Origin of the sequence: Acinetobacter sp. MF4642 (assembly GCF_002018925.1) — a bacterium.
GTDB classification, from domain to species: domain Bacteria; phylum Pseudomonadota; class Gammaproteobacteria; order Pseudomonadales; family Moraxellaceae; genus Acinetobacter; species Acinetobacter johnsonii.
Map to the genome: position 1 here is coordinate 1 of NZ_MVON01000011.1, position 90,358 is coordinate 90,358.

At 41.5% G+C, this 90,358-nt stretch carries 76 protein-coding genes, 7 tRNA genes and 2 pseudogenes; 44 read left to right on the plus strand and 41 right to left on the minus strand.

Features of this window, described 5'->3' with window-relative positions:
* Positions 1–111 (plus strand): annotated as a pseudogene (locus MF4642_RS07950) (IS5/IS1182 family transposase); the annotation flags it as partial.
* 62 nt (positions 112–173) lie between these two features.
* On the opposite strand, the gene MF4642_RS07955 reads toward MF4642_RS07950, so the two are convergent.
* Complete coding sequence (locus MF4642_RS07955; protein ID WP_005400687.1) at positions 174–1,010, minus strand: pyruvate, water dikinase regulatory protein; 837 nt, start codon at positions 1,008–1,010, stop codon at positions 174–176.
* A gap of 156 nt (positions 1,011–1,166) precedes the next feature.
* Here MF4642_RS07955 and ppsA point away from each other — a divergent pair, with 156 nt between their 5' ends.
* The 14 genes from ppsA to alr all read left to right on the plus strand — a co-directional run bounded on the left by ppsA (position 1,167) and on the right by alr (position 16,906).
* On the plus strand, positions 1,167–3,545 hold the full coding sequence (ppsA, locus tag MF4642_RS07960) for a phosphoenolpyruvate synthase (protein ID WP_004982030.1): 2,379 nt from the start codon (positions 1,167–1,169) through the stop codon (positions 3,543–3,545).
* 343 nt (positions 3,546–3,888) lie between these two features.
* Positions 3,889–4,656 (plus strand): RDD family protein, encoded by a 768-nt coding sequence (locus MF4642_RS07965; RefSeq protein ID WP_078425874.1) that lies wholly within the window; start codon positions 3,889–3,891, stop codon positions 4,654–4,656.
* A 300-nt stretch (positions 4,657–4,956) separates the two neighbouring features.
* A complete protein-coding gene (gene cyoA, locus MF4642_RS07970; protein WP_078425875.1) occupies positions 4,957–6,030 on the plus strand; it encodes a ubiquinol oxidase subunit II in 1,074 nt (357 codons plus the stop codon).
* 3 nt (positions 6,031–6,033) lie between these two features.
* Positions 6,034–8,022, plus strand: coding sequence for a cytochrome o ubiquinol oxidase subunit I (cyoB, locus tag MF4642_RS07975; protein ID WP_004982033.1), 1,989 nt, complete (start codon positions 6,034–6,036; stop codon positions 8,020–8,022).
* A gap of 4 nt (positions 8,023–8,026) precedes the next feature.
* Positions 8,027–8,647 carry a cytochrome o ubiquinol oxidase subunit III gene (gene cyoC, locus MF4642_RS07980; protein ID WP_004696446.1) on the plus strand — a complete coding sequence of 207 codons (621 nt, stop codon included), beginning with the start codon at positions 8,027–8,029 and terminating at the stop codon, positions 8,645–8,647.
* Positions 8,644–8,973 (plus strand): cytochrome o ubiquinol oxidase subunit IV, encoded by a 330-nt coding sequence (locus MF4642_RS07985; protein ID WP_026056475.1) that lies wholly within the window; start codon positions 8,644–8,646, stop codon positions 8,971–8,973. The genes cyoC and MF4642_RS07985 overlap by 4 nt, the downstream gene beginning before the upstream one ends.
* Positions 8,974–8,983: 10 nt before the next feature.
* The gene (gene cyoE / locus MF4642_RS07990) at positions 8,984–9,862 is read left to right on the plus strand and encodes a heme o synthase (RefSeq protein WP_004982036.1); all 879 of its coding nucleotides are present in this window, start codon (positions 8,984–8,986) and stop codon (positions 9,860–9,862) included.
* A gap of 105 nt (positions 9,863–9,967) precedes the next feature.
* On the plus strand, positions 9,968–12,082 hold the full coding sequence (locus MF4642_RS07995) for a hypothetical protein (protein WP_078425876.1): 2,115 nt from the start codon (positions 9,968–9,970) through the stop codon (positions 12,080–12,082).
* Between the two features lie 6 nt (positions 12,083–12,088).
* Positions 12,089–12,844 carry a DUF3142 domain-containing protein gene (locus tag MF4642_RS08000; protein ID WP_004696437.1) on the plus strand — a complete coding sequence of 252 codons (756 nt, stop codon included), beginning with the start codon at positions 12,089–12,091 and terminating at the stop codon, positions 12,842–12,844.
* A 144-nt stretch (positions 12,845–12,988) separates the two neighbouring features.
* On the plus strand, positions 12,989–13,375 hold the full coding sequence (gene rpsF, locus MF4642_RS08005) for a 30S ribosomal protein S6 (RefSeq protein ID WP_004696436.1): 387 nt from the start codon (positions 12,989–12,991) through the stop codon (positions 13,373–13,375).
* A gap of 11 nt (positions 13,376–13,386) precedes the next feature.
* Positions 13,387–13,614, plus strand: coding sequence for a 30S ribosomal protein S18 (gene rpsR, locus MF4642_RS08010; RefSeq protein WP_004278792.1), 228 nt, complete (start codon positions 13,387–13,389; stop codon positions 13,612–13,614).
* 9 nt (positions 13,615–13,623) lie between these two features.
* Complete coding sequence (gene rplI / locus MF4642_RS08015) at positions 13,624–14,070, plus strand: 50S ribosomal protein L9 (protein ID WP_004696433.1); 447 nt, start codon at positions 13,624–13,626, stop codon at positions 14,068–14,070.
* Between the two features lie 272 nt (positions 14,071–14,342).
* Entirely contained in the window at positions 14,343–15,788 is a 1,446-nt protein-coding gene (gene dnaB / locus MF4642_RS08020) for a replicative DNA helicase (RefSeq protein WP_004696432.1), read from the plus strand.
* A 47-nt stretch (positions 15,789–15,835) separates the two neighbouring features.
* Positions 15,836–16,906, plus strand: coding sequence for an alanine racemase (alr, locus tag MF4642_RS08025; protein ID WP_078425877.1), 1,071 nt, complete (start codon positions 15,836–15,838; stop codon positions 16,904–16,906).
* 32 nt (positions 16,907–16,938) lie between these two features.
* On the opposite strand, the gene MF4642_RS08030 is transcribed toward alr, so the two are convergent.
* The 5 genes from MF4642_RS08030 to MF4642_RS08050 are packed head-to-tail and all read right to left on the minus strand — an operon-like array spanning position 16,939 to position 21,125.
* Entirely contained in the window at positions 16,939–17,364 is a 426-nt protein-coding gene (locus tag MF4642_RS08030; RefSeq protein ID WP_078425878.1) for a BLUF domain-containing protein, read from the minus strand.
* 47 nt (positions 17,365–17,411) lie between these two features.
* Positions 17,412–18,146, minus strand: coding sequence for a proteasome-type protease (locus tag MF4642_RS08035; RefSeq protein ID WP_004696423.1), 735 nt, complete (start codon positions 18,144–18,146; stop codon positions 17,412–17,414).
* Between the two features lie 24 nt (positions 18,147–18,170).
* Complete coding sequence (locus MF4642_RS08040; RefSeq protein WP_078425879.1) at positions 18,171–18,950, minus strand: transglutaminase family protein; 780 nt, start codon at positions 18,948–18,950, stop codon at positions 18,171–18,173.
* The gene (locus tag MF4642_RS08045) at positions 18,947–19,549 is read right to left on the minus strand and encodes an alpha-E domain-containing protein (RefSeq protein WP_004982053.1); all 603 of its coding nucleotides are present in this window, start codon (positions 19,547–19,549) and stop codon (positions 18,947–18,949) included. The genes MF4642_RS08040 and MF4642_RS08045 overlap by 4 nt, the downstream gene beginning before the upstream one ends.
* A gap of 25 nt (positions 19,550–19,574) precedes the next feature.
* Positions 19,575–21,125 (minus strand): circularly permuted type 2 ATP-grasp protein, encoded by a 1,551-nt coding sequence (locus MF4642_RS08050; protein WP_078425880.1) that lies wholly within the window; start codon positions 21,123–21,125, stop codon positions 19,575–19,577.
* Between the two features lie 239 nt (positions 21,126–21,364).
* Between MF4642_RS08050 and MF4642_RS08055 the strand changes: the two genes are divergently transcribed.
* The gene (locus tag MF4642_RS08055) at positions 21,365–22,366 is read left to right on the plus strand and encodes a helix-turn-helix transcriptional regulator (protein WP_078425881.1); all 1,002 of its coding nucleotides are present in this window, start codon (positions 21,365–21,367) and stop codon (positions 22,364–22,366) included.
* A gap of 453 nt (positions 22,367–22,819) precedes the next feature.
* On the opposite strand, the gene MF4642_RS08060 is transcribed toward MF4642_RS08055, so the two are convergent.
* Together MF4642_RS08060 and mnmG are read right to left on the minus strand one after the other, a co-directional pair.
* Complete coding sequence (locus tag MF4642_RS08060; protein WP_078425882.1) at positions 22,820–24,613, minus strand: tetratricopeptide repeat protein; 1,794 nt, start codon at positions 24,611–24,613, stop codon at positions 22,820–22,822.
* A gap of 94 nt (positions 24,614–24,707) precedes the next feature.
* The gene (gene mnmG, locus MF4642_RS08065) at positions 24,708–26,588 is read right to left on the minus strand and encodes a tRNA uridine-5-carboxymethylaminomethyl(34) synthesis enzyme MnmG (RefSeq protein ID WP_078425883.1); all 1,881 of its coding nucleotides are present in this window, start codon (positions 26,586–26,588) and stop codon (positions 24,708–24,710) included.
* Between the two features lie 252 nt (positions 26,589–26,840).
* Between mnmG and MF4642_RS08070 the strand changes: the two genes are divergently transcribed.
* The 8 genes from MF4642_RS08070 to purD all read left to right on the plus strand — a co-directional run bounded on the left by MF4642_RS08070 (position 26,841) and on the right by purD (position 34,805).
* Positions 26,841–27,191 carry a hypothetical protein gene (locus tag MF4642_RS08070; RefSeq protein ID WP_004696401.1) on the plus strand — a complete coding sequence of 117 codons (351 nt, stop codon included), beginning with the start codon at positions 26,841–26,843 and terminating at the stop codon, positions 27,189–27,191.
* A gap of 138 nt (positions 27,192–27,329) precedes the next feature.
* The gene (locus MF4642_RS08075) at positions 27,330–28,217 is read left to right on the plus strand and encodes a bile acid:sodium symporter family protein (RefSeq protein ID WP_078425884.1); all 888 of its coding nucleotides are present in this window, start codon (positions 27,330–27,332) and stop codon (positions 28,215–28,217) included.
* A 44-nt stretch (positions 28,218–28,261) separates the two neighbouring features.
* A complete protein-coding gene (locus MF4642_RS08080; RefSeq protein WP_078425885.1) occupies positions 28,262–29,143 on the plus strand; it encodes a bile acid:sodium symporter family protein in 882 nt (293 codons plus the stop codon).
* A gap of 114 nt (positions 29,144–29,257) precedes the next feature.
* Positions 29,258–30,160 (plus strand): 50S ribosomal protein L11 methyltransferase, encoded by a 903-nt coding sequence (gene prmA / locus MF4642_RS08085; protein WP_004696394.1) that lies wholly within the window; start codon positions 29,258–29,260, stop codon positions 30,158–30,160.
* 18 nt (positions 30,161–30,178) lie between these two features.
* Positions 30,179–31,078 carry a DUF3426 domain-containing protein gene (locus MF4642_RS08090; protein ID WP_078425886.1) on the plus strand — a complete coding sequence of 300 codons (900 nt, stop codon included), beginning with the start codon at positions 30,179–30,181 and terminating at the stop codon, positions 31,076–31,078.
* Positions 31,079–31,458: 380 nt separating this feature from the next.
* Positions 31,459–31,728 (plus strand): DNA-binding transcriptional regulator Fis, encoded by a 270-nt coding sequence (gene fis / locus MF4642_RS08095; protein ID WP_001086304.1) that lies wholly within the window; start codon positions 31,459–31,461, stop codon positions 31,726–31,728.
* A 90-nt stretch (positions 31,729–31,818) separates the two neighbouring features.
* Positions 31,819–33,393, plus strand: a complete 1,575-nt coding sequence (purH, locus tag MF4642_RS08100; RefSeq protein ID WP_078425887.1) for a bifunctional phosphoribosylaminoimidazolecarboxamide formyltransferase/IMP cyclohydrolase — start codon at positions 31,819–31,821, stop codon at positions 33,391–33,393.
* 128 nt (positions 33,394–33,521) lie between these two features.
* Positions 33,522–34,805, plus strand: a complete 1,284-nt coding sequence (gene purD / locus MF4642_RS08105; protein ID WP_078425914.1) for a phosphoribosylamine--glycine ligase — start codon at positions 33,522–33,524, stop codon at positions 34,803–34,805.
* A 40-nt stretch (positions 34,806–34,845) separates the two neighbouring features.
* Here the strand turns inward: purD and MF4642_RS08110 are convergent, their stop codons facing one another.
* A complete protein-coding gene (locus MF4642_RS08110; RefSeq protein WP_078425888.1) occupies positions 34,846–35,934 on the minus strand; it encodes an AraC family transcriptional regulator in 1,089 nt (362 codons plus the stop codon).
* 204 nt (positions 35,935–36,138) lie between these two features.
* Here MF4642_RS08110 and MF4642_RS08115 point away from each other — a divergent pair.
* From MF4642_RS08115 to MF4642_RS08180, 14 genes and pseudogenes are all read left to right on the plus strand, one after another.
* Positions 36,139–37,029 (plus strand): annotated as a pseudogene (locus MF4642_RS08115) (3-hydroxyacyl-CoA dehydrogenase).
* 703 nt (positions 37,030–37,732) lie between these two features.
* Complete coding sequence (locus tag MF4642_RS08120; protein WP_078425889.1) at positions 37,733–38,605, plus strand: MetQ/NlpA family ABC transporter substrate-binding protein; 873 nt, start codon at positions 37,733–37,735, stop codon at positions 38,603–38,605.
* A gap of 73 nt (positions 38,606–38,678) precedes the next feature.
* Positions 38,679–39,704: a methionine ABC transporter ATP-binding protein gene (locus MF4642_RS08125; protein ID WP_078389205.1), complete on the plus strand. Its 1,026-nt coding sequence runs from the start codon at positions 38,679–38,681 to the stop codon at positions 39,702–39,704.
* Complete coding sequence (locus MF4642_RS08130; protein WP_078425890.1) at positions 39,701–40,396, plus strand: methionine ABC transporter permease; 696 nt, start codon at positions 39,701–39,703, stop codon at positions 40,394–40,396. Before MF4642_RS08125 ends, MF4642_RS08130 begins: the two co-directional genes overlap by 4 nt.
* A gap of 86 nt (positions 40,397–40,482) precedes the next feature.
* Entirely contained in the window at positions 40,483–40,983 is a 501-nt protein-coding gene (locus MF4642_RS08135; RefSeq protein ID WP_227518529.1) for a hypothetical protein, read from the plus strand.
* Between the two features lie 313 nt (positions 40,984–41,296).
* On the plus strand, positions 41,297–44,866 hold the full coding sequence (dnaE, locus tag MF4642_RS08140; RefSeq protein WP_078425891.1) for a DNA polymerase III subunit alpha: 3,570 nt from the start codon (positions 41,297–41,299) through the stop codon (positions 44,864–44,866).
* Positions 44,867–44,899: 33 nt separating this feature from the next.
* Positions 44,900–45,748: an RNA methyltransferase gene (locus MF4642_RS08145; protein ID WP_005400658.1), complete on the plus strand. Its 849-nt coding sequence runs from the start codon at positions 44,900–44,902 to the stop codon at positions 45,746–45,748.
* A complete protein-coding gene (gene cysE, locus MF4642_RS08150; protein ID WP_078425892.1) occupies positions 45,741–46,550 on the plus strand; it encodes a serine O-acetyltransferase in 810 nt (269 codons plus the stop codon). The genes MF4642_RS08145 and cysE overlap by 8 nt, the downstream gene beginning before the upstream one ends.
* 123 nt (positions 46,551–46,673) lie before the next feature.
* The gene (locus MF4642_RS08155) at positions 46,674–47,576 is read left to right on the plus strand and encodes an ABUW_2363 family tetratricopeptide repeat lipoprotein (protein ID WP_078425893.1); all 903 of its coding nucleotides are present in this window, start codon (positions 46,674–46,676) and stop codon (positions 47,574–47,576) included.
* A gap of 132 nt (positions 47,577–47,708) precedes the next feature.
* Positions 47,709–49,715 carry an esterase/lipase family protein gene (locus MF4642_RS08160; protein ID WP_078425894.1) on the plus strand — a complete coding sequence of 669 codons (2,007 nt, stop codon included), beginning with the start codon at positions 47,709–47,711 and terminating at the stop codon, positions 49,713–49,715.
* A 252-nt stretch (positions 49,716–49,967) separates the two neighbouring features.
* Positions 49,968–52,601 carry a DNA mismatch repair protein MutS gene (gene mutS, locus MF4642_RS08165; protein WP_078425895.1) on the plus strand — a complete coding sequence of 878 codons (2,634 nt, stop codon included), beginning with the start codon at positions 49,968–49,970 and terminating at the stop codon, positions 52,599–52,601.
* A gap of 497 nt (positions 52,602–53,098) precedes the next feature.
* Entirely contained in the window at positions 53,099–53,422 is a 324-nt protein-coding gene (fdxA, locus tag MF4642_RS08170) for a ferredoxin FdxA (protein WP_004696359.1), read from the plus strand.
* A 132-nt stretch (positions 53,423–53,554) separates the two neighbouring features.
* Positions 53,555–54,274, plus strand: a complete 720-nt coding sequence (locus tag MF4642_RS08175) for a D-Ala-D-Ala carboxypeptidase family metallohydrolase (RefSeq protein WP_005400653.1) — start codon at positions 53,555–53,557, stop codon at positions 54,272–54,274.
* A 133-nt stretch (positions 54,275–54,407) separates the two neighbouring features.
* On the plus strand, positions 54,408–55,073 hold the full coding sequence (locus MF4642_RS08180; RefSeq protein WP_078425896.1) for an O-methyltransferase: 666 nt from the start codon (positions 54,408–54,410) through the stop codon (positions 55,071–55,073).
* 141 nt (positions 55,074–55,214) lie between these two features.
* Here MF4642_RS08180 and MF4642_RS08185 read toward each other — a convergent pair whose 3' ends face one another.
* From MF4642_RS08185 to MF4642_RS08295, 23 genes are all read right to left on the minus strand, one after another.
* Entirely contained in the window at positions 55,215–56,057 is an 843-nt protein-coding gene (locus tag MF4642_RS08185; RefSeq protein WP_004696353.1) for a universal stress protein, read from the minus strand.
* 128 nt (positions 56,058–56,185) lie between these two features.
* On the minus strand, positions 56,186–56,797 hold the full coding sequence (locus tag MF4642_RS08190) for an acyltransferase (protein WP_062033549.1): 612 nt from the start codon (positions 56,795–56,797) through the stop codon (positions 56,186–56,188).
* Entirely contained in the window at positions 56,790–57,386 is a 597-nt protein-coding gene (locus MF4642_RS08195) for an IMPACT family protein (protein WP_078389212.1), read from the minus strand. Before MF4642_RS08195 ends, MF4642_RS08190 begins: the two co-directional genes overlap by 8 nt.
* 262 nt (positions 57,387–57,648) lie before the next feature.
* Positions 57,649–58,395 (minus strand): LPS export ABC transporter ATP-binding protein, encoded by a 747-nt coding sequence (lptB, locus tag MF4642_RS08200; protein ID WP_004696348.1) that lies wholly within the window; start codon positions 58,393–58,395, stop codon positions 57,649–57,651.
* The gene (gene lptA, locus MF4642_RS08205) at positions 58,395–58,961 is read right to left on the minus strand and encodes a lipopolysaccharide transport periplasmic protein LptA (protein ID WP_078389213.1); all 567 of its coding nucleotides are present in this window, start codon (positions 58,959–58,961) and stop codon (positions 58,395–58,397) included. Before lptA ends, lptB begins: the two co-directional genes overlap by 1 nt.
* On the minus strand, positions 58,951–59,493 hold the full coding sequence (gene lptC, locus MF4642_RS08210; protein WP_078389214.1) for an LPS export ABC transporter periplasmic protein LptC: 543 nt from the start codon (positions 59,491–59,493) through the stop codon (positions 58,951–58,953). Before lptC ends, lptA begins: the two co-directional genes overlap by 11 nt.
* A gap of 34 nt (positions 59,494–59,527) precedes the next feature.
* Positions 59,528–60,067, minus strand: a complete 540-nt coding sequence (locus tag MF4642_RS08215; RefSeq protein ID WP_004982122.1) for a KdsC family phosphatase — start codon at positions 60,065–60,067, stop codon at positions 59,528–59,530.
* A gap of 2 nt (positions 60,068–60,069) precedes the next feature.
* Positions 60,070–61,047 carry a KpsF/GutQ family sugar-phosphate isomerase gene (locus MF4642_RS08220; RefSeq protein ID WP_078425897.1) on the minus strand — a complete coding sequence of 326 codons (978 nt, stop codon included), beginning with the start codon at positions 61,045–61,047 and terminating at the stop codon, positions 60,070–60,072.
* A 270-nt stretch (positions 61,048–61,317) separates the two neighbouring features.
* Positions 61,318–62,061, minus strand: coding sequence for an adenosylcobinamide-GDP ribazoletransferase (locus MF4642_RS08225; protein WP_078425898.1), 744 nt, complete (start codon positions 62,059–62,061; stop codon positions 61,318–61,320).
* On the minus strand, positions 62,061–62,663 hold the full coding sequence (locus MF4642_RS08230; RefSeq protein WP_004982129.1) for a histidine phosphatase family protein: 603 nt from the start codon (positions 62,661–62,663) through the stop codon (positions 62,061–62,063). Before MF4642_RS08230 ends, MF4642_RS08225 begins: the two co-directional genes overlap by 1 nt.
* A 2-nt stretch (positions 62,664–62,665) precedes the next feature.
* Entirely contained in the window at positions 62,666–63,718 is a 1,053-nt protein-coding gene (cobT, locus tag MF4642_RS08235) for a nicotinate-nucleotide--dimethylbenzimidazole phosphoribosyltransferase (protein ID WP_078425899.1), read from the minus strand.
* Positions 63,715–64,233 (minus strand): bifunctional adenosylcobinamide kinase/adenosylcobinamide-phosphate guanylyltransferase, encoded by a 519-nt coding sequence (gene cobU / locus MF4642_RS08240; protein ID WP_058869905.1) that lies wholly within the window; start codon positions 64,231–64,233, stop codon positions 63,715–63,717. The genes cobT and cobU overlap by 4 nt, the downstream gene beginning before the upstream one ends.
* On the minus strand, positions 64,224–64,871 hold the full coding sequence (locus MF4642_RS08245; protein WP_078425900.1) for a 2'-5' RNA ligase family protein: 648 nt from the start codon (positions 64,869–64,871) through the stop codon (positions 64,224–64,226). Before MF4642_RS08245 ends, cobU begins: the two co-directional genes overlap by 10 nt.
* Before the next feature lie 146 nt (positions 64,872–65,017).
* Positions 65,018–65,093: transfer RNA gene (locus tag MF4642_RS08250), tRNA-Gly, on the minus strand.
* 64 nt (positions 65,094–65,157) lie between these two features.
* Positions 65,158–66,579, minus strand: coding sequence for a cysteine--tRNA ligase (gene cysS, locus MF4642_RS08255; RefSeq protein WP_078425901.1), 1,422 nt, complete (start codon positions 66,577–66,579; stop codon positions 65,158–65,160).
* 189 nt (positions 66,580–66,768) lie between these two features.
* A complete protein-coding gene (locus tag MF4642_RS08260) occupies positions 66,769–67,266 on the minus strand; it encodes a molybdenum cofactor biosynthesis protein MoaE (protein ID WP_078425902.1) in 498 nt (165 codons plus the stop codon).
* A 1-nt stretch (position 67,267) separates the two neighbouring features.
* The gene (locus MF4642_RS08265; protein ID WP_078425903.1) at positions 67,268–67,534 is read right to left on the minus strand and encodes a MoaD/ThiS family protein; all 267 of its coding nucleotides are present in this window, start codon (positions 67,532–67,534) and stop codon (positions 67,268–67,270) included.
* A 1-nt stretch (position 67,535) separates the two neighbouring features.
* Positions 67,536–68,564 carry a GTP 3',8-cyclase MoaA gene (gene moaA / locus MF4642_RS08270; protein ID WP_078425904.1) on the minus strand — a complete coding sequence of 343 codons (1,029 nt, stop codon included), beginning with the start codon at positions 68,562–68,564 and terminating at the stop codon, positions 67,536–67,538.
* Between the two features lie 344 nt (positions 68,565–68,908).
* Positions 68,909–69,535, minus strand: a complete 627-nt coding sequence (locus tag MF4642_RS08275; RefSeq protein WP_078425905.1) for a molybdenum cofactor guanylyltransferase — start codon at positions 69,533–69,535, stop codon at positions 68,909–68,911.
* On the minus strand, positions 69,532–72,324 hold the full coding sequence (locus MF4642_RS08280) for a nitrate reductase (RefSeq protein WP_078425906.1): 2,793 nt from the start codon (positions 72,322–72,324) through the stop codon (positions 69,532–69,534). Before MF4642_RS08280 ends, MF4642_RS08275 begins: the two co-directional genes overlap by 4 nt.
* 290 nt (positions 72,325–72,614) lie before the next feature.
* Positions 72,615–74,225: a nitrite reductase small subunit NirD gene (gene nirD / locus MF4642_RS08285; RefSeq protein ID WP_078425907.1), complete on the minus strand. Its 1,611-nt coding sequence runs from the start codon at positions 74,223–74,225 to the stop codon at positions 72,615–72,617.
* A 95-nt stretch (positions 74,226–74,320) separates the two neighbouring features.
* Positions 74,321–76,867, minus strand: coding sequence for a nitrite reductase large subunit NirB (gene nirB / locus MF4642_RS08290; RefSeq protein ID WP_078425908.1), 2,547 nt, complete (start codon positions 76,865–76,867; stop codon positions 74,321–74,323).
* 65 nt (positions 76,868–76,932) lie between these two features.
* Entirely contained in the window at positions 76,933–78,282 is a 1,350-nt protein-coding gene (locus MF4642_RS08295; RefSeq protein WP_058869915.1) for an MFS transporter, read from the minus strand.
* Between the two features lie 583 nt (positions 78,283–78,865).
* On the opposite strand from MF4642_RS08295, the gene MF4642_RS08300 reads away from it, so the two are divergent.
* From MF4642_RS08300 to MF4642_RS08310, 3 genes are all read left to right on the plus strand, one after another.
* Positions 78,866–79,453 carry an ANTAR domain-containing response regulator gene (locus MF4642_RS08300; protein WP_004982170.1) on the plus strand — a complete coding sequence of 196 codons (588 nt, stop codon included), beginning with the start codon at positions 78,866–78,868 and terminating at the stop codon, positions 79,451–79,453.
* Positions 79,454–79,456: 3 nt separating this feature from the next.
* On the plus strand, positions 79,457–80,452 hold the full coding sequence (locus tag MF4642_RS08305) for an ABC transporter substrate-binding protein (RefSeq protein WP_078425909.1): 996 nt from the start codon (positions 79,457–79,459) through the stop codon (positions 80,450–80,452).
* 270 nt (positions 80,453–80,722) lie between these two features.
* On the plus strand, positions 80,723–81,001 hold the full coding sequence (locus MF4642_RS08310; RefSeq protein ID WP_004696307.1) for a hypothetical protein: 279 nt from the start codon (positions 80,723–80,725) through the stop codon (positions 80,999–81,001).
* 23 nt (positions 81,002–81,024) lie between these two features.
* Here MF4642_RS08310 and MF4642_RS08315 read toward each other — a convergent pair whose 3' ends face one another.
* The 3 genes from MF4642_RS08315 to hrpA are packed head-to-tail and all read right to left on the minus strand — an operon-like array spanning position 81,025 to position 86,865.
* Positions 81,025–81,798, minus strand: coding sequence for a 1-acyl-sn-glycerol-3-phosphate acyltransferase (locus MF4642_RS08315; protein WP_078425910.1), 774 nt, complete (start codon positions 81,796–81,798; stop codon positions 81,025–81,027).
* A gap of 6 nt (positions 81,799–81,804) precedes the next feature.
* The gene (locus MF4642_RS08320; protein WP_078425911.1) at positions 81,805–82,917 is read right to left on the minus strand and encodes a beta-ketoacyl-ACP synthase III; all 1,113 of its coding nucleotides are present in this window, start codon (positions 82,915–82,917) and stop codon (positions 81,805–81,807) included.
* 30 nt (positions 82,918–82,947) lie between these two features.
* A complete protein-coding gene (gene hrpA / locus MF4642_RS08325) occupies positions 82,948–86,865 on the minus strand; it encodes an ATP-dependent RNA helicase HrpA (RefSeq protein ID WP_078425912.1) in 3,918 nt (1,305 codons plus the stop codon).
* A 344-nt stretch (positions 86,866–87,209) separates the two neighbouring features.
* Here hrpA and ahpC point away from each other — a divergent pair, with 344 nt between their 5' ends.
* The 3 genes from ahpC to MF4642_RS08340 all read left to right on the plus strand — a co-directional run bounded on the left by ahpC (position 87,210) and on the right by MF4642_RS08340 (position 89,401).
* Positions 87,210–87,773, plus strand: a complete 564-nt coding sequence (gene ahpC / locus MF4642_RS08330; protein WP_004982189.1) for an alkyl hydroperoxide reductase subunit C — start codon at positions 87,210–87,212, stop codon at positions 87,771–87,773.
* A 204-nt stretch (positions 87,774–87,977) separates the two neighbouring features.
* Positions 87,978–88,709 (plus strand): hydroxyacylglutathione hydrolase, encoded by a 732-nt coding sequence (gene gloB / locus MF4642_RS08335; RefSeq protein WP_078425913.1) that lies wholly within the window; start codon positions 87,978–87,980, stop codon positions 88,707–88,709.
* Positions 88,710–89,197: 488 nt separating this feature from the next.
* A complete protein-coding gene (locus MF4642_RS08340; RefSeq protein ID WP_004696295.1) occupies positions 89,198–89,401 on the plus strand; it encodes a hypothetical protein in 204 nt (67 codons plus the stop codon).
* Positions 89,402–89,531: 130 nt separating this feature from the next.
* Here MF4642_RS08340 and MF4642_RS08345 read toward each other — a convergent pair.
* The 6 genes from MF4642_RS08345 to MF4642_RS08370 all read right to left on the minus strand — a co-directional run bounded on the left by MF4642_RS08345 (position 89,532) and on the right by MF4642_RS08370 (position 90,344).
* Positions 89,532–89,616 (minus strand) — tRNA-Leu (locus MF4642_RS08345).
* A gap of 33 nt (positions 89,617–89,649) precedes the next feature.
* Positions 89,650–89,723: transfer RNA gene (locus MF4642_RS08350), tRNA-Trp, on the minus strand.
* A gap of 35 nt (positions 89,724–89,758) precedes the next feature.
* Positions 89,759–89,843 (minus strand) — tRNA-Leu (locus MF4642_RS08355).
* 189 nt (positions 89,844–90,032) lie between these two features.
* Positions 90,033–90,117: transfer RNA gene (locus MF4642_RS08360), tRNA-Leu, on the minus strand.
* 33 nt (positions 90,118–90,150) lie between these two features.
* A tRNA-Trp gene (locus tag MF4642_RS08365) sits at positions 90,151–90,224 on the minus strand.
* A gap of 35 nt (positions 90,225–90,259) precedes the next feature.
* A tRNA-Leu gene (locus tag MF4642_RS08370) sits at positions 90,260–90,344 on the minus strand.
* Between the last annotated feature and the right edge of the window lie 14 nt (positions 90,345–90,358).

Genomic DNA, 90,358 nt, shown 5'->3' on the forward strand with positions numbered 1-90,358 from the left:
CTGAAAACCTTCAAAATTCTTGCTGAGCGTTATCGAAATAGAGGTAAAAGGCTTGGTTTGAGATTCAATTTAATCGCTGGAATCTACAACTTGGAGCTGAGTAAAAAATGATTTATGAAAGACATCTATTATAAAGCATCATCAATATGACGCTTTATAATGTAATGACAATATCAACCAATGCGACGTTTTAAACCCGTCATTTGGAGTACACGAGTTGAAATTTCTTCAATCGACATTTCCGAGACATTTAAGTATTTAATCCCTTCAGAGATATAAATCCCTTCAATTGCGCGAAGCTCCATTTGGCACTGGCTGAAGCTTGCATAACGGCTATTGGCTTTACGTTCAGAGCGAATAGCAACAAGACGTTCAGCATCAATCATCAAACCAAAAAGCTTCTGTTTATGCGCGCGAAGTACCGCAGGTAAACGGTTGTCATCCAAGTCTTCTTCAGTTAAAGGATAGTTTGCAACACGAATACCAAACTGTAATGACAAATAAATTGATGTCGGGGTTTTACCCGAACGTGACACCCCAATCAGAATCAGATCGGCCTTGTCATAGTGGCGTGTACGTGCACCGTCATCGTTATCTAAAGCAAAATGCACCGCATCAATACGTGCTTTATAAGACTCCGAATCAGTCACCGCATGGGTCTGTCCGACTAAAGTTGTAGGCGGTGTTCCCAGCTCCTCAGACAATTTACTAATAAGCCCTTCAAATACATCAAGATTTATAGCATTTGCAGTATTAATAATGTCACGCACGTACGGGTCAACTAAAGTGTCAAAAACCAGTGGCTTTTGTCCGTCTTGTTGTGCCCTTAAATTGATCTCAGCAACCACATTTGTAGCAGCTTCTTCAGAGCTAATATAAGGAATAATATGAATGTCAAAGTCAACATTTGGAAACTGCGCCAATAGCGAGTGCCCAAGGGTTTCAGCGGTAATTGCAGTACCATCAGATACAAAAAAAACACTCCGCTTAAATTGTTTACTTCCTGACATTAAAATTCTCCTCAAAAATTTGTCTTAGTGCTATATAATCTTTATAGTAAACCGATCTTACATGACTGTCGCTTAGTAAAATCAAAAAGCTAAGTAGATTTGTTATAATCTGATGCCAAGATAGTGATTAAATACTGCAAAAGTGGAGTAACAACTTTGGAAGCGCGCGTAATTGGTCTAGAAAAATTAGGGAAACACGACGTTGAACTTGTAGGTGGGAAAAACTCATCTTTAGGTGAAATGATCAGCCACCTATCAAATGCAGGTGTATCTGTACCAGGTGGCTTTGCTACTACAGCTCAAGCATATCGTGAATTTCTCGAGCAAAGTGGCCTAAACGCTAAAATCAATGCAGAGTTAAAAGTCCTCAATGTTGATGATGTAAATGCTCTTGCTGAAACAGGCGCGAAAATTCGCCAATGGATTGTAGATACTCCACTTACGGCAGAACTCGAACAAGAAGTTCGTAAAGCATTTGCAGAGCTTTCAAACGGCAACCCAGACATCGCGGTTGCCGTTCGTTCTTCTGCGACAGCAGAAGATTTACCAGATGCTTCTTTTGCAGGCCAACAAGAAACCTTCTTAAACATTCGCGGTATCGACAACGTATTGATCGCGATCAAAGAAGTATTTGCATCACTGTATAACGACCGTGCAATTTCTTACCGCGTACACCAAAACTTTGCGCATGATGTTGTGGCTTTATCTGCTGGTATTCAGCGTATGGTTCGCTCTGAAACTGGTGCAGCAGGTGTAATGTTTACACTCGACACTGAATCAGGTTTCCGTGACGTAGTTTTCATCACTGCATCTTATGGTTTGGGTGAAATGGTTGTTCAAGGTGCTGTAAACCCTGACGAATTCTACCTTTCTAAACCTCTTTTAAATGCAGGCAAGCACGCTGTACTCCGTCGTAATCTGGGTTCTAAACACCAAAAAATGATTTATGGCGAAGAAGCTTCTGCAGGTAAATCAGTTGTTGTGGTTGATGTTGAAAAACAAGAGCGTCAACAATTCGCATTAAACGACCACGAACTACAAGAACTTGCAAAACAAGCGCTGATCATTGAAAACCATTATGGTTCTCCAATGGACATCGAGTGGGCAAAAGATGGTGATGACGGTCAAATTTATATCGTTCAAGCGCGCCCTGAAACTGTGAAGAGCCGTGAAAACGTCGGCACCATGGAACGCTACCTTTTGAAACAAAAAGGCACTGTAATTTGTGAAGGTCGTTCAATCGGTCAACGTATCGGTTCTGGTAAAGTCCGTATTGTTACGTCTATTAAAGAAATGGACAAAGTACAAGACGGTGACGTGCTTGTATCTGACATGACTGACCCAGACTGGGAACCAGTAATGAAACGTGCGGCTGCAATTGTCACTAACCGTGGTGGTCGTACTTGTCACGCAGCGATTATTGCGCGTGAATTGGGTGTTCCAGCAATCGTTGGTTGTGGTAATGCAACTGAAGTTCTAGTAGACGGCCAAGAAGTAACTGTTTCATGTGCAGAAGGTGATACAGGTTTCATCTACGAAGGTTCTTTAGATTTCGAGATTCAAACCAATTCAATCGAATCTATGCCAGAGCTTCCGTTCAAAGTGATGATGAACGTCGGCAACCCTGACCGCGCATTTGACTTTGCACAAATTCCAAATGAAGGGATTGGCCTTGCACGTCTTGAGTTCATCATTAACCGTATGATCGGTGTTCACCCTAAAGCATTGTTGAACATTGACAGCTTGCCACGTGAAACACGTGCTGCGGTGATGGCGCGTACAGCGGGTTATGCATCGCCAATCGAATTCTATGTTGAAAAACTGGTTGAAGGTATTTCTACCCTTGCTGCAGCATTTGCAGACAAACCTGTCATCGTTCGTATGTCTGACTTTAAGTCAAATGAATACGCAAACTTGATCGGTGGTAAGTTATACGAGCCTGAAGAAGAAAACCCAATGTTGGGCTTCCGTGGTGCAAGCCGTTATGTGTCTGACAACTTCCGTGACTGCTTCGAATTAGAATGCCGCGCGTTGAAAAAAGCACGTGACGAAATGGGCTTAACCAATATTCAAATCATGATTCCTTTCGTACGTACTGTACATGAAGCGAAACGTGTAATTGAATTATTGGCGTTAAATGGTTTGAAACGTGGTGAAAATGGTCTGAAAGTGATCATGATGTGTGAGTTACCAACAAACGCATTATTAGCTGAACAGTTCCTTGAACACTTCGATGGCTTCTCTATCGGTTCAAACGACTTAACCCAGTTAACGCTTGGTCTAGACCGTGACTCCGGAATTGTTTCTCACTTATTTGATGAACGTGATCCAGCCGTAAAAGCACTTCTTTCTATGGCAATTCATGCATGCCGTAAAGCAGGCAAATACGTCGGTATCTGTGGTCAAGGCCCATCAGATCACCCAGATCTTGCGCAATGGCTTATGGAACAAGGTATCGAATCTGTATCACTTAACCCTGACTCAGTATTAGACACTTGGTTCTTCCTTGCTGAAGAAAAAGTTCAAAAAGCTTAACTTTTTGATCCGATAAAAAAGACCCTTTCAAGGGTCTTTTTTTATATCTACTCTTTTAACGTATCCGTAATAAAACAAGCGTATTGATGCAAAAATTTAGACTAAGTTTGATACTCATGCATCAACATCTTGATTGAGAAAAGATTGCATTGCGATAAAGCTAGAAGAAGCAGCATAATCCTTGTTACACTGTCCTGCATTTTGTGTAGTTTTGGTTAATTTCAGCTTGAAATTCTCTAGACTATCCGCATGTTTTACCATAGATTTTTTATTTGTTTTTAATCTGAAAACAAATACATTTATTATTTGAATATCCCAACTTATATTTTGAGATTAAGTTTATATGCAGATTTACTTGGCACGAAATAATCAACAAGCCGGTCCATATACTTTAGAGCAGTTGAATCAGATGCTCGCAAGCCAACAAGTTTTATTGACAGATTTAGTTTGGCATCAGGGTATGCCTGAATGGAAAGCTTTAGGTGAACTCACCCAAGGAAAACTGGCGTATGAACCTGTAGGTTATCAACCTCAGCCCCCTATTCCTGAGCCAATGCATACGCCACATCAATTTTCACAGCCAAACCGCACAGCGGCGAAAGTTGCTCAACCTGAACTGGCATCAATAGGCACACGCGTCTTAGCCAAAGTCATTGATTTACTTCTTTGGCTCCCTGCCGCTGCGATTCCCTCGTTCTTTTTACAAGCAGACAAATTTGGTGAACTCACTGAAATTCAGCAAAAAATGCAAGCTGCTACCACAGCAACTCAGGCCAGTGAGCTGCAAGCACAACTGTTCAGTTTAATTCCTACTGAAGCATGGACCACCATGGGCATTTACCTGCTGATTATGCTCGGTATTCAGGCCTTTTTCTTAGCAAAAAATGGTCAAAGTATTGGTAAAAAAATCACCAAAATTAAAATTGTAGACTTTGAAACCAACGAAAAAGTCAGCCTTTTACGTGTATTCACATTACGCAGTGTTGTCTTTATTGTACTCAATATGCTGTTCATGCCGTTTATTACCATCGCCGATCACGTCTTTGGTTTAACTGCAAAGCGTCAAACTTTGCACGATAAGCTGGCGAAAACTAAGGTCATTAAGCAGTAATTTGACCATATTTAAGCTGAGGTTTGGCTCACCTCAGTTTTCTGCAGTTTATTGATATTCAAAATAAATCCCTAAATAAATTATAAAATTCCGAGTGAAAAAATCGGTTTTTATAACAGTTATTTAAAGCACCTTTACGTATAGCTTAGTTTGTCGATATAAGGCATAATGCCCTACAACGTAGCGGTGTCTTATGATTGAGAAGTGTTTTAGACTTAAAAAGAAACTTTTCAACCATGCGACACTTTAATCGCTATCCCAATTTTATTAGGGAATGGGACTCTTCACCGAGGTTGTAAAATGAGACAAACGATTTTAGCTGTATTGTCTTTATCTGCGATCGCCGCGCTCTTAACTGGGTGTGGTGGTGATATGGTACTTCTAAACTCAAAAGGTCCAGTTGCACAAGGTCAATCTGACTTAATGATGACTGCGATCTATTTAATGCTATTGGTGGTTATTCCATCAGTCGTAATGGCATTATGGTTTGGTTGGAAATATCGCGCGTCGAATAAAGATGCAGACTATAAACCTACATGGGCACACTCTACTGCAATTGAAATTGTAGTTTGGGGTATTCCTGTCATTATTATTGGTATTCTGGCTTGGTTAACTTGGTGGGGTTCGCACAAGTATGACCCTTACCGCCCGATCGAATCTGATAAAGCACCTGTAAATATTCAAGTCATTGCAGAACAGTTTAAATGGATCTTCATTTACCCTGATCTTAACATTGCGACGGTTAACGAAATTCGTTTCCCTGAAAAAACTCCAGTTGCACTTAAAATTACCTCTAACTTCACGATGAACTCGTTCTTCATCCCTGCGTTAGGCGGTCAAATTTATGCAATGGCAGGCATGCAAACGCACTTGAATTTGTTAGCAGATGGAACTAGCCCAGCTGAAGGCTACCGCGGTTTCTCTTCAAACTATTCAGGCTACGGCTTCTCGCAAATGCGCTTCCGTGCTCACTCTGTAACTGACGCTCAATTCGCTGAATGGGTTGCTGCAGTTAAAGCAGGTAACGGTACAAGCATTAATCCTAAAGCTGTACAAAAAACAATTTTAGATCAAGCTGAATTTGAGTCTTTACGTGACGGTAACCGTGGTAAACACCAAATTGAAGTTTTGATTTCAAAAGCAAAAACTCCTGAAGAGAAGGCTGCTGCTGAGGCAATGAAGCCTTATCCAACTAAGCCACACCCTGTGACTTACTACTCTTCTGTAGAGGAAGGCTTGTTTAAGTCAGTCATCAGCAAATATATGAGCAACTATCACGGTGCTGATCACTCAGCGACTGCGGGTGCTCACGGGGCTGCTTCATCTGAAGCACATGCCGCTGTTGAACCTGCTTCATCAGTTGTAGGGGAATAAGACATGAGCTTCTTAGGTAAGTTAGGTCCGGACGTTATTCCGCACGATCCAATTGTACTGGTCACAGTTGCAATGATGATCTTAGGTGGTATCGCAGTTGTTGCTGGTATTACCTACTTTAAAAAATGGGGCTACTTGTGGAACGAATGGTTCACATCAGTCGACCATAAAAAAATTGGTATCATGTATCTTTTCGTATCGATCATCATGCTTTTGCGTGGTTTCGCCGATGCGATTATGATGCGTCTTCAACTGTTCCTTGCAAAAGGTGGCGGTGAAGGTTATTTACACCCAGAACACTACGATCAGATCTTCACCGCACACGGTGTAATCATGATCTTCTTCGTAGCAATGGGTCTAGTTGTTGGCTTAATGAACATCTCTGTACCACTTCAAATTGGTGCACGTGACGTTGCCTTCCCATTATTAAACTCTCTAAGCTTCTGGCTATTTGCTGGTGCTGCAGGCTTAATGATGGCATCTCTTGCAATTGGTGAATTCGCTGCAACAGGTTGGATGGCTTATCCTCCTCTTTCAGGTATCGAATACTCTCCAGGCGTGGGTGTGGACTACTATATCTGGGCACTTCAGATTTCAGGTTTAGGTACGCTATTAACGGGTGTTAACTTCTTCGTTACCATCATTAAAATGCGCGCGCCTGGTATGTCACTTATGGACATGCCGATCTTTACTTGGACATCTTTGTGTACAGCTGTATTGATCATTGCGTCATTCCCAGTGTTAACAGCAACAATTGCAATGTTAACGCTTGACCGTTACTTCGGTTTCCACTTCTTTACAAATGACATGGGTGGTAGCCCAATGTTGTATGTAAACTTGATTTGGACATGGGGTCACCCAGAAGTTTACATCTTAGTATTACCAGCATTTGGTATTTACTCTGAAGTTGTTTCAACGTTCTCTCGTAAAACGTTGTTCGGTTACAAATCAATGGTGTATGCAACAATTGCGATCACAGTACTTGCGTTCGTAGTATGGCTTCACCACTTCTTCACCATGGGTGCTGGTGCGAACGTGAATGCGTTCTTCGGTATCATGACCATGGTTATTGCGATTCCTACTGGTGTGAAAATCTTCTCTTGGTTATTCACAATGTATAAGGGTCGTATCACCTTCACTACTCCTATGTTATGGACGCTTGGCTTCCTTGTAACATTCGGTATTGGCGGTTTAACTGGTGTATTAATGGCGGTTCCACCTGCGGACTTCCTTGTACACAACTCATTGTTCTTGATTGCTCACTTCCATAACGTAATTATCGGTGGTGTGGTGTTTGGTATGTTTGCCGGCATCATTTTCTACTGGCCGAAAATGTTTGGTTGGAAGCTCAATGAAGCATGGGGCAAAGCTGCGTTCTGGTTCTGGTTCTTCGGTTTCTACTTTGCATTCATGCCACTTTATATCCTTGGTTTCATGGGTATGACTCGTCGTTTGAATACATATGACAACCCTGAATGGGATCCGTACATTGCTATTGCATTCTTCGGTTCTGTGTTAGTCGCGATTGGTATTGCATGTTTCGTTATGCAGATTGTTGTTGGTTACTTACAACGCAACGACAACCTCGACCTTACAGGCGATCCATGGGATGGTCGTACACTTGAATGGGCGACTTCGTCTCCTGCTCCGTTCTACAACTTTGCTCATCTTCCAACAATCAATGGTATTGATACGTTCTGGAATGACAAAGAGAATGGCGTAGCATATGCGAAACCTACTTCATACGAAGACATTCATATGCCAACGAATCGTGCTGCTGGTGTTGTGATTGCCATGTTCATTACTGTTATGGGCTTTGGTTTAATCTGGCATATCTGGTGGTTAGTTGTTGTGATGTTCATCGCTGCTATTATCAGCTTCATCGCGTCTTCGTTTACGAAGAAAGTGGACTACTATGTTCCTGCTGCTGAAGTTGAGCGTATTGAAAATGAACGTTACGCGATTCTTGAAAAACATTTGAAGAAGGACTAAGACAATGGCTGACGTACTTCATCACGAAAACCACGGACACGATGAGCATCATCACCACGATGATACCGACATCACCGTCTTTGGTTTTTGGACTTATTTGATGAGTGACTTGATTCTATTCGGTACACTCTTCATTGCATTCGCTGTTTTAAGTAGCCATGTGCCTATGGGCACACCAAGTGCAAAAGAATTATTCGGTGAGTCTTTAGGTTTCGTTTTAACTGAAACTTTCGCTCTCTTGATCTCTTCTGTAACTTTTGGTTTTGCGGTTCTTGCTGCATACAAAAAGAACGTCAACCAAGTTTTAACTTGGTTAGCGATCACTTGGTTATTCGGTGCTTCATTCATCGGCATGGAACTATATGAGTTTAATCACTTAGTTCATGCTGGCCACGGTCCAAGCGTAAGTGCGTTTTTATCGTCGTTCTTTACTTTAGTAGGTACGCACGGTATTCACGTAACTTCAGGTTTGGTATGGATGATCATTTTGATGATTCAGATCAAGAAAAATGGTTTGACTCTTCCAAACACTCGTCGTCTTGCTTGCCTAAGCTTGTTCTGGCACTTCCTTGACATCGTTTGGATCTGTGTATTCAGCGTAGTTTACTTGATGGGAGTTCTATAATGAGTCACGATCATAACTCAGCTGGTGCTTCACACGGTAACACCAAGCAATACACGATCGGCTTTATCCTTTCAGTTATCCTGACCGTAATTCCATTCGGTATGGTAATGGCTGGTGGTTTTGGTCGCGGTATTGTTATGGCAGTTATCGCAATTACAGCGGTTGCTCAGGTTCTAGTTCAATTAGTTTACTTCTTGCACATGAACTCATCTTCAGAGCAACGTTGGAACGTGATTGCATTTATCTATACAGTACTTTGTATTGCTGTACTTCTAGTCGGCTCTGTATGGATTATGAACTACTTACACTACAACATGATGATCTAAACTGATCGTCATGTTGAAAAAGTATTTATTCCTGACTAAACCAGGAATTCTCTTTGGTAACTTCGTTACCACTCTGGGCGGCTTCTTTTTAGCCGCTCAGGGGTCTGTAGATTTCCTCCTCCTTCTCATCACTCTACTTGGTACAACACTGGTTGTTGCTTCTGGCTGTGTCGTCAATAACGTCATTGATCAAGATATTGATCAAAAGATGGAACGGACGATGAACCGTGCATTAGTTAAAAAAACCATCAGTCCTTCCGTTGCTTTGGCATTTTCTGCTGCGCTTGGAATATTAGGTTTCGCCCTACTCTGGTTCTTTGTTAATGCTTATGCCTTTGGCTTTGCTGTACTTGGTTTTGTGGTTTATGTGATTTTTTATAGTCTATGGAGCAAACGCACATCCATTCACCAAACCGTGATTGGAAGTATTTCTGGGGCTAGTCCACCAGTGATCGGCTATACAGCTGTAACCAATGAATTTGATGTTGCCGCATTGTTGCTTTTCTTAGCATATGCACTTTGGCAAATGCCTCATTCATGGGGAATTGCGGTATACCGCTTTGACGACTATAAAAATGCAGGCATTCCAATTTTACCTGTAGCACGTTCAATTTTCCGCACGAAAGTTGAAAGCTTGATTTATGTCTTGCTGTTTGCTGCGGTGTTAAATGGTTTGTATTGTTTTGGCTATACCAATATGTTTTTTCTTATCACCTTTAACGCACTCTGTGCTTATTGGGTATATTTATCAATCATTGGTTTTAAAGCTGAAAATGATCAGGTTTGGGCAAAACGCTATTTCTTATATTCAGTGATTTTAATTACTGCATTAAGTTTTAGTTTTAGTTTTAGCTATGTCTCACCTGCTCCACATTTGCCGCTGTTTTAAAAAAGATAGAGTTCTCTCTATCTTTTTTATTTCAACTTATTCAATATTTAAGTCTAGTCTTTAAGTTGTTACCATAGCAGACACAACAATAACTCATGCTCTGCAATGAAAATGCCATCACAATTTTTTAAAAAATCTATTTTTATTAGTCTATTCCCTATCACTCTTACTTATAGCACGCACAGTTTTTCTGGTTTCGATGTTTATTGCTACCCATCGACCAACATTCAAACCAATGCCTATACAGCCTGTGACAATTTGCCTGCGCTCACGCCCGCCAATGACAATCAAACCAATATGCTTTTACTTCTGAGCGACATGGGTTTGGCCAAATTGAATTTTAATCAGCCAAATAGTCCACTTTGGGAAACTGAATATAGCAATGTACCATTTGCGGCTAAAACATTGTTTCAAAGCGTAACCAATAAACGACCGAATGCCCGATTAAAACCAAGCAATGTAAAGACACCCTACCAAGAACATTGCAGTAGTCTAGACAATGGTGCGGATCAATTTACCCAGCAGGTGAAAGCCGACAAAAATCTCAGCAAAGTGGAAAAAGATTTACTGATTCAAGGAAGACAGAATATCTCGGCCTGTGACCGTGATCTTGCCCTCATCCAAGTCAATCCGAACTGGTCTATACAAGCACGTCAGTATGCGTCTTATTTAAATGCAACCATTGCCTTTTACAACAGTAACTTTTCCACAGCTACTAAAATTTATTCAGTATTAACTACGGTTGATCAGTCTTGGATCAAAGAAACATCGCAATATATGTTGATTCGTAGCAGCCTCAATGAAAGCTATCAGTCGGGTGTCGGTAAATATGGCGACTTAAAAATCGATGAAGTAGATCAGACTTTACTCAAAAACACCTATGAGCATATCACTACCTACTTCAAACGCTTTCCTGAGGGAAAATATGCAGCAAGTGCACGCGGTTTACTACGTCGTTGTTATTGGCTGAGCGGAAATACCGAACTCCTGACCAGCGAACTCGCATGGCAAATCAATCATCCCGATTCCAAATACTATAATTTAGAGCTCGATAATCTAGTCTTTGAAATAGATCGCCATGTTTTTCAAAGCCGCTCATTCAATCCAAAAAATCTAAAAGATCCATTCTTTCTGACCATTTCAGATTTAATGCAAATGCGTCAGGCAACATCAGCAGAAGATAAAGTCTTAAGCTGGTCTGAACTCAACAACCAAAAAACACTATTTAAGAGTCAGCCAGAACTGTTCCAATACCTACAAGCCAATCACTTATTCTTTGTGCAGAACAAACCAGCCGAAGCTTTAAAATATTTGCCAGAACATTCCTCTACTTCAATTAATAGTTACCTTCAACTCAGTCAAATCTTGTTAAAAGGTCGTATTCTAGAGAAACTCGGACAAACTCAAAATGCGCAGCAATACTGGGAAGGTTGGATGAGTCAATCAAAATCCATTGAACAGCGTGGCTTATTTGAACTGATGCTATATCCACATTATACCCAACAGCAAAATGCCAGCGCCTTTATCGGTTCAGATGCTAAAATCAAACAAGCTTCATTGCAAAAAAGCTTTATTGAAAATGAAGCTAATGAAAAAAGCTTAATGCAAATTGTACAGAGCAAAGCATCAAATACAGATCAAAAAAATTTAGCTTTATATAAAACTTTGCAAAAATCATTGGTGCATCAGAACTTTAAACTGTTTAATCAAGCCTTTGTACTGCTACCACAAGATGTCGCGAAGTATAAATATGACTCAGAAACATATAAAAATTATAAAAACCAACCGCCTTTCAGTGATTTCATTTGGGTAGGAACAAAAATCACGCCACAGATTCAATGCCCCGATTTATTCAGCCTGACTCAAAAACTTGAAAATTCATCTCAAGATTTAAAGCTCCGACTTTGTTTGGGCGAATATGCACGCTCGACTCAAGGCTACAACATAAGCTATGTCACCGCTTTAGAAAAAGAAACTTCCAGCTTCCAAGGTGCAATTTTTGCCCGTGGTCAAGTGTATAAGGACATCATCAAATCCAGTTCTGTACCTGATTTAAAAGCGTATGCGCTTTATCGCTCAATCATGTGTTATTCACCAAGCGGGATGAATGACTGTCAGGATGCAGAAGTTGAAAAATCCACCCGTAAACAATGGTTCGACCACATTAAACGTGACTACCCAAGTACTTCTTGGGCACAATCTTTAAAGTATTACTGGTAAGACTATATGTTGAAGCAGATTTTTTCCGTTGTTATGACGTTGATCTGTATGCTGAGTATCATGGCTTGTCAGCCGAGTCAGCCAGCTTCAACATTTGGTTCGGTAAATACCGAAGACTATGATGCATTTTGGATTTGGGGCAATATTTCATCTGCCCCTTACCTAAAAGTGGCTAAAGAACTTTATATTTTACAAGGTGAAATCCGTTTAGACTCCCAAACACATCACTCTAAGCTTATACCGCAAGGCGTAAGCGTCTTAAAAATTCCTCAGCAAAAGGTGTGGCTAGTTTTTCGTAATTATCATTTAGACTGGCAGGGCCAAGAACTTACACAAATTTTAAAACGCGTTCAGCAATGGGAAAATGCAGGGAATCATATTCAAGGCATACAAATTGATTTCGATGCCAAAACCAAACACATTCACCAATATGCGCTATTCTTAAGTCAATTAAGAAAACAATTGCCGCAGCACTATCAACTCAGTATCACGGGTTTAATGGACTGGACCAATGTGACAAATCAGGAGACTTTAAACCTCCTGAATAACACCATCGACGAGTTGGTCATTCAAACTTATCAAAGTTCAACCACCATACCCAACTATGCAGCTTATCTAAAAAAAGTTTCAGCACTAAAACTGCCTTATAAAATTGGCATTGTTCAATATGGTGAGTGGCATAGACCGCCCAAGCTTGAAAATGATCCGAACTTTAAAGGCTATGTCGTCTTCCTTTTACGCTCAAAACCTCAAAATAATTAGGGCTTTTTAAGAGAAGTTCTTGAATTTGGCGAGCAAAGTCTCTAAAATTCCCCCTTCGCATCTAATGCGACACAACCTAGGTTGTGACTCCTTGCTTCTAACAACTTTTTTGTTAGGGGCTGTTTAAACCGTAAGGAGCTGACAATGCGTCATTACGAAATCGTACTTTTAGTACACCCTGATCAAAGCGATCAAGTCGTTGGTATGGTAGAACGCTACCTAACTCACATCAAAGAAGCTGAAGGTCAAATTCACCGTCTTGAAGACTGGGGCCGTCGTCAATTGGCTTACCCAATCAACAAGATCCACAAAGCTCACTACATTCTTATGAATGTTGAGTGTGGTCAAACTACTCTTGATGAGTTAGAAGAATTGTTCCGTTACAACGATGCAATTATTCGTAGCCTTATCATCCGTCGTGAGAACGCTATCACTGAAGAGTCACTATTGGCTAAGAGTGCTGAAGAAAAACGTGCGCGTAAAGCTCAACGTGAAGAAGCACAACAAGCTCAAGACTCTGCTGAAGCATAAGGAGAACATCAATGGCACGTTTTTACCGTCGTCGCAAGTTCTGCCGCTTTACAGCTGAGAACGTTACGTACATCGACTACAAAGATATCGACACTTTAAAACAGTACATCACTGAAAACGGCAAGATTGTTCCTAGCCGTATTACAGGTACTAAAGCTCGTTACCAACGTCAATTAGCGCTTGCTATTAAACAAGCTCGCTACTTGTCTTTGATCCCTTACACTGACAATCATAAGTGAGGTTGAGCTGTGGATATTATCTTATTACAACGCATTAAAAACCTTGGTAAATTAGGCGATAAAGTTTCAGTTAAAGCTGGTTACGGCCGCAACTACCTTATCCCTCAAGGTCAAGCAGTAGCTGCTACTGAAGCTAACACTGCTGCTTTTGAAGCTCGTCGCGCTGAACTTGAGAAAGCTGAAGCTGATGTTTTAGCTGCTGCTCAAGCACGTGCTAGCCAATTAGACGAAGTTAACATCGTAATCACTGCGAAAGCTGGTGACGAAGGTAAACTATTCGGTTCTATCGGTACTCGTGATATCGCTGACGCGTTAACAAATGCTGGTCTTGAAGTTGACCGTGCAGAAGTTCGTTTACCGAACGGTGCACTTCGTCACACTGGCGAATTCAACATCGCAATCCAATTGCACCATGATGTTGTTGCTGAAGTTCTCGTTACTATCGTATCTGAGTAATTTCTTGCAAAAAAAAGAGCATGCTTTTGCATGCTCTTTTTTTATCTCTATGAAAAAGTAGTTTCTTCGCTCAGCTTAAAACTTCATCAGCCTGCCCCTCAAAATGCCAAATTTGAATATTATGGGTTTTATCCATAAGCCTTGAATTCAGCACACAGCAGCTGCATTTTTTGATAAAGTGCATACAGTTAAATGGCTGTAATTTTTTCCAAATTTACAGTGAAATTTATCTTAAGTTATCCCTCTTACTGTATTAAAAATCAGGGCGTTATATGTCACAGGCGAATGCCACTGCTCAAAAGAGCTCATCGAAACAAGACAATAAACCAAATGAGTCAGGGCAACTGAAAGAATTCCGTACACCTCCGCATAACTTAGCATTGGAACAAGCTGTACTTGCCGCTTTAATGACGGTTGCTGAATCCTTTGAACAAGTTGGCGATGTACTCACTGAAAATGACTTTTATGCGACGCGCCATAAATATATTTTTCGCGCGATTGCACAACTCTCCAAAGACAGCTCACCCTATGATGCGGTTTTAGTTCATGACTGGCTCACCACACAAAACCTACTCGATGCGGTTGGTGGTGAAGAGTACCTGATGCAATTGATGGCAGACTCCCCGTCTAGTTTCTATAACATGGAAACTTATGCCACCAAGATCAAAGAATTTTCGACTTTGCGCAGCATGATCAAGGTTAGTTCTGAAATTTTACAAAATGCCTATGACACCAAAGGTCGTAACGTCAGTGAAATTTTAGATTTGGCCGAAACTAATATTTTCTCTTTGGCAGAACAACACAATAACAATGCCAAAGCTCAAGGGCCTAAAGCCATCAATACAGTTGTAGCTGATGTATTTGATAAGCTGAATGAGCTGTCGCAAATGGAAGGCAGCATTACAGGCTTAACCACAGGCTTTCTTGAACTCGACAATAAAACCTCGGGCATGCAAGCAGGTGATTTGATTATTGTTGCAGCGCGTCCATCGATGGGTAAAACCACTTTTGCCATGAATTTAGTGGAAAGCGTGCTGTTTAATAATGACTTACCTGCCTTGGTTTACTCCATGGAGATGCCAGCCGACTCCATCGCCATGCGTTTAATTTCATCTTACGGGAAAGTCCATCAGGGACATTTACGTTCAGGTAAACTCGATGGCGATGAATGGTCAAAAGTGACGGGCACCATTTTGCAACTGCAAGAGAAAAAGCTCTATATCGATGACTCCTCTGCTCTTCCGCCTACAGAAGTTCGTGCTCGCGCACGTCGTATTGCCAAACAGCACGATGGTAAACTCGGCTGCATCATGGTCGATTATTTACAGCTGATGAAAGTGCCAGGCATGGGTGATAACCGTGTAGGTGAGATTTCAGAAATTTCACGAAGCTTAAAAGCTCTTGCCAAAGAAATGATGTGCCCTGTAATTGCACTATCGCAGCTTAACCGTTCCCTCGAGAACCGCCCAAACAAACGCCCCGTGATGTCAGACTTACGTGAATCCGGTGCGATCGAGCAGGACGCCGACTTAATCATGTTTATTTACCGTGACGAAGTCTATAACAAAGAGTCCAAAGAAGCGGGCACTGCCGAAATTATTATTGGTAAACAACGTAACGGCCCTATTGGTACCGTTCGACTTGCTTTTGAAGGCCAATACACCCGCTTTAGTAACTTATCCCCTGAGTTTTATGCTCAGTACGATGATGAGGAATAATTAAAGCCTCATCGTCGCCTTTCCATGACCCTGTAGGAGTAATTAGGGTGCGTCAAGCAACAGTTTATATTGATAGCCAAGCGCTGCAATATAATTTAAACCGTGTCAAACAACTTGCCCCAAACGCGAAAATCGTCAGCATGGTCAAAGCCAATGCTTATGGACACGGAGTCAAAGACTGTTTAGCAGCCTTAAGTGAAACCGATGCCTTTGGTGTCGCCTGTTTACAAGAAGCATTAGAGATTCGTGAACTCGGCTTTACACAACCGATTACACTGATTGAAGGTGTTTTCTCAGCAGATGAAATGCAAACCGTCATTGAGCAAAATATCGAGTGTGTGGTTCATCAGCAACAACAAGTCGATTGGTTAATCTCACATAAAACCGCGTATATCGCACAAAAGCTTAAAGTATGGGCAAAACTCAATAGCGGTATGAACCGTTTAGGCTTTAAAGTTGCCGAAATCATTGATGTCATCAACACTTTAAAAGCAGAAGGCTTTACATGTGTCCTAGCAATGCACTTTGCCAACGCCGATGCTGACCACCCACTCAATGAACAGCAACGTGCGCAATTTCTACACATCAAAGAAGCGTGTTCACCCATCCTAGCCTCATGTTGTAACTCAGCTGCTATTTTTAAATGGCCTGAACTTCATTTTGATTTTGTTCGTCCCGGCATCATGCTTTACGGTGCATCACCTTTTGCCGATAAAAATGCACACGACTTGGACTTAAAGCCAGTTATGACCTTCACGGCGGAAATTATTGCATTAAATACCATTCAAGCAGGTGAAGGTGTCGGCTATGGTTCGCATTTTGTCGCAAACCAAGAAACTGAACTGGCCATTGTTTCGATTGGTTATGGTGATGGCTATCCACGTGCATTTTCAAAGCAAAACTATGTTGCTATAAATGGTCAGGCAGTAGCTGTTGTGGGCCGAGTAGCAATGGACATGATTGCGATCGATGTGACGGGTTTAAACGCCAAACTCGGTACAAAGGTTGAGCTCTGGGGTGAAAACCGCTTAGTTGACGATGTTGCGGAAGCCAATGGAACCATTGGTTATGAGCTACTTTGCCGGTTAAGTAATCGCCCTATACGTAAGCAAATCTAACAAAAAAAGCCCAAGTTCTACTTGGGCTTTTTTCAACACAAACTCTCATCAGACTGGGCATCGTAAAGGTCTTGTAACAACTGATCAATTTGTTGTTGACTCATACTCTGCGGTTCAAATTTTGCAAAACCCATCTCACGCATTTTGGTATGTACGCTACTCATACGTTGCACATACTTCATGCCCCAAGCTCTAAAATGTGCCGCGTGAATCGTTTTCGCCTCAAAGACTTTAATATCTTTATGTCTAGGGTCTTTCAATAATTTTGACATTAATAATTCTAAAGCAGCTTCATCCCCTTCTAAGCACTGGAAATAATGCTGATCTGCATAATAAAGAACACCTGAAATATTATGCAATGCATTAAAATCACGTGCTTCTCTTAAAATGTCCCGAACATCTTGAAGAAGCTGTACATGATCCGAAGTTGAAGTACTTGCATAGCAAATTTGCTGCATAGACTCCCCCAATTGATTGATTTCATTATTTTTAGCATTTAGCACGTTTATACTAAATAGTCATCCGTCGGCTTTGCCAATTCTTGCAATCCTTTTCTTAATGTATCTGACCATTGCTTGCTAATGCTTGAAAAATACGGATCTTCTTCATCAATCCGCTTACCCACTGGAATATGTAAACTATCTCTCGTGTACACCAAAGCATCTAAGGGCAAACCGACAGAAACATTAGACCGCAAGGTTGAATCAAAAGAAATCAAACTACACTTCACCGCTTCGTCTAAGGGCATGTCATACCGTAATGCACGATCTAGAATTGGCTTGCCATATTTACTTTCACCAATTTGAAAATACGGCGTATCTTTGGTCGCACAAATAAAATTGCCCTGCGGGTAGATATTGTAAAGTTGCATTTCAGCCCCTTTAATTTGCCCACCGACCAATAAGCTGCAGTAGTAATTACTTTGTTCTTGCGTGTCTGGTGCCATATCCGCCAAGACTTTTTTCAAAGTATGCCCGACCAACTCAGCCGCTTCGAACATGGTATTGACACTATATAAATTGGGTTCTTGGCTTAACTCCAGATGATTTTTTAAATGCCCAATCACCGCTTGGGTCGTTGCTAAGTTTCCTGAGGTTTGAATCGCAATAAAGCGTTCACCCTCCACACCAAAGGTATACAGTTTCCTAAACACGGATATATGGTCTACACCTGCATTCGTACGCGTATCACTTATAAAAACCAAACCATCTTGAAGACGAAGTGCACAACAATAGGTCATAGAACATCCTTTTTCAGCTAAACCTTAACAACTTAAAACTTGTACCATGGAATGCATCGATTCCACCCCACCTTTTTCACGTACGCCACGAACGGGAGCTACATCCCAATAATCGCGCCCAATAGCTACATAGATATGTGACTGTGGTTTGAACAATTGATTACTGGTATCAAAACAATACCATGCATCATCAATATACACCTCGGCCCACGCGTGACTGGCAAGGTGTGAAGTTTCAGGCACATGCAAATACCCTGATACATAACGTACCGGTAAGCCAAGATGCTTACACATGGCAATAAAAACATGACTATGGTCCTGACATACGCCTTGCTGCCCATTGAATGCATCGATTGCCGAAGTTAGCACCGAGGTTTCAGCAGGTACATAAGGGATATGCGCTAAAACTGCTTCTGACAGTTTCATCAAACTTTCCCGATTCAGCTCAGACACATACTGATGTGCAAATGCCTTCATTTCGGCATTACACTGGGTATTGAGCGTCGGCTGTAAAAATAAATTAGGATTCAGACGATCTTGGATGCCATGTTCTGCCAAGCTATTAATTTCAACAATGCCCTGCGCCATAATGGTCAACTGTTGATAGGCTTCACGTTGCGAACTGGTAATCCAAATATTATGAAACGCATCCCGTTTTTCTTCACGCTCTCCTGGCACACTCACATGCCAGTGACATACCTTTTGGTGCGAATTATTCGTGGGTGTCATTTTGATATATTGAATGCTGTTCAGGGCCAATTCACTATATTGATAATGCGTTTGGTGATTGATCATAAGTTTCATACATCAACCTCAAACAATTGTTGAATATAATCACTAAAATGATAAAAATTCATCGCATCAGGTTGTGATTTGAGCTCTAGCCAAGCCTGTGCCAAATTTAGCCAGCCCATTTCTTTTAACAACATGACGATGTTTTCTATTTCAACTAAAGTATTTTGTGCATCTTGTTTCAGGCGAATTTGACGGTCAAGCTGCTCAATCATTTGCCCCAAACTAAAGAATAAAAAGACATCACTGGCTTCAGACTCAAGTACATCCTGACACTCTCCAACCACATCACAAATGTAGGCGGTGTTTTCAGTGGCATTTTTGATAAATTGATTCAGTTCCGCATATGCCTTTGCAGATAAAATCCCGCGCAAGTCTTGAACATTACTCTTGGCGCTTTGAAATTGCTGGTTAAATGAAGCAGGATTGTTTGGGTTTAAAATCAGCTCATTCAGTGAGCACGCATCAAAAGCAGGCAAACAAAATGCATGCGCATAATCCATTGCAGGCTGATCTTGGGTAAACGGAAACTGAGCACACAAATATTGAGTACGTGTTAAATAACGCCCTAACCAAAAAATATTTTCAGCATTGGTGCTTAATAAAATCATAGTTCTACCCTCATATTTGTTTATTTTATGAATGTAAGTTTTCCACGACCCAAGTGTCTTTAATTCCTCCTCCTTGGGATGAGTTGACCACCAACGAACCTTCTTTCATCGCAACACGTGTTAAACCGCCAGGGACAATTTCGGTACGATAGGGTGAACTGAGCACAAACGGTCTAAGGTCAATATGACGCTCAGACACACCCGATTCAGTCATGGTTGGACTAACTGAAAGCTCTAAAGTGGGCTGGGCAATATATAAATGCGGCGTCGCCATGAGCTTATCTCTAAATTGCTCAATTTGGCTTTTACAGGCTTGCGGTCCAATCAGCATACCATACCCACCCGAACCTTGCGCCTCTTTGACCACTAACTGCTCAAGGTTCTCCAGTACATAAGCCAAATCTTGCTTGTCACGGCATTGATATGTCGGAACATTTTTTAAGATAGGTTTTTCACCTAAATAAAACTGAATCATTTTATCGACATAAGGATAAATCGATTTATCATCCGCAACCCCTGTGCCTGGTGCATTCGCAATAACCACGTTATGACTCAAATAAGCCGACATCAACCCTGCGACACCTAAAGTACTGTTCGGCATAAAGCACAGCGGATCAAGATAAGCATCATCCAAACGGCGGTAAATCACATCCACTCGTTGACGGCCCCGAATGGTTTTGACATAGACCTTATCATGCTCTACAAACAAATCGCGCGAAGTCACCAAAGGCACATCCATTTCACGGGCTAAAAAAGCATGTTCATAATAGGCACTATTAAAACGTCCCGGTGTCAACACCACGATGAAAGGCTGATCGACATAAGCATTTTCAGCCAAAATTTGTTTAAGTAATTGTGGATATTGTTCTATGCCTAAAATATGGTTCTTCTGCATCAAATCTGGCATGAGTTTTTCACTAATCTTACGACTTTCAAGCATATAAGACACGCCCGACGGCGTTCTTAAATTATCTTCAAGTACATAAAACTCACCCTGCCCATCACGGATAATATCAATTCCACTAATTTGGCTATAAATCTGACCTTTTAAACGGTGCTCATACATATGCGGTTGATAAGCCTCATGCGTCAACACTTGCAGTTCTGGAATAATTTTCGCTTTGAGAATGTCTTGTTGATGATAAATATCATGTAAAAATAGATTTAAAGCCCGCACACGTTGAGCAGAGCCAAGGGAGATTTTATTCCATTGTTGTTTAGCGATCACACGTGGAATTAAATCATAAGGAATGGTGCGCTCAATACCCTCAGATTCACCATATACAGTAAACGTAATACCTTCATATAAAAAATGCTGTTTGGCAATTTGGTTCAGTTCTTCGAGTTCTTCTACACTATGCTGTGACAACCAGTGCTCAATACGCGCACAAGCCTCACCCGACATCGCTTGGTCATCTGTCATTTCATTAAAGAAATTCGAGGTTATTTGATGAAACAATCCAACAGACTGGCTCGATAGACGATCATGAGAGTGAATCGGATTTAATACAGGAGAGTTAAGCTTATATCCGTCCAACATCGTATTTACATTTGTATCTTTATCTTCTTTAAACATACAAACCTCTCAATTGTTATCGATATGTAACCCATACGTAGCAATATCTATGCCATGGATTTCTAAAGATGCTTTGTTTATTAATCGATAAAAAACGCATTGCTTCAATTCTATTTCGCATTAAGTTGTGTCAAAAAATATAACTGAAAAATTTCAAGCAAAGCTTGCTTAAACGAATGAGTTTTCTTATTGTGTTCACATTCAAGTAAGTAATTTCGACTCCTAAATTTTATTAAACTATGTCTATACAAGAAAAAGAAACGTCCAATAGTCTCTATCGCCAATGGCAAATTTTGTCTCGTCTTTCCACTGGAAAATGGATGGGAACTCGAGAGCTGCAAGAGATTTTACAACGTGAAGGCATCGATATTACTTTGCGAACCATTCAACGTGATTTAAATCAAATCTCTCAACGCTTTCCGATTGAAAACAATGGCGCTGTACCTCAAGGTTGGCGTTGGCGTTCTGATGCTCCGATTCAAAGCTTACCGCACATGACCAGCTCTCAGGCGGTGACGTTTATGATGGTTGAAGAACACCTTAAACATCTTCTTCCTCCCAGCTTAATTGAAGAAATGAACCCGTGGTTTGACTTAGCACGTCGTAGCCTCTCTACTCAAAACAATGTGCGCCAATGGATTAACCGCGTACGCATTGTCCCGGCGACACAACCGCTGATTCCCCCGATTGTGGAAAAAACAGCGCAGCAAGCCATCTATGAAGGACTACTCCAAGACAAACAACTAGAATGCGTTTATCAAGGTTTAAACCAAGCAGCTGAAGCAAAAACGTATACGCTCAATCCACTCGCATTGGTTCAAAAAGGTGCAATTATTTATCTGATTTGTACCCGCCACGACAAAACTGATATTCAAACCTTTGCACTGCACCGTTTCAAATCAGCGACGGTTTTAAACACTCGTGCCTTACACCCAGTCAATTTCGATATCGATGAATACATCGAATCGGGTGCATTAGGTTTCCGTGTAGACTTTTCAAAACCCACAGAAACCGTTGCACTCACCCTGACTATGACTGAAATAGATGCACTGTATTTGGAAGAAACCAAACTCAGCACCAATCAGGTTTTAGAACCGCTTGGAAATGGGCAAATCTTGGTTCATGCGACCGTCCCTTTTACCAATCAACTGGTGTGGTGGTTACGTAGTTTTGGGCATAAAATTAGTCACATTGAACCCAAAGAAGTTCGTGATGCAGTTAATCAGACCATCACCGACTAAAATAAAAAAAGCCCCAAGTATTCGGGGCTTTACAGTTTTTTTGGTATTAGATATTTGAATTGCTTGGGTTTGTCGTTTTCATTGCTCATCTTGGTTTAATGCCTCCCCTAAACCAAGATAAGTGCGCTGTTTTTGATGATTGATACAAACTAGCATTGGCATGCAAGCTCTCCACTGTTAAAACGGATCGATTTCATCGTCATGGTGTTGACCTCATGTTAAGAACGTTAAATCAATTTAAAATACAGTGGGGCTTTTGTGAAATAACATGATTGGCTATTTTTATCTGTTTTTATCTTAAACAACTCTTTTGCTTTGTATATCTTCCAAAACAAAAAGCAGACCTTATAGTCAGCAGGCTTAGGATTAGCCTTCTGCATTTCCAAATGCCGATCTCAAAAACCGCCCTCATCAGCAATCGTTACAAATCATCCGCGTTTATTTCTTCCAAAATTACCACTTGCTACGTTTAGGCCGCTTTTCTTCAATACGCACCAATCCCTTGAGGGCTTCATTATTGATTCTGTCATACATTTTTAAATACTCTGGATTCAACTGCTCTCCGATATATTCAGGCGTATACGATGTACAAGGTTTTCGTAATGAACGCTCATACCATTTTTGTGCAACGTCTAAATCGGCATTAAAATAGAGCCCTTTTTCATACAAATAGCCAATTTTACATTCCGCATATTGGTCTTTTTGATCAGCCGCTTTTTGAATCCAATATACGGCTTCTTCCAAATTTTTCTCAGTGTACAAGCCATTTAAATACCAATAACCCACTTGGTACTGTGAAGATGCCTCACCTTTTTGGGCATTCAGTAAAAATAGTTTGAAGAATAGTTGTTTGGCTTCATCCATATGCAGAAATGAATCAATCTTTTGGATTTGTTCATTAACCTGATCAATTGAGTAGTCCCGTGCATTTTTGAGAACATGTTGAGCCTGTTGCAGTGGACTTTCTTCGGTAAAGGATGCGATTAATTGCATTGCTTCTGCCTGCATCTCATCTATCCCAGTGATACGCGCATCCAGTACTACATTTAAATGTTTTCGAGCCAATTCGAAGTCTTGCTCAACACCTCGTCCTTCTAAATACATACGACCCAAACTTAAATCTGCCGCTATGACCTGACCTGCTACTTGTTGATACAGTCCAATTACCATATCTAAATCAAGTGGTACACCTAAACCATGCTCATACTTATCCGCTAAATTATTGATCGCAACGGGATTACCCAGATCAGCAGACTTTTGATACCAATAGACACATTGCTCGTAGTCTTGTTGAGTCCCAATACCATCTTGATACATCCAGCCTAAATGATAATAAGCATTTGCCAAAACACCTTTTTCAGTTTCGGGCGCTTGTGACGAGATTCGATGATACAGATAAAATGCTCGTGCCGAATTAATCACATGTTCGCTCACCACGCCATAATTTGGATAAACTGAATTGACCAAGAAACACGTTAACCAGCCAAAACGATAATAAGCCGCCAACCCCAATGTGGCTGCCCAACAACCCTGTTCGGAGGACTGTTCCAAGAGCTGCAAACTTTTTTGTAAATCTTGTTCGGTGCCATGACTTCGTGCATAGCATCCCGCCAACTGATATAGCGCTATGCTATCCTTTTTGGACGCGGCTTCTCGATACCAGTTAAAGCTTCCTTCTAGACTTTTTTGTAAAATTCCGCCTATGAATAATTGCTGCGCTAACTGACACATCGCAGGGGTATAACCCGACTGAGCAGATTGACGTAGTAAATCAATATAGAGCTGAAACTCACGCTCTTGGTAGGCTTGATCTGCCAAATAATATTGATAAATACCCCGATGTTGCTCGGCTTTACCTCGAATGAGTTGAAGGATTAACGCTCCATGTCCTGTTTCATGCTCAGAAAAACACTCAATACGTTCAATCAATCCCAAACTTTTAGATACTTGCTCCAAGGGTAAAAACCATCGTGTAATGGTATAGAGTCCCGGAACATCTTGCATTTTCACAATGTCAGAAGATGGCTCAGGATCTTTGGGTCGAACCAAAGCTCTCAGCATCTGCATAGGAGATTCTGCTTCTGGTGGCATTAAATTTACCCCAACCAGTTCTCCATCATTGGTTTTAGCAACCTCCCAAACTTTCATAATGGCTTGATCAAATTGATAAAACTCACTACTTTGATTGAGCCAGATAACCACATCACCCGCGCGAATCTCTTCTCCGCTTTTATAATGTAATGACATAATTCACCTTATTTTTTATTGTATATTTCCCCTGCACAGATTTTACCCAAAAAAAAGCCCGCATAAAGCGGACTTTTTCAATAACTTTCAAATATTAAGCAGATTTTTTCGCTTGTGCATTTTTACGGATCGTAATCATGATCAATTGCACTGCTGCAGGTGTTACCCCCGGAATACGATTTGCTTGAGCCAATGTCTCAGGACGTACATCTTTCAATTTTAAAGTAATTTCACGAGATAAGCCTGAAACGACATCATAATTAAAATCGGCTGGAATTTTAGTTTCTTCCAAACGCTTCATTTGCGCGACATCTTCATGCTGACGGTTAATATAACCTGCATATTTCACCGCGATTTCAATTTGATCGCCCACTTGTGCAGAGACTTCAGAACCTGTGAGCTCCGCAATTTGAGCAAATGAAATATTCGGACGTTTTAACAAATCAATCGCAGAACACTCTTTCGATAAATCTGCACCCGTCATTTCAACAAATTTTTTGCCCATTGGGTTGTTTGGTGCTGCCCAAAGGTGTTGTAAGCGACCAGTTTCTTGTTCAACGGCTTCCATTTTTTCACAGTAAGCAGCCCAACGCTCGTCATCTACCAAGCCCATTTCACGGCCTACTGGGGTTAAACGTTGATCCGCATTGTCTTCACGTAGCATCAAACGATATTCGGCACGTGAAGTAAACATACGGTACGGTTCTTTCGTACCGAGCGTAATCAAGTCATCCACCAATACGCCAATATAGGCTTCATCACGTTTTGGTGTCCATTGCTCTTGATCCCAAGCACGACGCGCAGCGTTTAAGCCTGCAAGCAAGCCTTGTGCACCCGCCTCTTCATAACCTGTCGTACCATTGATTTGACCAGCAAAGTACAAGTTATTAATAGCTTTGGTTTCTAAAGTAAATTTCAACGCTTGCGGGTTGAAATAATCGTATTCAATAGCATAGCCCGGACGTAAAATGTGCGCATTTTCCATCCCGCGAATTGAACGAACCAGCTCAAACTGCACATCAAACGGAAGTGAAGTTGAAATACCATTTGGATAAAGCTCATGTGTATCTAGACCTTCAGGCTCTAAGAATACTTGGTGTGAGTCTTTATCGGCAAAACGGTGAATTTTGTCTTCAATGGATGGGCAGTAACGTGGCCCCACACCTTCAATAACACCAGTGTACATCGGTGAACGGTCTAAACCGCCGCGGATGATGTCATGGGTTTTTTCATTGGTATGTGTAATATAACAATTCACTTGTTCAGGGTGCATAGATGCATCACCCATGAATGACATAGTCGGTGATGGGAAATCACCCGGCTGTGGAATCATCACAGAAAAATCAACCGAACGCGCATCAATACGTGGTGGTGTACCGGTCTTTAAACGACCCACCGGCAAATTCAATTCACGTAAACGGTGTGCCAGTGAAATTGAAGGTGGATCACCTGCACGGCCACCGCTTGATTTTTCAAGACCAACGTGGATTACACCACCCAAGAACGTTCCTGCGGTGAGCACGACTGTTTTCGCATCAAAGCGGATACCCGTTTGAGTTACAACACCTTTTACGGTATCACCCTCAACAATCAGGTCGTCTGCGGCTTGCTGGAAAATATCGAGATTTGCTTGGTTTTCTAAAGTGTCACGAATCGCGGCTTTATAGCGAATACGGTCTGCCTGCGCACGTGTTGCACGAACGGCTGCACCTTTACGTGAGTTTAGGATACGGAACTGAATACCCCCTTTATCGGCAGCCAATGCCATTGCACCGCCTAAGGCATCAATTTCACGCACCAAATGCGATTTACCAATACCACCAATTGCTGGATTACAGCTCATCTGCCCTAAAGTCTCAATATTATGAGTTAAGAGTAAAGTCTGTCGCCCCATACGTGCCGCAGCCAATGCTGCTTCTGTACCTGCGTGACCGCCGCCGATAACAATGACATCGTAAACTTTAGGATAATGCATAGTGGTAAAGGAGATTAAAAATGATAACGAAAGATTATAGCAAATTTTCGATTGTAAGTTGACAGATTCCGTGGAATTTATTGTATATGCGGTGCTGTGCTTACTGCGCCAGCGCTAGGTTTATGTAATTTTACTTGCAGAGCAGTAGCAAAAACTCAACAAAGGATGCGTTTTGTTACCTGAAAAGCCTTGCATTAATTTGATCATTTTTTATCCTATAAGTTGATCAAACAACAACCAAAGGTAAGCATTATGAATAAGAAAATTCTTTTTTCATCCATTCTCTGCGGTTTATTTTTTTCGCCTTTTGTATCAGCCAACGACAAAGTTGAAAAGGTTTATGACAGTCAACGTTATCAACAAGTCTGTAAAGGCAAGTCACAAGGAACAGCGGTTAGTTTTGCCTATCGAGGCATTATTTGGAATGGTACCTGTGAACCTCAATTTTTCCCAAGCTCAAAAAATGCCAATATTCATGGTGATGAAGCTGAGTTAGCCAGCATTTGCCAAGGCGACTCAAAAGCGACATCAATCAATATCGAAGGTAAAGAAATCAAAGGCAAATGTGCCCTTGGTTTTGTAGCACCTAAACCAAGAATGTAATCAAAACAACTTAAATTTCATGCTGTATTGAGGGTAAAAAATAGTCCATTTTTTACCCTTTTTTCTACCTTGTAAATTATTGAATTCTGTATACACTCAAAAAACACAAAAGATAAAAACGAATAAAAAAGGTATTCCATGGATTCGGAATTGTTTACAGTTTTTTTGCCTTTGACTTTGGCATTAATGATGATGGGTCTTGGTTTACACCTACGCCCAGCTGATTTTTATCGCCTCACACTGCACCCCAAAGTCATTTTCATCGCGTTATTTTCACAGTTGGTGCTGCTGGTGGGCATTGCATTCCTCATTTGCCAGTTTTTAAATTTAGCACCTATTTTTTCGATTGGTTTGATGCTCGTTGCAGCCTCACCAGGTGGGCCAACGTCAAACCTATTGACCTATTTATTTAAAGGTGATGTTGCGCTCAACATTACTCTCACGGCTACGAACTCCATCATTTCAACACTAACCCTGCCTTTTATTATTAATTTTTCACTGATGTACTTTCTACAAACATCACAACCCGTTGACATGCCCGCCATGAAAATGATGAAAGTTTTTTTCATCACTTTACTTCCAGTCAGTATGGGCATGTTTTTACGTTATTACTTTCCAAAACTTGCCGATAGATTAAACCGCCCAATGCGTATTTTGTCTGCAAGCTGTCTTCTTTTTATCTTTTTTCTCGCACTGTACTTAGAGCGACATAATTTTGTTGAATATGTGTTTGAGATTGGGCCAGCCGTAGCCTTATTCTGCTTCTGTAGTATGTTTATTGGTTTTTTTGTGCCACATCTGGCCAATATTCCAGAAAAACAAGCCTTAACCTGCTCTTTTGAGATCACCATTCACAACACCGCACTTGCCATTACACTTGCCCTGTCAGTCTTAGGCAACACTGCCATGGCCATTCCTGCCGGTATTTATTCTATTTTCATGTTTGTATTTGCTGCGTTATTGGGCCTATTAATCTCGCGAAGAAATGACAGTTTATTTTTGAAGAAAGAGACCGCAGCTGAATAATTTCACGGTCATGATTTATATAATTTTAAGGAGAATATACACCTATGGATTCAGGAATTATCACTATTATGTTACCTCTAGCTCTTGCCATCATCATGATTGGCTTGGGCTTAGAGTTAACCCCAAAAGATTTTGCACGTGTGAGCAAACACCCCAAAGCAGTATTGGTTGCTTTATTTTGTCAGTTGGTACTTCTTGTTGGAATTGCCTTTGTGATTTGCAAAGTGCTCAACTTACCGCCATTGCTTGCCGTTGGCTTAATGCTATTAGCAGCTTCTCCTGGTGGCAGTACTGCAAATTTATTTAGCTATTTGTTTAAAGGTGATATTGCGCTCAATATTACATTAACAGCCATTAACTCCGTTATTGCAGCGTTTACCTTACCGCTAATTGTCAACTTTGCCATTCAGTACTTTATGCAGGATGGACAACACGTCAGTATGCAGTTTAGTAAAATCTTACAGGTTTTCTCAATTATTCTTATCCCTGTCTGTATTGGTATGCTAATTCGCCACTATGCACCCTCTTTTACCAAGAAGCTGAATAAACCCTTACGTATTTTTTCTGTTGTGTTTTTAGTCTTAATCATTGTTGGCGCAATAGCCAAAGAACGCGCCCATATTCTGGAGTATCTGACTCAGGTCGGTTTAGCCACAGTCATTTTCTGTATTTGTAGTTTAATGATTGGTTATTTTGTACCGCGACTACTGGGGATCAACAGTGCTCAAGCACGGGCTTGTGCATTTGAAATTGGCATTCATAACAGCACCCTTGCCATGACCATTGCACTCACCGTGATGGCCAGTACCACCATCGCCATGCCCGCAGCTGTCTATTCTATTTTTATGTATATCTTTGCTGCCATCTTTGGGACATTACTCAACCGTTATGCCCCATCGGTTCAAACCAGCACAGAACAAGCCTAGAACTGATATTGGTCTAAGGATGCTTCGGCATCCTTTTTTATTTTGAGGAATGCTGTCGAACTGTCCCCCGTTCCGCTACAATATTTATTTATACATAAATATTAGGTTATTCCTGTGAAGTGGCTACAAATTCATATTACGGTTGATCAAGCGCAAGTCGATTTTACTGAAACCCTTTTAGAATCTTTGGGTGCAGTCAGTGTCACATTAGATGATGCAGAAAACCAAGACTTACTTGAACCACTTCCAGGTGAAACGCCACTTTGGAATAAAGTCATTGTGACAGGTATTTATGCGCAAGAAGACGATGAAGAAATTGATGTCAATGCATTAGAAACTTTTATTCGCACTCAAATGCCTGATGCACCGATGCGTAGCGAATTTCTTGAAGACCAAGAATGGGAACGCACATGGATGGATGCCTACGAACCAATTCAAATTGCTGACAAATACTGGATCGTTCCTGAATGGATGGAAGCACCAGAACCAGATGCAGTCAACATTAAACTTGATCCAGGCTTAGCGTTTGGCACGGGGAACCATGCCTCTACTTTTCTTTGCCTGCAGTGGTTAGGTAAAACTGATGTTAAAGATAAAATCGTGATCGACTATGGTTGCGGTTCAGGTATTTTAGGTGTTGCTGCTCTACTTCTTGGTGCAAAAAAAGTCTATGCCACAGATATTGATCCACAAGCAATTTTAGCCACTGAACAAAATGCGGCGCTCAATGGCGTGGCTGAGAACCTTTATGTCGGCTTACCAGATGAGTTTAATTTAGAGCTGGCTGACCAAAAAGCAGATGTCTTTGTTGCAAATATTTTGGCAGGCCCGCTTATGATGTTAGCGCCGGAATTCGCAACTTTGGTCAAATCTGAGGGAGAGTTCGCACTTGCAGGTGTAATTGAAGAGCAAGTTTCTGATGTTTCTAGTGTTTATTCTGAGTTTTTTGATATATTAGAGGTCGAGAAACGTGATGAAAACTGGTGCCGAATCTCGGGTAAACGCCACACCCTTTAAATGAACTCTTAATACACTATGAGCGACAAACAAACCTCTTGCCCTAAATGCCTAACCATCTACAAAGTAAGTGTTGCACAACTCACTGTTGCGCAAGGTATGGTTTGTTGCCCAAAGTGTTCGATGACCTTTAATGCGCTCTCGCATTTAACCACGGGTCATACTTTTGACACAGGTGAGGAAAGATCGTCGAATCAGAATGACATGAGCATGTCTTCAAATTCAGCATTTTCCTCTCCTCGTGTAGACAGCATTCATTTTGATTTATCACAATCTGCTGCGCTTTCAATGTCGACATCAAATTTGCTTGATATTTTCAACCTGAAAGTTGAGCACTCCAACATTGACCTCAAAACCTATTTAAACAATTTAAACTATTTTAGTACCGACCCGATTGGTAACTATCCTGCCATGAACTTGGCAGACAACAATCCAGCGAAACCGCAAAAAAGCCCGATGTACTATATGCTTTGGGGTGTGATTAACTTCAGCTTATTGGCTTTATTGTGTTTCCAATACTTATGGTTTAACCCACATATCCTCAATAATAGCCCCGCATTAGGTGCAACCTATAATAAAATTTGTCTCGTACTGAACTGTAGCAGCCTACAAGAACGTTACAGTCTGATCAGCATTAATAAATTAAAAGTAAAACGTGTAGACGCACAGAAAACTCAATTTTCAGGTGAACTGATCAACTATCATGACACCAGTCTTCCCTTACCAGATCTTAAGGTCATTTTAAAAGTGGATGGTGAAGTCGATTCAACCTATCAACTACATGCAAATGAATATTTGATTGATAGTCTGGTTGGAATCAAACGAATTCCTAAAAATAGTCCGTTCAAATTCAAATTTAGCTTGCCAGTCAGCCGTAAAAGCTTCAATCATTACAGTTTAGAAATAGTCCAGCCCTAAAATTTAAAAAAAATGTAAAAAAAGTGAAAAAAAATGCAGTTTTCTTGCTCACTTTTTCTTAGACAATGGTATGATACGCGCCACAAAAGCTTAGTGCTGCAATCTCCTCAGTCTTTTAATACAAATAGAACATCAGCAAAAATGCGCGTTATCGAAATATCGCGTATTGAGCAGATTTTTTTGTTTAAAAAAGGTCGGTAACAAATATTTAACTATTGTTACGCTTATATTTCGACCAACTTAGCGATATTGTGGCATGCTAAATGTACAGTTTTAGAACTAGTCGTTTTAGGATCTAAAACGAAGTTCATTTTAATTTTAGACCACTTTATATATGTCACTTTACCCAAGTGATATTTAGATTTTTCGGATTACTTCGCATGAATAGCAAATCTCCTATTTTTACTGCACAGTCTGATGTCGCTCTTCGTATTCACGTAGATCGCGCAGTTCGCCACTATTTTGCACAACTGCAAGGCGAGCAACCATCTCAGGTCTACGACATGGTGCTGGCAGAAATGGAGAAACCTCTTCTATCTGTAGTTTTAGAATATACCCGCGGTAACCAAACACGTGCTGCTGAGATTCTAGGACTTAACCGTGGAACTTTACGTAAAAAGTTGAAAGCTCACGGTTTAATGAGTGAATAAATGATAAAATGCTTGCGGCTTCCGCGGGCATTTTTTTTACCTGCTATTTTTGGCTTTTTGTTTTAATTCTTGATAACTGTGACGAAGATCATGACCATTAAACGCGCTTTAATCTCTGTTTCCGATAAAACTGGCATTGTTGAGTTCGCTCAAAACCTTGTTGCTCTAGGGGTAGAAATTTTATCTACTGGCGGTACATATAAGTTGTTAAAAGACAACAATATCGCTGTAGTTGAAGTTTCAGAGCATACGGGTTTCCCAGAAATGATGGATGGTCGTGTAAAAACGCTACACCCGAAAATTCATGGTGGTATCTTAGCTCGTCGCGGTCTAGACGAAGCTGTGATGGCTGAACACAATATCGATGCGATCGATCTTGTGGTTGTAAACCTTTACCCATTTGCTGCAACAGTCGCTAAACCAAACTGCTCACTTGCGGATGCGATTGAAAATATCGACATCGGCGGTCCAACTATGGTTCGCGCTGCGGCAAAAAACCATGCTTCTGTCGGTATTGTGGTCAATGCTACAGACTATGACACTGTTGTTGCTGAGCTAAAAGCAAATGGTGCTTTGTCTTACGAAACTCGTTTTGACTTAGCCGTTAAAGCATTTGAACATACAGCACAGTATGATGGCATGATTGCTTCTTACCTAGGCGCTCGCGTAGGCAAGGAAGAAGGTCAAGCAGACAAGTTTGCACGTACCTTCAATACACAATTAAATAAAGCTCAAGACTTGCGTTATGGTGAAAACCCGCATCAGTCAGCAGCATTCTATGTAGAAAGCACAGCAACTGAAGCCTCTGTTTCAACAGCGAAACAACTTCAAGGTAAAGAACTTTCTTATAACAACATTGCAGATACAGATGCCGCACTTGAATGTGTGAAATCATTTGCAAAACCTGCTTGTGTCATCGTTAAACACGCAAACCCATGTGGCGTTGCGGTGTCTTTAGATGGTATTCAAGCGGCATATAACTTGGCTTATGCGACAGATCCTGAATCAGCTTTTGGCGGCATCATTGCATTCAACCGTGAATTAGACGTTGCAACTGCACAAGCGATTGTTGACCGTCAGTTTGTGGAAGTGATCATTGCGCCAAGCATTGCTGAAGGCGTACTTGAAGTCACTGGCGCGAAGAAAAATGTTCGTGTTCTCGTTTGTGGTGAATTACCGGCACTTGATGAACGTGCGCCACAACTTGACTATAAACGCGTAAATGGCGGTTTATTGGTTCAAGACCAAGACTTAGGCATGATCACCAAAGATGATCTAAAAGTCGTGACGAAACGTGCACCAACGGATGCTGAAATTGATGACTTAATTTTTGCATGGAAAGTTGCGAAATACGTGAAATCAAATGCCATTGTTTATGCTAAAGGTCGTCAAACCATTGGTGTAGGCGCAGGTCAAATGAGCCGTGTTAACTCAGCGCGTATTGCTGCAATTAAAGCGGAGCATGCAGGCTTAGTGGTTGAAGGTGCTGTAATGGCGTCTGATGCATTCTTCCCATTCCGCGATGGTATTGATAATGCAGCGAAAGCAGGCATTAAATGTATCATTCAACCGGGTGGTTCTATGCGTGATGAAGAAACCATTGCTGCTGCAGACGAAGCAGGTATTGCGATGGTCTTCACGGGCATGCGTCACTTCCGCCACTAAGTGATAGATGCAGACCGTAATGACAAAGTCATACATGTGGTTTAAAACAGATTTCTAAATCTTACATAAAGTCCTCTCCTTCTTAGGCTGAGGACTTTATGTCATTTCGATTCATGGAGTATGAACCGATGAACATTTTAGTTTTGGGTAATGGCGGTCGTGAACATGCGTTGGCATGGAAAATCACGCAAGATGAAAAAGTTGCAAAAGTTTTTGTTGCACCAGGTAATGCAGGAACTGCAACAGAAAACAAATGTGAAAATGTTGCACTCAACATTTTAGACAATGTTGCAATTATCGACTTTGCAAAAAACAATGCAGTAGATTTGATTATTGTGGGTCCAGAAGCACCGCTTGTAAATGGTGTAGTGGATGCTTGCCGCGCGGCAGAGCTTCAAATTTGGGGCCCAACTCAATTTGCTGCCCAGTTAGAAGGCTCAAAAGCCTTTGCTAAGCACTTCTTAAAACGCCACAACATTCCTACTGCGTTCTACGATGTATTTACTGAAGTCGATGCAGCGAAAGCATTTGTTGAAAAAAATGGCGCGCCAATCGTGATCAAGGCCGATGGTCTTGCTGCGGGTAAAGGCGTAATTGTAGCCATGACTAATCAAGAAGCTTTTGATGCGATTGATGACATGTTGGCGGGCAACAAGTTTGGTGATGCTGGTTCTCGTGTTGTGATCGAAGAATTCCTTGCTGGTGAAGAAGCGTCTTTCATTTGTATGATTGATGGCGACAACATCTTACCAATGGCAACATCTCAAGACCATAAGCGTATTTTTGAAGGCGACCAAGGTCCAAACACGGGTGGTATGGGTGCTTACTCTCCTGCTCCTGTGGTGACTGCAGATGTATTTGAAAAAACCATGAATGAAGTGATGCGTCCTACCGTTGAAGGTATGAAAAAAGACGGTCACATTTATACAGGTTTCTTATACGCAGGCTTGATGATTGATGACAAAGGTCAACCAAAAGTGATCGAGTTCAACTGTCGTTTTGGTGACCCTGAAACTCAGCCGATTATGATGCGTTTAAAATCATCATTGGTCGATCTGGTTGAAGCTGGTATTGCAGGTAATCTTCCAGCAGAAGCTGAATGGGATGAACGCAAATCAATTGGTATTGTTCTTGCTGCAGAAGGCTACCCAGAAACCGTTCGTCAAGGTGACGTCATCTCTGGTCTTGGTCAATCTCCTGAAAACACAAAAATCTTCCATGCGGGCACAACAATGAGTGCCGACGGTCACATCTTGACTGCGGGTGGTCGTGTTTTATGTGTCACAGCTCTTGGCAATACCGTACTTGAAGCGCAAATCAATGCTTTAGAAGTTTGTGGTCAAGTCACATTTACGGGTATGCAATATCGTACAGATATTGGTTATCGTGCTATTGCGCGTGAAAATGCTTAAAAACATTCATACTTTAAAAACCCGCTAAATGCGGGTTTTTTTATTGCAAACCGCTGCGAAGCTTTTTTAGTTGTCTCGGTGTTACACCAAACCAATTCTTACAGGCACGGCTTAATGCGGACTGCTCGGAAAAACCCAGTACAGAAGCGATTTGGCTCATCGATGCTTTTGAGTCGGCTAAATATTGCAACAGCAGTTGTTGTCTAAGTTTATCTCGAATCTGCTCAAAGCTGGTGCCCTCTTCATCCAATTTACGTTGTAAGCTTCGAGGATGCATCGCAAGCATATTTGCAATATCTGTTTTATTGGCCTTTGGACCCGATAAATGAATGCGTATCGCATGTCGAACACGATCGCTAAATGAACCTTGATGACTCCGAAAACTCCGCTCCAAATAGCTGTCCACAATTTCACGTAAACCATGATCAATACTATCTAAAGTAATATTCAACATATCTTTGTGGAAATATAAAGCTGCATGCTGTTGATCAATCATGACTTCGGCATGAAAAAACCGTTTATACACATTTAAGGGGGCAATTGGACTATGCGGCAGTGCAACTCGAAGCGGCTGATAACGCCCACTACTTAAGTAACGAAGAACCCGATGACACACAGCGAGTCCCATATCCATGGTTTGTCGTTTACTTAAAATATGTGTAGCGTCATGGAGCTGAATATCAAAAATAAGTTCAACAATATCCGAGTTGGATTCAAATACATCTGTGCTAACACGATCATTAATATATAAACGTAAAGCAGAACCATGTAAAAACAGTAAATCTGAACTGTATTTAATCACCTCACGAAGTGTCGATGCACTTTGTAAGATCAGCCCAAGTACACCCAAAATACCAATATCTTGATACTGAGAGATCCGCAAACCTAAATCGGCACAGTTGGCCTGTTGCGCACTTTCTTCTAGAAGTTGAATGAGTGCTGTATGCGAAATCCATACATTATCATCTTGTAATTGTGCAAGTTGAATTCCATGCTTGGCCAACAACGGCATTGGGTCGGTGCCCAATTGTTGCATTACCTCTAGATAGCCACGTAGCCCTGAACTATGCACCATATCCTCATGGATATTTTTCGGGTACTCAACTGCGAGTGAATCTTCCTGATCCATTCCAACAATCCTTGTCTCAATACGTCAAAAAATTGACTCATTACGTCAAGTTAGCATAAAAAAGCCACGGCAGAATAGTCCCTATGAACAATTTATTTGTTCATCCATTTTGCGCATCAAACATCTAAAACGACTGCGCAAATAAATGTAGCACATGGATATGAAGGCTACATTTTTCATCAAGGATAAAACAAGGAATATAGAATGAATTTTAAGAATGTAACTGTTGCTGGCAGTGGTGTACTCGGTTATCAAATCGCGTTTCAAACAGCATTTCATGGCTTTAAAGTAACAGTGTATGACATTAATGACGAAGTCCTTGATAAAGCCAAAGCTAAATTTTTTGAATTATCTGAATGCTACAAACAGGAAATGAATGCCACTCAATAGCAACTCGATAACGCATTTAACAATCTAAGCTATCAATCAAACCTTGCTGAAGCAGTCAAAGATGCAGATTTGATGATTGAAGCCGTACCTGAAGATCCAGCTATCAAGCGCGAGTTTTATGAAAAACTTAGTCAAGTCGCACCTGAAAAAACAGTCTTTGCAACCAATACTTCGACATTACTACCAAGCCAATTTAAAGACGTGACTGGACGTCCCGAAAAATTCTTAGCATTACATTTTGCCAATCGAATTTGGGTACACAATATGGCAGAAATCATGGGCCATGACTCAACTGATAAAAAAGTATTTGATGACTTAGTTGAATTTGCCAAAGCCATCGACATGTTGCCAATTCCAATTTACAAAGAACAGCCAGGTTATGTGCTTAACAGCATATTGGTACCGTATTGCATCTCTGCATTGGAACTTTGGGTGAACAAAGTTTCTGATCCAGAAACCATTGATAAAACATGGATGAAAGCCTACATCTCTCCAAAAGGGCCTTTTGCAATCATGGATATGATCGGAATTACCACCGTCTATAATGTTGCAAAATTAAATGTTGACGCCAATCCAGCAATGGCCCGTATCGTGGAAAAACTACAAGCTGAATTTATTGATCTGGGCCATTTAGGTATGCCTACGGGCAAAGGGTTTTATAATTACCCAAATCCTGCATATGAATCAGCAACCTTTTTGAAATGATTAAGTATTGAAATATCAACCGAAGCTCTAGTTGTTTTTTGATATTTCAACTTCTTCGCATACAGCTCAAACTAAAGCATCACTCTTTTTTAGTGATTGCTTTAGTTTGTTCTCACAAGCATCAAAAAAAACTAAGACTCTAAGTTGCTTTAAAAAAATAGAACATACACCTTGTAATAACTATTTCTCCTATACCCCGAATGCATTAAGCCCATGCCGTTCTTTTAAGAGCGTTAGGATGACTACTCTGCATACATTAGGTTTTGCACTTTATACTCGTTATATCTATTTTTTGTATTTAGTTTAGATAAAATCTTATAAAGCACAAAATTTATGCAAATTCTTATTTTTAAATAGATTAATTAAAAATAATATATTGTTTTCATTATAAAATTACAAACAAAATGCAAATTACTAATCTATAAATAAGATAAGTATTGAACTTTTATGCTCTATATCGAATATTACTTTGTTGATATGATGTGCAAAATTTAACGATTGAGCAGAGATGTTTCTAGTGAGTTGAAAAAGTTAATCTTTTTCAAAGCGAAAACACATATTCGACTGATATCGAATTGTGCGCTTACAAAACTCACATTACAGTCATATGCATCAAATCAGGAATGCCTGATTTAAAATCAATTGATCTCTCTATTGTTCAGCTAAGTTAAGCCTCGTTTAGATGCTTACTCGGGAAGAAAAAATGAAAAAAATTCTAGGAATTGCGCTGGGTTTATCTGTTGCTTTAACTGGTTGTAGCAAACCTGAAGCACCTGCAACAGATGCAGCTAAAACGGATACAGCGGCAACGGAGCAAACAGTAACCATCGCATCGACTGGCTCTGATGCTGATATTTGGCGCCACATTGCAACTTTGCCAGAAACTAAAGCAGCGGGCTTAAAGTTAGACATCAAAAACTTCACTGACTATGTCGCAATGAATACTGCTGTTGCAAACAATGAAGTCGATGTAAACGCATTCCAATCTTATGCTTACCTTGTGGCATATAACGAAGCGAACACAGCAAAGATTGCCCCTCTTTCAACGACCTACCTAGAGCCTATGGGCATCTATTCAAGCAAAGTCAAAACACTGGCTGAATTTAAAAATGGTGCTACGATTGCAATTCCAAATGATGGTGCGAACGAATCACGTGCATTGTTATTATTACAATCTGCGGGTCTAGTGAAGTTAAAAAATGACTTCGACTTCGTGAAAGGTACTTCGAAAGACATCGTTGAAAACAACAAAGCTCTCGTTATCAAACCAATTCAAATGGCAACAGCTGTACGTGTGAAAGACGAAGTTGATGCAATTGTTTTGGGTAATACCCTTGCAATGGAAGGTGGTCTAAACGTATTGAAAGATGCGATTTACTATGAACCAATCGATCAAACCACAAAAATGAACGTAAACGTACTTGCTGTGGCTGAAGCGCGTCAAAATGACCCTGTACTGAAAAAAGTCGGTGAACTTTACCATGTCGCTGCAGTCGGCAAATATGTTCAAGAACATTTTGGCGGCACAAAAATTGATGTGAACAAGCCTGTAAGCTACCTTACTCAAGCTAAATAGTAATATAATCAAATCAACGAAACAGGCAAAGTCTCTTTGCCTGTTTTTTCATTTTTGTGTAGTTTTTGACGATATGATTCAATTTAAAAACATTTCAAAGCACTATCAGCTGAAAGGCCAAACCATTCCTGCACTGGACCAAATCAATTTGGATATTCCAGAAGGTAGTATTTTTGGCGTTATTGGCTATAGTGGTGCAGGTAAAAGTACCCTCATTCGTTTGATCAATTTACTTGAACGTCCAACCGAAGGCCAAGTAATTATCAATCAGAAAGACTTTACTGCATTAGATGCAAAAGCATTACGTCAAGAACGTGCAAATATTGGCATGATTTTCCAGCATTTTAATTTACTGCAAACCAAAACCGTTGCAGCCAATATTGAAATGCCCATGAAACTTTTAGGTTATAGCAAAGCTGAACGTGAAAAACGTTTGAATGAGCTACTTGAGTTTATTGATCTCAAACACAAAAAAGAAGCTTATCCAGACGAGCTTTCGGGTGGTCAAAAACAACGTGTCGGTATTGCACGTGCGCTTGCCAACCATCCTAAAATATTACTTTGTGACGAAGCGACTTCTGCACTAGACCCGCAAACCACCAAGTCAGTTTTAGACTTGCTCAAAAAAATCAATCAAGAGCAAGGCATTACCATCGTCATGGTGACGCATGAAATGGATGTGATTCAAAGCATCTGCTCACATGTGGCCGTGATGGAACTCGGCAAAGTGGTTGAAACTGGGAAAACGGTGGACTTATTTAGTCGCCCACAACATGCAACAACACAGAATTTTATTCAAACGATTTTACATCAACAACTACCGATTAAACTTCTGAATAACCTCGAACATAAGCATCATCATAGTATTTACCGCTTACAGTTTCTTGGTAACTCTGCACACGAAACCGTAATTCAAAACTTAATTAAACAGTTTGATATTAGTCTCAATATCCTGTTTGCCAACATGATTGAAATTGATGGCAATGTGATTGGACAAATGTTTGTTCAGCTCTTGGGCGATGAAAGCCTGATTGCTGAAGCGGTTGAGTTTTTAAAACAACATGGTGTGGCTGTTGAACAATCAGGAGAGCTGGCATGAGAGATTTAATTGTCCAGTGGTTAACTCAAATCACAGCGCCTTTTTGGAAAAGCTCTTTATCAATTGACCAGTTTATTACTGCTTTGCAAGAAACATTTCATATGGTGTTTTTTGCAATGCTATTTGGCTGTATTTGGGGCTTTATTCAGGCCATCATTTTATTGGTCACACGTCCTGATGGTATTTTGCCAAACAAAGCGATTTATCGTAGCCTCAACCCAATTGTGAATGCCCTGCGCTCTCTGCCCTTTATTATTTTGCTGATTGCGGTTTTACCTTTAACCAAACTCATCGTCGGCACATCGATTGGCACGTGGGCAGCGATTGTTCCGCTCACCATTTATGTTGGACCATACATTGGTCGTTTGGTGGAAACTTCATTACTGGAAGTGAATGAGGGGATTATCGAATCTGCACAAGCCATGGGTGCAACTCCACTACAAATCATCTTTAAATTTATTTTACCTGAAGCACGCAGTTCACTGATTTTAAACTTAACCACAGCCACGATTAGCTTAATTGGTGCAACCGCGATGGCCGGTGCAGTGGGTGCAGGTGGTATTGGTGACCTTGCTATTTCTTATGGTTATCAACGTTTTGATACCAGTGTCGTGATCCTCACGGTGATTGTGCTGTTAATCATGGTGCAAATTGTACAATCCGTTGGCGATTGGCTATCTAAACTGCGCTAACAAAACTAAGCTCTCAATATTGGGAGCTTTTTTTCAGGTCTAAGTTTTATATCATGCGGCAAACAAAACTTTTAAAAGCTATAACGATGAAAATAACAACTCTATTGATCAGTCTAAGTCTTTTGCCGATGCTCAGTCATGCAGCTTCAAATCCCTATAACTACGTCACCAGTGTGAAAGTGAATCAGGTTGAACTCAATGCACCCGTGTCAGCACATCAAGTCAGTCAATTACTCTCTCATCCGAATGGAAAAACCAGCAAACTATATGCCGAATGTACAGGCAACTATGAATACAGTATTACAAGTACCCAACCCAAAAGCCTAAAGTTTGAGATTTTTAACGAAGATAATCCAAAGATTCAGACTGAAAAATTCTATAAAGACAAAACGAATTTCAAACAACTCGGTCAAACCAAAGGCCGTGTTTGGCTTGACTGGAAAAGCACTCAAGCGATGAGTGAAAATATACGCGTGCAAAATATTCAGATCACACCGAATTATACTTTGCAGCAGTTTAAACAAGACTTTAAATACAGTGCACAAGGTATGGTAGCATCAGGTGAAGCCCAAGTTTTGCTCTTGTAGCCCAATGAAATCAAAGCCTTTCTAAAAGAACCGCAAGACTTTGCCCCACCCTACACGGCTTATCTCAACTTTGGTTTTAAAAATGGACGGTTAAGCAGCTTTGCCATTCAGCAAGCAGTGGCCTGCTAAAGGTTTTTATGCCAAGAAACAATGCGACTAACATTGACTTTTCTAAGTCGTTTAGAACTTACTGACAATAAAATAAACAGTCCAAACACTGCGACCTATTAAATTTTGCCAATTCATTTGAATGGCACTCAGAATGAAGGCAGAGCATGTTAAACTATCCAGCGGTTTTTGCAGGGACTCACTTATGCACTTTGTACATCTTTGTATTCATACAGAATTTTCAATCACAGAATCAATTGTACGTATACCTGATTTAGTCAAAGCTGCTAAGGCAGAAGGTATGCCAGCCCTTGCCATTACTGACTTATCTAACTTACATGCTGCTGTAAAATTTTATGGTAAATGCTTAGATAATGGCATCAAACCGATTATGGGTTCAGAAGTTCGTTTGAACGATGCTGAACATCGCGTGACATTATTGGCGATGAGCAATGTTGGCTGGCGTAATCTAACCGAACTGGTTTCAGAAGGTTTTATCCGTGGTCAACAGCTTGATATTCCTTGCGTTGCAAAAGACTGGATTTTAGAGCAAAACCATGACCTGATTGCGCTACTTGGCATGCGATCTGATGTCGGCAAAATGCTCTGTACATCGAATCCGCAAAAAGCCGAACCTTTACTCGAAGAATGGATTGCAAAATTTGGCAATCGTGTTTATTTGGCTCTATGTCGAACAGAACGCTCAGGTGAAGATGACTTCAATTATGAAGCCTTAAAACTGGCTAAAAAATACAATATTGGTGTAGTTGCGCACAACGATGTGCACTTCATGAAAGAAATAGACTTTGAAGCACATGAAGCCCGTGTCTGTATTGCCGATGGTTATGTATTAGGGGATAATCGCCGACCAAAAAATTATTCTCCAGAACAATATTTTAAAACTGGCCAACAAATGGCAGAATTATTTGCAGACATTCCATCTGCAATTGAAAATACTTATCAGATCGCGAAGCGTTGTAACGTTACCCTGCAATTAGGTAAATACTTCCTGCCTGACTACCCTATTCCTGAAGGCCATACCATTGACACCTACTTTGCACATTTATCCAAAGTAGGTTTAGAAGAGCGTTTAGACTTTTTATATCCACCTGAAACGCGTGATGAATACTGGCCTCAAAAACGTAAAGAATACGATGATCGTTTAGAGTATGAAATCGGGACCATTCTTAAAATGGGTTTCCCGGGCTACTTCTTGATTGTCATGGACTTCATTCAATGGTCCAAAGGTAATGGCGTTCCCGTTGGTCCAGGTCGTGGTTCAGGTGCAGGTTCACTTGTTGCATACAGCTTAAAAATTACGGATCTCGATCCTCTCCCATACGGGCTACTGTTCGAACGCTTCTTAAACCCAGAACGTGTTTCAATGCCCGATTTCGACGTCGATTTTTGTATTGCTGGTCGTGATCGTGTGATTGACTATGTGGCGCGTACATACGGACGCGATGCAGTATCACAAATTGCCACTTTCGGTACCATGGCAGCCAAAGGCGCCATTCGTGACGTGGCACGTGTTTTGGGTAAATCCTATGGTTTGGCAGACCGAATCTCAAAAATGATTCCGACCAAGCCTTTAGGTCTAAGCCTTGAAGAGTCCATTGAAGCAGAGCCACAGCTTAAAGATATTGTCACCAACCCATCCAACCCAGACAATGACGATGCGGCTGAAATTTGGGAAATGGCATTAAAACTCGAAGGCATTACCCGTAACACAGGTAAACACGCAGGTGGCGTGGTCATTTCCCCGACTAAAATTACCGACTTTTCTGCCGTCCTATGTGACGCAGATGGTACAGGCCGTGTTGCGCAGTACGATAAAGACGATGTTGAGTCTGCAGGTCTAGTAAAGTTCGACTTCTTGGGTCTGCGCAACTTAACGGTCATTGAAGATGCCGTGAAGAATATCAATAAGCGCATTAAACTTGATGTGCCTTTAGACATTGCTTTCATTCCGCTTGATGACAAAGATGCATACCTCATCTTTGCCAATGCCAACACCACAGCTGTATTCCAGTTTGAATCCGTGGGCATGAAAAAAATGCTCAAGGAAGCACGTCCAAGCAAATTTGAAGAAATTATCGCCTTCGTATCCCTTTACCGTCCGGGCCCAATGGACCTGATTCCAGACTTTATCCACCGTATGCATGGTGGCGAGTTTGAATATCTTCACCCCCTACTTGAAGTTGTACTTGAGCCGACTTACGGCATTATGGTTTACCAAGAACAGGTAATGCAGGCAGCACAGTATTGTGCGGGCTATAGCTTGGGTGGTGCGGACTTACTACGTCGTGCGATGGGTAAGAAAAAGCCCGAAGAAATGGTCAAACAGCGCCAAATTTTCACGGAAGGTGCAGCCAAAAAAGACATTGATGAAGCCACTGCCAACCATATCTTTGACTATATGGAAAAGTTCGCAGGTTATGGCTTTAACAAATCGCATGCCGCTGCCTATGCCCTTGTAGCTTATCAAACGGCATGGCTCAAAGCGCATTATCCAGCTGAATTCTTAGCAGCGGTGATGTCATCGGAAATGCAAAACACCGATAACGTGGTGTTCTTGATTGATGACTGTCGCCACAATGATATAGAGGTATTGCCGCCTTCGGTCAATATGTCTATCTATCAATTCCATGCTTCGGACGATAAAACGATCGTTTATGGACTCGGTGCAATTAAAGGCGTCGGTGAAGCGGCGATGCAGTCGGTCATTGACTCGCGTATTCAAGATGGGCCTTATCGTGATTTGTTTGATTTCTGCCATCGTATTGATCTGAAAAAAATCAATAAACGGACTTTAGAAGCATTGATTCGCTCAGGTGCTTTAGACTGCCTCGGCATTGAGCGCTCAAGCCTAATGGCGCAGCTACCTGAAGCGGTACAAGCGGCAGATCAAGCTCGCTCAAACCGTGAAACAGGCATCATGGACTTGTTTGGTGAGGTTGAAGAAGTACAACGTAAACCCGCCAAACCTGTTAAACCTTGGTCAGATGAAGTCCGTCTCAAAGGTGAAAAAGACACTCTAGGGTTGTATTTAACCGGTCACCCAATTGATGTATATCGCACTGAGTTGAAAGCGTTTATTCCGAATAAAATTAATGAACTTACCCCAACCCGTCGTGGTGTTACTACGGTTTTTGCTGGGCTTGTGGTTGATGTAGCTAACTTCCCGAACCGAATGATGGTGACCTTAGATGATGGTACCTCACGGATCGAAGTCTCTGCGAATCATGAACGCTTTATGCGTTTCAAAGACATCATTCAAAATGAAAAAGTGGTGGTAATTGAAGGTGAAATTTACGAGCGTGAAGGTTTTGACCGTCCAATGGGTCGCTTAACCAAAGCATTTACGCTGAATGAAATTCGCCAAAAACGGGCCAACTGTATTCAAATTCGTCTCGATCCAACACATAGCATAAAAACACTGAGCCAAGATTTAAAAAATATTCTTGCACCCTTTTGTAATGTCGATATGTGTAATCACATCCCGCTGCAATTGCTGTTGGACTACCCGTATGCCACGGCTGAATTACACTTAGGGATTAATTGGAAAGTGGCGCCGCAGGATGAACTGCTTTCTAAACTCCGTGACTATTTTGGTAAAGAAAATCTTCATGTGGAATATCAAGTCAAATCCAAAGCCGCCAAAGCGGTGAGCTATGAAGAAGCCAAACCTGTAGATGTACCACCGCCACCTGCGGATATGAGCATGGATGATGCCATGGACTTATATCAGGCTGAAGTCGGTCAGTTCTCTTAATTATTTAAATTTTAAAGATTCATTGGAAAAATCATGAGCCAATTTGACAATGCCGCTGTTTCAGCGCATCTCTCCCATGTGCGTATTGTCATGGTCAATACCACACTCCCTGCGAACATTGGGAGCGCACTGCGCGCCATGAAAACGATGGGACTCTCAAAACTGGTTTTGGTTGCGCCAAAAACCTATCCACATCCCGATATCGATGCTTTGGCTGCGGGTGCAACTGATTTAATCGAGCAGATTGAAATCGTTGAAACCCTTGCTGATGCCATCAAAGACTGCCATTTAGTGTTTGGCACGAGTGCGCGTAGTCGTACCATTCCTTGGCCTTTGCTAGACGCACGTCCCGCAGCTGAAAAATCAATTTCAGCAGTGGTGAATGATCAGCAAGACGTTGCTGTTGTATTTGGCCGTGAAGACCGCGGACTGACCAACGAAGAACTCGCCATGGCTAACTATCATGTCACCATTCCTGTAAATACAGACTATGGTGTACTAAATGTGGCTCAAGCGATTCAAGTGATTTGTTATGAAATGCGTATGGCCACACTGGCTGCTGTGGAAAGCGGTAAAGATGAAACTGCAACCATGCCTGTAACAGATACTGAGTCTATGCAATGGGATGAGCCTTTGGTCACCCATGAGCAAATGGAACAGTTCTACCCGCACATTGAAAAAATGTTGGCCGAGATTGAATTTTTAGATCCAAAAAATCCTCGATTACTGCCTTTACGCTTGCGTCGTCTTTTTGGACGTATACAATTAGATCGTATGGAATATCATTTACTTCGTGGTATTTTTAGTCGTGTACAAGCTTTAAATAACGGCACATGGAAAAAGTCAAATACGGATCAAACAGAGGATCAATCTAATGCTTAAACAGCTCAAAGAAGATATACAAGCTGTATTCGCGCGCGATCCTGCGGCACGAAACACTTTAGAAGTTCTAACCACATATCCAGGCATTCATGCCTTGATCATGCACCGCATGGCGCATGAGTTATGGAAAAAAGAATGTAAAGGCTCAGCTCGTTTATTATCTTCTTTTAGCCGATTTGCAACAGGTATTGAAATTCACCCGGGTGCTAAAATTGGTCGTCGTTTTTTTATTGACCATGGCATGGGCGTCGTGATTGGTGAAACCGCTGAAATTGGCGACGATGTGACCTTATATCACGGTGTCACTTTAGGTGGAACCACATGGAATAAAGGCAAACGTCACCCGACCTTAGAAGACGGTGTGGTGGTTGGTGCTGGTGCTAAAATTTTAGGCCCTTTTACTGTTGGTAAAAATGCGAAAGTCGGCTCAAATGCAGTCGTCACCAAAGCAGTTCCAGCCGACACCACAGCAGTTGGTAACCCTGCACGCTTTATTTCTAAAGATAAACCGAAAGATGAAGCAGAAACACGTCGTCGCGATTATGCAGAAAGTATTGGTTTCCAACCTTATGCTGCAACGCAAGACCAGTCTGATCCAATTCTTGAAGGTATGCGTGTTCTACTTGACCGTATTCAGCTGAATGAGAAACGGATGAGCACCCTATGCCAACGTTTGTCTTTGCTTGATCCAACTTTTAAAAAGCAACAACAAAATGAACAACCCTTTAGTGCTGAAGAATTGAAAATTTTGGAAGATGTACGCCGCGAATGTGAAGCTCAAAGCCTACCATCCAATGACTAAACATGAAAAGTGTTAGTTTTTGAAACCCTGCCTATAGCAAACCTTGCATGTTCATCAGAGTTTTTTTAGACTGACGAACATGCCTTTTATACCACTTCTTAAAATAATGAATGGATGAACCTTATGATGCTTAAACCCTTAGCGGTTGCTGTTCTTGCTGTCTCGTTTTTAACAGCGTGTAGCTCAAACCCAACGAAGAACAATAGCGATACCATCGTTTTTACAGAGCCTGAATTAACTGCACCATTTTATGCACTCAATCCATTTAATTATGATGCGCCACCTCCATTTGAAATTAACTTAAAAAAAGCAGCGGCTCAACCCGTAACTAAAATGGAAGTGACTCGCTCTGACGATCCATCTAAAAAACTGGTTTTAGACACCAATAAACTGATTATTCCAACCGTAAACAGCAAAGACCGTCAGTTGAAGTTTGCCGTACTGGCGGGCGACAATGAAGTCGACATTACTGAAATTGATGACTTCTTACAGTTGGTTGAAGGCAAAGCCCGTCACTACCCACCACGCTTTACAGAACGCCAAGAACGTAAAGGTTTTGAGTTAAAACTAAAAGAAGTGACACAACAGCTCGATACGTTAGCGTCGAAAGACAATGCTTCATTTGATGTACTGGTTCGTGCGTTCAAAGCTAGCGTTATGGCACGTAATTTAGACCTTGGTTCAGTCTATACCACCAAGTCTTTGGCTTATGCACAGCGTATTTTAAAAATTAACCAAGAAGACCCTGAAGCAAACTTCTGGTTCGGTTTTGCCTTGTCTGAAGGTGGTGGTCAACGTGAAGCGATGCCATACCTCGATAAAGCAATGAAATCTGGTGTTCAAGAAGCCTATTTAGCGACAGCAAATAACTACATCGCGATGGAACAAAAGAAAAATGCGGTGCAAACCTTGAAAAACTACAAGCTGAAATATCCGCAAGAAGCTGAAGTTGCGGATCGCTTGATTAATGAAATTGAAAAACAAGGTCGTTGGAATGTTTGGCAAGTTCTAAATACTGCAAAATAATCCCATCATTTATGATGTACCTAAAAATAGACCGAATTTTCGGTCTATTTTTATTTTAGGCGAATTGATAAATCCGAGAATTATCGTATGATTTAAAAAATTCAAAAGAATAAACGGTAGTCGACGCTTTTTATGCCTAAATACATCCGTAGCACCTTGATGATGACCACTCTCGTTTCGCTTTTGAGTGGTTGCCAAGTGGTCAGTGTGAAAAATCAATCACTGAACGTCACGATTACCAATGAGCGTGAAAGTATTTTAACGCGGGATAAGCTCAGTGAAGCGAGTCTAAACGTGCTGTCTATGACAGGTCGAGAAGCCAAAATCTGTTCAGAGCAACCTGAAGAATGTGTCAGCGAACTCAAACAAATTCCACAAATTCAAGATGAACAGCTCCTCTCTACTGCCAGCGAACTGTATCTCGCTAAAGCAATTTCCTTAGAAAAATCATCTGCCTGTAAAGTGAGTATTTTAGCCAAGACCCAGTCTGAAGAAAAAAAAGCGCTACAAAAACAAAACTACCAAAGCTGCCTAGATCAACAACTCGGCATGTTGGATAAAAGTATTCGCTACAGTTATGCATACATGTTTAACACCAAACGTGGCCCCCAAGACCGTATTTTTGATAACCGTCAAGTCCAACTCCGTGACTTTTATAACCAAGCTATCGCTAAACTTGTAAATAGTTATGGCTTACGCCATGGACCAGCAGAAGTCGGTAATCAAATAAAAGTGGGGCAAAGTATTTACCGTATTAATTATGACAACTACCCACTTTTAAAAAACCGTCAAGTTGAACAACTAATGTCAACTTACAATATGAACTTCTCAGGCCTGCGCTCTATCACACGTCGCGATGGTTTTGGTTCAGAGTTTCTGATTGTCCTCCCACCCGAGCACAACGATACCTCACCTGAAAAAGCCAAATATATTGTCGATCCACTGCATTATCAGTACACCAACGGTCGTAATCCCAACATTCACAATGCCCGTTATTTAGCGGCAACTATTACCGCACAGCCACGCTCTGCATCCAGTATCGATGAGATCTTAAACAACCCTGAGTTTGAAATCTCAGCTTATGATCCCTATAAGTTTGAATCTGCGAAAATTGCAGGTAAAAGTTACCCTCTTGCTGCAAACTTTTCTGCACCTTATGGCTTATGGTTGGCACAAAACAATTTAGGTAAAGCCGCGTATTTATCACTGATTGATCGTGATGCACGCCTCACTATGCCGCACCTATACATGCTTGAGCCGTACAACCCAAATAAAAAAGTGGTGGTGCTCGTTCACGGACTAGCCAGTAGTCCAGAGGCATGGATTCGTTTGACGAATGATGTCATGGGCGACCCCGTGCTACGTGAACACTATCAAGTCTGGCAAGTGTTCTACTCGACCAATATGCCAATTTTGGAAAGTCGTTTCCAAATCTATGCAATCATTCAACAAAGTTTTAATTTAGTCGATAGCAAAGCGCCTGCCAAAAAGGATGCCGTGCTAGTGGGTCATAGTATGGGCGGTATTATTGCGCGGCTTTTGGTAAGCGATGCTGACTTAACCCCTGCGGCAATGAAACTGCTACCCAATCGACGTGCGCAACAATTTAAAAATGACCCTCTTTTTAAATCACGCCTCGACATTCAACCGATTCCAAACTTTAGTCGGGCCATTTTCTTGGCAGCACCACATCGTGGGACAGAGTTTGCTGACCGCTGGTTTACCCTTGCGGCACGTAAAGTCATTCGTCTACCAGGTGCATTTTTGGGGGCACTGACCGATGTTATACAAAGTAGTGACCCTGACCTACAAGCCTTCATTAAAGATGTCGATAATGGACTCATTCAAAATGGACCAAGTGATCTCAGCAAAAACTCTAATTTTACTCGGTTAACTAAAAACGTCGTTCCATACAAAGGCATGAAATTCCACAGCATCATGGGGAATGCGACCAAAAGTGATGACCTCAATATCATTACAGACGATGTCGTACCTTATACGAGTGCCCATCTAGATGGTGCATTGTCTGAGAAGATTATTAAAGGGGGACATTCTATTCAAGAAACGCCTGAAGCTGTTCTGGAGTTACGTCGTATCCTGCGGTTGCACCTGACTGAACTCGGTCTGTATAAGCCTTAAAAATAAAAAAGCCTAAACATCTGTTTAGGCTTTTTTATTTTTGCTTTACGCCTAAGGCCTACAGCAATAATCACTTGGATGTTTAACAACTGTTCGCTTTATAGATGATTTATTGTTTAGTCGTTTTCAATTTTGCTAAGATATTGCCATTCATACAATAGCTGTTCATAGCGCATAAATACACACGGTAAGCGGTGTCGCTCGGTCTATTTTTATATTGTGTATTTTCAAAGATTTAAGGATTTCACCTACATGAGCAATTCGGGAATCATAACTGATTTGTCCACCCTCACTCCCATGATGCAACAGTACATGGGCGTCAAAATGCAACATCCGCACTCTTTGATGTTCTATCGTATGGGTGACTTCTACGAGCTATTTTTTGAAGATGCACATAAGGCCGCTAAACTTCTCGGAATTACCCTGACCCATCGTGGCAAAGCCAATGGTCAACCCATCCCTATGGCAGGTGTTCCTTACCATGCAGCTGAAGGCTACCTTGCTCGCTTGGTGAAAAAAGGCGAAACCGTCGTTATTTGCGAGCAAATTGGTGAGGTTACAGGTAAAGCCCCTGTTGAACGTGGCGTTGTCCGGATTATTACACCGGGTACGCTGACTGACGATGCCTTACTGACTGCACATCAAAGTTCAAACCTTGTTGCGCTTTGCGTACAACAAAATGAAATTGGTATTGCGCTGTTAGATTTGAGTGCAGGTTTATTCAAAGTTCAGCAACAAGAGTTTCAGCTTGAGCAACTCGGTATTGAACTGTCTCGCCTCATGCCAAGTGAAATTTTGGTCGATGAAAATATTGTCGACCCCAATATCATTGAACACATTAAAAAACTGCTCGACTGCCCTGTAACACGCCGTCCCAATGTCGACTTTAATTTAAACAATGCACAAAAAACTTTATGTGATCAGTTTGCTGTATCGACTTTAGCTGGTTTCGGTATTGACCATTTGCCGCTTGCCAAAGCAGCAGCAGCATCGCTGATTCATTATGCCAAAGAAACGCAAAAGACTGCCTTGCCGCATATTCGTTCGATTCAACTAGAACAAAGCAGTGATTTCATTGCGCTTGATCCTGTGACGCGGAAAAACTTAGAGTTGGTTGAGCCTCTGTTTGAACACGGCACATCATTATTCCAACTCATCAATGACTGTCAAACTGCAATGGGTGGACGTTTACTTAGCCGTACACTGATGCAACCGTTACGTGATACCAAGCTCTTAGACGCACGTTTAGATGCCACCAAGAGTCTTGTGGATGGCTACCATGAATCACCAGTCCGTTTAGTATTAAAAGAGATTGGAGACATTGAACGTGTTCTCAGCCGTGTGGCTTTAGGCAGTGCCCGTCCACGTGACTTAGTACAGCTGCGTCAAGCCTGTGCGCAAGTCCCTTATTTACGTCATGCCATTCAACCCGTGATCCAAAGCAAACAGTCTGCACTCATTAGCCAATTGAATGAGGAATTGGGCGATTTCCATGGCTTACATCAACGTTTAATGTCTGCCATCGTTGAACATCCACCTGTGCTTTTACGAGATGGAAATGTGATAGCGGAAGGTTTTGATCATGAACTCGATGAACTGCGTAAAATCCGTGATCATGCAGGACAGTACTTGATCGACCTTGAAATTCAAGAACGTCAAAATACTGGAATTTCGACCTTAAAAATTGGTTATAACCGTGTCAGTGGGTATTATATTGAACTGACCCGTGCACAAGCCGAGCAAGCACCTGATCACTACATTCGTCGTCAAACCTTGAAAAATGCTGAGCGTTATATCACCCCTGAGCTAAAAACCTTTGAAGACAAAGTGCTTTCGAGTGAATCCCGTGCATTAGCTCGCGAAAAAATGCTGTTCGAAATGCTTTTAGATGAACTCCGCGCCGACATTGGTCATTTACAAATGATGAGTAGCGCTATTGCGCAGATCGACCTCTTAGCCAACTTTGCACATCAGGCTCGCTTACGTAATTGGTCACGTCCTGAGTATAGTCCTGAAATTGGGGTTAAAATTATTGCAGGACGTCATCCAGTGGTTGAGGCGTTGAACAAAGCCACATTTACACCGAATGACACGACACTTGATTTCAACCACCGTATGGCCATTATTACGGGTCCTAACATGGGCGGTAAATCAACCTTTATGCGTCAAACGGCTTTAATTAGCCTATTGGCCTATTGTGGTTCATATGTGCCTGCCCAATCGGCAGTATTAGGTCCTATTGATCGAATCTTTACCCGTATTGGTTCTGCAGATGACCTATCTACAGGCAAATCGACCTTTATGGTGGAAATGACTGAGACCTCGCAAATCCTACATCATGCAACCAATCAGTCGCTGGTTTTGATGGATGAAGTTGGTCGTGGCACCAGTACCTATGATGGTTTATCTTTGGCATGGGCTTGCGTACTCGACTTAACCAAACGCATTAAATGCTTATGTTTATTTGCCACACACTACTTTGAACTGACCGAGCTGGCGAAAGAAACTGCAATTGATAACTACCATGTCACTGCAAAAGAGCTCAATGGCAACCTCATTTTGTTACATAAAGTCCAACATGGGCCAGCGAGTCAAAGTCACGGCTTACAGGTAGCAAAATTGGCGGGTATTCCTGCCAGTGTGATCAAAGAAGCACAAAATCGTCTGAAAATTTTAGAGAAGCAACAACTGCAAAAACCTAAAGTCATTCAAAATGATTTGTTTGCTGTAATAGAAACGCCTGAACTTGAAATTATTGAACGTGTAGTCGAAATTGAGAAACCTTCTGCCGCACTTGAACTACTCAAAAGCATTGATGTTGATAACTTAAGCCCACGTGAAGCTTTACAGCAGCTTTATGCATTGAAAGATCAGTTACATTCATAATCGCTTTCGATTTTAGCAACTCATTTAGACCGTCAAAATGACGGTCTTTTTTATTGTTAAAAGCAGTTTTCACCAGAATGTTCAGTTTTTATCAAATTTAACAGCAAGAAACTCAATCATACTTAATTTTTATACAGGACAATCAGTTCACCAATGGATTAGTAATACCAACTCATAAATGACTAAGTTCTATGCATTCAGATCAAAAATTACATGGAATGATTTTGATATTGGAATCTCTTTACCATTTGCAGATGTGACATAAGTTGCACCTAAAAAACTATTATTTAAGTTATTGTTTTCTATAATTTCTTAAAGCTCGATTTCTCCCATAAAAACCCCTTTAAAATCAATACACATTCTAATAAAAATCATAAACATAGTCTTATTTCACGCATATAAATAACAAATATCAATAAAAGCAATTGTTAGTTGGTGCTGTTTTTGCCTAAAATACACATTAGTTATTAGAACCATATTTTTAGGTAGCCTTCGCCATGACCTTTGTTGTCACTGAAAATTGTATTAAATGTAAATATCAAGACTGCGTAGAAGTTTGTCCAGTAGACTGTTTCTATGAAGGTCCAAACTTTCTAGTGATCAATCCGGATGAATGTATCGATTGCGCACTTTGTGAACCTGAATGTCCAGCAAATGCAATTTTCTCTGAAGATGAACTGCCAGAAGGTCAAGAAGTATTTATTGAACTAAATGCTGAGTTATCACAAACTTGGCCGAACATTACCCAGATTGGTGACCAACCTGCTGACCGTGAAGAATGGAACGGTAAAGCAGATAAGTTACAATACTTAGAAAAGTAAGCCAGAAAAAGATCAGCATAAGCTGATCTTTTTTTATACCTAAAACACACATTTGATTGCAATATTTCCAATTTTTCCTCACAAATTTGGATTAAAATAATAGGCGTATTTTTTAAATATTTGATTTCTATAATGAAGAAATTTTTAAAGGGATTATTTGCGGTTAGCATAATCCCCTTGGTGATGATTGGCTGTACGACTTCATCCCACAAAGGACAGACCATCACAACTCCTGATGGAAAACGTATTTTTATCCCGCAAGAGAAAATTAGTTTTGACCGCCCTGCTCCACCTAAAATTATTCCTTATAACTACAATTCATGGATGTCTGTCGGTGACACGCTAGCACGCGTACGTGAGTATGAAGTTTTTCTTGAACGCAATGGTGTGGGAAATATCATCCCAAGCTTTGAACTGCTCAGAACAGCGCGTGATTGGCAAAAATGTGGTCGTTCACAGTACATGATTCCAAACCGTGAACTTTGGAAAAACCAAATTGCGACCTTAAAAGTTTTTAAATACTTAGTTGCAGCCAAAGTACTGACCGATTTTGAAGTCACTTCAGTTTATCGAGATCTGCCTTTAAACCAATGTGCTGGCGGTGCAAACTCGTCACGCCACTTATTCAATTCTGCCATCGATTTTCGAATTGGGTCTGAAAACCCGCAACCCGAAGATTATGCTTATATTGAAAATACAAAATATCGTCTATGCCAATTTTGGACCCAACATGGTCAGAGCTTGAACATGGGCTTAGGTTTATATGCTTCTGGCCAGATTCACATTGATACACAAGGATATCGTACATGGGGCCCAGACCTCAGTCGCAATTCTTCGATGTGTAGTTACTAATCTTTAAAAATTAAAAGGGGTCAATATGACCTCTTTTTTTTTGAGCATTGATTTCAACAAATATGGTCGGAAAAATTGCACTCTGAAAATAAAAGTTTAAAATGCTCCACATCGCAACCAAGGTGAACATGCTATGCAACAAATGTGGACAGAGATTGATAACTATATCGATGCACATTTAATTCCTGAAGACCCCATTTTACTGCAAACTTTAGAAAATACAGAGAAGCATGGTTTTCCAGATCACTTAGCTGTTGCACCGAACCAAGGCATGCTTTTACAAATGCTGATTCAAATGAATCAATGCAAACGTGTACTTGAGCTCGGCACTTTTGCTGCCTATAGCACCATGTGGTTAGCGCGCGCCTTACCTGAAGATGGTTATATTTTAACGATTGAAGGTCGTGATACGCATGCCGCGATGGGCCAAGAAAATATCAACAAAGCTCAGCTCAAACAAACCATTGAACTCAAATGTGGACGTGCAGCAGATATCCTTAAATCACTGCCTGCAGACATTGAACCTTTCGACTTTATTTTTATTGATGCCGATAAACAAAGCTACCCAGAGTATTTGGAATTAAGCCTGAACCTATCTCATTCAGGTACTTTGATTTTCCTCGATAACGTGATTCGTGCAGGCGATATTATCAATCCTGAAAATCATAAACCAAGTATTGAAGGGATTCGAGATATGTTCAAAGCGATGCAAAACCATCCGAAAATTTTGTCATGCACCGCACTTCAAACGGTCGGTAGCAAAGGACATGATGGATTTGCCTTAGCCATTGTAAAATAAGCCAAAACTTAGATTAAAAAACAATCGATTAATTTAAGCTTATATAAATTATAAACTTACATTTACTGTCCATATAGTTATCCACAATTAATGCGGATAACTATGGATAAAACAGTTCCAATTTAGAGAATTCACTCTAAATTAACGGGCCACCAGTAAGGGAACTTTGGCATTCCTAAAAATGGTGGTTGCAATACTGCCCAAGAAGAACTGATGAATTTTACTGTGGCTGAATGCACCAAGCACAATCAGTTGTATGCCATGCTCATTTTGGTATTCCAGAATATTTTCAGCCACGTCGCCGTAACGATATTCTGTAATCACATCCAAATTTGCATCTTTCAAATACTGTTCAGGTTCTCTTAAAATTTCAGGGTGGTCACCGACATAGACCAAATGGCATTGTAAGAGGCGCAGTAGATCACTTTGCGCAATCCGCTTCATCATCTTCACACAGGTCGGTGAATACTCATAGGCAAAGATGAAGCGCGTTGGTGGCTTAAAGCTATCGCCTACCGTCATGACGGTACAATTTGCTCCGCGGATAAAGTTCTCAACATTACTGCCCAGTGGTTTATTGCGTTCAGCCGATTTCTCACCCACACGGCCAATCACCACAATGTCATCTTCATGCAATAAGTTAAAACTTTGCTCTAGAAAATCACCTTTTTCTTGAATATGTGTCGTATGCAGGCCATGCGTTTCGAGAATAAGTTTAGAAATATGATCGAGTAGATTATTGCTGTAACTGAGCGCAAGTTCACTTTGTTTTTGCTCTAATTCAGCCAGCTCTTTGAGCAACATTGCATTGCTTTCAAATCCAATTACCCCGCTAATTTCACCTAAGTGATAACTTGCAGGATAATAATCCAAAACTTGTAAAAGGACCAATTCCCGCCCCGTCTGTTTTGCAATCCATGCCGCAGCTTCTGCTAGAGCATTGATACAAGGGGAAGAATCAATACATGCAATGACTCGTTTCATTATCGCCTCTCATTACACCGCATTTGGTATAAGGTCTCATTGTTGTTCTAAACTTAGCATATCTTTTTTTTTGATGGCAGGTTTTTATGTAATTAAGTATTGATAAATGTTCAATATTCTTTGATATCTTAATCACGTAAACGGATAAACTGTGCAGGATTTCCAGCAACAATCGATTGCTCGGCGATATCTTTAGTCACCATGCTATTCATCCCCACTACAGCATGTGCACCAATTTTCACCCCATCTTTCACGCCCACATGTGCACCCAACCAAACATCCCGACCAATTTCTATCCCTTGTGAACGCACAGGTTGTTGATAAATCGGATCACTGAGCGCCATGCCATGATCAAAGGCATATAAGTGACAATAGGCTGCAATACGCACTTGATCATGTAACTTAATCCCCACACGACCACCATCTAAAATACAATGGTGGTTGATCGCGACTTCGCTGCCAATCTCTAGAGGCCCATGCAAAGTACAATCGGCAGCAATAAAAGTGTTGTCCCCAATGACAATTTTACGACCAGGCTCTGCAAAAATGTGTGCCAATGGAGAAATAAAACAGTTTTGACCAATTTCAACGGTTTCCATTTCCATTAGATAAGCTTGGTATTCTTGCTGCCATACTTCAGCCCACACACGGTTTTTAGGCTTGAGCGACCAATACAACCAGGGCATATAGTTTAAGCGATGCTTATGCTGCTCACGATATTTTAATAAGGGATCAGTCATGATGGTCATCCACAATTTTTAAGGCTTCACGTCCACGGGTCACATCTTGTATTTTAAGAGCGAGCGCTTCAATCTGATGCACTTGTAATAATGCCTCCACAAGCACGCCATCCGCAGTATATTGCTCATTAAATTCAATCTGCTGGCTATTCAGCTCATACTGGAAAATCGCCCATTCATTAAATTGGCAGGCAAAATGCACTTTTTTCTTCTCAATGAGCTCTATTTTTTCAGCCAATAGTAAACACTGCCCTGCAGTTCCACCATAAGCACGTACCAGCCCGCCTGTGCCTAACTTGACACCACCATACCAACGATTGACCAAAACCAAAACATTGGTCAGTTCATTTCCTTCAATGGTCGCTAAAATAGGACGACCTGCAGTACCTGAAGGTTCACCGTCATCATTAAAACGAACATTATGACCAATTTTCCATGCCCAGCACTGATGCGTGGTACTGATATCTTTATATTGCTCTAGAAAATCTTTAACGGCTTGTTCATTTTCTACAGGCACAGCAAAAGCTTGAAAACGACTTTTTTTAATGTCTTCTTCATAGCTCACTAAACTAGAGATGGTAAATGGCATAGCGTAATTTTAAAAAAATTCACAAAAAATTATAACGTATTTTCAATCAGCTATCGTATGAAAATGGCTTTTCGCATTAAGCCAATACGAAATAAAAAGATATGCATACTGTGAAGCATGCTGAAAAAGCGATTTCAAAAGGATGGCAGGGCGCGCGGTTTGAATATAAAGGAATGCCCTATTCTTAATTCAATACAAAGCGATGGATTAAAAATATGAAAGGGAAATCTGCGCCAATTATTTTCATTGACGCAGAAAAAGCTTATACAGTGAAGTCATCACCAAGATAAACTTGACGCACGGTTTCATTGGCTAAGATTTCATCTGGAGAGCCTTCAGCAATCACCGCACCCTCACTCACGATATAAGCACGTTCACAAATCGCCAAAGTCTCACGAACGTTATGATCCGTAATAAGAACGCCAATACCACGGTCTTTTAGAGTACGAATAATATCTTTAATGTCACCCACTGAAATTGGGTCAACCCCAGCAAAAGGCTCATCGAGCAACATAAATTTTGGATCGGCTGCCAGTGCACGTGCAATTTCAGCACGACGACGTTCACCACCTGACACACTCATACCCAATGAATCTTTAATATGGCTAATTTTGAAATCGGCCAGCAATTCATGCAGACGCTGTTTACGTTGTTCTTTATTTAGATCTTTGCGCGTTTCCAAAATCGACATAATATTTTCAGAAATAGTGAGTTTTCTAAAAATTGATGCTTCTTGAGGTAAGTAACCAATACCTTTACGCGCACGTTCATGCATGGCCAAATCAGACATATCTAGGTCATCAAGATGAATTTCACCTTTGTCCATACGCACCAGTCCAACCACCATATAGAAACTGGTGGTTTTCCCAGCACCATTAGGGCCCAGTAAACCTACGATTTGTCCGCTTTGCATGCTAAAAGATACATCTTTCACTACCCAACGCTTACTGTAGTTTTTCGCGAGATGCTTAATACATAGGGTTTGTGGCTGATTGAGAGTTTGCTCCATTAGTCACGCGCTCCTGGGAAGGATTGAGAACCTGAAGGTGGGATCACAATCTTAACACGACCACTCGACGAACCACTGTTATTTGGTGTACCAATCGCTTCGATATCACCTTTATTCATACTATAACGCAATGTATTACCGCGAATACTGGCACCATCTTGTTCTAGAAGTGCACTGCCCGATAAGGTAATAATGCCTGTTTCTGCATTATAAATAATTTTTTGCGCCTGACCTTTGGCAATACCTTTGTTGGTACTAACTTGTTGTTGGAAACGTGCAGGCTTACCATTGGCCGTAATGGTGCTAATTTGACGGGTTTGATTTAAATTGGCAACAATCGAATCCGCTTGTAGTTTCATCGTACCCTGTTCAATGATGACATTGCCTGTGTACGTCGTAACACCCGTTTTTTCATTAAAAGTTGCACGATCTGCCACCAACGAAATCGCTTTACTACGGTCACTTGGCAATGCCAAAGCAAAAGTTGAAACAGCCACACCTAAACTCAGTGCAAGTGTTTGCTTGAGGAAAGTTTTCGAAATAGAAAATTTTGGATTATGGTTCATACTTCCCTCGAATATGGAAAAAGTCATATTGACCCGTATTTAAATTCGCTTTTAAGCCCTGACTAACAAATTCTGCTTGTGGTGTCGTAACAACCACTTGATGCTGAGATTCAAGTTCACGCGTCTGTGGAAACGCAGTCAGTTCTGCTGTCTCAAACTGCATCTGACCTTGATCCAACATTTTCTTTGCAACCACTTGGTTTGTCAGAACGACTTTTTCGTTGTCGTTGATGCCATTGGCTTGCTTGGCATAGAAAGTTGCATCCACTTTTCCATCTTTATACATCTCAGCATTTAAGTTTTCTAACTTAGAGGTCTTCTTTTGCATGTCCTGCTCAAGACGATCTACTTTTGCACGGACGTATAAATGACCCTGCTCATCTGTTTGAGTCAGTTGGATCTGCTCAGCAGAATAGGTCATGCTTTGCGCACCATCGACCTCGAGCTTTTGCCCTTTTCCACTGTAATAGTAATAACCACTACTGATAGCCGCAATGGCTACAGCAGTGATATATAAAACTTTAGTATCCATAAATGTTAACTAAACTCTCATGCATGCATACAGATTAATGCGGGACTGCGGTGTACTTTTCAAGTAAAGTTTCGTATACACCTTTGGCTTGTAAAATCATATCGCAGATTTCACGTACCGCGCCACGTCCACCCATCGCTTGAGTTACCAAATCGGCACGACGACGTACTTCTAAATGACCATTTGGCACGGTCACTTTCATGCCTGCAATGGCAAATGCAGATAGGTCAGGCCAGTCATCACCCATGTATAAACAATCTTCAGGTGAAATACCAAATTTTGCACAAGCCTCGCGCAGTGCAACACCTTTGTCTTCACGGCCTTGATAAACAAGGTCCACGCCCAAATCAGACATCCGTTTTTCTACGATCTGACTTTTACGTCCTGTGATAATAATCACTTTCACACCAGCTTGCTGAACCAGTTTCATACCTAAGCCATCACGGATATCGAAAGATTTGATTTCGTCCCCCGAGTTGGTCAAAGTCACAAAACCATCACTTAAAATACCATCAACATCCAAAACTAGAGCTTCTACATAACGCGCTTGTTCTAACAAAATATAAGAAGCCATTTTTAATTTACCCCAGCTTGAATCAGGTCATGCATACTCAAAACACCAATGACTTTATTGCTATCATCAACAACGACAAATTGGTTAATTTTCTTTTCATTCATTCGCTCTAATGCTTCAACAGCACGTGCTTCCGGTGAAATCGTCAGCGGGCTCTTAATCATCACATCAGACACCGCCAAGTTCACATCGAAACCTTGCTGTTTATCAATCAAACGGCGTAAATCACCATCAGTAAAAATCCCCAATAGACAGTCATTTTCATCCACAATTGTGGTTAAACCTAGGCGTTTGTTAGAGATTTCGTACAGAACTTTGTTCATTGCTGTATCTGGAGACACTTTCGGTAGTTCGTCTCCAGTGTGCATTAAATGCTTCACATGTAATAACAAGCGTTTACCCAAAGCACCCGCAGGATGCGAGCGTGCAAAGTCATCTGAAGTAAACCCGCGTGCATCTAACAGTGCAACAGCCAATGCATCACCCAAGGCTAAAGTCGCCGTTGTACTTGATGTTGGTGCTAGCCCCAATGGACAAGCTTCTTGAATATTGCCCAACGTCAGCGCCACATCAGCATTCTGTGGCATCGGCCCACGCTCATCACCACTGATGGTAATTAAAGGCACACCCAAATATTTGATCAAAGGCATCAGCATCATGATTTCATCACTCTTACCCGAGTTTGAAATCGCAATCAGCACATCACCTGCAACCAACATCCCTAAATCACCATGCCCCGCTTCACCAGGATGCATAAAGAATGATGGCGTACCTGTAGAGGCAAAGGTGGCTGCCATTTTTCGGCCAATATGCCCTGATTTCCCCATGCCAGTAATGACTAAGCGACCTTTGCACTTTAAGATAATTTCACATGCACGGCTAAAACGATCATCAATTTGCTTAGCAAGCACCGAGAGTGCCTGACGCTCTATCTCTAGTGTTTCTAAAGCAACTTTTTGGAAATCAATGGGATTTGACATATTTTCAGAATTCAACGTTGTTTTACCTGAACCGTGTGACGAAATGAAACGTCAGCACATAAAAATAATTTTCGCAATTTTATCATATCTCTGTAGACAACTAGCGCGGAAATCTTTGGATTTTCACAACATATCTACAAATGTGTTTTGCTGATGATGGAAGACCTTTGTTTCAAGTGCATATAGCTCGCTCCCTTTTTATTATTTTTTCTTTCGACCACGTATGACTGCACATCTTTCACGCTGAGAGGCTCTTATTAATTTCTTAACTTAAGTGAAATAAAAAGTAGCCACCACAAAGCTAAACAATGTCGCTAATTCAATTATTTCAATACTGGCACCAATGGTATCTCCCGTCACACCACCAATACGCTGTATAAATTTATACCGCAAATACCATAATACCAGATAAAAAGTGGCAATCACCACAACACCAATCCATGTCCAATACAAAGCCACCAAAGGTATCAGCAGTAAAAGTGCCATTGCAATTGGTCGTGCTAAATGTTGGCCCAACTGGCTGCCGAGTCCTTTAGCACGCACATAGTCTGTGCTTAAAAAGAAAAATAGCGGCACAAGACGCCCTAAGACAGGAAATAAAATGAGTGTGCTATAACACTGCTGCTGCAATAACACATACAGTGCAGACCACTTTAATATGCATACAATGACAAGGCTGAGTACACCTATCGGCCCACAACTCGGATCTTTCATGATCTCAAGTGTGCGTGCTTTATCGCCAAAACCACCGACCCAAGCATCTGCGGTATCGGCCAAACCATCCAGATGCAAACCACCCGTCAGCCAAATCCATAGCACCAGAATCACACTGCTTAACAGCACAAGTGGCAAAGCATACAATAACAGGGTTATCCCATACAGAATGGCTCCTATGAGCAAACCCACCACAGGATAAAATAACAGTGCTTGCGCATTTTGCTGAGGCGTTGGCATTGTGCTTAAACGAACTGGAAACGTCGTTAAAAACTGCAGTGCAATCCAAAAAGGTGTCATTACACATCCTCACTTTGAATAAACTGAAGTTGTCCTTGATCGAATACAAAGCGGTTCAATTGTCCCAACTCTGCTGACATTTTTAAAAGATCGTTATCATTTTGCTTCAGCGCTTGGCATTTTAATAATTTGATTACGCCGCCATGAGAAATAATCAACGCCCGTTGCCAGCCCTGCTTATGCATTTGCTGGGTCAAGGTCTCTACAGACTCGAGAACACGGCTTTTAAATGCCAATAAGCTTTCTGCCTGAGGCGGTGTAAAACTTAACGGCGTTTGCCAAAATTGAGCCAATTCATCTGGAAAGAGTTGGTAGAGTCGCTCGGTCGGCTGAGCTTCCCATTCTCCAAAATCCATTTCTTGCAAATTCGGTTCTATATACAAAGGGAGCTGTTTTTGCTCCGCCCACTCCTCTGCAAACAGACGACAGCGCTGTAATGGTGAGCTATAAATGACATCCCACGCCTGACTAACCTGCTCAGCATGAGCAATAGTAGACTGCATTTGCATCCATCCTTTCGCCGTCAAAGCATCGTCCGTTTTACCCCGTAGAGTATGACTTAAGCTGGTTTCGCCGTGGCGCAGAAAATCTAAATACAACATCTCTAAACTTTCTCACCAATCACGGCTGCTTCAGCAAATGTCGCCATTTCATTATGTAAGCGACAGGCTAGCTTGATCAACCCCAGTGCGGCCCCTGCTCCACTGCCTTCACCTAAACGCAGATTCAGCTTCAATAAAGGCATCGCTTTAAGTTCTTCTAACAAACGTACATGACCATATTCAGCCGACTGATGCCCAAAGAGCATCCAAGCACGAACCTGTAGATTTAAGCGTACTGCGAGCAATGCCGAAACAGTACTGATAAACCCATCCACCACTATCGGTAGACCCAATTGTGCACAGCGAATATACGCAGCTGTCATGGCTGCAATTTCAAGTCCACCCACGGCACATAAGGCTTTAAACGGATCGTTCCCGACATATTGCGCATGCAGTGAAAGTGCTTGGTCAATCACCTGTTTTTTATGTATCAATTGTTCAGTACGGATACCTGTTCCAACACCCGTGAGCTTTTCAGCGGGTTCAGCCAATAAAAAACAAGCCACGGCTGAGGCTGAACAGGTATTTCCAATGCCCATCTCCCCCGCGACATAGATATCTGCCCCATAAGCGATGGCATCTTCCACACTTTTTTGCCCCAAAGCAAAAGCTGCTTCACATTCAGCTTCAGTCATGGCTTGGGTTTGAGCAAAGTTAGCCGTCCCCGCGCGGATGCAGTGGCGTTCAACCCCGACATATTCATACGCTTCACCGACTGAACCACAGTCGATGACTTGTAACTTGGCTTGATACTCTTTGGCAATCACACTAATACACGCCCCGCCAGTTGCGAAGTTCTGCAACATTTGACGCGTCACCGCTTGTGGATAGGCAGAAATATTTTCTTCCATCACCCCATGATCACCTGCAAAAATCGTAATCCATGGGCGGTCAATCTTGGGTTTTACAGTGTTTTGCAAACTGGCTAAAGTCACTGCAACCGATTCAAGCTCCGACAACGAGCCTGTCGGTTTGGTCAACTGTGACTGGCGTGCTAGGGCTTGAGCCAATACAGACTCACTCGGACTTTGACATGCTTCTAACCACCAACTCACACTTGCTCTCCTTTTAAAATCATTGGAAATCCTGCCACGCAGAACACCACTTTATGAGCGATTTGACCTAACTGCTGATGCAATCGCCCTGTTTCATCGACAAAGCGTCGGCTAATTTGTCCTATAGGAACCACACCTAAGCCTGTTTCATTACTCACTAAAATCAGCTCGGACTGTAAATTTCCGACTACATCTAACAACTTCTGACATTCCTGAACTTGTAAATCTGGGTCAGTATGCATCAGTAAATTACTCATCCATAAGGTCAGGCAATCGACCAAAATGGTTTGGTTTGGGCGATCTAATTTGACCAACTGTTCGGCAAGATAAATGGGTTCTTCACACAGCCCCCAATCTTCGGGTCGTTGTTGCTGATGGTGTTGAATACGCGCTTGCATTTCTCCATCCAAGGCTTGTGCAGTTGCCACATAAACCACAGGCTGCGCCAACTGTTGTGCAATCTGCTCCGCCAAGCGGCTTTTCCCCGAACGTGCACCACCTAAAATCAGCTGCATTGCGCATTCCCCAACTCAATTTGTGCATGTGAAAACAATAGCCCTTGTAGCACATGGGCCTGATAAAAACCAAACGTGAGCTTTGAGATGTTTAAGCTAGAGTTGATATCTTCAATTTCAGCCATTCGTGCCAATATATGATCACTACTCACCGCTTCACGGTATAGACCTAATGTAATATGTGGACAATAACTTAATGCTGCGACTTCCTGCGAGGTTTGCAGCAATGTCTTTCTAATTTTATCCAACACGCCTGCGGTATCATCCACTTTTAAAAATAAGGCACTTTCAAAACTATTTAATTCACCCATCTGTAACTGAAAAGATTCTAGTTTTAAATTTTTAAGGCGTTCAATCTGCTGAGTCAGTTGCGCTCGACTAAAGTCATCCGACTGTGTCACCTGTTCCACCCAAAAACCAGCAACAAATAAAGTGATATGGAACTGCCGTTGGTTTGGTTGATAAAGTAGACCTGAAAACTGCTCACGAAGCTGTGTTAAATAACTGATCAAAACGGGATCATCCACTTCAATATACCAAAGTGCATAGCGTTCTCGTCCCAAATGCCATTCAGGATAGTCTCGATCTTCGGTCGGTACTACAGTGCTATGGGGTTGAAGAAACACAATTTTATTCACAAATTAGGATGAATAATTTAAGCATATTTTTGTCAAAATTATGGGCTGAAACGCCGAGATAATTTCACATTTAAATGAATTATTTTCAATACACTCAAATTACAGGTATAAAAAAACCCCAAGTTGAACTTGAGGTTTTTAAATTTTGGAGCGGGAAACGAGACTCGAACTCGCGACCCCAACCTTGGCAAGGTTGTGCTCTACCAACTGAGCTATTCCCGCAATATGGATGTGCATTATAGAGAGTTTCATCAAACTGTCAACACTCTATAATGCAATTGCTGAATTAATCAGCACGACGCCAAATTGTCCCTTGACGGGTGTCTTCCAAAACAACGCCCTGATCCAACAAGGACTGACGGATTTCATCTGCTTTGGCAAACTCTTTAGCTTTTTTCGCATCTTGACGTTGTTGAATCAAATATTCAATTTGCTCTTCAGACAAAGCCAAAGCCTCTTGCCCAATATCAGACTTCAGGAACTCTTCAACATTGTGCTGAACCAAACCTAAAATATTGGTTAAATGACGCAAAGTTGCATAGTAAATCGCCGCTTGTTCCGCTTGTTGCTCTTTCACGGCACGGTTCAATTCTTTGTTCACTTCAAACAATACCGCAATGGCTTCAGCGGTATTGAAGTCATCACGCATGGCACTATTGAAACGCTCAAGCAATGTTTCATCTAAGGTATCGACTTGTGTATCGCCATAGGCTTGTTGATAAGCTTTGAATGAATGATAGAAACGTGACAGTGCTGTTTTTGCTTCTTTTAAAGCAACATCAGAGAAGTTCACAGGGCTACGATAGTGTGATGACACAATGAAGTAGCGAATCACTTCAGGGTGGAACTTATCCATCACATCGCGAATGGTAAAGAAATTGCCCAATGACTTCGACATTTTCTCGCCATCAACGTTGATGAAACCGACATGCATCCAGTAGTTGACATACTGCTCGCCAGTTGAAGCCTCAGACTGTGCAATTTCATTTTCATGGTGCGGGAACATCAAGTCTGAACCACCACCATGAATGTCAAAATGGTTCCCTAGGCAGCAAGTCGACATAGCAGAACATTCAATATGCCAGCCCGGACGCCCTTTGCCCCACGGCGAAGCCCATGCAGGTTCATTTTCTTTGGCATGTTTCCAAAGTACAAAGTCAAAGGGATGTTTTTTCTCAACTTCAACATCGACACGTTCAGATGCACCCGCTTGCATATCTTCCAGTTTACGTCCTGAAAGACGACCATATTTAGCGAATTTTTCCACTTGGAAATACACATCACCATTGGCAGATGGATAAGCTGTACCCTTTTCAACCAGATTACCAATCATGCTTTGCATTTGATCAATATAATCCGTTGCACGCGGTGCTTCATCTGGATGTAGGCAGCCTAAATTTTCAGCATCTTCATTCATCGCTTGAATAAAGCGGTCTGTCAACTGAGTAATCGACTCGCCATTTTCATTGGCACGTTTAATGATTTTGTCGTCAATGTCGGTAATGTTACGTACATATTTAACGCTCCAACCTTGGCTACGCAGGAAGCGAATAATATAGTCAAATGCAACCATCACGCGCGCATGTCCAATATGACAGTAGTCATACACCGTCATACCGCAGACATACATATCAATATGCCCCTCAACACGAGGTACGAATTCTACTTTTTTGCGTTGCTCTGAGTTATATAGAACAAATGGTTGCATAGCGATTCAAAAGACTTCAAATATAAGAATGGATCATCTTAACCTAAGCATTATTTTTCATAAAGTTTTCAGAAGATTTTTCTTTCAATTATCTCGCCACTTTTCATTCATACGCAACTGTTACTAAATTTCCATTATCCAAATCTTAAACGGGTTACTGGTAAATATTGGCATTGCATGATGCATTTACTAGGGATGAACATGTACATGCTCGCAATGCTCATGGCTATGAGGTTTTGGCGCTTCATGATCTGTTCGAATACAACAGCCCTCGACATACTGACTGGTACCATCCACATAAAACTCCTCTTTCCACACAGGAACTTCATGTTTCACCCGTTCCACCGCTTCCTCGCAGGCTTGGAAGGCTTCACGACGGTGCGCGGCATAAGCCATCGCAATAATGGCTATCTCGCCAATATCTAAAGCACCAATGCGATGCACCACCCGAACGTAGGACACGCCATATTTTAATTGGATCTCTTGTTCGATTTGACGAATCATTTTTTCAGCGACAGGTGCATAAGCGGTATATTTTAATGCTTTTACAGCTTTGCCTTGATGATGATTCCGCACCGTACCAATGAATATGCCTATGCCGCCACACTCAGGAAAATGCTGGATGCCATCAAAGTCATTTTGGCTAAAAGTCACTGTTTGAATCCGTGGAAATTGTTTTAATTCCATATCAACCTCCTGCCACAGGGGACAACAACACCAAAGTACAATCTCGACTTAAAATGGTCTGCCTTGGAATAATGTCTTCACCGATTGCACAGGCACAGCGCTCCAATAACGTGTGGACAGCTGGGTATTGAGCAACGAGATCCTTTAAAACCACCGTAACCGATGAATCAGGCTCACATTGCAGCATTAAATTGGGGGATAACTGCCGTTCAATCGCACCAAAAGCTTCGATCTTCACTCTAATCACGTTGTTTAATTCCTGAGTCATCCTAACCTCCAATCATATGCATACTGATTTTTCGCACGGGCTGATGCAATTGCTGTTTTTGAATAGCATGAAAGCCTTGCTCTTTATGCCAAACATAAGTTGAAAGTTTCCCCTCTAAAACAAAGGTTTCATGCTGATTAAGTCGAGCAATTTGTTGAATGTCTGACTTTAAATTTAAGCCTTGCTTAGCAAAAAGACAATTATAAAACTCACCCTGTGCATTCAATCGCAGTCGATCACACTCCCCACAAAACGAGTTGCTAATAGTGGAGATAATCCCAATGTTCGCACCATCCACTCGATAACTACGCGCTGGATTGGCACCTTGTCCTTCAAGCACTTGCACCGTAAATTGCGAGCTGAGTTGGGATAAAATCTCTTGTTCAGTGACGACATCGGCTTGCGACCAATTTTGATCGCCATCCAAAGGCATAAACTCAATAAAACGCAGTTCTACCTTTTGCAGCTTTGCCCACTGAACCAAAGGAACAATTTGATCGTCATTGATGCCTTTCATCAGCACGGTATTGATTTTGATGTTAAAACCAACCTGCTGTGCGACCTGAATTCCTTCCAGCACTGTATGTAATTGTTTTTTAGTGAGGTGTTGAAATTGTTCGGCATCTAGACTGTCTAGACTAATATTTAAATCATCCAGCCCTGCTTGCTTTAAAGCAGCGGCATATTGTTTTAAATAGTGACCATTGGTGGTCATGGAAATACGCTTCAGCCCCTGTTTTTTTAGGCTTTGTAACTGTTCGATAAAATGTACCACACCTTGGCGCATCAACGGTTCACCACCCGTGATACGAATTTGCTCAATGCCATGCTGCACCATAAATTTGCAAAAATGGTAGAGTTCTTCAAAGCTGAGCAAGTCGTGCTTCTTCATCCATTCGGGATGTTCGGGCATGCAATAGACGCATTTAAAATTACAACGATCCGTCACAGAGATTCGTAGTTTGCGCTTTTCACGTCCAAACTGATCTTGGAATACTCTAACTGCGGATACATGGGTCATGCTGTTCATCTGTCTTACCTATGCGTCCTTTGAGCGGTGTCGGTGCAGTTCATATTTCACGCCCTATTTTCTAAAGTATAAATTGCAATAACTGTTCCAACTTTGTGCACTTTTTACATTTTGAGTATTTTCAGTTCACCGCCGTAATGAGTGATCACTGCTACATACGTTTATAATCTAAATAAAATAACGACTCCCATAAATATATTCTAAATTTTTGTTTTATAATAAATTTAATATAAACACGAATACTTATTTGGTTCTTTTATAGATTTTTATTTAAACAGTCAAATCGGTTTATGGCAACATCTTTTGCTCTCAACACACACTCTCATTCTCCGTATCTGAGATATTTATAAAAAATTGAGTTGCCGATGCTGTTGTAATTCATCCAACGAGTTAATACTGTGAAAAAACAGTGCATGATTTTTAAATCGTGCCACCTGTGGGTGCAAATCTGCAAAACACTGCCTTAAACTGCGCTGATTTTGCTCAAGGTGCTGAATCAATGTCGGCAAACTGCTCCGTTTTAACAAACAAAACGGATACAGTGCACGGTCATTGATTTCTACAACAACGACACCACAGTTCGGATCTTGTTGCATCGCTTGATGTAACCGCGAAAACACTTTTTTCGGAATAAAAGTTACATCACAGGGTACGAACAGCACATAGTCTGATTGCACATGTGTCCATGCACTTTTCATCCCCATCAAGGGCCCTTGAAAGCCTGTTGCCTCATCTTCAAAAAAGCCAATCGACGGAATCAACCGCTCATAAATGGAATGATCACGATGGCTGTTGACCCATACCTTGGTTGCACGTGACTTTAACTGCTGATGAATTTTGATAAGTTGAATTTCATCATCAAATTTTTGCAAGAGTTTATTGATGCCATTCATACGGCGCGCCTGACCACCCGCCAAAATAACAACTTCAGTTTCTGGGTAACTCACGGGTTTGAATATTTTTCTTTTCATTCTACATCCTCCGTTTGACAAGCCTTGATCAGACCTCGAATTTCAGGTAAGCAAGAACCGCAATTGCCTCCTGCCTTTAAGCATGCAGTGACTTGTTTTTCATGGGTGATATTTTTTTCTTTAATGACATCGATAATACGATTTTTTCCGACTTTAAAACAGCTACAGACCAGTGGGCCATCACTATTAGTCATTGACATCGCTTGCCCTGCCAATAAAGCTTTCCGATGCATAGCACTTAAGCGTTCGCGCTTAAACAGACTTGCCACCCAGTCTCGATCTGGCAATAACGCTTTGGGCGCAATATACAGACTCGCAATGAGGTGGCCATCTTGCAACACCACACTATGACTGATATGGGCGGTTTGATCTTCTACATTGAGCCATTCAAAACTTTCATCATCAAAAGGCAATAAAGCTTTGAGTTGTTCGGTCGTTTCCGTAAAACGTCGACGGTCTGCCAACTCATAACGAATAGCTTTAGACGTTTTGATTTTGGTCCACCAAATGCTTTGTTCAATACTTTGTTGCACCAAATGTTCAAAGCCCGTTCTGACATAAAATACGCCCTGCCATTGCGTATAGAATGGATGAATCATCACAGGGGTATGTTTGAACTCAGGTTCTCCTGAAATAGCATCCACTACAGGATTCACCACTTTGCCAATCCGTGCATCAGATGCAAATTGATCACTCCAGTGAATCGGAGCAAAAATCTGTCCACGGCGGATATTGTCACTGACCGTGGCACGCAGCACACAATTTCCCCAAGCCGATTTGATCTCCACCAATTCCCCATCTTTCAGACCATATTTCAGGGCATCATTTGGGTGAATTTCACAATAAGGTTCTGCTTTATGCGTACTTAAATTGGCTGATAAACCTGTACGTGTCATGGTATGCCATTGATCGCGGATGCGTCCTGTATTCAGCACCAATGGATATTCACTGCTAATTGGATTCACCGCACCAACTGCCGTTGTTGCAATAAACTTGGCTTTACCATCTGGGTGACTAAACTGACCATCTTTAAATAATTGAGCAAAAGTGTTTGGTTTGGTTTGGCCATTTTTCAAAGGTACGAGTACAGGCCATTGCGTCGGTTCAAGTTCTTGGTAGTCGTCAAGTGAAAGATTCGTCAGACCTGCCAAATTGAAATAGCGGAATGTTTCAGTCGATGAACGTAAAGCAATTTCTGCATTTTGATAAGCTGAGAGCTGGGCATGTTCTTTGAAAATGTCATGACTACTTTCAAAGTCAAAACCCTGAAATCCTAATTTTTTCGCCACTTGTGAAACTGACCACCAATCCGCTTGTGCTTGGGCTGGGCGTTCTAAAAAGGCACGCTGTCTGGAAATTCGGCGTTCTGAATTGGTGACTGTACCATCTTTTTCACCCCAACCCAATGCAGGCAGTAACACATCGGCATATCGAGTGGTATCGGTATCTAGACAAATGTCTGACACCACCACAAACTCACATTTCTCTAGTGCACGTTTCACCTGATCGGCATTGGGTAAACTCACCACAGGATTGGTCGCCATAATCCAAATGGCTTTAATTTTTCCAGCTTCGACCGCTTCAAAAAGGTCGACAGCTTTTAAACCCACTTGCTTTGCAATGGTTGGGCTGTGCCAAAACTGCTGTACTAGTTGTTGATGCTTGGGATTATCCAAATCCATATGGGCAGCCAACATATTGGCAAGACCACCCACTTCACGTCCGCCCATTGCATTCGGCTGGCCCGTCATCGAGAAAGGTGCAGCGCCCAATTTGCCAATTTTGCCCGTTAATAAATGACAGTTGGTAATGCTATTGGCTTTGTCTACCCCACGTGAAGACTGATTCACACCCATTGAAAATAAGCTCATCACTTTTTCTGTTTGAGCAAATTTTTCAAAAAAGAGTGCTAATTTTTCAACAGAAATCCCCGTCCGTTCGCTCACACTCGCTATTGATGCTTCAGATGCACTGCTTGCCAGCGCTTGCTCTAGGCCTTGAGTATGCTTTGCAATAAAATCGGTATCGGTATAATGATTGGTTGCTAAATACTGTAATAGACCATTGAACAGTGCGACATCCTGCCCCGGTAAAATCGGTAAGTGTAAATCAGCCGCCTCACAGGTGGCTGTAAAACGCGGGTCAATCACGACGACAAAAAGATCTCGCTCCTCTTTGGCTTTCATGATGCGTTGATACAGTACAGGATGACACCATGCGGTATTTGAACCCACCAAAACCACCATATCGGTATGCTCAAAATCACTATAACTGGCTGGGACTAAATCTTCCCCAAAAGCGCGTTTATGCGCAGCAACGGCTGAAGACATACACAACCGTGAATTGGTGTCGATATTGGCCGTACCCAAGTAGCCTTTAACAAATTTATTGACCACATAATAGTCTTCAGTCAGCAGTTGACCTGAGACATAAAAAGCTATACTTTCAGGCCCATATTGATCGATATAATGTTGAAATTTGTTGGCGATTAAGTCTGTTGCGGTGTCCCATGAACTTACCTCACGTTGCGGTTTACGCCCCAACATGGGATGTAAGACACGTGTTTCTAAACCTACGGTATCGGCTAAATTACTGCCTTTAATGCACAACTTTCCAAAATTAGATGGATGCTGAGCATCACCCACTACAGAGACTTTTTGCCCTAAAGCCGTTTCTTCAACAGTTGCTGTTACCCCACAACCCACCCCGCAATATGGGCAGGTGGTTTGCGTGGTTGTCATCATTTTTTCTGTGGAGCTATGCAGTTCCATTACAGGGATACTATTCATTTCTGCTTCGCTCCTATTTGCCTTTCATTTATTTTAAATCACTCACAACGGCGTCTTTTCTTTTGTGTTTAGATTTAGGATTAACCTTCGGCTCGACCTACTTTTCTTTTGGGAAAAGTAGGCAAAACCATTGTCATTCACAAAACTCGTCCCATACCAGCTTCATCCCAACTTACTTCGCAGAAACATTAATTTTCATAAGTAACCCTGCCTCAAACAAGTTGTGAATGACGTTTCCGCGTATCAAATTAACTATTTGAAAATCTGTCCCCTCCTTTCAAGAGGAGGTTTTACCCTGCTTTTTTTAATGCAAAATCTTTACCAAATAGCAATTTATTTCGAATTGATGAAATTGGCGTTTGATCCGAAATAAGCTCTGCATACCAGACACCATCTTCGGTATCCCCAAACAACACCGCACCAACGACTTTATCCTTTTGAATAATAATACGTTTATAAATCTGACGTTTTTCATCATTTAAAATAATGTCTTCAAAGTCATCCTTTGGTTCAAAATTACCCGCTGAGAACACATCACAGCCACTTACCTTTAACTGTGTTGGAACAGTTGGTGCTTTGAACGTTAAGCTGCCATGCTCCGCCAAATGTGAGGCACAAATGAACGCCTGCCCCCAAAGTGGCTCAACCAAACCAAAAGTCTGGCTACGATGTTCAATACACTCGCCTACGGCGTAAATACTTGGGTCAAAAGTCTGCATGGTGTCATTCACCAACACACCACGGTTACAGCGCAGTCCTGCACTTTGTGCAAGTGCCATGTTCGGACGAATACCAACTGCAAAAACCACAAGATCCGCCGCTAAAACTGTACCGTCTTTCAAGCGAATTTGAGTGACATGACCATCTACACCCACCAATGCTTCAGTATTGGCCTCAGTAATAATGGAGATACCCTTTTGTTCAATACTATGGCGTAGCATTTGGCTGGCTTTACTGTCTAATTGGCGCTCCATAATACGATCCATCAGATGTAAAACCGTGACATTCATCCCGCGTTGTTTGAGACCATATGCAGCTTCAAGTCCCAACAGTCCACCACCGATTACCACGGCATTTTTCTTGGTCTTGCAGTAATCCAGCATGGTGTTGATGTCGTAGATATCTCGGAAACTAATGACACCTTTCAAATCCGCTCCAGCAATTGGAGGAATAAACGGTTTCGAACCTGTCGCTAAAATTAAACGATCATAATCGACCACTTCGCCTTTTTCGGTATAGACCTGCTTACGAGGACGGTCTATACGTACCGCAGGATCACCCGCAATAAAACGAATGCCTTTGTCGCTATACCATGCATGTGGATGCAACATGATGTCGTCAATGGTTTTATCTCCTGACAATACAGGCGATAACATAATACGGTTGTAGTTCCCCCAAGGCTCTTCACCAATCACCGTCACTTCATAACGATCTGGTGCCATGTCAAGTAAATCTTCCAAACAACGCATCCCCGCTAGGCCATTGCCAACCAGCACCAACTTCATTTTTTCCTGAGATGCACCCGTGTTGGTGATGTAGGTTTTTTGTGGTGTCGGACTAATCCACACTCGCCCATTTTCAATTTTGCTTGGAAAAACCAACAGTTTCTGATCTTTATCTTCCAAACAACGTCCTGTCGCCAAGCTAAAATGCTGTTTATAAATGGGCGATGCCACCACACGCTCACCTTGTAAATCACCAATAATGCCGCGCGACATCACAAAAGCTTGGCTAAATGGGTCTTGGTTACTCAAGGCATATACCCGCTTTTCAGCACCGACACGAAAAATAGCAATTTGCTGATGTTCAATAAGTGCTCCTACGCCAGTGTTTGGCGTTACATCATCTAGCGCACAGACATCAACCCAATCTAACTCATTCATTTCTTTTAAAATTGTCATCATCTCGATCCTTTTTAAACTTATTCATTCATTTATTCCCTCTATCTTTGCTTTTGAGGGAGTGCTGAAGAAAGAAGTTTGAATATCCTAATTTGTTAAGCTTCAACCACTGGAATACGGCTACGATCTCGTTCAGCCTCAGTTTTAGGACGAATCTGGCCACGAACTTCTGCAAACTGAATATGCGGATCTTGTTGCTGCTCAGCTTTGGCATTGATAAAGGTCACGAAGCGTTTACGTACTTCTGGGTCTTCAACAGCCGTACGCCATTCATCTTGATAAGTCCCCACCACATGGCTCATACGACGTTCTAGTTCAGCAGCTAGACCTAAAGAATCATGCACAACCACATCTTTGAGATAATCTAAACCACCTTCCATGTTGTCGCGCCATACCGAAGTTCGTTGTAAACGGTCTGCGGTTTGCACATAGAACATAAAGAATCGGTCGATGTATTTAATTAGAGTTTGGGTATCGAGATCCGAAGCCAATAACTCGGCATGGCGAGGTTTCATCCCTCCATTACCGCAGACATACAGGTTCCAGCCTTTTTCAGTGGCGATCACACCGACATCTTTACTTTGCGCTTCGGCACATTCACGGGTACAGCCTGAAACAGCCATTTTTAATTTGTGCGGTGAACGTAAGCCTTTGTAGCGGTTCTCTAGGAAAATGGCTAAACCCACCGAGTCATCCACACCGTAACGACACCATGTACTGCCGACACAAGACTTCACTGTACGCAACGATTTCCCATAAGCATGGCCTGACTCAAAGCCCGCAGCGATGAGCTTTTCCCAAATTTCAGGAAGTTGGTGAATTTGCGCGCCAAACATATCGACACGTTGTCCACCAGTGAGTTTGGTATATAAGCCATATTCTTTAGCAATTTGCCCCACAGCAATTAAGCCATCAGGCGTCACTTCACCACCTGCCATCCGTGGAACTACAGAATAAGAACCATCTTTTTGAATGTTGCCAAGATAGTAGTCATTACTGTCTTGTAGACCTGCATGGCTTGGTTTTAAAACAAAGTCATTCCAACACGACGCTAAAATATTCGCTGCAGTTGGCTTACAAATATCACAGCCTAAACCATGGCCATGTTGTTGAATCAGGTCATCAAACGTTTTGATTTCATTGACTCGTACCAAGTGATACAGCTCTTGACGTGAGTAAGCAAAGTGCTCACAAATATGGTTATTCACTGTCACGCCTTGGCGTTGTAATTCAGACTTCAGCACTTGAGTGACCAGTGGCGCGCATCCACCACATGCTGTAGCTGCTTTGGTACATTTTTTTAGGGCACCTAAAGACGTTGAACCTTCGGCGATTGCACTGCAAATATCGGCTTTAGAGACGTTATTACATGAGCAAATGGTTGCACTGTCTGGCAGTAAATCAACTCCACTACCGCCAGATTTACTTGAGGATTGCGCATAACCCGGCATGATTAAACTTTCAGGATTTTCCGGAAGCGCTAAACCATTCAGCATCATTTGTAGTAAGTCGTTGTACTCTTTTGCACAGCCCACTAAAACTGCGCCAAGCAACTTGGTCTTTTCGCCGTTCACCACGATTTTTTTATAAACTTGTGTATCTTCGTCGGCATAGAAATAACTGAGTGCATTCGGTGTCATCGCATGTGCATCACCGACGGAAGCCACATCAACGCCCATCAGTTTCAACTTGGTGCTCATGTCTGCACCTGCAAATTCAGCACAAGCTTGTTCAGTGACATGTTTTGCTGCAATACGTGCCATGTCATAGCCCGGTGCCACCAGACCATAAATTTTGTTTTGCCACAGTGCACATTCGCCAATAGCATAAATATCTGGATTTGACGTTTGGCAATAATCATTAATCATGATCCCGCCACGCTCCCCTAGAGCTAAACCGCTTTGACGTGCCAACTCATCACGTGGGCGAATACCCGCTGAGAACAAAATGATGTCTGTTTCAAGCTCAGAACCATCACCAAATTTCATCACATGCTTCGTCGTAGCACCTTCCTCAATTGATGAAGTCGCTTTTTGGGTATGAACTTTTACGCCTAAGTTTTCAATTTTTGCACGTAGAACCTTTCCGCCCAAGTCATCAATTTGAACCGCCATGAGACGTGGTGCAAACTCAACCACATGGGTTTCCAAGTTCAAATCACGTAGCGCCTTAGCGGCTTCTAGGCCCAATAAACCGCCACCAATTACCACACCTGATTTCGCATTGAGACTTGCAGCACGAATCGCATCTAAGTCTTCAATGGTTCTGTAAACAAAGCAATTTTCACGATCATTACCCGAAATAGGCGGAACAAAAGCATATGAACCTGTTGCCAAGATTAATTTGTCAAAACTAAGAACATCACCATGATTCGTCGTCACCGTTTTATGGCTTTGATCAATTGCAACCGCTTTGGTGTTTAAACGTAAATCTATGCCATAAGCATCAGCAAAATCTGCACGACAAAGGGTTAAATCCTTTGCTGATTTACCACTGAAATATTCAGTCAAATGTACGCGGTCATAAGCCAAGCGCGGTTCTTCGGCCAAGATGGTAATTTCAACATCATCACCCACATGTTCGAGTACTGATTCGATAAATTTGTGGCCAACCATGCCATGACCAATCATGATGATTTTCATATTCTTTCTCCGCAATATTTCATTTGTTCTGCCTAAGCCTTGAGGCTTGGGTTTAATCTCTTTATTTAGTTTTGCGCTTCAGCAATGCTACGATCATGTACTGCTTGTTCGAATAAGCGCTGTTCCTTTTCTTTATGCTCAACAGAGAAGCGAATCATGAGAACAAAACTTGCAGCGATGACCACCAAGCCACCTAAAATCATCAGTGTGGTTTGAATATCCAACATACCTTTGAGTAGGAAACCTGCTGCCACTGCACCCACGTTACCCCCTGCGCCAATAATGCCTGCCACACCGCCTAAGGCATCACGATCAATAAAAGGTACCAAAGCATAAGTTGCACCACATGCCATGTGCGTGAACAATGCGAAGACTGTCATTGCGAGTATCGCAAAGATAGGGGTATTCATTTGAGAGAATAGGACGAGGAAAAGGCCTTCCAGCAAAATCATGCCAAACAACACTTTGGTACGACCATCAAGCCCTTTTTTGGTTGCGACTTTGTCTGACACAATGCCGCCCAGAGCACGAGCGAACAATGCCAGTAAACCGAAAATACCTGCCGCCATCCCTGCTTCTTTTAAACCAAAGCTAAAATGGTCGACGTAGTACATCGCGACAATGTTATGAATAAAGATTTCGATCCCGAAACACGCGGCATAGGCACCAAATAGAATCCAAACACGGTAGTTTTTCGCAGCATGCATAAGAATTGCTACACCACCTTTTTTATCTGAACCAACACTGACACCCTCTGCACGAAGTTCTTTGAAGTTGCCTTGTGGGCAGTCTTGGGTAAATTTCCAATACATCAAACCCACGATCAGCATCAGGACACCCGGAACAATCAGTGCAATTCTCCAGCCCATCGCTTGCTCTACACCAAACATCACTAAGGCACCAAGCATCAATGGCATGAGTACTTGTGTTGCACCACCGCCTGCATTACCCCAGCCTGCTGTCGCTGCGTTTGCAGTCCCGACTACGTTTGGTGCAAACATAATGCTAGTGTGATACTGAGTGATGACAAAGCTCGCCCCAATCGCACCAATCAATAGACGGAAGAACAAGAAGGATTCATAGCTATTTGCAGACGCTACTCCAAAGACTGGAATGCTGCCGAGTACAAGAAGTGCGGTATAGGTTTTACGCGGGCCGTATTTATCACACAATGGCCCCACAATAAGACGAACTAAAATGGTGATCGCGACAGCTGCAATATTAATATTGGCAATTTGATCTTTGGTTAAATGAAATTCACCTGCAATCACTGGCATCAGCGGAGCACAAGCGAACCAAGCAAAGAAGCAAACAAAAAAGGCGAGCCAACTCATGTGGAAGGCTCTCATTGCTGCGCCGTTAAAACTGAAAAGACTTATTTTTGTTGCTTTTTTAGCATGTAAATTTGAAGACATAACCTTCTCCAGACTGAACTGAGCGTATAGTTTTTCTACAGCATAAACACTTGCTATGTAGAAGCGATCAGAACGGACGTCGTTGGCCGTCTTACAAATTTGATTTAGAGTCGTCTTTGACTCATTAGGGATAATGCAACGAGTATGCCAATACTTATAATTAAATTTTAATATCTTGTTTTTTATTACTTTATTTAAAATAAAATCTTATAATTCGATATAAGCAGCTCTTTTTACTTTTAAAGCACAACAGCTAATTTTTCCGACTTTTTAAAACCCTGCTACCTCTTGGTGCATTTTGCATTATCGATGAGCATCTTCTTTCTCTAATAAACGACATTGCTTTGTTCTAAGCACGACATCTAGAAATTCGCCCTTATATGTACAAATCGATTGAGAACATCAATACTTCGATTTACTGAACCCATATCCGCAATCGTCTTCATGCATACTTTGCCTGTAATCGCGACCATAAAGATTGACTGCCTAATTCGAGATAAAGCTGGCATTTGTTAAGTTTGGCATTTAAATTGCTTGTACACTTTTAGATCTCATTTTCAGGTTTTCCTGAGCACTGTACAGTATGCCTAAACTGAAAATTGCATTGATTGATGACAATCAAGAACGCGCACAATATATTCGAAATTCCCTCATCGAACATGATTTCGATGTAGTTGCCTGCCTGATTATCGATCACATCAATATTAGCCGTCTTGAACAATTAAGTGCTGACGTCATTTTGTTAGATATGGACCATCCGCAGCGTGACATTATTGAAAGCTGTGTAAGTCAATTTAACCTCCCCACTGTTTTATTTACTAAAAATAGCCATAAAGACACCATTAAAAGTGCCATAGATGCTGGGGTGACAGCTTATATTGTGGATGGGATTGATCCTTCAAAGTTAGAAAATATTTTAGAGATCTCGATCGAACAGTTTCGTAAACACAAAAAGTTGCTCACAGACTTACAAGACACCAAAAATAAACTGGCTGACCGTAAAGATGTGGAGCGTGCGAAAGTCTTGCTGATGCAATTACATGGACTATCTGAAGATGATGCCTTTCAATTGCTGCGTAAAAATGCCATGAGCCACCGTATGACCATCGGTGAAATGGCAAGACGTCTGTTGGATGCTCAACAGCTTTTACAATCTCAACTCAAGGACTAAGTCATGGCTCAACTCGAAAAGTCACAACTTCATCTGGGCTATATTCCACTTTTAGACTGTGTTGCTTTACTGTGGGCTAAACAACGCGGTTTTTTTGAGGAAGTAGGCTTAGACGTAAGCTTAGTGAAAGAAGCGTCTTGGGCAAGCTTAAGAGATCGTTTGGCTTTTGGTTTTCTAGACGCCGCGCATTGTTTATCTGCTATGTTGCCTGCTGCTGCACTCGCTCAAGATCAACTCGGTATTCCGCTACAAACCCCTCTCGTCTTAAGCTACAACAGTGCTTTTATCAGCTTAAGCCAAAAACTATGCTACGCGCTTGATATCAAAAAAACTGACGAAGCAGCCACCACTGCACAGAAATTTTTTAGCGCCATGCAGCATGAACAGTATCTTCCGATTGCCCATGTGTTTAAGCAGTCTATTCATCATTATTGTTTACGTGAGTGGTTGGCGTTGGCCAATCCTGAATTTGCCAAACGCGTACATCTCCGCACTTTACCGCCGCCCTATATGGTGGAAGCCATTTCAAACCAATTGATCGATGGTTTTTGTGTTGGGGAACCTTGGAACACACAAGCGGAAATCCAAGGCTATAGCCAAATCATTGCGACTGGCGCAGACATTATTCCTCGCGTCGCAGACAAAGTACTGGCTGTGACTCAAGAATGGGCTATGTCCAATCCCAATACGCTTGCAGCCCTCGTCCAAGCCATCCAAAAAGCACAAGTTGAACTTAAACAAATGCAAGATCTTGAGCCTGTTTGGCAAGTCTTGGCCGATTACAACATCATTCGCTTTGCGTGTTCAGTAAGTGTTCACGTCAAAAAATATCACCTGATTCAGAACATCATTCGTGGTTTTATTCCCGAACAAGCCCAGCCGCAAGTTTCGGATTTTGTTTGGCTCACACAGCAAATGCAAAAATGGGATGATGTAAATTTAGAGAGTGATGAAATTCACGGGATTAGTGAAAATTGCGTCATTCAAACAAAAACTTGATTTTTGAATTATTACTATATGTTACTTAATACGTAATTACGCACTATATTGAAACATTTATTCTGAAAAATATTTTGAAGTAAATCTGTGATCTAACTTTACTACCACTTTATCAGACATTTTTCTTGAGCTTCCATTTATCTGAGCGTGCTATTTACTGATGCGAAAAGCAGGTTAAGATCTTTTAAAACATGAAAACAATAGATAAATAATCTTCATCACCACTTCTTTTTTAAACGTCAAACTAACCCAAGGACAGCGGGGTGTATTATGTTTACCGAGGAAAATCGACATGTTTCTTTATTACATGCGATTAACAAAATACTGATTAAAGACTGGGATCCCCTGCGGATCTATCGTAATCCTGCACTACAAGATGAATATGAGGAATACTTACCCAGTTTATTTCGGTTCATTTGTGAACAAGCCAGTGAAACTGAAATTTTTGAATATTTATGGTGGGTGGAAAATAAGGTTATGGAAGTTAAAGGGAATAAGACCCATACTTTAAAAATTGCACATTTGTTGAAAGATTTACAGGAAGACTAAGCCGAGTTTACGCCTGTAAATGCTCAATCAAATCGGTCACCATGTTGCTGTTGACGCAATACTCTTAAGTCTGCAAGCCCAGTATAAATTTCTGCTGCAATCAGGTCTCGGAACTGCTGTAACTGTTCTAGGTTTTCAATATGCATCAAACTTTGTCTGGGCATAAACTTAAAATAAAAAGGCAAGCGTTTCGGAATCAAATGTTTTGGTAAAGATGGAATCACCTCCCCTTTACGTAGCAAGCGACTTAACTGCGGCACTTGTAGCAACTTTTGAAAATATTGGTGCTGAACCACTTTATTAGCATCAAAACCAATATCAAAGACTTCATCTCCGCCTAACGCGGCAAAGGGTACAATGTCATAGCCAAATTCTTGAGCGAGCTTTAAAAAGCCATAACGCTGTTTCCAAATCAGTTGATACTGTTCGCCCTCACGTTTTAGAACTTCGCGTCCGCCACCAGGAAAAACCAAAATAGAATAGCCTTGTTGCATGGCTTCACGTACATAGGCTGGGATGCCATCGACCGCACCAAATTTTTTCACCACACTGCGCCACAGTGGCAAATAAAAATGGCTATGATCAGCAATACTGACCACAGCCACTTGATGCTCATTGTAGAGATAATCAATCAACATAGGTGAATCAAGCACACCATATAAGGAATGATTTCCTACATACATTGCAGGTTGTGATGCATCTAACTGTTCAGCACCAATAAATGTCGGTGTGAAATAAACTTTGGATAAAGCACTCAGGCGTTTAATCCATTTTGCATCATGCTCAACCTGCAACATACGGGCTTATGCGACGTGTTTTTTCACAAGCACAGCACCAACAGAGTAACCTGCGCCGAATGAACACAAGACACCGTATTCACCGTCATTGACTTGGTCTGCTGTGCGGTGCAACGCAATGATGACACCTGCTGAAGAGGTATTTGCAAATTCATCTAAAATGATCGGCACTAAATCAGGCTGAGCATTTTCTTTGCCTACGACCAGTTTCAGAATCAGTTCATTCATGCTGGCATTGGCTTGGTGTAACCAAAAACGCTTCACATCAGTCGGTGCAATGTTGTTTTTCTCAAGTTGCGCTGTAATCATTTTGGCAACCAGTGGACAAACTTCTTTGAACACTTTACGACCGTCTTGAGCGAAACGATTATTTTCGATGTCTGCATCGACTTCACTTAAGTTTAGGAAACCAAAGTTATTGCGGATGTTGTTTGAGAACTGGGTGAATAAGTTAATGTCTTCAATTTCAAAACCAGTTTTGCTGTCGGTTTCTTCAATGATTGAAGCCGTTGCAACATCACCAAAGATAAAGTGGCAATCACGTGAACGATAGTCGGTATGACCAGAGGTGATTTCTACATTCACCAATAATACACGGCGTCCGCCCGCTTTGATCGCATCATAGGCTTGTTTAATGCCAAAGGTTGCGGCCGAACATGCCACATTCATGTCGTAGGCATAGCCTTGAATACCCAATGCTGTTTGGATTTCAATTGCAACAGCTGGATAAGCACGCTGTAAATTAGAGCACGATAAAATTACCACATCGATATCTTCTGCAGTTACGCCTGCATTTTCCATCGCTTGTTTTGCAGCGATCACGCCCCATTCGGCTTGAATCGAGAGTTCATCATTTGAACGCTCATGTAACAATGGACGTAAACGCTTCGGATCTAAGATCCCTGTTTTCTCAACCACATAACGACGTTTTACACCAGATGCTTTTTCAATAAACTCTGCGCTTGACCCACGACGGGCTTCCAACTCGCCCGAAGCAATTTTGTCAGCATTGTCTTGGTTATACTGTTCCACATAAGCATTTAAACTTTCAACTAACTCTTCATTGGTAATGATGTCTTCAGGATGATAAAGACCCGTACCTGTAATGCGGATGCCCATGTAAAACTCCTTCTTTAAATTACCTATATCTTAACTGATTCCAAGTTTTTCCCATACTTTTTGCAAGCGAGTTGGAGAAATGGGCATCTTTGTCTTCATCGGTTGAGAGAATAAAGAAATCCGAAACTCCTCAACCATGAAATACAATTCTTTAAGGCGAGTGTCATTTTTAAACTTAAATAATTTTTCCATCCACGGGTCAACTTGATCAATGGCAGAATTATCCCTCTGTAGGTTATTGGGCAGGCGCTCCAAACGCAAGACCAATGCTTTCAAATATCGAGGAAATTCAAGCCAAATGTCGGAAGATTTCACATAAACAAAAGTTGATAAGCACATCAAATCTAGCTGATCTTCAACATCATCAATATTTTTCCCAAACACTGCATCATCTAAGACCAACAGTTTTCGACGTATATCCTGCCATTGGATATAGATCTCTGTCACATCTGCCAGTGCTTTTTGCCCATGGGTCAGAAAAGTTTTTTTGACATTTGCAACCAAGTTTTCAAACTCTTGTGCGTTGACAGGCAGTTCATTGATCGACATTTGCAGTGTGGCATAAACTAACATTTGCTCCAGCTGCGCCTTATCGCCCAAAGGTGAATACGCCAATGCCAACGGTTTGGAAATTTGCTTTTTCAACTGACGGACCAAATCCCCCAGTTGTATATGCACCAAACGAAGTACACCCTCGCGGTGCTGTTTAATCGCCTCAGCTTGATCATTAAAGGTCTGAATCACCACACCGGACTCATCCTTTTGTTCCAGTGCCGCAAATGCCTTGGTCGGGACTAAAGCTTGATACTGCTTCACCACCACGCCCGTCACTTTTTGTGATGCTTCAAACACAAAATTTTCAGGAAAAGCTTGGAACTCACCTTTGAGCTGTTTGACTGGACTATGAGTTTCCGTTCGGCAACGCGCTTTTAACTCAGATAAATCACGACCTTGTTCAATCACACGGCCTTTGTCATCTATCACCTTAATCAATGGCAATAAATATTGTTCAACCCGCTCAAAGCTAAAGTCTTTTTCAGAGATTTGTTCGCCACGCAACTGGAAGGCTAAAAAGCTAAAAATATGCTGTTGCAAATGCATCGCATCTACTTTCGCCATTAGCTTTGCAGCCGTATCAGGGATAGGCACCAAATGACGTCGTTTATCTTTAGGCAGCGCCTTGAGTAAGGCTTCCATTAAATCCTGACGCCAACCAGGAATACCCCAAGACCACAAGTTTTCATCCACCTGAGGTAAGGCTTGCAACGGAATTTTCACTGTTGCACCATCTTCGTCATGGCTTGGATCAAAACGGTAACTGGCCGCAAGGCGCAGTTCGCCATTGCGTAAAAAATCGGGAAACTGCTGCGTGGTTGGACGGTCGTTCATCCACAACGCATCATCATCGATAAATAAATAACGTGGGTTTTGCGGTTCAACCGTTGAGCGCCAGTCTTCAAAACTACGACGGCTTGCCACCTCTTCAGGCACTTTAGCCGCATAAAACTGGTAAATAGTCTCTTCATCCACCACCAAATCACGGCGGCGTAGCTTATCTTCGACCCGCTCTACTTCTTCAAGTTTAAGCAGGTTGTGTTTTAAAAAGGGTGGCGTAATGCCCAAATGCCCTGTCGTCAGTGCATCTCGAAGGAAAATTTCATGTGCTGCAACATGGTCGACTTTTTCATAGTTGATCTGACGTTTCGGCTCAATAATTAAGCCAAATAGTGAAATTTGGTCATAGGCATTGACCACACCTGCTTTTTTCGACCAGTGCGGCTCAAAATAGTGGTGCTTCAGCAAATCACCTGCTGCAAGCAAAATCCACTCAGGTTCAATTTTTGCCAGTGTACGAATGTAGACTTGTGAAGTTTCTACCATCTCAAAAGCCATGACCCAAGGCGTATTGGTCTTATGTAAGGTAGATGCTGGAAAAATGCGGGCCTTTTGCTGACGCACAGCCATAAACACATTGCGTTCATCGGTTTTATTGGCAATAAAAGACAACAAACCTGTTAAAAGTGCACGGTGTAAATTTTCATAACTGGCTTTTTTCTCATTAAAAGACAGCTTTAAGCCTTTTGCTAAATCGACCAATTGCTCATGAGTTTTCTTCCACTCACGTAAACGCAACCAGCTTAAAAAGTGATTACGCGCAAAAGTACGACGCTTGTTTTCACTCATATCCCGGTTGGCAACCAGTGCTTCCCAAAGTTTTATATAAAATAAAAAGTCAGAATCGACTTCACGGAACAATGCATGTTTTTGATCTGCCTGCATTTGTTTATCCGCAGGGCGTTCACGTGGGTCTTGTACGGCCAAGGCGGCAACGATCACCAAGACTTCATTCAACACGCCAAAATGTGCCCCACCCAAAATCATACGGGCCAAACGTGGATCAATTGGCATTTTGGCCATTTGTTGACCAATTTTGGTTAATCCTCCTTGTATGCCTCCTTTACCCACAGAAGAAGATGTTACGGACTGCTTTTCAACTATAACTTTTGGCGGATTCTTATCAGACATTGCCCCAAGTTCAACCAACAACTTACGACCATCGTTGACTAAACGATGATCTGGCGGCTCAATGAAATCAAAATCTTCTAAAGCACCCAGCCCTAAACTTTGCATCTGCAAAATCACTGAAGCTAAGTTTGTTCGCTTAATTTCAGGTTCGGTAAACTCAGGGCGGCTTTGAAAGTCTTCCTCAGAATACAAACGAATACATACACCAGGGGCGATACGACCACAACGACCTTTACGCTGATTTGCCGCTGCTTGTGAAACCGCTTCAATCGGTAAACGCTGTACGCGTGAACGATAGTTATAGCGAGAGATACGCGCAAAACCACTGTCAATCACATAACGAATATTGGGTACAGTCAACGCTGTTTCTGCAACGTTGGTGGCAATAATAATGCGTCGCCCGCCACCTGATGGATTAAAAATTTTTTGTTGTTCAGCTAAGGCCAAGCGTGCATATAAAGGTAAAATTTCTGTATGTCGCGGCCCATGCTTTTGCAAAGTTTCTTGTAACTCACGAATCTCTTGTTCGGTACTGGCAAAAATTAAAGTATCGGCATATTCAGGATGTCCTTTTTCTTGTGCATCCCGAAAACATTCCTCTACAGCTTGCACGACAGCACGAGGCAGGTTTTCTTCAAAGTCATCAAACTCATCATCATCACTACCGACAATGCTCATCTCAGATACAGGGCGATAACGTAGTTCAACAGGAAAGCTACGACCTTCTACTTCAAAAATAGGTGCATTGTTAAAGTACTGACTAAAACGGTTTACATCTAAAGTTGCCGAAGTGATGATGACTTTTAAATCTTTACGGCGAGGCAAAAGTTGTTTGAGATACCCCATGATAAAGTCGATATTAAGCGAACGCTCATGCGCTTCATCGATAATAATGGTGTCGTATTTATTGAGATAACGGTCATTGGCCAACTCTGCCAGCAAAATACCATCTGTCATTAAACGAATGATCGAATCCTGCGACCCTTGTTCATTAAAACGAACTTTAAAGGAAATCGACTCACCAAGTTTCTCACCAACTTCTTCAGCAATACGCTGGGACACACTACGCGCAGCCAAACGACGTGGCTGTGTATGACCAATCAGACCCGTTAAACCACGACCTGCTAGCATCGCAATTTGCGGTAGCTGTGTGGTTTTACCTGAACCTGTTTCCCCTGCAACGATAATCACTTGATGCTCTTGAATGGCATCAATTAACTTATCTGCATACTGCGTAACAGGCAGGTCTTGATTCAGTTTAATATTCGGAATGCGTTCAATACGCTCTAGAACTTTTAAATGCGACTGTTCAAATAATACTTGATATTGCTTTTCGTTGGCATCTTTTCCTTTTTTGAGTCGGTTTAAACGATGACGGTCTTTGACCATCACCAATTGCTCTATATTTAAAGGACGCTGCACAGAAAAAATACCTACATCAAAAACATCAATCGCTTAGTTTACGTGGTAATACAGCGAAGCGAAAGTACAGCATAATTTTTTAATTTTAACTTTTTTTCAAATATCCCCTTGAATTTTAAGCCTAGGGACATCATGTCTGTAAACGAGTTGCGGAATAGATGATTTTGTCATTTGGTCATCATATTTATCATGCTAAATGAACAGAATGATCACATTAGCTGAAATAGTCTGGAGTAAGATTCGGTTTTTCCGATTCTTGTAATGTAAAAATACTGTTTCAGCAATAACAAAAATTTCGATACCCTATTCAACATTAAATACAAACCCCAATCATGGAGACAATGATGAGCTTGATTAATACTGAAGTAAAACCATTCGCAGCTACTGCATATCACAACGGTCAATTTGTTGACGTAACTGAAGCAGATCTTAAAGGCAAATGGTCTGTAGTATTCTTCTACCCAGCTGACTTCACTTTCGTTTGCCCAACTGAACTTGGTGACCTTGCTGACAACTACGCTGAATTCCAAAAATTAGGCGTGGAAATCTACGGTGTTTCTACTGACACTCACTTCACTCACAAAGCTTGGCACGACACTTCTGAAGTTATTGGTAAAATCCAATACCCATTAATCGGCGATCCAACGTGGACTCTTTCTAAAAACTTCGACGTTCTAATCGAAGCTGCTGGTCTTGCTGACCGTGGTACTTTCGTAATCGATCCAGAAGGTAAAATCCAAATCGTTGAAATCAACGCTGGTGGTATTGGCCGTGATGCTCAAGAATTACTTCGTAAAGTTAAAGCAGCTCAATATGTGCACGCTCACCCAGGTGAAGTTTGCCCAGCTAAATGGAAAGAAGGCGAAGCAACTCTTGCTCCTTCAATCGACCTAGTAGGTAAAATCTAATCTAAATTAGATTGAACACATAAAAAACCACGCTTTTTAGCGTGGTTTTTTATGTCCAAGATAACAGCACAATATGACAAGAAAGAGAAAAATACAGAATAAGAAAGAGCTATCCTTTATGCGTTACACATAATTCATGACTGGAATTCAGTGCGTGTACCCGCTACAGTAGAATGAATACATGCAGCTCTTTGAAGAAGAAAAATGACTTATCAAGTTCATATGATTGATGTGAAAAACCAACTCCAAAACTATATTTGGCTACTGGAACACACCTCATCAAAGCAAGTCGTGGTGGTTGATCCAACTGAGGCTGGATTAGTTGAAGATTATTGCACTGAACATGGCTTAAGCATTACTCAAATTTGGCTGACTCATTGGCATAAAGACCATATTGGTGGTGTCTCTGACCTGCTTGCGAGTCGCAATATCCCTGTGTATGGGCCACGTGAGGAATTATCTAAAATTCCTTTCATCACTCATGCATTAATGGATGACGAATATTTCTCATTTCATGATTTACATATCGATGTTTTAGCAGTTCCTGGCCACACACTGGGCCATATTGTGTACTTTATTGAATCTATCCAGACTTTATTTTGCGGTGACACTCTGTTTGCTATGGGCTGTGGGCGAGTGTTTGAAGGTACACATGAGCAGATGTACCATTCGCTCAATCGTTTAGCGGCTTTGCCTGCCGAAACAAAAGTCTATTGTACGCACGAATACACGCTCTCTAACGCGAAATTTGCCAACCAAGTCGAACCAGACAATATCGCTATTCAAGAGCGTTTAGACCGTGTCGAAACTATGCGCTATTTGGGTCAATGTACCCTTCCTAGCAGTATTGAGATCGAACTTGAAACCAATCCTTTTTTACGTACAGAAAATGTGGAAGAGTTTAAAAGACTACGTGATCTGAAGGATCAATTTTAATTGGTCTCCCCCTTCTAGAGACTGCTGACTAACGCAGTCTCCTATTATGTATGTATGCTTCTATTGAGTTAAAACGATCAGTTGGGGCTTCTACCCTTAACCTTTAAGCTCTCAAAATTTCAACCAATGCAGTTTCAAACCACACGATGCCATAATCGAATGATCACGAGCAAGACTGAATGGCATTACTGTCTCAAAGTACCCAGCCTTTGAAAAAAATCATTACATTTCTATTTACGACAAAATATTTCTCTACAACGAACGCACATAATTCTAAAGTATTGAGACTCATCTCAAAATATTCTTATTTTTCATCATGATAAAATTATTTTAAACAATAAAATACTCTCATTTATGCTTTCTATACGTTTTCGCCTTAGTTTAGATTGCTTTAAAAAGAGACAAAACAAAAATATATAAAAAAATCCCCTTTAAAAAAGCGTGAAATATCCCTATTAATAATTTATCAGTGAAAAAGGAATATCCTCGTGAAAAAAGTAGTGAAAGCAAAAAACCTCATCGCCTTTCGTATTTGGCTAGAGAAATTAGGTTATTCAGTTAAAACCTTAGCAGACAACCGTGGCTTTACTTTTAGCTTTAAAAAAGAATATGGACTGGTGACTTGCGACCTAGCGGGCAATAACTTGGCTATGCAGCTCGGTGAAGAATTCGAAGACCATTTGAAAGCCTAAAATTGCTCCATACTTACTTCGCGTGATGAATCAAAATTTAGCCCCTTAAAGGGGCTTTTTTTATATATGAATCATCTGTTAAATTTTAGGCAATAAAAAAGCAAGGCTTTATACCTTGCTTCATTATTGATGGTGGGGACGGAGAGACTCGAACTCTCACACCTTGCGGCGCTGGAACCTAAATCCAGTGCGTCTACCAATTTCGCCACGTCCCCATCAGGGTGCTAACTTTCCGTTAGACTTTAAGTTGGCAGAGGATCAAGGACTCGAACCTTGACGAACGGTTTTGGAGACCGTCATGCTACCATTACACCAATCCTCTATTGCCTTATAAACCATCTTAATTCAAATGATTTATGGTGGGGACGGAGAGACTCGAACTCTCACACCTTGCGGCGCTGGAACCTAAATCCAGTGCGTCTACCAATTTCGCCACGTCCCCAATGGCTGTGTATATTATAGCGATAGACACTATATGACAAGCGCTTTTATAAGCAATCACCCGCTTTTCTGTCATAAAATCGGCAGTTGAATCTATTTTTATGTTCTATCTGTATAAAAAGGCTATTCAGTTCTTCACTAAATTTTAGGCAATAAAAAAGCAAGGCTTAATACCTTGCTTCATTACTGATGGTGGGGACGGAGAGACTCGAACTCTCACACCTCGCGGCGCTGGAACCTAAATCCAGTGCGTCTACCAATTTCGCCACGTCCCCATCAGGGTGCTAACTTTGCGTTAGACTTTAAGTTGGCAGAGGATCAAGGATTCGAACCTTGACGAACGGTTTTGGAGACCGTCATGCTACCATTACACCAATCCTCTATTGCCTTATAAACCATCTTAATTCAAATGATTTATGGTGGGGACGGAGAGACTCGAACTCTCACACCTTGCGGCGCTGGAACCTAAATCCAGTGCGTCTACCAATTTCGCCACGTCCCCAATGGCTGTGTATA

Bases quoted from the DNA above. Each gene is read 5' to 3' on its own strand.
- MF4642_RS07955 (WP_005400687.1), bottom strand. From the start codon at position 1,010: ATGTCAGGAAGTAAACAATTTAAGCGGAGTGTTTTTTTTGTATCTGAT.
- MF4642_RS07965 (WP_078425874.1), top strand. From the start codon at position 3,889: ATGCAGATTTACTTGGCACGAAATAATCAACAAGCCGGTCCATATACT.
- cyoA (WP_078425875.1), top strand. From the start codon at position 4,957: ATGAGACAAACGATTTTAGCTGTATTGTCTTTATCTGCGATCGCCGCG.
- cyoB (WP_004982033.1), top strand. From the start codon at position 6,034: ATGAGCTTCTTAGGTAAGTTAGGTCCGGACGTTATTCCGCACGATCCA.
- cyoC (WP_004696446.1), top strand. From the start codon at position 8,027: ATGGCTGACGTACTTCATCACGAAAACCACGGACACGATGAGCATCAT.
- cyoE (WP_004982036.1), top strand. From the start codon at position 8,984: ATGTTGAAAAAGTATTTATTCCTGACTAAACCAGGAATTCTCTTTGGT.
- MF4642_RS07995 (WP_078425876.1), top strand. From the start codon at position 9,968: ATGAAAATGCCATCACAATTTTTTAAAAAATCTATTTTTATTAGTCTA.
- MF4642_RS08000 (WP_004696437.1), top strand. From the start codon at position 12,089: ATGTTGAAGCAGATTTTTTCCGTTGTTATGACGTTGATCTGTATGCTG.
- rpsF (WP_004696436.1), top strand. From the start codon at position 12,989: ATGCGTCATTACGAAATCGTACTTTTAGTACACCCTGATCAAAGCGAT.
- rpsR (WP_004278792.1), top strand. From the start codon at position 13,387: ATGGCACGTTTTTACCGTCGTCGCAAGTTCTGCCGCTTTACAGCTGAG.
- dnaB (WP_004696432.1), top strand. From the start codon at position 14,343: ATGTCACAGGCGAATGCCACTGCTCAAAAGAGCTCATCGAAACAAGAC.
- MF4642_RS08030 (WP_078425878.1), bottom strand. From the start codon at position 17,364: ATGCAGCAAATTTGCTATGCAAGTACTTCAACTTCGGATCATGTACAG.
- MF4642_RS08035 (WP_004696423.1), bottom strand. From the start codon at position 18,146: ATGACCTATTGTTGTGCACTTCGTCTTCAAGATGGTTTGGTTTTTATA.
- MF4642_RS08040 (WP_078425879.1), bottom strand. From the start codon at position 18,950: ATGAAACTTATGATCAATCACCAAACGCATTATCAATATAGTGAATTG.
- MF4642_RS08045 (WP_004982053.1), bottom strand. From the start codon at position 19,549: ATGATTTTATTAAGCACCAATGCTGAAAATATTTTTTGGTTAGGGCGT.
- MF4642_RS08050 (WP_078425880.1), bottom strand. From the start codon at position 21,125: ATGTTTAAAGAAGATAAAGATACAAATGTAAATACGATGTTGGACGGA.
- MF4642_RS08055 (WP_078425881.1), top strand. From the start codon at position 21,365: ATGTCTATACAAGAAAAAGAAACGTCCAATAGTCTCTATCGCCAATGG.
- MF4642_RS08060 (WP_078425882.1), bottom strand. From the start codon at position 24,613: ATGTCATTACATTATAAAAGCGGAGAAGAGATTCGCGCGGGTGATGTG.
- mnmG (WP_078425883.1), bottom strand. From the start codon at position 26,588: ATGCATTATCCTAAAGTTTACGATGTCATTGTTATCGGCGGCGGTCAC.
- MF4642_RS08070 (WP_004696401.1), top strand. From the start codon at position 26,841: ATGAATAAGAAAATTCTTTTTTCATCCATTCTCTGCGGTTTATTTTTT.
- MF4642_RS08075 (WP_078425884.1), top strand. From the start codon at position 27,330: ATGGATTCGGAATTGTTTACAGTTTTTTTGCCTTTGACTTTGGCATTA.
- MF4642_RS08080 (WP_078425885.1), top strand. From the start codon at position 28,262: ATGGATTCAGGAATTATCACTATTATGTTACCTCTAGCTCTTGCCATC.
- MF4642_RS08090 (WP_078425886.1), top strand. From the start codon at position 30,179: ATGAGCGACAAACAAACCTCTTGCCCTAAATGCCTAACCATCTACAAA.
- fis (WP_001086304.1), top strand. From the start codon at position 31,459: ATGAATAGCAAATCTCCTATTTTTACTGCACAGTCTGATGTCGCTCTT.
- purH (WP_078425887.1), top strand. From the start codon at position 31,819: ATGACCATTAAACGCGCTTTAATCTCTGTTTCCGATAAAACTGGCATT.
- purD (WP_078425914.1), top strand. From the start codon at position 33,522: ATGAACATTTTAGTTTTGGGTAATGGCGGTCGTGAACATGCGTTGGCA.
- MF4642_RS08110 (WP_078425888.1), bottom strand. From the start codon at position 35,934: ATGGATCAGGAAGATTCACTCGCAGTTGAGTACCCGAAAAATATCCAT.
- MF4642_RS08120 (WP_078425889.1), top strand. From the start codon at position 37,733: ATGAAAAAAATTCTAGGAATTGCGCTGGGTTTATCTGTTGCTTTAACT.
- MF4642_RS08125 (WP_078389205.1), top strand. From the start codon at position 38,679: ATGATTCAATTTAAAAACATTTCAAAGCACTATCAGCTGAAAGGCCAA.
- MF4642_RS08130 (WP_078425890.1), top strand. From the start codon at position 39,701: ATGAGAGATTTAATTGTCCAGTGGTTAACTCAAATCACAGCGCCTTTT.
- MF4642_RS08135 (WP_227518529.1), top strand. From the start codon at position 40,483: ATGAAAATAACAACTCTATTGATCAGTCTAAGTCTTTTGCCGATGCTC.
- dnaE (WP_078425891.1), top strand. From the start codon at position 41,297: ATGCACTTTGTACATCTTTGTATTCATACAGAATTTTCAATCACAGAA.
- MF4642_RS08145 (WP_005400658.1), top strand. From the start codon at position 44,900: ATGAGCCAATTTGACAATGCCGCTGTTTCAGCGCATCTCTCCCATGTG.
- cysE (WP_078425892.1), top strand. From the start codon at position 45,741: ATGCTTAAACAGCTCAAAGAAGATATACAAGCTGTATTCGCGCGCGAT.
- MF4642_RS08155 (WP_078425893.1), top strand. From the start codon at position 46,674: ATGATGCTTAAACCCTTAGCGGTTGCTGTTCTTGCTGTCTCGTTTTTA.
- MF4642_RS08160 (WP_078425894.1), top strand. From the start codon at position 47,709: ATGCCTAAATACATCCGTAGCACCTTGATGATGACCACTCTCGTTTCG.
- mutS (WP_078425895.1), top strand. From the start codon at position 49,968: ATGAGCAATTCGGGAATCATAACTGATTTGTCCACCCTCACTCCCATG.
- fdxA (WP_004696359.1), top strand. From the start codon at position 53,099: ATGACCTTTGTTGTCACTGAAAATTGTATTAAATGTAAATATCAAGAC.
- MF4642_RS08175 (WP_005400653.1), top strand. From the start codon at position 53,555: ATGAAGAAATTTTTAAAGGGATTATTTGCGGTTAGCATAATCCCCTTG.
- MF4642_RS08180 (WP_078425896.1), top strand. From the start codon at position 54,408: ATGCAACAAATGTGGACAGAGATTGATAACTATATCGATGCACATTTA.
- MF4642_RS08185 (WP_004696353.1), bottom strand. From the start codon at position 56,057: ATGAAACGAGTCATTGCATGTATTGATTCTTCCCCTTGTATCAATGCT.
- MF4642_RS08190 (WP_062033549.1), bottom strand. From the start codon at position 56,797: ATGACTGATCCCTTATTAAAATATCGTGAGCAGCATAAGCATCGCTTA.
- MF4642_RS08195 (WP_078389212.1), bottom strand. From the start codon at position 57,386: ATGCCATTTACCATCTCTAGTTTAGTGAGCTATGAAGAAGACATTAAA.
- lptB (WP_004696348.1), bottom strand. From the start codon at position 58,395: ATGGAGCAAACTCTCAATCAGCCACAAACCCTATGTATTAAGCATCTC.
- lptA (WP_078389213.1), bottom strand. From the start codon at position 58,961: ATGAACCATAATCCAAAATTTTCTATTTCGAAAACTTTCCTCAAGCAA.
- lptC (WP_078389214.1), bottom strand. From the start codon at position 59,493: ATGGATACTAAAGTTTTATATATCACTGCTGTAGCCATTGCGGCTATC.
- MF4642_RS08215 (WP_004982122.1), bottom strand. From the start codon at position 60,067: ATGGCTTCTTATATTTTGTTAGAACAAGCGCGTTATGTAGAAGCTCTA.
- MF4642_RS08220 (WP_078425897.1), bottom strand. From the start codon at position 61,047: ATGTCAAATCCCATTGATTTCCAAAAAGTTGCTTTAGAAACACTAGAG.
- MF4642_RS08225 (WP_078425898.1), bottom strand. From the start codon at position 62,061: ATGACACCTTTTTGGATTGCACTGCAGTTTTTAACGACGTTTCCAGTT.
- MF4642_RS08230 (WP_004982129.1), bottom strand. From the start codon at position 62,663: ATGTTGTATTTAGATTTTCTGCGCCACGGCGAAACCAGCTTAAGTCAT.
- cobU (WP_058869905.1), bottom strand. From the start codon at position 64,233: ATGCAGCTGATTTTAGGTGGTGCACGTTCGGGGAAAAGCCGCTTGGCG.
- cysS (WP_078425901.1), bottom strand. From the start codon at position 66,579: ATGCAACCATTTGTTCTATATAACTCAGAGCAACGCAAAAAAGTAGAA.
- MF4642_RS08260 (WP_078425902.1), bottom strand. From the start codon at position 67,266: ATGGAATTAAAACAATTTCCACGGATTCAAACAGTGACTTTTAGCCAA.
- MF4642_RS08265 (WP_078425903.1), bottom strand. From the start codon at position 67,534: ATGACTCAGGAATTAAACAACGTGATTAGAGTGAAGATCGAAGCTTTT.
- moaA (WP_078425904.1), bottom strand. From the start codon at position 68,564: ATGAACAGCATGACCCATGTATCCGCAGTTAGAGTATTCCAAGATCAG.
- MF4642_RS08275 (WP_078425905.1), bottom strand. From the start codon at position 69,535: ATGAAAAGAAAAATATTCAAACCCGTGAGTTACCCAGAAACTGAAGTT.
- MF4642_RS08280 (WP_078425906.1), bottom strand. From the start codon at position 72,324: ATGAATAGTATCCCTGTAATGGAACTGCATAGCTCCACAGAAAAAATG.
- nirD (WP_078425907.1), bottom strand. From the start codon at position 74,225: ATGACAATTTTAAAAGAAATGAATGAGTTAGATTGGGTTGATGTCTGT.
- nirB (WP_078425908.1), bottom strand. From the start codon at position 76,867: ATGAAAATCATCATGATTGGTCATGGCATGGTTGGCCACAAATTTATC.
- MF4642_RS08295 (WP_058869915.1), bottom strand. From the start codon at position 78,282: ATGTCTTCAAATTTACATGCTAAAAAAGCAACAAAAATAAGTCTTTTC.
- MF4642_RS08300 (WP_004982170.1), top strand. From the start codon at position 78,866: ATGCCTAAACTGAAAATTGCATTGATTGATGACAATCAAGAACGCGCA.
- MF4642_RS08305 (WP_078425909.1), top strand. From the start codon at position 79,457: ATGGCTCAACTCGAAAAGTCACAACTTCATCTGGGCTATATTCCACTT.
- MF4642_RS08310 (WP_004696307.1), top strand. From the start codon at position 80,723: ATGTTTACCGAGGAAAATCGACATGTTTCTTTATTACATGCGATTAAC.
- MF4642_RS08315 (WP_078425910.1), bottom strand. From the start codon at position 81,798: ATGTTGCAGGTTGAGCATGATGCAAAATGGATTAAACGCCTGAGTGCT.
- MF4642_RS08320 (WP_078425911.1), bottom strand. From the start codon at position 82,917: ATGGGCATCCGCATTACAGGTACGGGTCTTTATCATCCTGAAGACATC.
- ahpC (WP_004982189.1), top strand. From the start codon at position 87,210: ATGAGCTTGATTAATACTGAAGTAAAACCATTCGCAGCTACTGCATAT.
- gloB (WP_078425913.1), top strand. From the start codon at position 87,978: ATGACTTATCAAGTTCATATGATTGATGTGAAAAACCAACTCCAAAAC.